The 111,452-nt window shown below is 72.8% G+C and carries 106 protein-coding genes, 4 tRNA genes and 2 riboswitches; of the genes, 49 read left to right on the forward strand and 61 right to left on the reverse strand.

What is annotated here, in order from left to right; genetic code table 11:
- The coding region (locus tag HP550_RS03305) for an HNH endonuclease signature motif containing protein (protein WP_175346176.1) at positions 1-592 on the forward strand (592 nt) is incomplete at its 5' end.
- 181 nt (positions 593-773) lie between these two features.
- Here HP550_RS03305 and HP550_RS03310 read toward each other — a convergent pair.
- Together HP550_RS03310 and HP550_RS03315 are read right to left on the reverse strand one after the other, a co-directional pair.
- Positions 774-1,463 carry a pentapeptide repeat-containing protein gene (locus HP550_RS03310; RefSeq protein ID WP_175346177.1) on the reverse strand — a complete coding sequence of 230 codons (690 nt, stop codon included), beginning with the start codon at positions 1,461-1,463 and terminating at the stop codon, positions 774-776.
- A gap of 21 nt (positions 1,464-1,484) precedes the next feature.
- Complete coding sequence (locus tag HP550_RS03315; RefSeq protein ID WP_210767613.1) at positions 1,485-3,587, reverse strand: PrsW family glutamic-type intramembrane protease; 2,103 nt, start codon at positions 3,585-3,587, stop codon at positions 1,485-1,487.
- A gap of 131 nt (positions 3,588-3,718) precedes the next feature.
- Here HP550_RS03315 and HP550_RS03320 point away from each other — a divergent pair, with 131 nt between their 5' ends.
- Positions 3,719-4,069: an MmcQ/YjbR family DNA-binding protein gene (locus HP550_RS03320; protein ID WP_175346179.1), complete on the forward strand. Its 351-nt coding sequence runs from the start codon at positions 3,719-3,721 to the stop codon at positions 4,067-4,069.
- 44 nt (positions 4,070-4,113) lie between these two features.
- Positions 4,114-5,391, forward strand: a complete 1,278-nt coding sequence (locus tag HP550_RS03325) for an alpha-amylase family glycosyl hydrolase (RefSeq protein ID WP_175346180.1) — start codon at positions 4,114-4,116, stop codon at positions 5,389-5,391.
- Between the two features lie 72 nt (positions 5,392-5,463).
- Here the strand turns inward: HP550_RS03325 and HP550_RS03330 are convergent, their stop codons facing one another.
- Together HP550_RS03330 and HP550_RS03335 are read right to left on the reverse strand one after the other, a co-directional pair.
- Entirely contained in the window at positions 5,464-7,485 is a 2,022-nt protein-coding gene (locus HP550_RS03330) for a glycosyl hydrolase family 28-related protein (protein ID WP_343047960.1), read from the reverse strand.
- Between the two features lie 153 nt (positions 7,486-7,638).
- Positions 7,639-9,120 (reverse strand): glycosyltransferase family 39 protein, encoded by a 1,482-nt coding sequence (locus tag HP550_RS03335; protein ID WP_175346181.1) that lies wholly within the window; start codon positions 9,118-9,120, stop codon positions 7,639-7,641.
- 58 nt (positions 9,121-9,178) lie between these two features.
- Between HP550_RS03335 and HP550_RS03340 the strand changes: the two genes are divergently transcribed.
- A complete protein-coding gene (locus HP550_RS03340) occupies positions 9,179-9,955 on the forward strand; it encodes an aldo/keto reductase (RefSeq protein ID WP_175346182.1) in 777 nt (258 codons plus the stop codon).
- A gap of 6 nt (positions 9,956-9,961) precedes the next feature.
- Here HP550_RS03340 and HP550_RS03345 read toward each other — a convergent pair whose 3' ends face one another.
- The 5 genes from HP550_RS03345 to HP550_RS03365 form a co-directional block, all read right to left on the reverse strand.
- Positions 9,962-11,503: an outer membrane protein assembly factor BamB family protein gene (locus tag HP550_RS03345; RefSeq protein WP_175346183.1), complete on the reverse strand. Its 1,542-nt coding sequence runs from the start codon at positions 11,501-11,503 to the stop codon at positions 9,962-9,964.
- 26 nt (positions 11,504-11,529) lie between these two features.
- The gene (locus HP550_RS03350) at positions 11,530-12,990 is read right to left on the reverse strand and encodes an outer membrane protein assembly factor BamB family protein (protein WP_175346184.1); all 1,461 of its coding nucleotides are present in this window, start codon (positions 12,988-12,990) and stop codon (positions 11,530-11,532) included.
- Between the two features lie 44 nt (positions 12,991-13,034).
- Positions 13,035-13,574, reverse strand: a complete 540-nt coding sequence (locus HP550_RS03355; protein ID WP_175346185.1) for an AMIN-like domain-containing (lipo)protein — start codon at positions 13,572-13,574, stop codon at positions 13,035-13,037.
- 97 nt (positions 13,575-13,671) lie between these two features.
- Entirely contained in the window at positions 13,672-14,481 is an 810-nt protein-coding gene (locus tag HP550_RS03360) for a matrixin family metalloprotease (protein WP_210767615.1), read from the reverse strand.
- A gap of 232 nt (positions 14,482-14,713) precedes the next feature.
- A complete protein-coding gene (locus tag HP550_RS03365; protein ID WP_246280495.1) occupies positions 14,714-16,366 on the reverse strand; it encodes a glycosyl hydrolase family 18 protein in 1,653 nt (550 codons plus the stop codon).
- A 529-nt stretch (positions 16,367-16,895) separates the two neighbouring features.
- Here HP550_RS03365 and HP550_RS03370 point away from each other — a divergent pair.
- The gene (locus HP550_RS03370) at positions 16,896-17,132 is read left to right on the forward strand and encodes a hypothetical protein (protein WP_175346187.1); all 237 of its coding nucleotides are present in this window, start codon (positions 16,896-16,898) and stop codon (positions 17,130-17,132) included.
- On the opposite strand, the gene HP550_RS03375 is transcribed toward HP550_RS03370, so the two are convergent.
- The 12 genes from HP550_RS03375 to HP550_RS03430 form a co-directional block, all read right to left on the reverse strand.
- Complete coding sequence (locus tag HP550_RS03375; RefSeq protein ID WP_175346188.1) at positions 17,129-17,443, reverse strand: respiratory nitrate reductase subunit gamma; 315 nt, start codon at positions 17,441-17,443, stop codon at positions 17,129-17,131. The two genes, HP550_RS03370 and HP550_RS03375, sit on opposite strands and share 4 nt — an antisense overlap.
- A gap of 48 nt (positions 17,444-17,491) precedes the next feature.
- Complete coding sequence (locus HP550_RS03380; RefSeq protein ID WP_175346189.1) at positions 17,492-17,701, reverse strand: hypothetical protein; 210 nt, start codon at positions 17,699-17,701, stop codon at positions 17,492-17,494.
- Positions 17,702-17,799: 98 nt separating this feature from the next.
- Positions 17,800-18,525, reverse strand: a complete 726-nt coding sequence (locus HP550_RS22610; protein ID WP_175346190.1) for an FHA domain-containing protein — start codon at positions 18,523-18,525, stop codon at positions 17,800-17,802.
- Positions 18,522-19,799, reverse strand: coding sequence for a VWA domain-containing protein (locus tag HP550_RS03390; RefSeq protein WP_175346191.1), 1,278 nt, complete (start codon positions 19,797-19,799; stop codon positions 18,522-18,524). Before HP550_RS03390 ends, HP550_RS22610 begins: the two co-directional genes overlap by 4 nt.
- Before the next feature lie 9 nt (positions 19,800-19,808).
- Complete coding sequence (locus HP550_RS03395; RefSeq protein ID WP_343047961.1) at positions 19,809-20,867, reverse strand: protein phosphatase 2C domain-containing protein; 1,059 nt, start codon at positions 20,865-20,867, stop codon at positions 19,809-19,811.
- The gene (locus HP550_RS03400) at positions 20,852-23,149 is read right to left on the reverse strand and encodes a serine/threonine-protein kinase (RefSeq protein ID WP_175346192.1); all 2,298 of its coding nucleotides are present in this window, start codon (positions 23,147-23,149) and stop codon (positions 20,852-20,854) included. Before HP550_RS03400 ends, HP550_RS03395 begins: the two co-directional genes overlap by 16 nt.
- Positions 23,146-24,258 carry a hypothetical protein gene (locus HP550_RS03405; protein WP_175346193.1) on the reverse strand — a complete coding sequence of 371 codons (1,113 nt, stop codon included), beginning with the start codon at positions 24,256-24,258 and terminating at the stop codon, positions 23,146-23,148. Before HP550_RS03405 ends, HP550_RS03400 begins: the two co-directional genes overlap by 4 nt.
- Positions 24,255-25,214 carry a transporter substrate-binding domain-containing protein gene (locus tag HP550_RS03410; protein WP_175346194.1) on the reverse strand — a complete coding sequence of 320 codons (960 nt, stop codon included), beginning with the start codon at positions 25,212-25,214 and terminating at the stop codon, positions 24,255-24,257. The genes HP550_RS03405 and HP550_RS03410 overlap by 4 nt, the downstream gene beginning before the upstream one ends.
- Entirely contained in the window at positions 25,211-26,488 is a 1,278-nt protein-coding gene (locus HP550_RS03415) for a hypothetical protein (RefSeq protein ID WP_175346195.1), read from the reverse strand. Before HP550_RS03415 ends, HP550_RS03410 begins: the two co-directional genes overlap by 4 nt.
- Positions 26,485-27,936: an AAA family ATPase gene (locus HP550_RS03420; RefSeq protein WP_175346196.1), complete on the reverse strand. Its 1,452-nt coding sequence runs from the start codon at positions 27,934-27,936 to the stop codon at positions 26,485-26,487. Before HP550_RS03420 ends, HP550_RS03415 begins: the two co-directional genes overlap by 4 nt.
- A complete protein-coding gene (locus HP550_RS03425) occupies positions 27,933-28,457 on the reverse strand; it encodes a hypothetical protein (protein ID WP_175346197.1) in 525 nt (174 codons plus the stop codon). The genes HP550_RS03420 and HP550_RS03425 overlap by 4 nt, the downstream gene beginning before the upstream one ends.
- 9 nt (positions 28,458-28,466) lie before the next feature.
- Positions 28,467-29,681, reverse strand: a complete 1,215-nt coding sequence (locus HP550_RS03430) for a toxic anion resistance protein (protein WP_175346198.1) — start codon at positions 29,679-29,681, stop codon at positions 28,467-28,469.
- Between the two features lie 232 nt (positions 29,682-29,913).
- Between HP550_RS03430 and HP550_RS03435 the strand changes: the two genes are divergently transcribed.
- Entirely contained in the window at positions 29,914-31,527 is a 1,614-nt protein-coding gene (locus HP550_RS03435) for a hypothetical protein (RefSeq protein ID WP_175346199.1), read from the forward strand.
- A gap of 42 nt (positions 31,528-31,569) precedes the next feature.
- Entirely contained in the window at positions 31,570-31,965 is a 396-nt protein-coding gene (locus HP550_RS03440; RefSeq protein WP_175346200.1) for an SHOCT domain-containing protein, read from the forward strand.
- Here HP550_RS03440 and HP550_RS03445 read toward each other — a convergent pair.
- On the reverse strand, positions 31,962-32,564 hold the full coding sequence (locus HP550_RS03445; RefSeq protein ID WP_175346201.1) for a TetR/AcrR family transcriptional regulator C-terminal ligand-binding domain-containing protein: 603 nt from the start codon (positions 32,562-32,564) through the stop codon (positions 31,962-31,964). The genes HP550_RS03440 and HP550_RS03445 overlap by 4 nt on opposite strands.
- A 132-nt stretch (positions 32,565-32,696) precedes the next feature.
- Here HP550_RS03445 and HP550_RS03450 point away from each other — a divergent pair, with 132 nt between their 5' ends.
- Positions 32,697-34,187 carry an MFS transporter gene (locus tag HP550_RS03450; RefSeq protein WP_175346202.1) on the forward strand — a complete coding sequence of 497 codons (1,491 nt, stop codon included), beginning with the start codon at positions 32,697-32,699 and terminating at the stop codon, positions 34,185-34,187.
- A gap of 4 nt (positions 34,188-34,191) precedes the next feature.
- Here the strand turns inward: HP550_RS03450 and HP550_RS03455 are convergent, their stop codons facing one another.
- Genes HP550_RS03455 through HP550_RS03470 form a run of 4 tightly spaced genes read right to left on the reverse strand, consistent with a single transcriptional unit; the run spans position 34,192 to position 37,735 of the window.
- The gene (locus HP550_RS03455) at positions 34,192-35,178 is read right to left on the reverse strand and encodes an aldo/keto reductase (RefSeq protein WP_175346203.1); all 987 of its coding nucleotides are present in this window, start codon (positions 35,176-35,178) and stop codon (positions 34,192-34,194) included.
- 43 nt (positions 35,179-35,221) lie between these two features.
- Positions 35,222-36,913, reverse strand: coding sequence for a SulP family inorganic anion transporter (locus HP550_RS03460; protein ID WP_175346204.1), 1,692 nt, complete (start codon positions 36,911-36,913; stop codon positions 35,222-35,224).
- 40 nt (positions 36,914-36,953) lie between these two features.
- Positions 36,954-37,274 (reverse strand): ArsR/SmtB family transcription factor, encoded by a 321-nt coding sequence (locus HP550_RS03465; protein WP_175346205.1) that lies wholly within the window; start codon positions 37,272-37,274, stop codon positions 36,954-36,956.
- Entirely contained in the window at positions 37,271-37,735 is a 465-nt protein-coding gene (locus HP550_RS03470; RefSeq protein ID WP_175346206.1) for an SRPBCC family protein, read from the reverse strand. The genes HP550_RS03465 and HP550_RS03470 overlap by 4 nt, the downstream gene beginning before the upstream one ends.
- An 82-nt stretch (positions 37,736-37,817) precedes the next feature.
- Between HP550_RS03470 and HP550_RS03475 the strand changes: the two genes are divergently transcribed.
- Positions 37,818-38,318, forward strand: coding sequence for a GNAT family N-acetyltransferase (locus HP550_RS03475; RefSeq protein WP_343047962.1), 501 nt, complete (start codon positions 37,818-37,820; stop codon positions 38,316-38,318).
- 9 nt (positions 38,319-38,327) lie between these two features.
- Positions 38,328-39,146, forward strand: a complete 819-nt coding sequence (locus HP550_RS03480; RefSeq protein ID WP_175346208.1) for a VOC family protein — start codon at positions 38,328-38,330, stop codon at positions 39,144-39,146.
- Here HP550_RS03480 and HP550_RS03485 read toward each other — a convergent pair.
- Positions 39,130-39,507 carry an HNH endonuclease gene (locus HP550_RS03485; protein ID WP_210767616.1) on the reverse strand — a complete coding sequence of 126 codons (378 nt, stop codon included), beginning with the start codon at positions 39,505-39,507 and terminating at the stop codon, positions 39,130-39,132. The two genes, HP550_RS03480 and HP550_RS03485, sit on opposite strands and share 17 nt — an antisense overlap.
- A 130-nt stretch (positions 39,508-39,637) precedes the next feature.
- Here HP550_RS03485 and HP550_RS03490 point away from each other — a divergent pair, with 130 nt between their 5' ends.
- The gene (locus HP550_RS03490) at positions 39,638-41,416 is read left to right on the forward strand and encodes a bifunctional metallophosphatase/5'-nucleotidase (protein ID WP_175346209.1); all 1,779 of its coding nucleotides are present in this window, start codon (positions 39,638-39,640) and stop codon (positions 41,414-41,416) included.
- 182 nt (positions 41,417-41,598) lie between these two features.
- Here HP550_RS03490 and HP550_RS03495 read toward each other — a convergent pair whose 3' ends face one another.
- From HP550_RS03495 to HP550_RS03500, 3 genes are all read right to left on the reverse strand, one after another.
- Entirely contained in the window at positions 41,599-42,051 is a 453-nt protein-coding gene (locus HP550_RS03495; RefSeq protein WP_175346210.1) for a hypothetical protein, read from the reverse strand.
- A gap of 79 nt (positions 42,052-42,130) precedes the next feature.
- Entirely contained in the window at positions 42,131-42,265 is a 135-nt protein-coding gene (locus HP550_RS22620; protein ID WP_281362112.1) for a hypothetical protein, read from the reverse strand.
- 226 nt (positions 42,266-42,491) lie between these two features.
- Positions 42,492-42,564, reverse strand: a tRNA-Lys gene (locus HP550_RS03500).
- Between the two features lie 167 nt (positions 42,565-42,731).
- Between HP550_RS03500 and HP550_RS03505 the strand changes: the two genes are divergently transcribed.
- On the forward strand, positions 42,732-43,808 hold the full coding sequence (locus tag HP550_RS03505; protein WP_175346211.1) for a DUF4190 domain-containing protein: 1,077 nt from the start codon (positions 42,732-42,734) through the stop codon (positions 43,806-43,808).
- A gap of 116 nt (positions 43,809-43,924) precedes the next feature.
- The gene (locus HP550_RS03510) at positions 43,925-44,164 is read left to right on the forward strand and encodes a DUF7455 domain-containing protein (protein WP_175346212.1); all 240 of its coding nucleotides are present in this window, start codon (positions 43,925-43,927) and stop codon (positions 44,162-44,164) included.
- Here HP550_RS03510 and HP550_RS03515 read toward each other — a convergent pair.
- Entirely contained in the window at positions 44,146-45,045 is a 900-nt protein-coding gene (locus tag HP550_RS03515) for an SDR family oxidoreductase (protein WP_175346213.1), read from the reverse strand. The two genes, HP550_RS03510 and HP550_RS03515, sit on opposite strands and share 19 nt — an antisense overlap.
- An 84-nt stretch (positions 45,046-45,129) precedes the next feature.
- Here HP550_RS03515 and HP550_RS03520 point away from each other — a divergent pair, with 84 nt between their 5' ends.
- The 6 genes from HP550_RS03520 to HP550_RS03545 all read left to right on the forward strand — a co-directional run bounded on the left by HP550_RS03520 (position 45,130) and on the right by HP550_RS03545 (position 52,361).
- Complete coding sequence (locus HP550_RS03520) at positions 45,130-45,693, forward strand: TetR family transcriptional regulator (protein WP_175346214.1); 564 nt, start codon at positions 45,130-45,132, stop codon at positions 45,691-45,693.
- A complete protein-coding gene (locus tag HP550_RS03525; RefSeq protein ID WP_175346215.1) occupies positions 45,690-46,265 on the forward strand; it encodes a GNAT family N-acetyltransferase in 576 nt (191 codons plus the stop codon). The genes HP550_RS03520 and HP550_RS03525 overlap by 4 nt, the downstream gene beginning before the upstream one ends.
- 7 nt (positions 46,266-46,272) lie before the next feature.
- Positions 46,273-46,836 (forward strand): YqgE/AlgH family protein, encoded by a 564-nt coding sequence (locus tag HP550_RS03530; protein ID WP_175346216.1) that lies wholly within the window; start codon positions 46,273-46,275, stop codon positions 46,834-46,836.
- A gap of 56 nt (positions 46,837-46,892) precedes the next feature.
- Positions 46,893-47,840, forward strand: a complete 948-nt coding sequence (locus HP550_RS03535; RefSeq protein ID WP_175346217.1) for a DUF808 domain-containing protein — start codon at positions 46,893-46,895, stop codon at positions 47,838-47,840.
- Positions 47,841-47,985: 145 nt separating this feature from the next.
- Positions 47,986-49,272 (forward strand): beta-xylosidase family glycoside hydrolase, encoded by a 1,287-nt coding sequence (locus tag HP550_RS03540; RefSeq protein ID WP_175346218.1) that lies wholly within the window; start codon positions 47,986-47,988, stop codon positions 49,270-49,272.
- Entirely contained in the window at positions 49,215-52,361 is a 3,147-nt protein-coding gene (locus tag HP550_RS03545) for an OmpL47-type beta-barrel domain-containing protein (RefSeq protein WP_175346219.1), read from the forward strand. Before HP550_RS03540 ends, HP550_RS03545 begins: the two co-directional genes overlap by 58 nt.
- A gap of 46 nt (positions 52,362-52,407) precedes the next feature.
- Here HP550_RS03545 and HP550_RS22895 read toward each other — a convergent pair whose 3' ends face one another.
- Positions 52,408-54,696 (reverse strand): DUF4214 domain-containing protein, encoded by a 2,289-nt coding sequence (locus HP550_RS22895; protein WP_175346220.1) that lies wholly within the window; start codon positions 54,694-54,696, stop codon positions 52,408-52,410.
- A 252-nt stretch (positions 54,697-54,948) separates the two neighbouring features.
- On the opposite strand from HP550_RS22895, the gene HP550_RS03555 reads away from it, so the two are divergent.
- The 6 genes from HP550_RS03555 (at position 54,949) to HP550_RS03580 (ending at position 62,028) form a co-directional block, all read left to right on the forward strand.
- A complete protein-coding gene (locus HP550_RS03555; protein WP_175346221.1) occupies positions 54,949-56,598 on the forward strand; it encodes an ABC transporter substrate-binding protein in 1,650 nt (549 codons plus the stop codon).
- Positions 56,599-56,689: 91 nt separating this feature from the next.
- The gene (locus HP550_RS03560) at positions 56,690-57,790 is read left to right on the forward strand and encodes an ABC transporter permease (protein WP_175346222.1); all 1,101 of its coding nucleotides are present in this window, start codon (positions 56,690-56,692) and stop codon (positions 57,788-57,790) included.
- Position 57,791: 1 nt separating this feature from the next.
- The gene (locus HP550_RS03565) at positions 57,792-58,901 is read left to right on the forward strand and encodes an ABC transporter permease (RefSeq protein WP_175346223.1); all 1,110 of its coding nucleotides are present in this window, start codon (positions 57,792-57,794) and stop codon (positions 58,899-58,901) included.
- Positions 58,898-60,595, forward strand: a complete 1,698-nt coding sequence (locus HP550_RS03570) for an ABC transporter ATP-binding protein (protein WP_175346224.1) — start codon at positions 58,898-58,900, stop codon at positions 60,593-60,595. The genes HP550_RS03565 and HP550_RS03570 overlap by 4 nt, the downstream gene beginning before the upstream one ends.
- Positions 60,596-60,647: 52 nt before the next feature.
- Complete coding sequence (locus HP550_RS03575; protein WP_175346225.1) at positions 60,648-61,157, forward strand: hypothetical protein; 510 nt, start codon at positions 60,648-60,650, stop codon at positions 61,155-61,157.
- Between the two features lie 10 nt (positions 61,158-61,167).
- Positions 61,168-62,028 (forward strand): hypothetical protein, encoded by an 861-nt coding sequence (locus HP550_RS03580; RefSeq protein ID WP_175346226.1) that lies wholly within the window; start codon positions 61,168-61,170, stop codon positions 62,026-62,028.
- On the opposite strand, the gene HP550_RS03585 is transcribed toward HP550_RS03580, so the two are convergent.
- The 6 genes from HP550_RS03585 to HP550_RS03610 are packed head-to-tail and all read right to left on the reverse strand — an operon-like array spanning position 62,009 to position 67,227.
- Positions 62,009-62,881 carry a prenyltransferase gene (locus HP550_RS03585; protein WP_175346227.1) on the reverse strand — a complete coding sequence of 291 codons (873 nt, stop codon included), beginning with the start codon at positions 62,879-62,881 and terminating at the stop codon, positions 62,009-62,011. The genes HP550_RS03580 and HP550_RS03585 overlap by 20 nt on opposite strands.
- Positions 62,878-63,183, reverse strand: a complete 306-nt coding sequence (locus HP550_RS03590; protein WP_175346228.1) for a lycopene cyclase domain-containing protein — start codon at positions 63,181-63,183, stop codon at positions 62,878-62,880. The genes HP550_RS03585 and HP550_RS03590 overlap by 4 nt, the downstream gene beginning before the upstream one ends.
- Positions 63,180-63,533 (reverse strand): lycopene cyclase domain-containing protein, encoded by a 354-nt coding sequence (locus HP550_RS03595; protein WP_175346229.1) that lies wholly within the window; start codon positions 63,531-63,533, stop codon positions 63,180-63,182. The genes HP550_RS03590 and HP550_RS03595 overlap by 4 nt, the downstream gene beginning before the upstream one ends.
- Positions 63,530-65,176, reverse strand: coding sequence for a phytoene desaturase family protein (crtI, locus tag HP550_RS03600; RefSeq protein WP_175346230.1), 1,647 nt, complete (start codon positions 65,174-65,176; stop codon positions 63,530-63,532). The genes HP550_RS03595 and crtI overlap by 4 nt, the downstream gene beginning before the upstream one ends.
- Complete coding sequence (locus HP550_RS03605) at positions 65,173-66,072, reverse strand: phytoene/squalene synthase family protein (RefSeq protein ID WP_175346231.1); 900 nt, start codon at positions 66,070-66,072, stop codon at positions 65,173-65,175. Before HP550_RS03605 ends, crtI begins: the two co-directional genes overlap by 4 nt.
- Before the next feature lie 15 nt (positions 66,073-66,087).
- Complete coding sequence (locus HP550_RS03610; protein WP_175346232.1) at positions 66,088-67,227, reverse strand: polyprenyl synthetase family protein; 1,140 nt, start codon at positions 67,225-67,227, stop codon at positions 66,088-66,090.
- 183 nt (positions 67,228-67,410) lie between these two features.
- Between HP550_RS03610 and galE the strand changes: the two genes are divergently transcribed.
- Positions 67,411-68,370, forward strand: coding sequence for a UDP-glucose 4-epimerase GalE (gene galE, locus HP550_RS03615; RefSeq protein ID WP_175346233.1), 960 nt, complete (start codon positions 67,411-67,413; stop codon positions 68,368-68,370).
- Here galE and HP550_RS03620 read toward each other — a convergent pair whose 3' ends face one another.
- Genes HP550_RS03620 through HP550_RS03630 form a run of 3 tightly spaced genes read right to left on the reverse strand, consistent with a single transcriptional unit; the run spans position 68,371 to position 70,561 of the window.
- Positions 68,371-69,282, reverse strand: a complete 912-nt coding sequence (locus HP550_RS03620; protein WP_175346234.1) for an LLM class flavin-dependent oxidoreductase — start codon at positions 69,280-69,282, stop codon at positions 68,371-68,373.
- A 9-nt stretch (positions 69,283-69,291) separates the two neighbouring features.
- Positions 69,292-70,203, reverse strand: a complete 912-nt coding sequence (locus tag HP550_RS03625; protein ID WP_175346235.1) for a cation diffusion facilitator family transporter — start codon at positions 70,201-70,203, stop codon at positions 69,292-69,294.
- Between the two features lie 4 nt (positions 70,204-70,207).
- The gene (locus tag HP550_RS03630) at positions 70,208-70,561 is read right to left on the reverse strand and encodes a metallopeptidase family protein (RefSeq protein ID WP_175346236.1); all 354 of its coding nucleotides are present in this window, start codon (positions 70,559-70,561) and stop codon (positions 70,208-70,210) included.
- A 148-nt stretch (positions 70,562-70,709) separates the two neighbouring features.
- Here HP550_RS03630 and HP550_RS03635 point away from each other — a divergent pair.
- The 6 genes from HP550_RS03635 to HP550_RS03660 all read left to right on the forward strand — a co-directional run bounded on the left by HP550_RS03635 (position 70,710) and on the right by HP550_RS03660 (position 72,396).
- A tRNA-Glu gene (locus HP550_RS03635) sits at positions 70,710-70,782 on the forward strand.
- A gap of 42 nt (positions 70,783-70,824) precedes the next feature.
- A tRNA-Asp gene (locus HP550_RS03640) sits at positions 70,825-70,898 on the forward strand.
- A 56-nt stretch (positions 70,899-70,954) separates the two neighbouring features.
- A tRNA-Phe gene (locus HP550_RS03645) sits at positions 70,955-71,027 on the forward strand.
- 117 nt (positions 71,028-71,144) lie between these two features.
- Positions 71,145-71,585, forward strand: a complete 441-nt coding sequence (locus HP550_RS03650; RefSeq protein WP_175346237.1) for a phage holin family protein — start codon at positions 71,145-71,147, stop codon at positions 71,583-71,585.
- 95 nt (positions 71,586-71,680) lie between these two features.
- A complete protein-coding gene (locus HP550_RS03655) occupies positions 71,681-72,091 on the forward strand; it encodes a phage holin family protein (protein ID WP_175346238.1) in 411 nt (136 codons plus the stop codon).
- Positions 72,088-72,396, forward strand: a complete 309-nt coding sequence (locus tag HP550_RS03660; RefSeq protein WP_175346239.1) for a DUF3618 domain-containing protein — start codon at positions 72,088-72,090, stop codon at positions 72,394-72,396. The genes HP550_RS03655 and HP550_RS03660 overlap by 4 nt, the downstream gene beginning before the upstream one ends.
- Before the next feature lie 112 nt (positions 72,397-72,508).
- Here HP550_RS03660 and HP550_RS03665 read toward each other — a convergent pair whose 3' ends face one another.
- Positions 72,509-72,718 (reverse strand): BldC family transcriptional regulator, encoded by a 210-nt coding sequence (locus HP550_RS03665; RefSeq protein ID WP_175346240.1) that lies wholly within the window; start codon positions 72,716-72,718, stop codon positions 72,509-72,511.
- Between the two features lie 502 nt (positions 72,719-73,220).
- Between HP550_RS03665 and HP550_RS03670 the strand changes: the two genes are divergently transcribed.
- Positions 73,221-73,433 carry a DUF3073 domain-containing protein gene (locus HP550_RS03670; protein ID WP_175346241.1) on the forward strand — a complete coding sequence of 71 codons (213 nt, stop codon included), beginning with the start codon at positions 73,221-73,223 and terminating at the stop codon, positions 73,431-73,433.
- An 88-nt stretch (positions 73,434-73,521) separates the two neighbouring features.
- Here HP550_RS03670 and purM read toward each other — a convergent pair whose 3' ends face one another.
- The 4 genes from purM to HP550_RS03690 are packed head-to-tail and all read right to left on the reverse strand — an operon-like array spanning position 73,522 to position 77,027.
- On the reverse strand, positions 73,522-74,634 hold the full coding sequence (gene purM / locus HP550_RS03675) for a phosphoribosylformylglycinamidine cyclo-ligase (RefSeq protein WP_175346275.1): 1,113 nt from the start codon (positions 74,632-74,634) through the stop codon (positions 73,522-73,524).
- A gap of 14 nt (positions 74,635-74,648) precedes the next feature.
- Positions 74,649-76,196 (reverse strand): amidophosphoribosyltransferase, encoded by a 1,548-nt coding sequence (gene purF / locus HP550_RS03680; protein WP_175346242.1) that lies wholly within the window; start codon positions 76,194-76,196, stop codon positions 74,649-74,651.
- A gap of 50 nt (positions 76,197-76,246) precedes the next feature.
- A complete protein-coding gene (locus HP550_RS03685) occupies positions 76,247-76,621 on the reverse strand; it encodes a histidine kinase (protein ID WP_210767617.1) in 375 nt (124 codons plus the stop codon).
- 25 nt (positions 76,622-76,646) lie between these two features.
- A complete protein-coding gene (locus HP550_RS03690; RefSeq protein WP_175346243.1) occupies positions 76,647-77,027 on the reverse strand; it encodes a sterol carrier family protein in 381 nt (126 codons plus the stop codon).
- Between the two features lie 243 nt (positions 77,028-77,270).
- On the opposite strand from HP550_RS03690, the gene trpS reads away from it, so the two are divergent.
- Positions 77,271-78,245 carry a tryptophan--tRNA ligase gene (gene trpS, locus HP550_RS03695; protein WP_175346244.1) on the forward strand — a complete coding sequence of 325 codons (975 nt, stop codon included), beginning with the start codon at positions 77,271-77,273 and terminating at the stop codon, positions 78,243-78,245.
- A 2-nt stretch (positions 78,246-78,247) separates the two neighbouring features.
- Here trpS and HP550_RS03700 read toward each other — a convergent pair whose 3' ends face one another.
- The 4 genes from HP550_RS03700 to purL all read right to left on the reverse strand — a co-directional run bounded on the left by HP550_RS03700 (position 78,248) and on the right by purL (position 83,914).
- Positions 78,248-78,703, reverse strand: coding sequence for a hypothetical protein (locus HP550_RS03700; RefSeq protein ID WP_175346245.1), 456 nt, complete (start codon positions 78,701-78,703; stop codon positions 78,248-78,250).
- 115 nt (positions 78,704-78,818) lie between these two features.
- Positions 78,819-80,192 (reverse strand): glycoside hydrolase family 6 protein, encoded by a 1,374-nt coding sequence (locus HP550_RS03705; protein WP_175346246.1) that lies wholly within the window; start codon positions 80,190-80,192, stop codon positions 78,819-78,821.
- A 182-nt stretch (positions 80,193-80,374) separates the two neighbouring features.
- Positions 80,375-81,388, reverse strand: a complete 1,014-nt coding sequence (rsgA, locus tag HP550_RS03710) for a ribosome small subunit-dependent GTPase A (RefSeq protein WP_343047963.1) — start codon at positions 81,386-81,388, stop codon at positions 80,375-80,377.
- Positions 81,389-81,550: 162 nt separating this feature from the next.
- Positions 81,551-83,914, reverse strand: a complete 2,364-nt coding sequence (gene purL / locus HP550_RS03715) for a phosphoribosylformylglycinamidine synthase subunit PurL (RefSeq protein WP_175346247.1) — start codon at positions 83,912-83,914, stop codon at positions 81,551-81,553.
- A 170-nt stretch (positions 83,915-84,084) separates the two neighbouring features.
- Between purL and HP550_RS03720 the strand changes: the two genes are divergently transcribed.
- From HP550_RS03720 to HP550_RS03760, 9 genes are read left to right on the forward strand one after another with little or no spacing between them, the layout of a single operon-like run.
- Positions 84,085-85,095, forward strand: a complete 1,011-nt coding sequence (locus HP550_RS03720) for a LacI family DNA-binding transcriptional regulator (RefSeq protein ID WP_175346248.1) — start codon at positions 84,085-84,087, stop codon at positions 85,093-85,095.
- Between the two features lie 42 nt (positions 85,096-85,137).
- A complete protein-coding gene (locus HP550_RS03725; RefSeq protein WP_175346249.1) occupies positions 85,138-86,409 on the forward strand; it encodes a sugar ABC transporter substrate-binding protein in 1,272 nt (423 codons plus the stop codon).
- Between the two features lie 4 nt (positions 86,410-86,413).
- A complete protein-coding gene (locus HP550_RS03730) occupies positions 86,414-87,430 on the forward strand; it encodes a carbohydrate ABC transporter permease (RefSeq protein WP_175346250.1) in 1,017 nt (338 codons plus the stop codon).
- Positions 87,427-88,323, forward strand: a complete 897-nt coding sequence (locus tag HP550_RS03735; RefSeq protein ID WP_175346251.1) for a carbohydrate ABC transporter permease — start codon at positions 87,427-87,429, stop codon at positions 88,321-88,323. Before HP550_RS03730 ends, HP550_RS03735 begins: the two co-directional genes overlap by 4 nt.
- Before the next feature lie 17 nt (positions 88,324-88,340).
- Positions 88,341-89,897, forward strand: a complete 1,557-nt coding sequence (locus tag HP550_RS03740) for a glucoamylase family protein (RefSeq protein WP_175346252.1) — start codon at positions 88,341-88,343, stop codon at positions 89,895-89,897.
- The gene (locus HP550_RS03745; RefSeq protein WP_175346253.1) at positions 89,894-91,693 is read left to right on the forward strand and encodes a GH39 family glycosyl hydrolase; all 1,800 of its coding nucleotides are present in this window, start codon (positions 89,894-89,896) and stop codon (positions 91,691-91,693) included. Before HP550_RS03740 ends, HP550_RS03745 begins: the two co-directional genes overlap by 4 nt.
- Positions 91,690-93,168, forward strand: coding sequence for an alpha-amylase family glycosyl hydrolase (locus HP550_RS03750; protein ID WP_175346254.1), 1,479 nt, complete (start codon positions 91,690-91,692; stop codon positions 93,166-93,168). The genes HP550_RS03745 and HP550_RS03750 overlap by 4 nt, the downstream gene beginning before the upstream one ends.
- Complete coding sequence (locus HP550_RS22900) at positions 93,165-93,914, forward strand: DUF2599 domain-containing protein (RefSeq protein ID WP_175346255.1); 750 nt, start codon at positions 93,165-93,167, stop codon at positions 93,912-93,914. Before HP550_RS03750 ends, HP550_RS22900 begins: the two co-directional genes overlap by 4 nt.
- A 38-nt stretch (positions 93,915-93,952) precedes the next feature.
- Positions 93,953-95,005, forward strand: a complete 1,053-nt coding sequence (locus tag HP550_RS03760; protein ID WP_175346256.1) for a hypothetical protein — start codon at positions 93,953-93,955, stop codon at positions 95,003-95,005.
- Between the two features lie 19 nt (positions 95,006-95,024).
- On the opposite strand, the gene HP550_RS03765 is transcribed toward HP550_RS03760, so the two are convergent.
- On the reverse strand, positions 95,025-97,097 hold the full coding sequence (locus HP550_RS03765; RefSeq protein WP_175346257.1) for an acyl-CoA dehydrogenase family protein: 2,073 nt from the start codon (positions 97,095-97,097) through the stop codon (positions 95,025-95,027).
- On the reverse strand, positions 97,094-97,945 hold the full coding sequence (locus HP550_RS03770; RefSeq protein WP_343047964.1) for a TetR/AcrR family transcriptional regulator: 852 nt from the start codon (positions 97,943-97,945) through the stop codon (positions 97,094-97,096). The genes HP550_RS03765 and HP550_RS03770 overlap by 4 nt, the downstream gene beginning before the upstream one ends.
- Before the next feature lie 106 nt (positions 97,946-98,051).
- Here HP550_RS03770 and HP550_RS03775 point away from each other — a divergent pair, with 106 nt between their 5' ends.
- The 3 genes from HP550_RS03775 to HP550_RS03785 are packed head-to-tail and all read left to right on the forward strand — an operon-like array spanning position 98,052 to position 101,598.
- Complete coding sequence (locus tag HP550_RS03775) at positions 98,052-99,389, forward strand: acetyl-CoA C-acetyltransferase (protein WP_175346259.1); 1,338 nt, start codon at positions 98,052-98,054, stop codon at positions 99,387-99,389.
- Positions 99,390-99,391: 2 nt separating this feature from the next.
- Positions 99,392-100,735, forward strand: coding sequence for a 3-oxoacyl-ACP reductase (locus tag HP550_RS03780; RefSeq protein ID WP_175346260.1), 1,344 nt, complete (start codon positions 99,392-99,394; stop codon positions 100,733-100,735).
- Entirely contained in the window at positions 100,732-101,598 is an 867-nt protein-coding gene (locus HP550_RS03785) for a MaoC/PaaZ C-terminal domain-containing protein (RefSeq protein ID WP_175346261.1), read from the forward strand. Before HP550_RS03780 ends, HP550_RS03785 begins: the two co-directional genes overlap by 4 nt.
- A 40-nt stretch (positions 101,599-101,638) precedes the next feature.
- On the opposite strand, the gene HP550_RS03790 is transcribed toward HP550_RS03785, so the two are convergent.
- A complete protein-coding gene (locus HP550_RS03790) occupies positions 101,639-102,280 on the reverse strand; it encodes a fasciclin domain-containing protein (RefSeq protein WP_175346262.1) in 642 nt (213 codons plus the stop codon).
- A gap of 232 nt (positions 102,281-102,512) precedes the next feature.
- Positions 102,513-103,901 (reverse strand): aminotransferase class V-fold PLP-dependent enzyme, encoded by a 1,389-nt coding sequence (locus HP550_RS03795; RefSeq protein WP_175346263.1) that lies wholly within the window; start codon positions 103,899-103,901, stop codon positions 102,513-102,515.
- 48 nt (positions 103,902-103,949) lie between these two features.
- Positions 103,950-104,064: riboswitch (SAM riboswitch) on the reverse strand.
- A gap of 118 nt (positions 104,065-104,182) precedes the next feature.
- Positions 104,183-104,298, forward strand: a riboswitch (SAM riboswitch).
- Between HP550_RS03795 and HP550_RS03800 the strand changes: the two genes are divergently transcribed.
- The 3 genes from HP550_RS03800 (at position 104,294) to HP550_RS03810 (ending at position 106,420) form a co-directional block, all read left to right on the forward strand.
- Entirely contained in the window at positions 104,294-104,707 is a 414-nt protein-coding gene (locus HP550_RS03800; RefSeq protein WP_175346264.1) for a rhodanese-like domain-containing protein, read from the forward strand. Its footprint overlaps the riboswitch before it by 5 nt.
- Positions 104,704-105,963 carry an O-succinylhomoserine sulfhydrylase gene (locus HP550_RS03805; RefSeq protein WP_343047965.1) on the forward strand — a complete coding sequence of 420 codons (1,260 nt, stop codon included), beginning with the start codon at positions 104,704-104,706 and terminating at the stop codon, positions 105,961-105,963. The genes HP550_RS03800 and HP550_RS03805 overlap by 4 nt, the downstream gene beginning before the upstream one ends.
- Before the next feature lie 73 nt (positions 105,964-106,036).
- Positions 106,037-106,420, forward strand: coding sequence for a hypothetical protein (locus tag HP550_RS03810; RefSeq protein WP_175346265.1), 384 nt, complete (start codon positions 106,037-106,039; stop codon positions 106,418-106,420).
- On the opposite strand, the gene HP550_RS03815 is transcribed toward HP550_RS03810, so the two are convergent.
- The 7 genes from HP550_RS03815 to HP550_RS03845 form a co-directional block, all read right to left on the reverse strand.
- Entirely contained in the window at positions 106,348-107,307 is a 960-nt protein-coding gene (locus tag HP550_RS03815; protein WP_210767619.1) for a GNAT family N-acetyltransferase, read from the reverse strand. The two genes, HP550_RS03810 and HP550_RS03815, sit on opposite strands and share 73 nt — an antisense overlap.
- Before the next feature lie 5 nt (positions 107,308-107,312).
- The gene (gene purQ / locus HP550_RS03820; RefSeq protein ID WP_175346266.1) at positions 107,313-108,008 is read right to left on the reverse strand and encodes a phosphoribosylformylglycinamidine synthase subunit PurQ; all 696 of its coding nucleotides are present in this window, start codon (positions 108,006-108,008) and stop codon (positions 107,313-107,315) included.
- A complete protein-coding gene (gene purS, locus HP550_RS03825) occupies positions 108,005-108,259 on the reverse strand; it encodes a phosphoribosylformylglycinamidine synthase subunit PurS (RefSeq protein WP_056593189.1) in 255 nt (84 codons plus the stop codon). Before purS ends, purQ begins: the two co-directional genes overlap by 4 nt.
- 80 nt (positions 108,260-108,339) lie before the next feature.
- Complete coding sequence (locus HP550_RS03830) at positions 108,340-109,449, reverse strand: hypothetical protein (protein ID WP_175346267.1); 1,110 nt, start codon at positions 109,447-109,449, stop codon at positions 108,340-108,342.
- Positions 109,446-110,564, reverse strand: a complete 1,119-nt coding sequence (locus HP550_RS03835; protein ID WP_175346268.1) for a hypothetical protein — start codon at positions 110,562-110,564, stop codon at positions 109,446-109,448. The genes HP550_RS03830 and HP550_RS03835 overlap by 4 nt, the downstream gene beginning before the upstream one ends.
- On the reverse strand, positions 110,564-110,893 hold the full coding sequence (locus tag HP550_RS03840) for a PadR family transcriptional regulator (protein WP_175346269.1): 330 nt from the start codon (positions 110,891-110,893) through the stop codon (positions 110,564-110,566). The genes HP550_RS03835 and HP550_RS03840 overlap by 1 nt, the downstream gene beginning before the upstream one ends.
- A gap of 218 nt (positions 110,894-111,111) precedes the next feature.
- Positions 111,112-111,452 (reverse strand): hypothetical protein (locus HP550_RS03845; RefSeq protein WP_210767622.1); only part of this gene is annotated, 341 nt, incomplete at its 5' end.

A 111,452-nucleotide genomic window follows, 5' to 3' on the forward strand; every position in this document is an offset into this window, starting at 1 on the left:
CGCCCTGCCCACCCGGCACGGGCAACGGGTCGCCCTGCAGGTCACCGTCGCCGCCACCACCCTCGCCGGCCTGGACGACCACCCCGCCACCCTCGGCTCCTACGGGCCGATCCCCGCCCAGGTCGCCCGCGAGCTCGCCCAAGACGCCACCTGGCGCCGCATCCTCACCGACCCCACCACCGGCCAGGCCCGCTCCGTCGGCACCCAGACCTACCGCCCCGGCGCCGACCTGACCCGCACCGTGCAAGCCCGCGACGTGACCTGCACCTTCCCCGGCTGCAGGCAGCCGTCGACCAGGTGCGAGATCGACCACCGCATCCCCTACAACCACACCCGCAGGCCGAGCGACCAGCCGCACGATCCCCAGACCTGCGAAGCGAACCTCCACTCGCTCTGCACACACCACCACCAGGCGAAGACCAAGGGCTGGTGGCGAGTCACCCACGACCGGCACACCGGCATCTCCACCTGGACCGACCGCCACGGACTGACCTACGCCCGCCACCCCATCCCCATCCTGATCGCGCCGAGCGCGCTCGAACACGCGCCACCACCGCCACCACCCTCCGACTGGGGCGACCCACGCTTCTGACCCAGGTCGAGTTGTCCCCGGTGCGGAGGGTCCGTGGGACGCGCTGACCAGTTGCGCCGGTGCGCCCGTGCGGCGCCCCGGTCCACCGCCAGAAGGCCCCGCCCCGGAACGCCCGCCCGACCAAGACCGCGCGTCCACCCGGCGGCATCGCACTACTGCCAGGACGTCAGCCCCCGAACGCCTACCGGACCGCGACTTCGGGGTCGTCAGGTTCAGCGGCCCATCGCCACCGTGTCGGCTCCGGGACTGCCGACCGCTCTGGGTGCGCCACCAGCAGGGCACCGTGCTCGCCGAGGCCGGCGATGAGCTCTGCGACTGTCACCTGCGTCGGCGCTCCCGACTCGACGAGTGTCACAGGAACGTCGAGCCCCGCAAGCGTCCCTCGCGCGTCGCGTGCGGAGGTGCTGTCCCACGTCGAGCCGGCGACGAACACCAGGTGCAGGTCGGCCTCGGTCAGGTCCGCGCGGCTGAGGTCCGCTCCCGAGAGGTCCGTCTTGACCAGGTAGGCGCGGGAGAGGTCGGCGCCGGTGAGGTCGGCGCCGTCGAGATCGGTGCGGACCAGGCGCGCACGGTGCAGTCGCGCACCCCGCGCCCGGGCGCCGGACAGGTCCGCCTTGCCCAGCTGCGCTCCGGTCAGGTCGGCGTCCTCGAGGTCGGCGCCGTGCAGCGCCGCGCCGAACAGGTCGGTGCCGCGCAGGTCGGCCCCGCGCAGGTTCGCGCCGACGAGCACGGCGTCGGCCAGGTCGAGTCCCGCGAGGTCGGCACCGGCCAGGTCCAGGCCACTGGTGTCCAGACGTGCGCCTTCCCGGCCGTCGGTGGCGCGCCAGCGCACATGGGCCGCCACGGCGTCGGGCAGCGTCGAGTCAGGCACGAGCCATCACTCCCGTCCTCGTCACGGCCACCACAGCACCCGCAACGGTAGTTCGCCGCGCGCCGTCGCGGCCTCGACTGCCTCTCGGAGGGAGGACAGGTCGCTCGGCGAGAGGTTCCTGGTGTCGAGCATGATGTTCTCGTTGGACCAGTTCATCTCCTGGGAGATCTTCCGCATCGCCGCGTCGAGGTTGAACCGGCCGCGCTCGCTGTGGAACGCCTTGACGTCCCACGCCCGGCCGGCGTCGTCGATGAACTCCTCGGCCTCGTTGGCCGACCGTCGCAGGCCGCGGACCGCTCCTGACTCCTCGAGCCCGACGCCGACCTCGGCCTCCGCCCGGCTGGCGTCGGTGATCTTTCCGCCGTGCGCGGGGTCGCCGGCGAGCTCGTCGATCCGTCGGGCGCGGGCTGCGGCAGCGTCGCCGGCGGAGCCGGAGCCGGAGCCGGAGCCCGAGTTCGACCCGCTGGACGAGGACGCCTCGTTGAGCATCACGCCGGCTCCCGCGAGCGCGGCGGACGCGCCCGCGGCGGTCAGGAAGGCCGACGTCACGGTGCTCACCAGGACCAGCTCGCCGGTGGACGCGACGACCATCAGCCCGACCGGCGGGTAGAGGAACAGCGAGGCGACGAACAGGGCGATGCCGAGGATCAGCAGCGCGTCGCCGAGCGCGTCGAGCGCGTGCAGGTTGCTCACCACCCGCTGCCCGGGGTCGCGCTGGAGCACGCCGACCAGCACGGTCGCCGCTCCGGCCGCCAGCCCGGCGCACGCGGTGCCGAGCCGCAGCTGCAGCCGACCACGGGTCTCGTGGATGCTCGGGTCTGCCACGGCTCCCGTCGCCCGGGCGAGCGGCCGCAGCTGGAGGCCGAGGAGGATCGTCGCGGCGACCCCGGCCCCCACCAGCAGCCAGAGGCCGGTGGTCCCCCGCATCGCCTGCTGGATCCCGCGTGTCGCCGGGAACCCCCCGGCTACCAGGTACGCCAGCGCGGGGACGACGGCGAGCACCCAGAGCACCGACTGCCACGACGCCAGCGCCCGGGGGTCCGGCCAGCGCAGCACCTTCGCGCGGACGGCCACCCACGCCGGAGCCGATCGCGCGCGGTCGAGCCGTCCGGCGACGTCCACCACCGCGTCGACCAGGCGCGGCTCCCCCACCCCGGCGTCGACCGCGAAGAGCGCAGCCCGCCGCGCGAGGACGAAACGCCAGGTCACGTAGGTGCTCACCGGCACACCGGCGCGGGCCACAGCGAGCAGCGGCCGGGGATCGAGACCGGTGGGCGGCTCGCCCGGGAGCAGCACGCCGCGCTCGATGCCACGCACCCGGGCCTGCCTCACGCGGTCGTAGGCGACGACCAGCACCAGCAGCAGGACCAGCGCCCCGGGGAGCAGTCGCCCGACCCACGCGACGAGGTCGCTGAGCCACTCGATCCACCCGGGCACCGAGCCGGTCCGCAGGTTGTAGTTCATGTGGTCCAGGCAGGCGAGCACGAGCCCGAGGACGCCGAGCCAGCGCAGGGCGTCGCGACGCCGGACGAACCACCCCACCCCGACCGCGGCCAGCGCGGTCCAGACGAGGTGCTGCACGGAGTCGCCGCCGGCCGACGAGCCGAACGCGAACAGGTCCTGGAACGCGGCCGGCACGGGCTGCCAGGTGGTCAGCGAGGTCCACAGTGAGGGCACCGTGATGCTCCCCGCGAGGTTGGCCCGGACCAGGTAGCCGCCGGGCACCGACATCGCCAGCGCGCCGAGGGTCGAGAAGCGCAGGGCGGCCTCGAACAGCTCGAAGCCGACGCCGAGCGCGGCGCCCAGGAGCAGGTGGTCGGTCAGGCCGAGCTGCCGGTGCGTCCGCGGCCACCGCCACGCGAGCACGACCAGCGGCGCGACCTTGACGACCTCCTCGATCACGGGGTCCACGGTGTAGGCCGCGACGGCGACGACGTCGAACAGCGACCACCCGGTGACCGTCGACAACCCCCGCGTCCACGCGATCTGCAGGACGACGGCGACGATCCCGCACGCGTAGACCCCGAACCCGAGGGCGAGCAGGAGCGTGGTCAGCCGGACCGACCGACCCCAGGAGCCGAGGACGCCGAGCTGCAGGACGCAGCACACGGCGGCGACCGTCATGAGCAGAACCACGCGTGCACCCCCTGTCGCCCGAGAGCATGCCGAGCGGAGCGGGCACGTGACACCCCCGTGTCCGGTCTGTGGACGCACCGGTCGCGGGGGTTGTCGGTGGTCGCCGCCAGGATGGGCCAATGGACATCGACGACGCCCGGCGGTCGGCGCTCGCGCTGCCCGAGGTGACGGAGCGCGAGAGCTGGGGGCAGCCCGCCTGGTTCCACCGCAACCTGGTCGGGCGGATGTGGGACGCCGACCGGCTCACGGTCCGCGTGGAGGACGACGGCGAGCGCCTCGCCCTGGTGGAGCAGGTGCCGGCGCTGTACTCGACGACGGACCACCACGCGGGCACCAACCTCGTGCTCATCGCACTCGAGGTCGTCGATCCCGAGACGCTGCAGGCGCACCTCGCGGAGTCGTGGTGGTGGGCTGCGCCGCCCGTGCTCCGGCGCCGGTACCCGCACCTCGGCCCGCCGGACGAGGGTTGAGCACGGCTACGCTCGCTTGGGGACGACGAGGGACGAGGGAGCACATGACCGAGCCCGACTGGGTCCGCCACGCCATCTGGTGGCACGTCTACCCGCTGGGCGCCGTCGGCGCGTACCCCGGACAACCGCCGGGTCCCGATGAGCACCGCCTCCGCCGCCTGGTCGGGTGGCTGGACCACGTGGTGGCCCTCGGCGCGTCCGGCCTGCTGCTCGGACCCGTGTTCGCGTCGACCACCCACGGCTACGACACCGTCGACCACCTGCGCATCGACCCCCGGCTCGGTGCCGACGGCGACTTCGACACCCTCGTCGCGGAGGCCCACGGCCGGGGCGTCAAGGTGCTGCTCGACGGGGTCTTCAACCACGTCGGACGGGACTCCGCGATCGCGCGGCGGTCGGTGGACGCGCTCGAGGGCCGGTCCGACGACGAGGTATGGCTGCTGCGGGACGCCGACGGCGCGTTCGTCGGGTTCGAGGGCCACAGCGCCCTGGTGACGCTGGACCACGCGCACCCGAGCGTCGTCGACTACGTGGTCCGCGTGATGAACCACTGGCTGGCCCGCGGCGCCGACGGCTGGCGGCTGGACGCGGCCTACGCGGTGCCGACCACCTTCTGGGCGGAGGTCCTCCCCCGCGTGCGGGCGGAGCACCCGGACGCGTGGTTCGTCGCGGAGGTCATCCACGGCGACTACCCCGCGTTCGTGCAGGAGTCGACCGTGGACTCGGTCACGCAGTACGAGCTGTGGAAGGCGATCTGGAGCTCGATCTCCGACCGCAACCTGTGGGAGCTCGCCTGGTCGCTGACGCGGCACGACGAGTTCCTCGAGTCGTTCGCACCACAGACGTTCGTCGGCAACCACGACACCACCCGGATCGCCAGCACGATCGAGGACCCTCGCCACCGGGCGCACGCGGTCGTGGTGCTCTGCACGGTGGGCGGCACCCCGACGGTCTACGCGGGCGACGAGCTGGGGTTCACCGGCGTGAAGGAGGAACGCGAAGGGGGCGACGACGCGGTCCGTCCGGAGCTCGCGGTCGGCGGGCCCGGTCTCGTCGAGGACCCGGTGCTCCGCCTGCACCAGGACCTCCTCGGCCTGCGGCGTCGGCACCCGTGGCTGCACCGCGCCCGCACCACCCAGGTCGCGCTCACCAACACCACGTTCGTGTACGAGGTGCGGGACGGGGACGACGCGCTGCTCGTCGCGCTCAACCTCGACGACGAGCCGCTCGCCCGACCGGCCGGTGAGCTCCTGGCCTGCGACGACGCCAGCCGCGACAGGGGCGACGTCGCGCCGCACGGCTGGGCGGTCGTCGCCCCGTAGGCCGAGGAGGGCGGTGCGCCGGATCCAGCCGACGCACCGCCCTCCCCTTCACCGCACCCCCGGCGGTGGCTGTTACCAGGTGGACGGCGCGGGAGGCACCTCCACCGGCGGACGGTCGTCGCAGGTGATCGTGTTGGGCAGCTGCCACGACCCGAACCACGGGCCGGTGGTGCCGCCGCCGTCGTTGCCGCCCAGGTCGACCGAGGACCACTCCGACCCGGTGGGCTGGAAGTGGAACGTCCCGCAGTTGTTGATCCCGACGGCTCCGACGTTGCGCGCGTCCACGTTCTCGAACGTCGCCGATCCCGCTGCCCGGGCGCTGAGCACCGAGGTGCCGGTGCCGTCCACGCGGATGTCCTTGAAGTGCAGGTTGGTGACCGAGTAGAGGTCCTTCACGGGCCAGTCGGCGACCACCATGATCGCGTTGTAGGTGTTGTCGAGGAAGTGGTCGCCGACCACCTGGACGTCCGCGTCGATGTTCCCCTGGAGCGCGTAGAACCAGATCGCGCCGAGCCCGATGTTCCAGTTGAGCTCGTAGGTGCCGGCGCGGACGGTCGTGTTGTCGGTGATCCAGAGGCTGCCGGTGAACGGTTCGGCGCCGAACCGGGACCCCACCTGAATGGCGCTGCCCTCGCGGATCGGGTCGGCGACGAGGTTGCCGACGACCGTCGTGTCGTGACCGCCGTAGATCGCGATCCCGTTGGCGAGCGTCGGCGTCTGCACCGTGTTCCGAGCGAACGTGTTGCCGGAGTTCGTCGTGTGCTCGGCCCACATGGCCAGCCCGTCGTCGCCGGTGTTCCGCACGACGTTGTTCACCGCCGACGAGTTGGTCACGCCCGTGTGGAAGTTCAGCCCGTCGGCGATCTGGTCGACGAAGTAGCTGTTCTTCACGACGAGGTTGTCCATCGGGCCGTCCACCCACACGCCGACCTTGGTGTGCTGGATGTACAGCCCGTCGATCGTCGAGTCGCTCAGGGCGCCGCCGATGCCGTTGACCTGGTCGGTGTCGATCCGCTCGCGCACGTCGCCCTGGATGGCGAACCCGGACAGGTGCACGTTCGACGAGCCGCCGACGGAGGCGTCCTTGCCGTAGAAGCCGACGCCGGTGTGCACGGAGCCGTCGGGGGCGGGGGTCGACAGGGCGACCTCCTTCCCGCGGATGGTCGTGTACCAGCTGCCGGCGCCCTCGATCGTGACGTCGTCCACGACGATGTGCCGGTTCACCTGGTAGACCCCCGGCGGCACGTAGACCGGCAGGTCCTTCTTCTGCGCGAACGCGATGGCCTTGTCGAACGCGTTCGCGGCGTCCTTGCGGCCGGTCGGGTCGGCGCCGAACAGGAGCACGTTGGCTGCCTTGAGCCGCACGTGCGGCAGGCCCACCTGCTCGGAGTCGAGCAGGTCGATGACGGTCCAGGCGGCGTTGGTGCCCGCCGGTGCGGTCAGCCGCACCTTCGCCCCCGCGGGATAGGTGCGACCGAGCAGCAGGCGCTGCTCGTCGTAGAAGTGCATGGGCCGGAACGGGGTGGTGATCGTCGGGGTCGGCGTCGTCGCCGCGGGCACGCAGCCGCACTCGGTGATCCACCAGTCGGGGTGCAGCAGCCCCGCGTTCGGGTCGTTGGTGAACGGGTACTGGTTGTACAGCCACGAGTACTGCGAGGTCAGGGTCATGGTCCGCTTGCCGGAGCCGTTCACGGTGACGTCGAGCGGCGCCGTGATGCCCCCGCCCGTCGCCGAGTCCGGGATCGAGTAGCGGACAGTGAGGGCGTTCGCGGCCTTCGGGAGCGTGAACTCCACGTGCTGCCCGGGCAGGAGCTGCACCGCCGAGCGACCCGACGCCTCCGCCGGCAGCGTGTACGCGGTCCGGTCCGGGCCGATGACCGTGCCGGTGGTGACGGCCTTCTCCGCCTCGTGCTCGAGGAACGGGACGGTGGCGCCCCGGCCGCTGACCAGCGCCGGGTCGAGAGCTGCCCGGGTGACCGGGGTGGGCACCGGCACGGGCGGACGACCGTGGGCCGACGATGCGCCCGCCGTGCCGACGACGACGGCGATCGCGACCGCGAGGGCCGTACCGGGCCGGATGACTGTGTTCCTCACGGAGCGCCTCCTTGCGCAGCCGGGACGGCGCTGAGGTGACAAGGGGGCACCGCGCCGCGTGGACGGGACACACCGTACGTTCTGGACAATCGGGTGGACAAGACTGAATGCGAAGATGCAAGAACTTACGTATTGCGTCGCAAGATCCGGCTGTCAGGCGTCCAGGTGGCTGACCTCGTCCCACACGTCGACCCACGACCCCCGTGCCCCGTCGCAGACCTGCACGGCCCCGCCCTGCTCCTCGTTGCCCACGTCGACCCCGTTGTCCACGACGCCCACGGACCGGCACCCGACCGCCCAGGCCGGCGCACCCTCGTACCCGACGAGGACCACGGGCCCGGTGAGGTCGGGTGGCGGCGGTCCCCACGCCGCGTACCCGTTGTGGCCGCTGAACACCGGCACGTCGGACCCGTACCACTCGAGGGCGCCCGCCTCCCCGTAGTTCCGGGTGACGACGAGCCGGGCACCGCTGTCCGCGGCCGCCCGGTCCACGGCGGCGACCAGCGCCGGCCAGCCGATCATCTCCGCCTGGTCGTCGTTGAGCTCCGGGTAGACCGAGGCGCCGAAGGTCCGCTCGGGCAGCAGCGGCAGGGCCGCGGGCCACGCGACGAACGCACCGAGCCCGAGCACGACGCCGGCGACCACGAGCCCTCGTCGCGACCAGCGCTCCTCCAGCCCGCACGCCCCGGCCGCGAGGAGCACCGGGACCGCACCGACCACGTAGTAGGCCTTGCCCCCGGTCACCAGGAACACGACCACCAGCACCAGGAACGCCCAGGCCAGCGGCTTCGCCCGCACCAGCGACGGCGCGCGCAGCAGCCGGACCAGGCCGTAGACCCAGAGCGCCGCCGCCACCGGGCTGACCTGGACCAGGAGCAGGCCGACGAACTCCAGCCGGGGACCGAGCCCGGAGTACTCGTCGCGGATGTCGGCGGCGAGCTCCAGCTGCGGCCAGCCGTGCGTCGCCTGCCACAGGAGGTTCGGCAGCCAGATCAGGAGCGCGAGCCCGGCGCCCACCCAGGCCCACGGCGAGCGCAGGTGATGGCGGACCTGCGGGGTGAGCGCGATGCCGGCGACGATCCCGACGAGCAGGAACGCCACGAGGTGCTTGTCCAGGAGCCCGACCCCGGTGAGCAGCCCGACCAGCAACCAGCCGCGCGGCGCGTCCCGGGAGAGCGTCCGCAGCACCACGTACACGATCGCGACCCAGAAGAGCGTGTCGATCGTCGTCGTCGACAGGATGTGCCCGAGGGTCACGACGACCACGCCTGTCCCCGTGGCCACGGCCGTGAGCAGCTGCGCACCGGTCCGCCCGCCCAGCTCCCGCGCGGTGAGGGCGGCGAGCACGACGACGGCTGCGGCCGCGAGCGCGCTCGGCAGGTGCAGGGCGACGAGCGAGCCCGGCGCGACCAGGTCGGCCGCCCGCGCGATCAGCGGGGTCAGCGGCGGCTGGTCGGGATACCCCCACGCGAGACGGCGACCGGCGGCGACGAAGTAGAGCTCGTCCCGGTGCGGGCCGTAGCGGGCCGAGAGACCGACGAGCAGCGCGAGAAGACCGCCCGCGGCGGCAAGCACCCAGGGCCAGGCGACGGGCGGGAGCGCGCCGCGACGCCGGCCGACGTCGGCGACGACCACACGCGGACAGTAGCGAACCGGCCGCGCGCTGCGGCAGGGGCCGGGCGAGACTGGTGCCATGATCAACGCAGCAATCCCCACCCTGACCCTGCCCGGCGGGCAGATCCCCGTCGTCGGACTCGGCACCTGGCAGTCGGAGGGCGGTGAGGCCGAGCGCGCGGTCAGCGCGGCGCTCCAGCTGGGCTACCGGCACATCGACACCGCCACGGGCTACGGCAACGAGGCCGAGGTCGGCCGGGCACTGGCCACGGTCGGCATCGACCGCGACGACGTCTTCGTCACCACCAAGCTGCCCCCGGACCACGCCGGCCGCGCCCGCCGCACGCTCACCGAGTCGCTCGCCGCGCTGGGCACCGACCACCTGGACCTCTGGCTCATCCACTGGCCGCCGAACCGCCAGGCCTCGCCGGAGACGTGGGAGGTGTTCCGCGAGGCGCGCGACGAGGGCCTCGTCCGCTCCATCGGCGTGTCCAACTACTCGATCGCGCAGCTCGACGAGCTGATCGCGGCCACCGGAGAGGCCCCGGCGGTCAACCAGATCCCGTACAGCCCGCGCGACCACGACCCGGACCTGCTGGCCGCCCACCGCGAGCGCGGCATCGTCGTGGAGGGCTACAGCCCGCTCAAGCGGACGAGCCTGGACGCTCCGGCCCTGGTGGCCGCCGCCGAGGCGCACGGGGTCACGCCCGCCCAGGTGGTGCTGCGCTGGCACGTCCAGCACGACGTCGTCGTCATCCCCAAGTCGACCCGGCAGGAGCGGATCGCGGCCAACCTGGACATCCTCGGCTTCGAGCTCACCGGTGAGCAGATGGCCGCGATCGACGCCCTGCGCTGAGCCGGCTCACTTCAGCAGGTAGGTGTCGTCCGAGGTGGCCGACCAGCCGATGATCATCCCGCCGTAGACCTGGACGTCGAACACGTCCTGGGGGTACGGGATGAAGCGGGTCTTGTCCCCGGTGATCAGGTCGTAGCCGGTCATCCCGCTGGCGGTCGCGCCGGCGGCGAGCTCGTCGATGCTGCCCCCGGTGAAGGCGGACGACAGCAGCAGGTCGCGCCCGTCGGTGGCGAGGGCCCCGATCGAGGACGAGGGGAGATCCTGCGTCCAGACCACCGCCCCCGTGCGTCCGTCGAGCGCGGCGATCCCGGTGCCCGTCGTGAGGTACACCCTCCCGCGCACGACCAGCACGGACCCGGTGGCCTGCAAGTCGGCCTCCCACAGGGGATCCCCGGTCCGCCGGTCCCACGCGAACACCTGGTCGGAGGAGGTCACCACGAGGCCAGGCACGCTGCCGTCGTCGACGACGAAGCTGATCAGCCCGCCTTCGAGCTGCACGTCGGCGTCCGGGTCCCCGTCCGCCGCGAGCAGCGTCGTGGACTGGACCCCGGTGGTTGCGTAGTCCTGGATGACGAGGTTGCCCGTCACGGCGTCGGTCCCGTACCCGCCGTAGCCGCCGTCGGACGTCGACCACAGGTCGTCGCGGACCGACTCGCCGGACGCGGACAGCAGGCCGAGGCTGGTCCCGACGGAGTAGACGACGACGTCCCCCGCGCGCAGGAAGCCCCAGTACTGCGAGCCCTCCTCCCCGGCAGACTCGTCCATGCCCGCGCGCGGGTCGTCGTACGTCCACCGCTCGTCGCCCGTGCTGAGGTCGTACGCGACGACCTCCAGGCGCACCGCGTCCCGCGTGCCCACCAGCAGGAGCCCGTTCAGCACGGCGAGGTGCGCGTCGGCGTCGACGTCACGCTCGTACAGCACCCGCCCGTCCTCGGGGTCGAGCACCACCGCACGGGTGGTCGTCGCCGGCACGCGCTCGTCGCCCCCTGCACTGTCCTCGGCGGTCGCGTAGCGCGTGAACCCGTCGGTCACCAGGCACACCGCGACCGTCGCCACCTCGTCCGGGCCGGCGTCCGACTGACAGCCGCCGCCGAAGCTGTTCTCGAGCGACGCGGCACGGGCGGCGTTCGGCCCGAGCAGGGGCGTGGACCAGAGCGTCTCACCGGAGTCCCGGTCGACCGCGACGAACGCCTGCGACCCGTCGGCGGCGACGTCGAGGCTGGCGCTCACGCCGTTCGCGGCCGTGATCCCGCCCCAGAGCGCGTAGACGTCGGCACGCGTGAGCGTGCGCACCACGGTCAGCTCGTCCCCGAACGCGGGCAGGACCCCCGGAACCGCAGAGAGCCGGGCGATCGCGGCGTTCTCGCGGGCGTCGACCACCCACTGCGTCCCGGCCAGCGAGAGCGCCACGGCCACCGCTCCCGCCACGACCCACCGCAGTCCGCGGCGGCGCCGGACCGGGGTCCCGGACTGCTCGACGTCCAGCTCCACGGCGGGCTCGTCACCGTCGAGGAGCTCGACCTCCTGCATCCCGCCACCCCGCGCCATGGCGGGACCCTACTCGTCGCGGACGGTCAGCCGAGGACGACCAGCCGCCCGTCGTCGCCCCAGCCCAGGAACAGGTGCCCGACCGCGACGCTCGACCGGAGCCCGTCGGGGAGCGGGACGCGCCAGACGGTCCGCCCGTCGTCCAGCGCGTAGGCGACGAGCTCGCTGCGGGGTCCGCCGCCGACGGGCTGGTCGGCGGCGACCAGGAGCTTGCCGTCCGTGACCAGGAACCCCGGCACGTTCCCCTCGGCGGTGGCGCCCCGCCAGACCACGTCCCCGGTCCTGCCGTCGAGCGCGACGACCCCGGCCTGCGTGCTCAGGTACACCCGCCCCCGAAGGACCAGCGCGTTCACCGACGCGACGACGTCCGACTTCCAGCGCGCCGCCCCGGTGGACCGGTCCCAGCCGCGCACGTTCCCGCCGGAGGTGAGCACCAGGTCCGGCACGCTCCCGTCGTCGACCGTGAACGGCAGAACCTCACCGGTCAGCTCGACGTCCGCGCGCCCCCGCTCGACCAGCGTGGACCACAGCCCACCCGAGCCGCTGCTGTACAGGAGGACGGCGCGGCCGGCGACAGGGTCGACGACGTGGTCCGCATTCCCGGGCCGGCTGGCGCGGATCACCTGCCCCGACGACGAGAGCACCGTGGCGGTCCACCCCGGGATCGTCACGCCGACCAGCCCGTCGACCGCGAACAGGCGTACCTCAGCGGCGAACGCGCGGCGGTCGGCGCCCGGCAGCGGCGGGGTGAACCGCCAGCGCACGTCGCCCGCGCGCAGGTCCCGGCCGGTCACCTCGCTGCCGCCGTCCCGCCCGGGGACACCCACGACCGCCAGCCCGGGCAGCGCTGTGAGCGTGGTGGCGCCGGGTGCCGACCAGTCGGCGACCACGTGCCCGTCGGCGGTGTCCAGGACGACCACGCGGGTGCTCGTCGCGGGCTTGCGCGTCTGGACACCCTCGTCGCCGTACTGCACGAACCCGTCGCTCACCAGGCAGGCGGCCTGCCGGGGCGGCCCCTCGTCGGCCGGCACCGCCACGCAGGTGCCGGCCGCCGACCGGTCCAGCGACCGCGCGCGATCCGGGTCGGCGCCGAGCAGCCGGGTGGAGAACCGCTGCTCCCCCGTGCGCTGGTCGAGCGCGACGAACGCCTGCGAGCCGTCCTCCGCGACCGACAGGCCCAGCGCCGCACCCCCGGCGTCGATCCCCTGGAGCAGCACCGCGGTCGCCGCCGGGTCCGGACGCCACAGGACACCGACGTCCTGGTCGATCGCGCGCACGACGCCCGGCGTCGCCGCGAGCCGGTCCGCCGCCGCCCGCTCGCGGGAGTCGAGGACCACCTGCGTCACCACCAGGCCCGCGACCAGCGCCGCGGCGCCGCCGACGACCCACCGCCAGAGGCGCGGCGGGCGTGCGGTCGGGGCTGGTGCGGGCGCAGCAGCCTCGCCCGGCTCGTCCAGCTCGACGTGCTGCATCGCACCGCGCGACATGGCCGGACACTAACCCGGCTCGACGGCGGCGGCACGCGCTGGGGTCACCAGCGGTGCGCGACGTCCACGACCACGCGTGACCCTGTGCCGGGACCGTCCAGCACGAACACGCGGAACGGCAACCGCGCCCGGACCCCCAGCCCGAAGCTCGTGTACCCCTCGAAGCTCCCCGCGAACACGACCTGCCGGAACGTGCGGTAGCCCGTGACGTTGCGCAGCTCGAGGCGGTTGGCCGGGGAGTACGTGGCGTTGCCGTTCTCGTCGTACGCCGGGTCGTTGACCGTGATCTGGAGCGCGGCGCCGCCGCGGGTCGGGATCGGCTCGCCGGAACCGTCCTGCACCACCTCGGTCACGTACGACACCGTGTACCCGCCGACGTCGCCGGCGACATCGACCACGAGCCGGTCGTAGCAGGTGTGCCTGCCGGTCCGCACGTTGACCACCGGCGCCCCCGACATCGCCGGGTCCGACTTCACCAGCGATCCCCACACGAGGCCGCAGTAGGGCGCCGCCGTCGCGGGCGAGGCCGGCACGAACAGGAACGCGCTGACCAGCAGCACGACCGACAGGAATGCACGCCTCATCGCACGACCCCTTCGTCGCGCGGGCCTCGCGGATGGACGCCCGATGCATCCAGTTTACGGCCGACGGACCATGGCAATACGGGTGAAACCGCCTCGCTCAGAGCTCGGGGACGCACGCTCCGCGGCCGAGCTCGGCGAGCCCGGTCAGGTCCCCGGCGCCGAGGTCGGTGACCCCCTCCTGCGCCTCCGGGAACATGAGCTGCGTCGCGTCCTCGACGTGACCGAGGCCGACGAGGTGACCGACCTCGTGGAGCACGGTGGCCCGGGCGAGCACGTCGCCGCCGGGATGCGTCGCGGCCTCCGCGAGCTGCGGGGCGTCGAGCATCACCTGCCCCGTGACGTAGACGTCCGGGCCGTCGCCCAGGCTCACAGGGGCGCTCCCGGCCGCTCCGGCGACGAAGCCGGCGAGGGTGGCGTCCTCCCGCGGCGACGACCAGCTGAACAGCGCGGGCGCCCACCGGTCGCCGTAGCGGTCGAGCTGGTAGGGCTCCCGCATCGGGGAGGGCGCCTCGGTGGTCGTGCCGTCGTCGACGAACTGGAGCCCGGTGGCCAGCGAGATCCGGGCCAGGGCGTCCGTGATGAGCTGCTGTCCGCCCTCCGGCGCGGCGTCCGGGCGGGTGACGTAGTGGATCGGCCGGCACGGGTCGTAGGCGATCGGCGTCGCACGGTCGTCCTGGAGCGCCATGTAGGAGAACGAGGTGCTCGGCCCGGTGACCGGTGCCGGCGTCCCCAGCGGCGCCGCCGCGGCGCCCGCGCCCGGGGTCGGCGCGTTCGGGTTGCGGGCCACCGTCGGGGTCGGCTCCGGGGCGCCCGCCCAGGCGAACAGCTGGGGCAGACGACCGGACTGCACGGTCCAGGCGCCACCGGCCACCAGGGCCAGCACCACCACCCCGACGACCGCAGGCACGGGAGACCTCCGTGCGCGAGCCCGGGGACGGACCTGAGGGGCCTCCCCGCGATCGGACGCCTCGTCGATGACCCACTGCGGCACCCGGCCCGAGGGCGAGCGCGGCAGGTCGTCCGGGGCTCGGAGCCCCGCAGGTCCGTCCACAGCACTCCTCGTTCCCTGGACCCCAGCCTGCACGCCGAAGCCCGGCCGCCGGAGGGAGAGTATCCGGCGACCGGGCTGCGCGTGGGGCTTACTTCAGCCCGGTGGACAGCGCGCTGATCAGCTCGCCGTTGGACGTGTCACCCGACAGCTCCCAGAAGAAGGCGCCGCCGAGTCCCTTGCCCTTGGCCCACGACGTCTTGCCGGCCAGCGTGCTGGGCGTGTCGTAGCCCCACCACTCCGAGCCGCACTTGGCGTACGCGGTCCCGCCGACGGTCCCCGTGGCCGGGCACCTGGTCTTGAGCACCTTGTAGTCCTCGATGCCCGCCTCGTACGTGCCGGGTGCCGCACCCGTCGCGGAGCCGCCCGGGGCCGTCTGCGTGACCCCGGTCCACCCGCGGCCGTAGAAGCCGACGCCGAGCAGGATCTTGTTGGCCGGGATGCCCTTGGCGATGAGCTTGTTCACCGCGGCCTCCGTGTTGAAGCCCGCCTGCGGGATGCCCGCGTAGGACGTCAGGGGCGAGTGCGGTGCCGTCGGACCCGTCGGGTTGAACGCCCCGAAGTAGTCGTAGGACATCGGCATGATCCAGTCGAGCTTCTGTGCTCCACCCGCGTAGTCGGCGGCGTCGATCTTGCCGCCGGTGCTGCCGTCGGCCGTGATGGCCGCCGTGATCAGCTTGCCGGTGCCGAACTTGTTGCGCAGCGCGGTGATGACGTTGTTGAACGCCGCCGGTCCGCTCGAGTCGCACGACAGGCCGCACGCGTTCGGGTACTCCCAGTCGATGTCGATGCCGTCGAACAGGCCGGCCCAACGGGAGTCGTTGAGCAGGTTGTAGCAGGAGTTGGCGAACGCGGTCGGGTTGGCCGCCGCCTGCGTGAAGCCGGACGACCAGGTCCAGCCGCCGAACGACCAGATGACCTTCAGGCCCGGGTGCATGGCCTTGAGCTTCTTCAGCTGGTTGAAGTTGCCACGCAGGGGCTGGTCCCACGTGTCGGCGACGCCGTCGACGGAGTCCGCTGCCGTGTACGCCTTGTCGTAGGCCGCGTACGAGTCACCGATCGAGCACTGCCCGCCGGTGGTGTTGCCGAACGCGTAGAGGATGTGGGTCAGCTTCGACGCGGACCCGCTCGTCTCGATGTTCTTCACGTGGTAGTTGCGGCCGTAGACGCCCCACTCGGCGAAGTAGCCGACGAGCTTCTTGCCGCCGGGGGGCGGGGGCGTCGTGGTGGTCGGCGTCGGGGTGGGCGTCGGGGTCGTGGTCGTGGTGGGGGTCGGGGTGGACGTCGGGGTGCTGGTAGGCGTTCCACCGGTGCAGGCCACACCGTTGATGCTGCACGTCGTGGGGCTCTTGAACGGCCCCGTCGCCACGTAGCCCCACGTCAGGGAGGCGCCGGGTGCGAGCGTCGGCGCCCAGGTCTTGTTCTTGGCCGTGTAGTGGTTGCCGCTGCGCGTGACGTCGGCGTCCCACGAGCTGCTGATGGTGTCCCCGGCGGGGAGGTCGAACTCGATCGTCCAGCCGTTCACCACCGTGGTGCCGGAGTTGGTGACCTTGACGTTGACCTGGTGGCCCGTGCCCCAGTCGCCGGCGGAGGTGAACGTGGCGCCGATCGAGCCGGCGGCGAACGCCGGCTGGGAGGCGACCAGTGCGGCGAGCAGCGTGATCACCGCGGCAAGCGCCGTGGTGATCAGGACGGGACGTCGTCGGCCCATCGGTGTCTGGCTGGAGTGTCTGGCGAAAGCCATCGTGCGGTCCCCTGTCCATCGTCGGAGCGTCGAATATGTAAGGAGTGTGTACTAATGGTTCACAAGGACGGTAACCGGGGTCACAGGGTGAAGTCAACGCCTGACGCCACATCCGTCGACGGTCACCCGATCGTGCATTTCTTTCCCGACGACGACAGGAATGCGCTGTCCTGACACCCCGCGGACGTCCGTCCGAAATGTCCGGGACTCACTCGGCACCGAGCCGCGTCGCCCCTGCTGGAAACGTGTCACTGCGCCTGGTGGTCCGCTCGGCGTGCGAGGCTGCGACGCCTCGGTCGGGACCGGAGAATGCCCGTGGTCACGCAGCAGGACAATGCATCGCGCGCATTGCGTGGTGCATTCTTTGCGCACTGTCGGGCGATCGAACAATCTGGGTGCTACGCCCTGCGCGCACCATGTCCGTGCCGCGTGGCTCCCGACTCCTTCGTGGTGGGCGCTCGCGTGTCGCCGCTCGGGTGTCAGTGGGCGCGCGCACCATGGAGATGAGCGAGGACGAAGGAGTCGGGACATGACGCTCGTCGATCAGCACCACCGGGTCGATCCTCAGGTCGAGGCGCGCGTCCGGCGCGAGGTCGCCGGCGCCACCTGGTTCCAGCTCGCCGCGGCCACCAGCCGGGCGCACCACGAGGTCGACGAGGCCCGCCGCGGCCGCGACGACGACGTCCTGCTGCGTGCCGTGGACCGGCACACCGTGCTGGAGCGCGTGCTTGCCGAGGCGACCGAGCAGCTCCACGCCCCTCGCTAGCGGCGCACCCTGTCGTCCGACGCGTCCCAGCCGGGCCTCGTCGCCCGGCTGCCGGCCCGGTCGGACCGGCCGCGGTAGACCACGTAGGGCCGCCACAGGTAGAAGATCGGGACGCTCAGCACGTGCACCAGCCGGGTGAACGGCCACAGGGCGAACAGCAGCATGGCCACCATCGCGTGCGCCTGGAACCCGAACGGCGCCTCGGCCATCAGGTCGGGCTTCGGCTGGAACAGGAAGAAGCCGCGGAACCACTCGGAGACGCCGGTGCGGTGGTCGTACTCGCCGTTGAGGTTGAGCACCGAGCCCGCCACGGTGCACGGTGACCGTCGGGAACATGCGGCGCGAGCCGAACCGGTCGGTCAGCGCCCCGACGGGGATGCGGCCCAACGACCCCACGATGACCGGGACGGCGACCAGGACCGACTGCTGCACGCCCGTGAGCCCGAGCACCTGCCGTAGGCGTTGCCGAGCGGGCTGATGAGCGCCCACGCCCAGACGTTGACCAGGAAGCCGAACATCGCCACGACGAGCACCCGTGCAGCGATGCGTCCGCCCGTCTGCTCAGCCACGAGACCCCCCGAGCGTGATCCGGCGTCGTTGCGCGGACCTGGCGTGCTTCGGCAGTGAGCACGCGTGCTCGACGGAGAACTCGGGACCTTCGCCCTGGTCAGACCTCCCCGGGCAGCGCGGTCCGGATCACGATGCGCGTCCACGCCCCGAGGTACAGCCGGTCGCCGTCCTCGATCTCCTTGCGCTGGCCGGCGGGGATCGGGGTGGTCGGCAGCGGGTCGCCCGCGCGGCTCACGTAGGTGCCGTTGGCCGACTGCAGGTCCTCGACCCACCAGCGCTGGCCGTCGGTGTTGAGCTGGCAGTGCCGTCGCGACACCCCGGAGTCCGTCCCGCAGTCGACCGCGGGGTGGATGTTGCGGGACGCGGACGGGCGGCCGACGAGCACGCTGCGCTCGCGCAGGGGCACCAGACCGGGCAGGCCCGCGGACGGCATGGGGTCCTCGGGCTGCTGGGCGGCGTACCAGTCGGGGTCCACCCAGACCTCGGCCACCCAGGACTCGGCGCCGTCGGGGGCGGGGGTGGGGAGCGCTGCCGGTGCCTCGACCGCGGGCGTCGGCGCGCTCACGGGTGCCGGGACCGGTGCAGGGGGCGCGATCGGTGCCGGTGCGGTGCCCGTCGTGAAGTCGTAGCCGCAGACCTCGCAGAACAGGGCGAGCGACGAGGCGGGCGCACCGCAGTGCGGGCACGTGGTGGCGGTCCCCGTCCCCGCCGCGGCGGGCTCGGGAGCCTGTACCGGGGCCGACGACTCGATGGGGGCACCGCAGACGTCGCAGTAGTCGGTGGACGTGGACGTGTGGCCGTTCGGGCAGACGACGGTGCTCACCGGCGGACCCGCGTGGTCTTGGTGGACGCGGTGTCGAGCGCCATCTCGTCGAGCTTGTCGGCGTTGCGCTTGAGGCGCACGGTGCCCTTCTCCTCGTCGTCGATCTCGACCACCCGCCGCAGCCGGGAGGTGGCCTCCTCGTTGCCCGTCTCGGCGGCCAGCTGGACCGCGCGGCCCAGCTTGACGGTCGCCGTGGCCTCGTCGCCGGACGCCTTCGCGGCCAGCCCCTCCTGGATGACGGACGCCAGCTCGGCCTGGCCGGTGTAGTGCGCGACCTCCGGGTTGATGCGCGCGGTCAGCGAGCTGTCGTCGGACCAGCGGGCCTTGACCAGCCCCGACGCCAGCACGTCACCGCCCACCGCGATCTGCACGCGCGCGGCCAGCTGCTCGGAGCCCACCGGCTTGGACGGCACCCGGATCGCCACGTGGTAGTCGCGCGACTCGTCGCCCCACGCGCCGGTCGGGAACGCGCCCGTGAGGGCGTTCACCTCGGTGCGCCGCGACGTGATGTCCTCCACGGTCGGGGCCACCCGCCGGACGAACAAGACCTGCGCGCCCTGGGGTGCCCAGACGCGCAGCTCGGCGTCCGCGACGCCCTTGGACATCGACTCGTTCACCAGCGCCTTGAAGTCCTCGGCGATGTCCGCCGGGTTCCGGATGAGGTCGACCGTGCCCAGCAGCGCCGTGGCGATCTCGCGCAGCTCCGCCACCTCCCAGCTGGACCCGACCCCGCGTGCGTCGCACTGGAAGTGCCCGGTGACGTCGCTGATCGCCTTGGACAGCTCGGCGCGCGGCTCCGACTCGTTGCGGCCGTCGGTGAGCAGGATCGCGTGCTTCTGCGCCGCCTGCGGCACCATCGCGAAGATCGCGTCCGCCAGCCGCAGCCAGGTGCTCATCGCGGTGCCGCCCGAGGGGCGCATGAACGAGATGGCGCGCTTGGCCTCCTCGCGGGCACCGGGCTCCATCTGCACGATCGCCACCGGCGCGTTCGGGTACGGGAACGCGCGGTTGGCCACGTGGCTGCCGCCGATCACCGCGAACCAGGTGCCGTCGGCGATCTGGTCGACCGCCACCTGCGCCGCGTACTTGGCGGCCTCGATGTTGGGTCCGCTCATGGAGCCGGACGTGTCGATGATGACGATCTCGGCGACGCCCCCGCCGGACGACGCCGCGGTGCCCGCGCCCGAGCTGGTCACGGTCACGATCGCGTGCACGTCCGTGGCACCGTCGGAGAGGAACTCGTTCTGGAACACCTCGGTGCGGAAGTCGGCCACTGTGGCTCCTCAGGCTGCGGGCGGTGCGGACTGGGCCGACACCGTCTCTTCGGTCTGGACAGTATCGAAGGGTGCGGCGACGCGGGCCAGCGCGGCGGTGATGTTGTCGTGCCCGCCCTGCTCGTTGGCCCAGCGGACCAGCTCGCCGGCGATCGCGTCCGGGGACGGGCCGACCTTCTCGGCGGTGCGGTGCAGCAGGTCCGCGACGTCGGCGGCCTCGGAGCAGTAGTTCCACAGGCCGTCCGAGACGACCAGCACCCAGCCCGGTCCCTGCGCCCGGGTGGTGGCGGTCTGGGGGACGACCGTCTCGGCGTCGGGCCCGAGCCAGCGCGTGATCGCGTGCCCCTCGCGAGAGGCCTCGGCGCGCGCCCGCGGGATGCCGCGCGCGATCATCTCGTTCGCCGCCGAGTCGTCGACGCTGATCTGGTGGGAGTCGCCCTCGTCGGGGATCCAGTACGCGCGGGAGTCTCCGAGCCAGCCGGCGACGACGGTGGGACCGTCGACGACGGTCGCGACGAACGTGCACGACGGGGGCTCGGCACGGCCGGTCATGTCCCCGACCGCGTCGGCGATGGCCTGGTCCGCCGCCGCCGCCGCGGTGATCAGCAGCGCGGACCACGAGGAGACCGTCTGCGGCTCCGCGGTGGCCAGCACGTCACGTGCCGCGCGCGAGGCGGCGAGGCTCGCGACGTCGGAGTCGGGGATGTTGGACACGCCGTCGCAGACCACCAGGACCGCCGTGGTGCCGACCACGGCCAGCGCCATCGCGTCCTCGTTCCGGCTCTTGCGTCGGCCCTTGTCGCAGACCCCGCCGACCAGCGGGGACGGCAGCTCGGTCCAGTGGTCGCGCGCGCTGACCGCGAGCTCGCCGCAGTGCTCGCAGTAGCCGTCGGGCGCGATCGTCCCGCCGCAGGACCGGCAGACCGGGGTGGCCGGCTCGTCAGGCGTCTCGAGCACGGCGACCGCCGCCGGCGCCGACGCGCCCAGGGCGGTGCCGCAGTGCTCGCAGAACGCCGAGCCGTCGGCGGCGACCGTGCCGCAGCTGGGGCAGGTCACCACGTGGTCCACCGACGCACGTCGTTGGCCCGGTCCACCAGGGCGATCCGCTCGTCGGGCGTCGGGGCCAGGGCGGCGTACTCGCGCAGGGCACCCTCCAGCGCGTCGCGCAGGTCGGGCTCCCGCGCCGGCACCGCGCCCAGCTGCACCGTCTTCGACGGCCCGTCCTTGAGCACCGCGGCGAGCGCGGACCCGAGCACATCGACCCGCAGGGCGGCCCGCGCCCGTGGCTCGATGGAGACCGACTGCACGCTGGCCAGCGCGTCGGACAGCGCGCGCAGGTCACCGCTGGACGTGGCCAGCAGCTGCGCGCGCAGCATCCGGGCGTCCACGTACGAGCTGCGCGTGGGCGTCACCAGGTCGAGCGCCGCGAGCGACGCGGGCAGGTCGCCCCGCGCCCGGCGGATGCGGGCCAGCCCGAACGCGGCCGGTGCCGTGTAGTTGGCGTCCGAGCGCGCGCAGATGATGTAGAGCGACTCGGCGATGTCCGGCTCGCCGCTCAGCTCGCACGCGGTGGCCAGCGCGAGCTTGGGCGCCAGCTCTCCGGGCACCTGCCCGTAGACCGCGTTGAACGAGGCGCGCGCCGCGACGGGGTCACCGGTGCTCAGCTGCGCCAGACCGCCCAGCCACGCCGCGCGCCACTCCCACGGGTCGTCGGTGAGGATCTGCGACAGCGTCTGGTCGAGCACGTCCTGGCGCCCGGCCTCGATCGCCGCGGTCGCGCGCCGCAGCCGCACCTCGACGGTCTCGTCCGGGGCATCGGCCAGCGCGGCGAGGCGCTGGTCCGGGTTGCTCACGTTGACGCCGGCGAGCCAGCTGGCCGCCGGGTCGCTGGCGTCGACCTTGAGCGCGGGCAGCTGGTCCCAGGCCAGCGGGTGACCGGCCTCGTCGGACGTGGGCGCCTCGAACAGGACCGACGCCGCCGAGTGCAGCGCGGGGCTGCCGGGGCCGCGGTCGGTGGCGACGACCTCGCGCAGGACGCCGAGGACCTGCGCGCGCAGCTCGTCGACCGTGGCGAACCGGTCCGACGGGTCGAGCGCGCACGCCTTGGCCAGAAGTCGGTAGAACGAGTCGTACGTCTGGAACACCGGCGTGTCCGCGACCGCCGGCAGCGACGCCACGTAGGTGCTGGTGTTGCCGCGGAAGTCGAGCACGAGCGTGGCCAGCGTGCGGCCGATCGTGTAGATGTCCGACGCCACGGACGGCCCCACCTCGGCCACCTCCGGCGCCTGGTAGCCGACCGTGCCGAAGATCGCCGAGTCCAGGTCGTCGATCCGGCGCACGCCGCCCAGGTCGATGAGCTTGACCGCGTCACCCTGCTGGATCACGTTGTCCGGCTTGAAGTCGCAGAACAGCAGGCCCACGTCGTGCAGGTAGGCGAACGCGGGCAGGATCTCGAGCACGAACGCGAGCGCCTGGTCCACCGGCAGCGGGGTGTTGACGCCTCCCGCGGCCTCGCGACGGTCGTGCAGGATCTGCTTGAGCGACCGGCCGCCGACGAACTCCATGACGGTGTAGCCGGCGCCCTCGTGCATGGCGAAGTTGTAGATCTCGACGATCAGCGGGTGCTCGACCTCGGCCAGGAACTGGCGCTCAGAGATGGCCGCCGCGTACGCGTCCGGGTCCCCCGAGTTGAGCAGGCCCTTGAGCACCACCCACCGGCCCGAGACGTTGCGGTCCCGCGCCAGGTAGATCCAGCCCAGGCCACCGTGGGCCAGGCAGCCGACGACCTCGTACTGCCCGCCGACCACGTCACCGGGGTTCAGCGTCGGCGTGAAGTCGAAGTGGTTGCCGCACTTCGGGCAGAACCCCGCGGTCCGGCCGGGGACCCCGTCGCGCGACCGGCCGACCTCGGCGCCGCACGCCGGGCAGAAGCGCTTGCGCTCGGGCACCTCGGGCACGGCCATGACCGCCTGGAGCGGGTCCTGCACCGGAGCCGGGGGCACGGTCGTGAGGCCGGCGCCCAGGCGTGCGCCGCGCAGCCGGGTCGAGGAGGTGCCGACGCGGCGGGTGGGCCGCGTGCCTCCCGTGGCCGCCGTGCGCGCCGACCCGAGGGCGGCCGTGGCCAGCCGGCTCGAGCTGGTGCGCCCGGTGCGGGTGGACCGCTCGGCGTCGGGGTCGGCGGCGGCCGCGGCACGGTCAGGGCTCGCCTGGGCGACCCCCGTGCCGAGCAGCGAGGTCGCTGACGCGGGGGTGCCGGACGCCGGGGCTGTCGCGGTCTGCGGTGACCCGCAGACGTTGCAGTAGCCGTCCTCGTAGGTGCCCGTGCAGCCGGGCTCGGTGCAGGCGATCATCGGTGTCGTCCCTCCTGACCCACCGTGGGCAGGTCGCGGCTGAGGTACTCGTACTGCTCCACGAGGAAGCGGGTCAGGGTGAGGTCGCAGGGCGTCTGGGCGACGACGGCGCGGGCCTCGTCGTACCCCGAGCGGACCGTGGGCGACGCGCTGCGGCCGTTGGCGTCGGCGGCCGCGCGGGCGCCCTCGAGCCGGTAGCGCAGCTCGGCCCGCTCGCGCAGGGGCTTGCTGTAGGCGTCGGCGACCGCGTCGAACGCGCGGCCGACGGCGGCGAGCCGGTCGACGAACGCGTCGAGCTCCGTGCGGCTGTCCGGCACGGCGCCCAGTCGGGACACGTCCGGCACGGCCAGCTTGGGCGGGTGCGCGATCTCGCGGCGGCACCGCTCGGCCAGCTGGTGCAGCGTCGGCTCGCGGGTCTCCAGCGCCGCCATCGTGTCCCGGGCGTCGGCGCGACCCTTCTCGAGCGTGCGCCGCTGCGACACCTGCACGATGAGGTCGCGCTCGGCCAGGGCGGCGCGCGCCTCGAGCTCCGCCAGCGGTCCGGAGATGTCCGCGCCGCGGGCCGCCTGCGCGACGAGCTTCCGCTCCCGCGTGCGCAGGGTCTCGATCAGCTCGCGCGAAGCGGTGTCGACGCCGGCCAGGTCCTCGCAGCGGACGAGGCCCGCCCGCAGACCACGCAGCCGCGACGCCTGGTCGGCGGTGTCCGGGTCGAACGACAGCCGCGCGCGCACCTGCGAGATCATCGCGTCGCACAGGGTCACGGCCTCGACCAGCGACACCAGCGCGGCGCCCAGCCCCGAGTCCAGCCGGCCCCAGACCAGCTGCGACATCTTCTCGCGCGCCACGGCGTCGGCCCGGCCCGAGTCCCACACCACCACCAGCTCGTCGGTGCGGGACCGGATCGCCTGCCACATGGTCAGCGCCAGCAGCACGTCGTCGGTGTAGCTCTCGGACGCGGGCGACGCCTGCGCAGCCTGGTCCAACCGGTCCAGCTCGGTGCGACGGTTGGCCAGCCAGGCCTCGAGCCCGCTGAGGTAGCGGAGCAGCTCCGGTGCGGGGATCGGCTCCCCGAGCCGCCCGGGCGCCTCGGGCGCCTCGGGTCCGCTCACGGGCTACCGACCCGCCCGTACACCGAGACCGGCGGCGCCGGGGCGGTCCCCAGCGCACCGAGCCAGCGGTCGTAGGAGGCGGCCCAGGTGCCGTCGGCCTTGGCCTGGTCGAGCACGCCGTTGACGAACCGCACGAGGTCGACCTGGTCCGCGGCGACGCCGATGCCGTACGGCTCGGCGCTGAACGCCTCGCCGACCACCTTGGCGTACGGGTCCTGCGCGGCGAACCCGGCGAGGATCGTGTCGTCCCCGGTGATCGCGTCGACCTTGCCCTGCTGGAACAGGACCAGGCACCCGGTGTGCGTCGGGGCGCTCACGGCCTCGACCCCGGGGTACGTCTCCTCGAGCCGCTCCAGGGTGGTGGTCCCCTCCGGGGCGCAGACGCGCTGGTCGCCGAGGCCTTCGAGGTCCTCGATGCTCTGCGCCTCCGAGTCCCGCGTGACCAGCACCTTCTGCCCGGCGGTGAGGTACTCGGCGGAGAACGCGATGGTCTCCCAGCGCTCGCAGTTGATGGTGAACGTGCGGGCCACCAGGTCGACCTCGTGGTTCTCCAGCACCTCCAGCCGCTGCGCGGACGTGATGACGCGGAACTGGAGCCGGTTCGGGTCGCCGAAGATCGCGGTCGAGACGGCGCGCAGCATGTCGATGTCGAAGCCCTCGATCTGGCCCGACAGCGGGTTGCGCGAGCCCATCAGGAGGGTGTCGGCCGAGACCCCGACCCGCAGTGCGCCGCGGGTGCGGATGGCGTCCACGGTCGCGCCGCCCGGTGCCGGCGCGTAGGAGGTCGTGGACTCGTTGGCGTCGTCGCAGACCGTCGCGGCGGGGAGAGCGACGGAGGCCACGGCCTGCTGCTGCCCCGCTGGCTCGGCGGCTGGTGCGCCCGCGCAGCCGGCGACCAGCGCGAGGGAGGCGAGGACTGCTCCGAGACCCAGGCGGGTCGAACGTGTCGTGGTCACCGGTACTCCTCCACTCGGGTCGAGATGCCGCGCCAGGACAGGACCGCCGCCAGCAGGCCGACGACGAGCATCAGCCAGCCGACCAGGACCGACGACCCGCCGGAGCCGGACAGGGCGTCGTGCGTCTGCGCGGCGCTGGCCTCCAGGCTGCTGGATGCGGCGGTCGAGAACTGCGCGAACAGGTCGTTGGGGGCGCCCGGCTCCTCGCTGATCGCCAGCGCGACCGCGCCGTCCCAGTCGCCCCCGTCGTCGAGCGCCCGGATCTCCTGGTGCGACGCGACCCAGGTGTCGAGCAGGGGCGAGAGAGCCGGATCGACCGTGGGCCGGGCGAGGAGCTCGCTCGCCTCGTCGGTCTTGAGCACGAACTGCTCCTCGTACGTCGCCCCCGAGCCGCGCTTGATGAGCGTGAACGACTCCTGGGACTTCGCGTCGTTGGCCAGCGAGTACGCCTGCGACACCGAGACCGTCGCGTCGTAGGGGCCACTGCGCGCGTCGCCGGCCTTCGCCGCGGCCGACCCGAGCACCACGGCCCCACCGATCGTCGCGGCGAGCGCGAGGACCGTGGACCAGAACAGCCCCGCGTTCAGGCGGCGGTGCGTGCGCTTGGCCAGCCACACCTGCACCACGACGAGAACCGCGAGGGCGAGGATGCCCAGGGCGAGCAGCCACGGCACGGACGCCACCGAGTCGAACGAGGAGTCGACGCGGTCGGTGTTGGCCTGCACCAGGTCGTCCAGGTGCGGGAGCACGTCGGTGCGCAGGACGGCCGACGCCTGGTCGAGGTACGCGGCGCCGACGGGGAAGCCCTGCCGGTTGTTGGCGCGGGCCTGCTCGACCAGGCCGGTGTACGTGGTCAGGCCGGCGTTCGCCTGCCCGAGCAGGTCCGCGTCGGCACCGTTGGAGCCGGCCAGCCGCGCGAGCCCGTTCGAGGCCGAGACGATCGCCTCGTCGTACCGGGCGCGCTGCTCCGGCGGCTCCAGGCCGCCCACGAGGAACGCGTTGGTGGCGGTGGCGTCGGCCACCACCAGGTCGTTGCGGACGTCCTGGATGCCGACCAGCTGGGTGGTGTCGGCGTCGGCGTCGGAGAGCGCCTGCGACTGCGCGAGGCCGGCGTTGAGGCCGATCACGCCCACGGCGGCGGCGGCCAGCACGGACACGACGCCGGCGACGCGCAGGCGTCCGGGCGTGCGGCTCAGGGCGCCGCGCAGCCCGGTGCGGTGCGCGGGTGGCCCCGCGGCCGGGGTGGCCGCCTGAAGGGCGATGGTCTGCGTCACGCGGACTCCTCGATGTGGGCGTCGGTCTCTGCGGTGGGCTCGTCGGCCACCGGCCCGTCGGCCACCGGCTCGTCGGGCACCGGCTCGTCGGCCGCTGGCACCAGGTCCTCCGGGAGGATCAGCCGCAGCTGTTCCACCGTCGGCTGCTCAACGTCCCGGAGCCGCCAGGCGTGCCTGGTGATCGCCTGGTCCAGCACGTTGCGCGCGTACCGGCCGTTCCCGAACCCCTCGTCGCGGATCTGCAACGACGCCAGCTCCTCGAACCGGTCCAGGCACTCGGGCGTTGGCTCGAAGTCGGCCTTCGTCGCGGCGCGGGCGAAGATCTCCCGCAGCTCGACGTCGGTGTAGTCGTCGAACTCGACGGTCGTGGAGAACCGGCTCTCCAGCCCGGGGTTGGTGGCCAGGAACGTCGCCATCGGCCCGGGGTAGCCGGCAACGATCACCACGAGGTCGTCGCGGTGATCCTCCATGTCCTTGACCAGGGTGTTCACCGCCTCCGCGCCGTACTGGTCCTCGGCCAGCCCGTACGCCTCGTCGACGAACAGGACCCCGCCGAGCGCGGTCGCGACGACCTCCGACGTCTTCACGGCTGTCTGCCCGAGGTACCCGGCGACCAGCTCGGAGCGGTCCACCTCGACCAGGTGCCCCTTGGTGAGCAGCCCGAGCGCCCGGTAGATGCCGGCCACCAGCCGCGCGACCGTCGTCTTGCCCGTGCCCGGGTTGCCCAGGAACACCAGGTGCCGGGTCAGGGTGGGCGCCGTGAGGCCGGCCTCGGTGCGCAGGCGCTCGACCCGCAGGAGCTGGGTCTGCTGCCGGATCTCGGCCTTGACGCGGCGCAGGCCGACGAGGGCGTCGAGCTCGGCCAGCAGCTCCTCGAGGGTCTTGGCGGGCTTCTCCTCGGGGACGAAGGTCGTGCCGGCGACGGGCGTCGCGTGGACCGGGACCAGCCCCGGCTCCCCGGCGCCCGGCTGCGGCGGCAGCGCGAGGGCGGACAGGTCGAACGCCGACGGGTCGATGCGGGGCAGGTCGAACGCGGACGGCAGCTCGGGCGCCACCGGGCCCCGCCCGTCCACCGCGGCACGCTGCACCGCGGCGGTGGCCGAGGCACGCGCGATCACGTCGATCGGAGCGGGTCCGAGGTCGCAGGCCGCAGACACCACGTCGGCCAGCGCGCCGGCGTAGGCGGCGGCGTGCGGGGTCCCGACGAGCCCGGCCAACAGGTCCGTCGGGGACGACCGCCAGCGCCGCGCGCTGGAGGCCGCCGCGAAGAACGCACCGAACGTCGCCTCGTGCGCGCCGACCGCCGTGAGCCAGGCGGCGGCCGCGCCCGGGATCGACTCGGCGACGGCGGCCGCGAGGCGCGCGCCCTCGTCACGGGCGGCGGCGCCCTCCAGACCGGCAGCGGCGCCGACGGTCTCGAGGGTGTCGAGGGCGTCGGTCAGGGTCACGGGCGCTCCACCTGGGGCGTGTCGAGGCCGGCCTCCGGGGCCAGCGCGAGCGAGGTGCCGCCGAACTTCTCCGCCAAGAACAGCCCGTGCGCCACGAGCGCGTTGGCGTCCTCGCGGGAGACGGCGTCGGAGATCTTGTCCAGGGTGACGCCCAGCAGGTCGAGCTGGTCGCAGAGCACCATGAGCGAGGTCTTGCCCTTCGACACCACGCGCCGGTCGGCGAAGTCCCGCGGCAGGCGCAGGTAGCCGCCCACCGCCTCGGGCAGGTAGCTCGTGGCGGTCGCGACGACCGTGTGGGCCTGCCGGCTGCCGGCGCCCAGCCGGTCCAGCCGCGGAGCCATCTCGTCGACCGTCCGGGTGATCCGCAGCACGCGCGCAGTCACCGCGGCCGGCACCTTGCCCGCGATCTGCTGCTCCACCTGGTGCGCGGACGCGACGATGTCCGCCGTCGTCGGCGCGGGCGGTGCAGGGGGAAGCTCGGGCTCCCGACGCCGCCCCCTCAGGCGTGCGAACCAGCTCATCTGTGGCGCCTACGTGCCGAGATCGAGCGAACCGCTGGCCACGTCCGTGGTGTCCGCGCGCTTGACGCGGTCGAGGTAGGTGCGCGCCTTCGTCGTCTCGGTCTCGAGCACCCCGATCGTGGTGGCCATCGAGTCGAGCGCCTTGACCTTGAACGTGTCGATGGAGTCCATGGTCGCGTAGATGTCGGTGAACGCCTGCTGCAGCTGCGGCAGGCCGACCGTGGCCTGCGCGGCCTGCTCCTGGATGCCGGCCGACTGCTCCTTGAGCATCTTCGCGGTCGACGCGATCAGCCCGGTCGTCGTGGCGTTCAGCGCGGTGATCTGGTCGAGCACCAGCCGCTGGTTGTTCAGCGCCTGCGCGACGATGACGGCCGTACGCAGGGCGGCCACCGTGGTGGTCGTGGCGCGGTCGACGCCCTTGATGAGCTCGATGTTGTTCTTGATGATGATGTCGATCGCCAGGTAGCCCTGGATCGAGACGGCCAGCTGGGTCAGCAGGTCCTGGTGCTTCTGGCGCACGTAGAACAGGACGTCCTCGCGCAGCGCCTTGGCCCGCGCGGGATCGGTGGCGTCGAGCTCCGCGATGGCCGTCGACACGCGCGTGTCCAGCGACTCCGCGACGTAGATGTACTGGTGCAGGCGGGCCATCGTGTCCCAGAGGTGCTGCTTCTCCAGGTTGAGCGCCGCGTTGTCCTTGCGCAGCTCGTCCTGGCCGTTGTACAGCGCGCGGACGATGGCGTCGATCTGCTTCTGCGAGCTCTCGTACCGGCGGAAGTAGTCGGTGAGCGTGTCGCCGAACGGGATGAGCCCGAGCAGCTTCTTGCCGATCGTGGCCTCGCTGGGGTCCAGGCTCTCGACCGTCTTGCGCAGGTCCAGCAGGGACTTGCTCACCTGCGACGTGCCGGAGACGCCGCCCTCGCGGAGCTCCTTGACGGGCATCTGGAGCAGCCGGTTCGAGGTGTCGGCGGCCGCGCGGATGTCGGCGTCGCCCATGAGCCGGATGTCGTCGGCCTTGCTGGCCAGCTCCGGCGATCCCACCTGGGCCTTCATGAGGCCGTCGACGTAGGAGTTGACCTTGGCGTCGAGACCCGGGAGCGCCGACTCGGGGATCTGCGGGGCCATCGCGGGCGCCTGCGTGGCCGCCACGGGAGCCATCGGAGTGGGAGCCTCGAGCGCGAAGACGGACTGCGGCGCGGGGGGCTGCAAGGGGGCTGCGTCGGTCATCGTCGTCCTTCATGTCCGGGCGGCGCAGTGGGCCTGATCGCCCGCATCCTCGATGGTCATGGAATGGTCAAGTCGTCCTCCAGCGGACACTAGCACGGGGCCCTCCGCCGAAGCCGGTGCCCGGGCGGCCGACCTGCGTTTTCGCCTAGCGGCGAACAGCACGCTCTCTGGTCTCCCGCCCCGCGTCCGCGCATGATCGACGGCACGCACGTCGCCGGCCCGAGGGGGAGCCATGCTGCCGTCCGACATCCGTACCGCCACCGTGCACGTCGGTCCGTTCCTCGACGATCTCGGGGAACCCTGGTCCGGCACCGTCACCGTGGAGTCGTCGACCGCGCGGGTCTGGGACGCGACCGCCGCGGTGATCAGCCCCCGACCTGCCGTCGTTCCCCTGGGCGGCGACGGCACCGCGGCGATCCCCCTGGCGACCACGGACCAACCGGGCTTCAGCGACGGGGCGGGCCGGCCGGTCACCGGCTGGACCTACACGCTCACGGTCCAGCTCGCGGGGGTGGCGCCGGTCCGCCGGACGTTCGACCTGCCGACGAGCACCGGCCCCGACCTGCGCCTCATGCTCGCGACCGCCGGGCCTCCCGCCGCTCGCGGTCTGACGCGTCGCGACGCCCTCCGCGCCGGCGCAGCCGCTCTCGTCGCCGGCACCGCAGCCGCGGCCACCGCACCGCCGGCGGCCGCGGGCGCGCACCTGCGTGGCGGCGTGGTCCTCCCCACCGCCAGGACCGTCTTCGACGACGACCTCCAGGTGGGTACCACCGCCCACCCGAGCACCCTGCTGGTGAAGTCGTCTCCGGCGGGCGGGACCGCCGGCGGTCCCGGGATCTACGACTCCACCGGCCGGATCGTCCTGGAGACGTACCAGCCGCACTTCGGCTCCTACGGGGAGTCGCTCCGCGTGCAGCTCAAGGACGCCCGCGCCAAGGGCATGCTCACGTACCAGGGGAGCTGGCCGACGCCGCACTACCCGGACGGCGACTACACCTGGCTGTCCACGCACCCCACCACGCCCGTGACCATCGCGTGGATCGGCGCGCACTTCCTCAACAACGACGACCCCGGCTCGCTCGAGAAGAACCTCTGGCACGGGCACATCAACTTCGAGGTCCCCGACGCCAAGGGCGCCCTGCGCACCCGCCTGGAGATCAAGCTCGTCGACCCGGTGACCGGCAAGATCGGCACCGACCGCTCGGCCGTCCGCACCCACATGGCCGACTTCGAGCTCCAGGTGGGCGCGGCGGACGAGCAGCTGCGGATCGTCGGCACAGACTCCCACCCGAAGGACCTGGTGTTCGCCACCGAGGTGGGCGCCCGGCAGCCCCGCTGGATCCTGCGGGCGACCGAGAACGACGCCAACCTGGAGCTCCGTCGCTACCGGGCGGGCAATGCGTACCAGGACTCGCCGGTGGCCGTGGACCGGCTGACCGGGCTGGTCGCGGTCGGTGGCGCGGCGGGCACCTCGGCAGGCCTCAAGGTCGCCCAGCGCGGCGGGGTGGGGATCACCGTGACGCCGCTGGCCGCCGGTGGACAGGGGATGCTCGTCGCCGGCACGGACCCGACCGCGCGGGTGATCCAGGGCGAGGTCACGGGGGACCCCCAGCGGCGGTTCGTCGCCCTCGTCGACGGCACCCTGGGGTGGGGCACCGGCGCGACGGAGCGCGACACGCTCCTGTACCGACGGGGACCGAACCAGCTGGGCACCGACGGCGGGTTGTTCCTGCGCAGCAGCGCCACCCCGGCGACGGCCACGACCGGCGGGGTGCTGTTCGTCGCCGACGGCGCGTTGAAGTACCGCGGCGCCGCGGGCACGGTGACCACGCTGGCGGCGGCCTGAGAGGATGCGGGTCAGGGCACGCCGACGAGCAGAGGAGCACACATGTCGACCGAGGACACCGGGTCGCTCGAGGACCGCCTGCAGCGGCTGGGGATCGCGCACGACGTCCAGCGCCTCATGGCCACCGGCATCGGCAAGCTGCCGCTGAGCGAGACCGCCAAGGAGTCCCTGACGTCGAAGAGCGCCACCGCGGTCGTCGTCGTCGGCGAGACCGGCGTCGCGCTGGTGAAGGGCGCCACGTCCGCCGCCAAGGAGGGCGCCGAGACGTTCCAGCGCACGCGGCACGCGCACGGGACGCCGACCGACGAGCCCGCGGCCCCGGCCCCGGCCCCGGACGTCACCACCCGGTTGGAGCGGCTGAGCGCGCTGCACCGCGACGGCCACCTGGACGACGCGGAGTATGCGGCGGCCAAGGCGAGGGTCCTCGCGGAGGGCTAGCGGCCCGTGGCCAGCGGCAGGATGACCGTGTCGATCATCTGCACCACGAACTCGTCGTCGATCTTCTGGCCCGCGACCATCTTGCGGTAGGCGATCATCGCGGGCGCGACGGCGGCCACCATCTCCAGGTCGATGTCCGGGCGCAGCTCGCCGCGGGCCTGCGCGCGCTCCAGCAGCCCGCGCATCAGACCGACCCGGGAGCGGACGAACTGCTCGTGGAAGACGGCGGCGACCTCGGGGTTCTCCCGCACCGCGGACCACAGGCCGGACATGAGCTCGGAGTCGTCCGTGCGCGGCTTCCCGAAGCGGACGGCGAGCAGGTCGGAGCGCAGCGAACCCGTGTCGGGGATCTCGTCGGCCGTCGGCGCGACGCCCCGCATGCAGACGACGGCGTCGACCGTGAGCTGCACCTTGGACGGCCAGCGGCGGTAGACCGTCGCCTTGCCCGCCCCGGCGCGCTCGGCGACGGCGTCCATCGTCATGCCGTCGTAGCCGCGCTCGGCGAGCAGCTCGCGCGTCGCGACGAGGATCGCGTCGTCCTTCGACCCGTCGCGTCGTCGGCCCGGGCGGCGCGTGATCGTCGTCGACCCGTCCTCCACGATGCTCCTTCTCCTTGCTGCTGGTTCGGCCGCCAGCGTAGCGCTGACACAAATCGAGACTGAGGGGTTCCGAAACTCACCGGTTCCATATTACTCTCGCTCCACCGACCACGACGTCCCAGGAGCATCCCCATGTCCACAGTCACCACCGCACCGGAGAGCCGACAGCGCTGGCTCGTCCTCGCGACGGTCGCCCTTGCCCAGCTGATGGTCGTGCTCGACGCGACCATCGTGAACATCGCGCTGCCCTCCGCCCAGGCGGACCTCGGGTTCAGCGACAACGACCGCCAGTGGGTCGTCACCGCCTACGCGCTCGCCTTCGGCAGCCTGCTGCTGCTCGGCGGCCGGCTCGCGGACATGTTCGGCCGCCGCCGCATGTTCCTCGTCGGGCTCATCGGGTTCGCCCTGGCGTCCGCCCTCGGCGGTGCCGCCCAGAGCTTCGAGCTGCTGATCGCCGCGCGCGCGCTCCAGGGCGTGTTCGGCGCGCTCCTCGCGCCCGCCGCGCTCTCCGTCCTGACCACCACGTTCACCGCGCCCAACGAGCGCGCCCGCGCGTTCGGCGTGTTCGGCGCGATCGCCGGCATGGGCGGTGCCATCGGCCTGCTGCTCGGCGGCTACCTCACCGAGAACTTCAACTGGCGCTGGAACCTCTACGTGAACGTCCTCATCGCGATCGTCGCGTTCGTCGCCGGGTCGGTCCTGCTGTCCCGCACCGACGAGACCCACCGCAGCCGGTTCGACGTGCCCGGGGTCGTCCTGGCCTCCACCGGTCTGTTCGCCCTCGTGTTCGGGTTCTCGCAGGCCGAGCCCCAGGGCTGGGACGCTCCGGTGGTCTGGGGCTCGCTGGCCGCCAGCGTCGTCCTGCTGGTCGCCTTCGTCCGTCGCCAGCGCACTGCCGAGCACCCGCTGCTGCCCCTGGAGATCGTGCTCGACCGCGACCGTGGCGCCGGGTTCCTCGCCATCCTCGTCGCGGGCTCCGGGATGTTCGGGGTATTCCTGTTCCTCACCTACTACCTGCAGCTGACCCTCGGGTACACGCCCATGCAGACCGGTACCGCGTTCCTGCCGATGGTGGTCTTCATCATCATCACCGCGCAGGTGCAGTCGAACATCCTGGTGCCGCGGTTCGGCCCGAAGCTGCTGGTGCCGATCGGCATGACCGTCGGCGCGCTGGCCATGGTCTGGTTCACGTCCCTCGACGCCGGCAGCAGCTACGGCCACGTGGTCGTCGGGCTGGTGGCGATGGGCATCGCGATGGGCTCGATCATGCCCGCGTCGTTCCAGATCGCGACGCTCGGCATCTCCCCGCGCCAGGCGGGCGCCGCATCGGCGATGGTCTCCACCAGCCAGCAGGTGGGCGGGGCGATCGGCACCGCGGTGCTGAACACCCTGGCTGCCACCGCCGCGACCGCCTACGTCGCGGACCGCGTGCCCGCAACGCCGCAGGTGATGGCCGACGCAGCCATCCACAGCTTCTCGGTGGCGTACTCGTGGTCGGCGGGGATCTTCCTGCTCGGCGCGGTCCTCACGGCGGCCCTGTTCCGCACCCGCGCCGACCGGGCCGCCCGCCTGGCCGACGCGGCACCGGCCGCCGCCCACGCGGAGCCGGTGCTCGCGCACTGACCCCCTACAGCCCGACCATGCCCATCCCGGCGTCGTTGTAGCGGTTGCCGTGCACGCCGATCCGGTCGGCGGCCTGGGTCAGCTCGGCGAGGTCCTCGGTGCTCAGCGCGAGCCGCGCGGCACCGAGGTTCTCGTCGAGCCGGCTCAGGCGGCGCGTCCCGGGGATGGGCGCGATCCACGGCTTGCGGGCCAGCAGCCACGCGATCGCGACCTGCGCCGGCGTCGCTCCGTTGCGCGATGCCACAGCCGTGACCAGGTCGACGAGAGCCTGGTTGGCCTGGCGGTTCTCCTCGGTGAACCGCGGGATCGTCGTGCGGATGTCCTTCTCGGTGAACGTCGTCGCGGTGTCGACCGTGCCGGTGAGGAACCCCTTGCCCAGCGGGCTGAACGGGACGAAGCCGATCCCCAGCTCCTCGAGCACCGGCAGCACCTCGGCCTCCGGGTCCCGCGTCCACAGCGAGTACTCGCTCTGCAGCGCGGTCACGGGCTGCACGGCGTGGGCGCGGCGGATGGTGCCGGCGCCCGCCTCGGACAGGCCGAAGTGCCGGACCTTGCCCGCGGCGATGAGCTCCTTGACCGCCCCGGCGACCTCCTCGATGGGCACGTCCGGGTCCACGCGGTGCTGGTAGTAGAGGTCGATCACGTCGATGCCGAGCCGCTGCAGCGAGGCGTCGGCCGCCGCGGCGATGTGCTCCGGCCGGCTGTTCACGCCGACGGACTTCCCGTCCTGGATGTCGAAGCCGAACTTGGTGGCGATCACGACCCGGTCCCGGACGGGCGCGAGCGCTTCGCCCACCAGCTCCTCGTTGACGAACGGCCCGTACACCTCCGCGGTGTCGAAGAAGGTGACGCCGCGGTCCACCGCGCCGCGCAGCACGGCGATCATGTCGTCGCGGTCGCCGGGGTTGGGTCCGTAGCTCTGGCTCATGCCCATGCAGCCCAGGCCGATCGCCGAGACCACCAGGTCGCTTCCGAGTGTGCGTGTGTCCATGCGATCGACCGTACGACTGCCGGTCCCGATCTAGGAGGCCCTGTCAGTACCCGTTCCGATGGGCCTCGACCGCACGGTGCACGCTCCCGTGGAACCGGTCGGGACCGACGCGGTCGACGACGCCGTCGCGCGCGAGCGTCGCCCGCACCGACGGCTTGACCCGCGCCAGCCGGACCGCCAGCTCCCGGTCGGCCGCGAGGTCCAGCACCTCGTGCAGCACCGCGGCGCCCTGGGCGTCGACGAAGGTGATCGCGCCGCAGTCGATCACGATCGCCGTCAGCCCCGGGACCGCGTCGGCGACCTCGCGCACCCGGTCCTCGAGCGCGTCGGCGGTGGCGAAGAACAGACCGCCGTCGATGCGGAGCACCGCGATGCCCGGCTCCGGCTCGTCCTCCGGGTGCTCGTCGAGCTCACGGAACACCTGCGTCCCCGGCTCGCGGACCATCACCGGCAGGGACGGGCGCGTGGTCACCGAGACCAGCCACAGCAGCGACAGACCGATCCCGACGAGCACCCCCGCCAGCACGCCGACCACCAGCGTGCTCACCAGCGCCACCATCGCGATCCAGAAGTCGAACCGCTGCACCCGGAACAGCCGGCGCATGGCCGGCACGTCCATCATCCCCATGACGACGGCCTCGATGATGATCGCCGCGAGCACCGCCGTGGGCAGCCCGGAGAACAGGGGCGCCAGCAGCAGCAGGGTGAGCAGGACCATCGCGCCCGACGTGAGCGACGCGACGGGGGTGCGCGCTCCGGTGCGGTCGTTCAGCGAGCTCGCCGACAGGCTGGTGGACACCGGCATGCCCTGCACCAGGCCGGCACCCACGTTGGCGGCCCCCTGGGCGAGCGACTCCTGGTCGATGTCGACGCGGTAGCGGTGCCGGGCGGCGAACGTGCGGGCGTCGCCTGCGGTCTGGGAGAACCCGATCATCACCAGCGCGACGGAGGCGAGCGCCACGGTCGCGACGTGGTCGAGCAGCAGGGCGGGGTCGGGCACGACGACCGACGGGAGCCCGCGCGGGACGTCGCCGACCAGCGCGACGCCGCGCTCCCCCAGGTCGAGCAGCCAGGTGGCCAGCAGCCCGCCGACCACCAGGACGAGCGCGCCGGGCACGCGCGGGGCGATGCGCCGCAGTCCGAACACCGTGACCAGCGCGGCGACGGCGACCAGGAGCGTCGCCGGGTGCGCATCACCGAGGGTGCCGAGCCACGACCACAGCTCCTGCGGCGGGGTGGAGCCCGAGGCGCTCGTCCCCGTGAGCTTGGGCAGCTCGCCGATGACCACGTCGATCGCCGCCCCGAACAGGAAGCCGGTCACCACGGCCCGCGAGAGGAACTGCGCGATCCAGCCCATCTTGAGCACCGCGAGGACCACGAACACGATGCCGGAGACGAGGGTGATCCCCGCGACGAACGAGGCCACGTCGGTGCCCGTGAGCCCGGCGGCGAGCACCGCGCTGGCGGCCACCGCGGCCAGCCCGGAGCTCGGTCCGGTGGAGATCTGCCGGCTGGTGCCGAAGATCGCGTACAGGATCGCGCCGGCCGCGGCGGCGTACAGGCCGTTCTGGAGCGGGATGCCCGCGATCCCCGCGTAGCCGAGGTTCTTGGGGACGATCAGCGCCGCGACCGCGACACCCGCGGCCACGTCGGGACGCAGCCACCGACGGTCGTACGTGCGCAGCACGCCGACGATCGGCACGCGGTCGGACCAGCGGCGACGCTTCGCAGCCATCTCTGGACACTAGCGACGGGGCGCCGCCGGCGTCAGTCCCTCAGGACCGCTCCTCCGCCAGCCGCTTGATCGCCGCGAGCCGGCGGTCCCACTCGGCGCCGATCGCCTCCAGCGCGCGAGCCGTCTCGGACAGCCGGGCGCCGAGCGCGCGGTAGCGGATCTCCCGCCCGGCCCGCACCGGCTCCACCAGCCCCGCCTCGGCCAGCAGGGCGAGGTGCTTGGCGATCGCCTGCCGCGTGACGGGCAGCCGGGCGGCCAGGGCCGACGCCGACAGGTCGCAGCGCCCCAGCTCGGCCAGGATCTGCCACCGGGTGTCGTCGGCCAGCGCCGCGAACACGGGCGCCAGCGCGGGGCCGCTCATGCCGCGCCTTCGAGCAGGGTGACCAGCTCGTCGAGCTCGGCGGTCCAGCCGCCGCGGTTGTTCTCCATCGCCACCAGCGGGTCCCGGGCCAGCAGGTCGAAGCCGGACTCCACCACCGTCAGCAGCGTGGCGTCCCCGTCGGCGACGAGCGTGAACCGGACCAGGGTCGAGTTGTCGGCGCGCAGCGGCTCGCCCGGCGATCCCCAGGTGAAGGCGAACACCACGGGCTCGTCGTACTCCTCGATGCGGACCGGGAACTCGCCGTAGCCCTCGAACCCGAACGTCCCCGCGCCCCCGACCCGCAGGTCCGGCAGGTCGGCGGTGCTCCCGAACCACTGCGCGATCAGGTCGTCCCGCGTCAGGGCGTCCCACACCCGCTCCGGCGTCGCGTGGATGTGCACGGTGCGCGTCACCTGGTAGCGCTCGGTGTCGATCGTCGCCTGCGGGTCGACGGACGCCATGGGAGATCCTCTCGACGGTGAGTGCGTGCAACTTCAGAGTTGCACGAGCAACCTCTGGGTTGCAACCGCTACGGTCGGGAACGTGCTCCCCGTCCCCGCCGTCCCCGCCGACGTCGACGCGATCCACGCCCTGCGCCGCTCGCTCGAGGACTGGATGGCAGCGCACGGCACCGTGCAGTGGCCGCGGGGCTCCCTGCCCCGCGAGCGCATCGCCACCCAGGTCGAGGCCGGCGAGTGGCACGTCGTCCGCGACGACGAGCTCGGGCTCGCCGGCACGGTCCGGCTGCTGTGGACGGACCCCGACTTCTGGGGCGACGACGACACCCCCGCGGCCTACGTGCACGGCCTGATGGTCGACCGCCGCGCCGCCGGTCGCCGGCTCGGCCCCGCACTGCTCGACTGGGCGGCGGCGCAGGGACGCGCGGCCGGCGTCGAGCTGCTCCGGCTCGACTGCCGGACCACCAACCCGGTCCTGCGCACGTACTACGAGTCGCACGGGTTCCGGACCGTCGGGCAGGTGGACTTCGCCGACTTCTCCTGCACCCTGCTGGAGGCCTCGCTCCGTGTGGGTGGTAGCGCCTAAGTTGGACATATGGCGCAGCAGCAGCGGACCTACCCGCAGGGCGTGACGTCCTGGGTGGACATCGAGCAGCGGGACGTCGACGGAGCACTGGAGTTCTACGGCGCCGTGCTCGGCTGGACGTTCCACCAGGCCAGCCCTCCGGGGGCGCCGCGGTACGTGATCGCGCAGGTGGAGGGGCTCGACGTCGCGGGCGTCGGCGAGGGAGCCGACGATCCTGGTTGGCACACGTACGTGGCGGCCGACGACCTCGAGTCGGTCCTCGACCGCATCACCGCCGCGGGCGGGGTCGTGACCACCGGCCCGACCGTCGCGGGCAAGGGCGGCACCTGGGCCGGCTTCACCGATCCGCAGGGCGTGCCGCTGCGGCTCTGGCAGCCGAAGCGACGGCTCGGCGCACAGCTGGTCAACGCGCCCGGCACCTGGAACTTCAGCGACCTGCGCAGCGACGAGCCGGCCACCGCGTTCTACACGCGGGTGTTCGGGTGGGAGTTCGCCGACCTCGGCTTCGGCACCATGATCCGCATGCCCCGCTACGGCGACCACCTGGCGGCCACCACCGACCCGGACATCCGCGAACGTCAGGCAGAAGTCTCCGTGCCCCCCGGGTTCGAGGACGCGATCGGCTGGGTCGCACCCGCGGTCGAGAACGAGGCACCGCACTGGCACGTCACGTTCGCCGTCGCCGACCGGGACGCGACCGCCGCACTGGCCACCGCGCACGGCGGCACGGTGCTGGACAGCGAGGACACCCCGTGGGCCCTCACGACCACGATCCAGGACCCGCAGGGCGCGCTGTTCAGCGGGAGCCAGTTCACTCCCCCGTCCTGACCGGCCCTTCGCGTGGGAACCGCGCGGCGAGCTCCGCCTGGATCCGCACGTGCCGCTCGAGGAACGCCCGCTCGTCGAGCTTCTTGCGCCGCAGCCAGCCGGTGACCTCGTCGTTGCACTTGCTGGCGTTGCACGAGCCGCACGCCGGGGCGATGTTGTCGAGCGTGTAGCGCCCGCCGCGCGAGATGGGCAGGACGCAGTCGCGCTGCAGTGGCCGGTCGCTCGCCCCGCAGTACGCGCACCCGCCCCACGCCGCGGTGAGCGCCTGCCACTGCTCGGGGCTGAGGTCGTGCTGGACGGCGGCCATGCGCCGCTTGCGACGCGTGGCGTACCGCGCCTGGCGGGTGCGGCTGGACGGCATGACCTCACGGTAGTCAGGTCACAGGCGTCCCCTGCGCAACCGCGCGGGTGGGGTCTTGCCGCCGCCCCTTCCCAAACCGGTCCAAACTAGGCAGGGTGGCTGGTGTCCGAGCCCGTCTCGAGGAGCCCCCATGCAGATCCTTCGTGGCCGTCAGGTCGCCGCCGCCGTCGCAGCAGCCCTGGCTCTCGTCTCGACCACCGCGATCCCCGCCCAGGCAGGTGGGAAGCACCCGTCACCGAAGACGGTCACCGTCAACCTCATCTCCTTCAACGACTTCCACGGCGCGATCGACCCGCCCACCGGAAGCGGCGGGCTGGTCAACGGCACCCCGGCCGGCGGCGTGGAGTACCTGGCGACGGCGGTCAAGAAGCTGCGGGCCGAGCAGGAGCAGGAGTCGCGCTACAGCTTCACGGTCGCGGCCGGTGACCTCGTGGGCGCGAGCCCGCTGGTGAGCGCCGCGTTCCACGACGAGCCGACCGTCGACGAGATGAACTCGCTCGGGCTCGACGTGACGAGCGTCGGCAACCACGAGTTCGACGAGGGCGTGCCCGAGCTCCTCCGCCTCCAGAAGGGCGGCTGCCACCCGGTCGACGGGTGCCTGGACGGTGACGGGTTCGCCGGGGCCGACTACCCGATGCTCGCGGCGAACGTCGTCTACAAGAAGAGCGGTCTGCCGATCCTCAAGCCGTTCACGATCGAGAACGTCGGCGGCGTGAAGGTGGCCTTCGTCGGGATGACGCTCGAGGGGACCCCGGCCATCGTCAACCCCGCCGGCATCACGAACGTGAACTTCCTCGACGAGGCGACGACCGCCAACAAGTACGCCCGCGCGCTCAAGTGGCTCGGGGTGAAGTCGATCGTCCTGCTGCTGCACGAGGGCGGGCAGCAGACCGGGCCCGCTCCGCAGGACCCGAGCGGGTGCGTCGGCTTCTCGGGCGCCGTCACCGACATCGTGTCGCAGCTCGACCCGGCGTACGGCGTGGTCGTCAGCGGCCACACGCACCGCTCCTACACCTGCGCGCTGCCCAACTCGTCCGGTGCACCGACCGTCGTGACCAGCGCCGGCAGCAACGGCACGATCCTCACCGACATCAGCATGACCCTCGACAAGAAGACGAAGAAGATCGTCTCCGCCGACGCTCACAACCTCATCGTCGAGAACGGGGTCAAGAACCCGGACGGGACCTGGCAGCAGTCGGCGCCCGGCGTGTACGTCCGCAACCCGGCCACGGTCGACCCCGAGGCCAAGGTGATCGCCGACAAGTACCGGGCCGCGGTAGCACCGCTCGCCAACCGGGTCGTCGGGTCGATCACGGCCGACATCACCCGCACGGGGAACGCCGCCGGCGAGAGCGCACTGGGCGACGTCATCGCCGACGGCATGGTCGCCTACACCACCTCGGCCGGGGTGCAGCTGGCGCTGATGAACCCCGGGGGCATCCGCGCGGACCTCATCTACACGAACTCCCCAGGGGGCGAGGCGCCCGGCCAGGTGACGTACGGCGAGGTGTTCACCGTGCAGCCGTTCAACAACCTGGTGGCCACGGTGACGCTCACCGGCGCCCAGCTCAAGGAGGTCCTCGAGCAGCAGTTCGCGGGCTACGCCGGGCAGACGACGACCAAGATCCTGCAGGTGTCCGAGGGATTCACCTACACCTACTCGTCGTCCGCGGCGCTCGGGAGCCGGGTCAGCAACCTGGCGCTGAACGGCACGCCGATCGACCCGGCCGGCACCTACCGGGTCACCACCAACGACTTCCTCGCCAACGGGGGTGACGGGTTCACCAACCTCACGGTCGCCACCGACCGGGTGACCGCACCCGGTTTCGACGTCGACTCGCTGGCGGCGTACCTGGGCGCCGGACCGAAGGGCCCCGGGCCGCAGAACCGGATCACGGTGGTGCCGTGATCGCAGGGTGACGATCAGGGCTGCGGGTCGGCGGTCAGCCCGCGGGCGCCTCCCCCGGCGTGCAGGTGGGCGGCGTCGGCCGTCGCCGCCGGAGCGCACACGGTCACCAGGCGTCGGCACCGTTCGGGTCGAGCACCTCGGTGTTCACGAGCCCTGCGCCGCGCTGGTGAGCCGACCCGGGCTCAGCTCAGGCTGAGCCCGGCCGACCGCCCACTCACGTCCGCTCGGAGACGCAGTGACGATCGGATCAGGGCGGCTCCGAGGAGCGCGCACGTCAGCACGCCGAGCACGACGGCCCACGCGTCGGGCTTCCGGAACGCGGAGGGCGTGACCCACACCGCTTGCACGAGGAAGAGCGCGCCGAACACGAAGCCGGACAGGGGTCGTGCGGTCATCCGCCACCACGCGCGCGGCGCCTCGAGCGACTCGATCTCGGCGTCCCGGAAGTTGCGCGCGGCGAACCCGACGACGAGCAGCTGGAGGGGCACCGACGCGAGCGACCCCGCCCACGAGCCCATCGTCAGCGACGCGGTGACCGTGACCGCAGCGACGACGATCGACGCGAGGAACAGGTAGACGAACTTCCCGTACGGCGTCACGATCCGCCACCGAGCCGGCCCGACTCGTGCCGTCACGTGCCCACACCCCGGTCGTCGTCGCGGAACGTCCTCACCTGGCAACCGTAGTGATCGGGACGATGCCCACGGTGGGATCTCACGCGGCGACGAGCTCGTACCTCAGATCCTTGGGGACCGAGCGGTGTGCAGCGGGGTGCCCGAACCCCGTCGGCAACGCCGGCACCTCGCCGGTCGGGCGCTCTTCGTCCTCGAGTCCGGTGCTCACCGTCATGGCCGTACCCCTCTTCGCGTCGGTGATGGCATCGCCGGCCTCATTGCCGGAACACCGTTGACCGTGCGCACAGCCGGTCCTCCGCCACGCGGGTGCGCCGACTGCCCTACCCCTCCCATCGGACGGGCTGTGGTCGTGCAAAGGCGAACGCGACAGCCGGTCGGGTGGATTTCGACACGACGGCGATCGGGGCCTCGCACAGCCCTGGACTGCGACGACACCTGGGTGGGCCCCGTGGGGATCGAACCCACAACCCGCGGATTAAAAGTCCGCTGCTCTGCCGATTGAGCTAGAGGCCCGGGGGACGGGGACGAGAACCGTCGCGACTGCGGAGCAGTCCGACCCCTCCGGTTGGAGGCTACGCGACTTCGCCCGGCGTCGGCCCTGGATCGCCGGGGTACGGCGCCCGGGTGAACGCCGCCGAGACCCCGGCGCACCGACCGCCGCCTCCGCTACCGTGCGCCGGATGAGTGAGCAGACGGGACACGAACCCAGCGGGACGCCGTTCGCCCTGCCGGGCGGACCTCGCCCGGCGGTCGACGCCCCGCGGCTGGTGGACGAGACCCGCTCCGCCGCGGATGCAACGTCTCCGTACGCCCCGCCGAGCGCAGGGGCTGCGTCGCCCTTCGGCCCGCCCGCTGCACCCCAGCCGTTCCTCCCCGCACCGCTCCACGGCCAGGCCGGCATGTATGCCCAGCCGGGCATGTACCCGCCCCCCGCCGGGTACGGTCAGGCAGCTCCGTTCGTGCAGCCTCCCGCGTACGGCTCGCCTGCTCCGTACGGTGCACCGCAGCCGTCGTACGGGCCCCCCGCAGCCTTCGGTGGGCCGCCGGCGTACGGCATGCCCGGAGGCCCGGTCTTCGGGTACGGCGGCGTCGTCGAGCCGCCGACGGACGGTCTGGCGATCGCCTCGCTCGTGACCAGCATCGCGGGTCTGCTGGTCCTCGGGGGAGCTCCGGGGCCGGTCGGTGTGGGCCTAGGGATCGGTGCCCTGCGCAGGATCCGGCGGCGCGGCACGAAGGGTCGCGGGATGGCGATCGCGGGTGTGATCGTCGGTGCGGTGAGCACGCTCGTGTGCATCGGGTGGGTGTGGCTTGCGGTGTGGGCGTCGTCGAACCCCGTCGTCGCCAGCGGTCTGGCGTTCCATGACGAGATTCCCGACTACACGCTGCGCTCGGACCTCGTCGTGGGCGACTGCCTGCGCGAGTACCCGGACTCGTGGGACCTCGGCACGGCCGAGCCGGTGGACTGCGGCGAGGCGCACGCCATGGAGATCGTGGCGGTCCTGCCGCTGTCGGGTCCGGTCGACTCGTCCTCGGACCCGACGGACGCGGGGTACAGCCAAGGGTTCGCTGAGTGCTCGGCGCAGATCGAGCGCGATGCGCCGGGCATGCTCGACGAGTGGACCGTCTGGACGGACGTCAGCTTCCCGCACCCGGACGACTGGTCGGCGGGTGCGACGACGGCGTACTGCGCGCTGGCGACCGACTCCCCGTCGCTGCGCGGGTCGGTGCTCGACGGGTCGGTCACAGGACCGGAGTAGTCACCTCGAGTTCCCCGTTGGGCGAACACCGGAATGGTGGCCCGGGGCCGGCCGTTCGGATGGGCAGAACCACGGAGCGCGAGCTCCGCCACCCGAGCGAGACGAGGCACCCGGACATGACCGCCACCACCATCGAGACCACCGTGACGGCCGCCGAGCTCACCCGGCAGGACCGCTGCGACCGGTGCGGCGCGCAGGCGTTCGTCCGGGCGACCCTCCCGACGGCCGACGGGATGGAGCTGCTGTTCTGCGGGCACCACTTCCGGGCGCACGAGCTCAAGCTGGTCGCGGCGGGCGCCGTGGTCCAGGACGAGCGCCACCGCCTGGACGAGCCGAGCTACTCCGCGTCGGTGTAGTACCCGGCCGCGAGGTCCCCCAGCAGCCCTGCGTGCGTCGGCTCCCAGCCGAGCAGGTCGCGCGTCAGGGCGCTGGACGCCGGGATGTCGAGCGCGAAGAACCGGCCGATCCAGCCGAAGTGGCCGTCGACGTCGGCCGGGTCGATCGACCGCGTCGGCAGGTCGAGCCCGCGACCGAGGGCCTCGGCGATCTGTCGCGTCGCGATGCCCTCCTCGGCGACCGCGTGCACCACGGTCCCGGCGGGTGCCCCCTCCAGCGCGAGGCGCACCAGGTGGGCGGCATCAAGCCTGTGCACGGCGGGCCAGCGGGCGGAGCCGTCCCCGACGTAGCCGGCCACGCCGGTGCTGCGGGCGACACCGGCAAGGGTGGCGACGAAGCCGCGGTCGCCCTCGCCGTGCACGGTGGGCGCGAAACGCAGGCTGACCGAGCGGACCCCGCGGTCGGCGTGCTCGAGCGCGAGGTTCTCGGCGCCGCCGCGCATGCCGTCCGGGCCGTGGCTCGGGTTGGCGTCGCGCTCGGTCACGGCCCGACCGGGCGTGAGGCCCGCGACGCCGGACGCGAGCAGGAACGGGCGGTCCGACCCCTCCAGCGCACTGAGGAACGTCTCGACGACTGCGCGCTCGGTGCGCCAGGCACCGGGCATGTCGGAGAAGTCGTGCTTGAAGCCGAGGTGGATCACGGCGTCGGCGGCCCGGGCCCCCGCGCGGAGGCTCTCGAGGTCGTCGAGGCTGCCGCGGTGCGCGGCGGCGCCGGCGGCCGAGATCGCGGCCGCGGACTCCGCCGAGCGGGCGAGCCCGGTGACCTCGTGGCCGGCGGCGAGGAGCTCCGCGGTGACGGCGGAGCCGATCCAGCCGGAGGCGCCGGTGACGAAGACGTGCATGGATGAGCTCCCTCAGGTGATGTCAGCAACTGTCATCAGGACCCTACGCGCAATGTCAGTCGCTGTCATCACTACACTCGTGGCATGGGTCGATGGGAGCCGGACGCGCGCGGTCGCCTGGCACGCGTGGCGCTGGAGCTGTACGCCGAGCGCGGGTTCGAGCAGACGACCGTCGAGGACATCGCCGAGCGCGCCGGCGTCACCGAGCGGACGTTCTTCCGGCACTTCGCCGACAAGCGCGAGGTGCTCTTCGACGGCTCGGGCACCCTGGAGCACCGCCTCGTCGACGCCATCGCGTCCGCGCCCGCCGGCCTGCCCCCGATCGAGGTGATCGGTCGGGCGTTCGCCGACGCCGGCGCGATGCTCGAGGAGCGCCGCGACCACGCGCGGCGACGCGCCACCGTGATCGCGGCGAACCCGGCACTCCAGGAGCGCGAGCTGCTCAAGATGGCCGGACTGGGCAGTGCGGCGACGGAGGCCCTGCGCGCCCGCGGCGTACCCGATCCCGCCGCCGCGCTGGCCGCGCAGGCCGGGGTGGCGGTGTTCGGTCTCGGCTTCGAGCGGTGGGTGTCCGGGGCGCCGTCGACGAGCCTGGCGGCCGCGATCGAGGGCGCTCTCGTCGACCTGCGCGCGGTGGTGGCGTCGTGACGGTGGAGGTGCTCCCCGCGGTCGGGCGCTACGACAGCTTCTACGAGGTCGTCGGCGTCAAGAAGCCGGGCGGCAGCGGGTGCTGGTGCATGGCGTACCGCGACAGCCGCGTGCCCAACGAGGAGCGCGCTCAGTACATGCGCGACGAGTGCGCGCAGGAACCCGGACCGGGAGTGCTCGCGTACGTCGACGGCGAGGCGGCGGGATGGTGCTCGGTCGCACCGCGCAGCTCCTACCGGCGGCTCATGCGCTCGCGGACCATCCCGTTCGTCGACGACCGCGACGCGTGGAGCATCGTCTGCTTCGTGGTCCGGCCGGCGTTCCGGCGCCGGGGGCTGATGCACGAGCTGCTCGAGGGCGCGGTCGCGCACGCGCGGTCGTGCGGCGCGGAGGTCGTCGAGGGGTACCCGATCGCGGTCGAGGGCGGGGACCGCGTGGATCTCATCTCGGGCTATGTGGGGACCCGCCGCCTGTTCGAGGCCGCCGGGTTCAGCCAGGCCGGCGAGACGACGGGCCACAGCGGCGGTCGCCCCCGGGTGATCATGCGTCGGGAGCTCCGCGGGCTGGGATGATGGGCCGATGCCAGACGACACGGCGCTGCGCGGCCGACTGCTCGTCGCCACCCCGGGCCTGCGCGAACCCACCTTCCACCGGACCGTCATCCTGCTGCTCGACCACGGCGAGGGCGGGGCGGTCGGCGTCGTGCTGAACCGGCCCTCGACGGTGGACGTGAGCGTCGTCCTGCCGGAGTGGCACGCGCACGTGAGCGACCCTCCGCTGCTGTTCCACGGCGGACCGGTGGGCCTGGACACCGCGATGGGCGTCGTCACTATCCCGCACGGAGCCGACCTGTCCCCCGAGGTCGACCGCATGGCCGGGCGCTTCGGCCTGGTCGACCTGGACGCCGCGCCGGAGTCGGTGGCGCCGCACGTGGGCGGGGTCCGGGTGTTCGCGGGCTACGCCGGCTGGGGCGAGGGCCAGCTGGAGGACGAGCTGGCCGAGCGCTCCTGGTTCGTGGTCGACGCCATCGCCGACGACGTGCTCACCGCCGACCCGACCCGGCTGTGGCGACGCGTGCTGCGACGCCAGGGCGGGGACCTGGCGATCGTCTCGACGTTCGCCGAGGACGCCAGCCTGAACTGACCGCGGCGAAGCCGTGTGCCAGGATCACCCGAGCATCTGCGAACGAGGGAGAACCCATGGCTGGCGGTCTGGCCGCACTTCTGGACGACATCGCCGCACTGGCGAAGCTCGCGGCAGCGTCGGTCGACGACGTCGGTGCGGCTGCCGGCCGGGCGAGCGCCAAGGCCGCAGGTGTCGTCATCGACGACACGGCCGTGACCCCTCGCTACGTCCAGGGGTTCACCCCGGACCGCGAGCTCCCGATCGTGCGGCGGATCGCCGTGGGCTCACTGCGCAACAAGCTGCTGTTCATCCTCCCGGCCGCCCTGCTGCTCAGCCAGTTCCTCCCGTGGCTGCTCACCCCGATCCTCATGGTCGGCGGCACCTATCTCGCCTACGAGGGCGCGGAGAAGATCTGGGAGCTCGTCAGCGGGCACGCCAAGGAGCACACGACCACCCCGGTCGCGGCCCAGGGCGAGGGCACCGAGAAGTCGATGGTGAGCGGCGCCATCCGCACCGACTTCATCCTCTCGGCCGAGATCATGGTGATCGCCCTCAACGAGGTGGCGGACGAGCCGTTCCTGTCGCGGACGATCATCCTGGCCGTGGTCGCGCTCGCGATCACCGTGCTCGTGTACGGCGTCGTCGCGCTCATCGTGAAGATGGACGACATCGGCCTGCACCTGGCGGAGCGGAAGAACGGCGCGGCGGCCGCGATCGGGCGCGGGCTCGTGCTGGCGATGCCCAAGGTGCTCTCCGTCCTGTCCACCGTCGGCATCGTCGCGATGCTGTGGGTCGGCGGGCACATCCTGCTCGCGGGCGTCGACGACCTGGGCTGGCACGCCCCGATCGACCTCCTGCACCACCTCGAGGAGGCCGTGCACGACATCCCCGGCGTCGGCGGGCTGCTCGCGTGGCTGATCGACACGCTCGGCTCCGCCCTGGTCGGCCTGGTGGTCGGCGCCGTCGTCGTCGCGATCATGCACGTGATCCCTCGCCGCACGAAGGCCGAGCCCGCGCACTGACCGGTCGGTAATCGTTGTAGAACCTCTTGCCGCAATCGTCCGGTTCGCCTTATGGTCGTCGCATCCACCGGGATGTTAGCGCTCACATCGGGCGCGACGGAGTTCCGGGCGAGGCGCACGACGATGTGCGCGCAGGGAGGCAGCCATGCCCGTCGCACTGCCGCGACCGAGCAGCAACACCCGTCCGCACCGTCGTCTGGGGCTGCGAGCCGCCCTGGCCGTCGCCCTCGTCGTGCCGCTGGGCGCCACGGTCGTGGCCCCCGCGAGCGCCGCGCCACCCGTCCCCGACGGCGCGTGGACCGACACCTTCGACGCGGCGACGCTCAACCCGCGCTGGACAGCGGTGAACGACGAGCCGACCGCCCGGTCGCTGACCGCGAACCCGGGCGCGCTGACCGTCACCGCGCTGCCCGGCGACACCTGGCAGGGCAACAACTCCGCCCGCAACGTGATGACGCTCGACATCCCGGACGGCGACTTCTCGATCTCCGTGGACGTGCAGGCGACGGTCACCAGGACGTTCCAGGGCGCCGGCCTCATCGCGTACCAGGACCTGGACAACTACGTGCGCTCGGGCCTGACGTTCGTCGGCGGGATCACGCCGTCGGGGATCGCGATCGAGAACGACATCGAGACCGCGGCCATCTTCGCCGCCGACCACTTCGAGGACCGCCCCGGATCGTCGGGCGAGACCCTCCGGCTGACCCGCACGGGCGACACCGTGACCACCGCGCGCTGGGACGAAGCGACGACCGCGTGGGTCGACGTGAACTCCGTCGACGTGACGTTCCCCATCGAGCACGTGGGCCTGTACGCGCTCGGTGCGCAGGACGGCACCACCTTCCCCGCCGTGTTCGACGACGTCACCCTGGTGGCGTCCCCTGGCGAGGACGTCGTGCCCGACGGACCGTTCACGCTGCGAGCACCCGGGACCGCGCCGCACCTGACCACCGGCGCCGACGACGCGATCGTCGCGGTGCAGCAGCGCCCCGGCGACACCCTGGTGCTCGACGCCACCGCGGTCGCCGGCGGGGTGACCCTCGCGGCCGGCGACAGGGCTGTCACCGTGCTCGCCGACGGGCGCCTGGCGCTGGGCGACACCCCGACCACCCTGGTGCTCACCGAGGCGGGCGGCGGCAAGCTGCACGTCACCACCGCGGACCGGTCGCAGGCCGTCGGGATCGTCGAGGCACGCTCGTCCTGGGCGACGTCGACGATGCCGCCGGGTTCGTCCTCGAGCCGTTCGCGGTCGCCGAGGGCACGACGATCGCGATCGACGGCGACGGCACGGACGCGGAGATCTCCGACCGGCTCTACGGGATCTTCTACGAGGACATCAACTACGCGGCCGACGGCGGCCTGTACGCCGAGCTGGTGCGCAACCGCTCGTTCGAGTTCAACGCGTCGGACAACGCGAGCTTCACCGGCCTGACCGCCTGGGACGTGCTGGACCGCAGCGGCACCGGGACCACGGTCTCGGTGGTCGACGACGACGGCCGGCTCAACGCCACCAACCGCACCCGGGCCGTGCTGGTCGCGGCCGCGGCGGGCGACGGCCTCCGCAACGCGAGCTACAACGCGGGTGTCGCCGTCAAGGACGGCGCGTCCTACGACGCGAGCGTCTGGGTCCGCACCACCACACCGCAGGAGCTGACCCTGGCCGTCGAGAACGGGACGGAGACTGTCGCGTCCGGCACCGTCGACGTCGACGGGTCCGACGTCTGGAAGAAGTACGAGGTCACGCTGACCGCGAGCGCCACCACCGACGCGGGGCGGTTCGTCGTCCTCGCCGGTGCGGCCTCGACGCTGCACCTCGACCAGGTGTCCCTGTTCCCGCAGGACACGTGGGTCGGTCCGGTGAACGGCACGTCCGTGCTGCGCAAGGACCTCGCGGAGAAGATCGCCGCGCTCGACCCGTCCTTCCTGCGCTTCCCCGGCGGCTGCGTCACGAACGTCGGCACGTTCCGCACGTACGAGGAGTCCGGGTACACCGACCGGCGCCGCACGTACCAGTGGAAGGAGACCATCGGGCCGGTCGAGGAGCGGGCCACCAACTGGAACTTCTGGGGCTACAACCAGTCCTACGGCATCGGCTACCTGGAGTACATGGAGCTGGCCGAGGACCTCGGCGCCATCCCGCTGCCCGTGCTGTCGGTCGGCGCCAACGGCTGCGGGAGCACCATCCCCGAGATGACCGACCCGACGCAGATCGCCCGCTGGGTGCAGGACACGCTCGACCTCATCGAGTTCGCGACCGGCGACGTGTCCACCACCTGGGGCGCCCAGCGCGCCGCACTCGGTCACCCCGAGCCGTTCGAGCTGCCCTACATCGGGCTGGGCAACGAGGAGAACACCACCACGTTCGAGGCCAACTTCCCCGCGTTCCGGGACGCGATCGCGGCCGCCTACCCGGACGTGAAGATCATCTCCAACTCGGGTCCGGACGACACGGGTGCCCGGTTCGACGCCCTCTGGGACTTCGCCCGTGAGCAGGACGTGGACCTGGTCGACGAGCACTACTACAACGACCCGAGCTGGTTCCTGGCCAACACGGAGCGCTACGACTCCTACGACCGCGAGGGTCCGCACGTGTTCCTGGGCGAGTACGCCTCGCGCGGGAACACCTGGTGGAACGGCCTGTCCGAGGCCGCCTACATGACCGGTCTGGAGCGCAACGGCGACCTGGTGGAGCTGGCGTCCTACGCCCCGCTGCTGGCCAACGAGTCGTACGTGCAGTGGTCGCCGGACGCCATCTGGTTCGACAACGACGAGTCCTGGGCCAGCGCCAACTACTGGGTCCAGCACCTGTTCTCGAACAACGTCGGCGACCAGGTGGTGCCCAGCGTCCTGACCACCCCGTCGGTGGAGCCGCAGCCGCTGGACGGCGGGGTGTTCCTGTCCACGTGGGCCACCTCGGCCGCGTACGACAACGTCCGGGTGACCGAGAACGACGGCGGTGCCGTGCTGTTCGAGGAGGACTTCGCCGACGCGTCCGCCTGGTCGCCGCAGACCGGCGACTGGTCGGTGGTGGAGGGCGAGTACGTGCAGTCCAGCACCACCGTCACCGACGCCCGCAGCATCCCGACCGGCGCCTACGAGCAGGACTGGAGCAACTACACGCTCGAGCTCGACGCCCGCAAGACCGCGGGCGCCGAGGGCTTCCTCGTCGGGTTCGCCGCGGGCGGTCCCAGCGACTACTTCTGGTGGAACCTGGGCGGCTGGAACAACACCCGCCAGGCGCTCCAGAAGGCCGACGGCGGCGGTGCCGGTGAGGTGAAGGCGGTCGAGGGCCACAGCATCGCGACCGACCAGACCTACCGGGTCAAGGTCGTCGTGGAGGACCGGCACATCGAGCTGTACCTCGACGGCGTGCTCCAGATGTCCTACGACGACCCCGCCCCCGCGGCGGACGTCTTCCAGGTGGTCACCCGCGACGAGGACAGCGGCGACATCGTGGCCAAGGTGGTCAACGTCTCCGCGGTCACGCAGCGCACGCAGGTGGAGGTCTCCGACGTGGAGATCGCGCCGACGGGCTCGGTGACGGAGATCGTCGCGCCGCCGGGGGCGACCAACACCAAGACCGCACCCAGCACGGTCGAGCCGGTCACGCGGGAGATCGACGGGCTGTCCTCGTCGTTCACGTACGACCTGCCGCCGTACTCGGTCACGTTCCTGACCCTGCACACGGTGCCGGCGGACACGACGGCCCCGACGGTCGACACGCTCCTGGTCTCCCCCGACCCGGTGGGTGACTGGCGCGCGGCCCCCGCGACGGTCGTCGCGACCGCGTCGGACGACCGGGCGGGCGTCTCGCTCGAGATGTCGGTCGACGGGGGTTCGTGGACGACGACCGCGTCCGTGCAGGTCAGCGGCCACGGCGAGCACACCGTCGCCGCCCGTGCGACGGACGCGGCCGGCAACGTCTCCGAGGTCCGCTCGGTGACGTTCGCGCTCGACGCGATCGCACCGACGTCGTCGGCGACGGTCGACGGCAAGCGCCGGGTCACGCTCACCGCGGCCGACGAGGGCTCCGGCGTCGAACGGATCGAGTACCGGATCGGCACCGGCGCCTGGACGACCTACACCGCTCCGGTGCAGGTGGGCGCAGCCGCCACGACGGTCGAGCACCGGGCCGTCGACCGCGTCGGCAACGTCGGCGCGACGACGAGCACCCCGGTGCCCGCCGCGAACGCCGTCCGGTCGAGCACCTCGGTCTCGATCGAGCCCCGACCGGTCCGGCGCACCTCCCAGGCCACCGTGACCGCCTCGGTCCGGGCCGCCAAGGGGTCGGCGCCGACAGGTGACGTCACGACGACCGTCCGGGGCGTGCGGCTGCACGGCGACGGACCAGTCGTCGCGCAGGTCACCGGGGCTCTGACGCCCGGTCCGCAGCGGGTCTCGACCGCCACGCTGCGACTGCCGCGGCTGCCCGTCGGGCTGTACGTGGTCGACACCCGGTACGCCGGATCGCCCACCGTCCAGGCCTCGACCGACCGGAGGTTGCTCATCGTCGTGCCGTGACGGAGCGGGGCGCGACCGCGGGAGACCGCGGACGCGCCCCGCTCGGTCAGGGGCGCAGGGCGATCGTGTATCCCGACCCAGCGCCCACCGAGGTCCAGCCGGTCTCAACGCCGACCCGTCCCGGCACGAGGACGTCGAGGTCGCCGGTCGGTTCGCGCTCCGGCCTGCCCCATCTCCACAGACCGCCCGCGCTGTCGAGCGCCACGGTGTGATCCAGGCCGAAGATCACTGCCGCCCACGTTGTGCCGGCTCCCACCTGGACCGGATCGAGCCGCACCTCGGTGGTGCCGTCGCCGAGCTGGCCGCTGACCGCGTAGTCGCCCCACGTCCACAGCGAGCCGTCGGAGCGGATCGCCGCGGCGACGCCGAAACCGCCCGCCACCGCGCGCCAGTCGCTCGCCGTCCCGACCCGCGTCGGCGTCAGCTCAGGGGGGAGGTCGCTCCACCAGGTGGAGCTCCTCGCCCCCCACCTCCACAACGAGCCGTCCGACGCGATCGCGACCGCCTGGAAGTAGCCCGCGGCCACGGACGTCCATGTACCCGTCCCGACCCGTGCGGGCACGCTGCGGCCCGTGGTGGTCCCGTCACCCAGCTGCCCGAACTGGTTGTCGCCCCAGGCCCAGAGCGACCCGTCACGCTTCGTCGCCAGGGTGAACGTCTGGCCCGCGGCGATCGTGCTCCAGTCCGCGTCCGTCCCGATCCGCTGCGGCGAGGTCGGCGCGTACCCGGGGTCCCCCGGCCCGAGCTCGCCGTCGACACCCCACCTCCAGAGGCTCCCGTCCTTCGTGATCCCGACCGAGAACTCCCCGCCCGCCGAGACGGCCGCCCAGTCGGTCCGGGTCCCGACCGGCTCGGGGAGGTCGTGCGCCACCCGCGTGCCGTCGCCGAGCTGGCCCATGCGGTTGTGGCCCCAGGCCCACAACGAGCCATCGGTCTTGATCCCGAGCGTGTGCAAGTCGCCGGCCGCGACCGACGCCCACTGTGCGGTCGCTCCGAGCACCCCGCCGTCCTGGTACCCCGGCTGCTCCTTGCGGTATCCACCCCACTCGAACGCGCGGAACTTCACCGGCCCCGGCGCGGCCACCTGCACCGTCGTCGACCCGGTGACGCCCGGGGCGCCCTTGAGCGCGGCAGTCACCTGGTGCGTCCCGGCACCGACCGGGCGGCAGCGGGCGCCGACGCAGGCGGCGGGGTCCCCGTCGACCGAGAAGACGGCGTCCGCCGTCAGGTCCCCGCCCGCGTTGCCGAACGCGTCCCGGCCGGCGGCCGCGAAGAGCGCGGAGGCACCGTCCGCCACGGATGCGGTGGACGGCGTGACCGTCAACGAGGCGGCAGGTCCGGGGTCGACGTACACGAGTCCGTACGCGGTCATCCCATTCCAGGTTGCCGTGATCACCTGCTGACCCACGGCGGGGATGCTGCAGGTGGCCCGCCCGCACCAGCTGCTGGAGCCGTCGACCGTGAGCCAGGCCTGGGTGCTGACGTCGGCGAGCTGCCACCCCAGCTGGTCGTACGACGTGACGGTGACCGCGACGGGCTGTCCGGCGGCAACCCGGGACGGCGTGACCGTCACCTTGATCGAGGTCGGGGAGGCGGCCGTGGCGGTGCCCCAGTACTCGGCGCTCGCGATGATGCCGCCGATGATCTCCTCGTCGTGCACGCCCCGCTGCAACGCGGAGACCCACGTCTGCTGGCCGGTCGGGTCGAGGTGCCGTCCGAGCAGGTGGACGTAGTAGCCGTCCACGACGGTCGACAGGTGCTCCGTCGAGAGCAGGAAGCCCATCGCGACCTGCGCGCGACTCGCACCGCGGGCCAGCTCACGCACCCAGAAGTCGACCTCCGCCGGAGCAGGAGACCGCCTCAGCACGTCGCCGTACAACCGCGTCACCCAGCCCGCAGCCGTCGATCCCGCCTGGAGGTAGTGCTCCTGGGAGGCGAGGAAGCCCGAGTCGATCCGTGCCACGGTCCAGCCGGAAGCCAGTGCGGCGACCCAGAACTGGAGGCCGCCCGCGTCGGGACCACGACCCAGGAACCGCACGTAGGCGTCGGTCACCAGGCGGGAGCGGTACTCGACGCTGGACGTGATCGCGTTCGCCACCTCGACGCGCGGGCGACCGTTGAGGATCGCCCCCCGCCACGTCGCCAGCCCCTCGGGGTCGGGCAGACGACCGAAGAGGTCGCTGTACACCCGCATCACGTAGCGCTCGACAGCCGCCTGCTCGGCGATCGACGACGGCCCCGAGGCCGCTGTCGCCGGGCCGATCCCCCCGGCGACGAGGGCGACCACGCAGGCCCCCGCGACGAGCACTCGGCGAACCGCTCCGGACACGCGCACGTGGGCCTCCTTGCCTGGTCAGCGCGTCGTGCGCTGGCGCGATCCTAGGGTCTGCGCGGCTCTCCGGGGCCAGGAACAGGTTCTGAGACACACAGCCCGCAGGGCGATCGTGACCATCCCGAGATCTGGATGTTACTTATCGGTAAGACCCTCGATATGCCTGACACATCTGTGTGCTACCCATAGCCCACTGAGAACCCAGCCGGCGGGTGCGCCCCTGCGCGCCCGCGGCTCTGACAGAAGAGGTAGCGCATGACCTCCCTCGCACCATCACGCCGCCGCGCTCTCGCGGCGACCGCAGGTCTCGCGGCAACCGTCCTCGTGCTCACCGCCTGCTCGGGCAGTGACGACGACGCCGGCGCCGACGGCGGGAGCACCTCCGCCGGGGGTGCGCTGACCATCGGCACCACGGACAAGGTCACCACGCTCGACCCCGCCGGTTCGTACGACAACGGCTCGTTCGCGGTCATGAACCAGGTGTTCCCGTTCCTCATGAACACCCCGTACGGCAGCCCGGACGTCGAGCCGGACATCGCCATCTCGGCGGAGTTCACGGCCCCGACCGAGTACACGGTCGTGCTCAAGCCGGACCTGAAGTGGGCCAACGGCCACGACCTGACGTCCTCGGACGTCAAGTTCTCGTTCGACCGCCAGGTCGCCATCGCCGACGAGAACGGCCCGTCCTCGCTCCTCTACAACCTGGAGAGCACGGAGGCGGTCGACGACACCACGGTGGTCTTCCACCTGAAGTCGGAGAACGACCAGATCTTCCCGCAGATCCTGTCGAGCCCCGCCGGCCCGATCGTCGACGAGGAGGTCTTCGCGGCCGACGCGCTGACGCCCGACAACGAGATCGTCGACGGCAACGCGTTCGCCGGTCAGTACACGATCACCAGCTACTCGTTCAACGAGCTCGTCTCGTACGAGGCATACGCGGACTACATGGGCGTGCTGCCCGCGGCGAAGACCGCCGAGGTCAACGTCAAGTACTACGCCGACTCGTCGAACCTCAAGCTGGACATCCAGGAGGGCAACATCGACGTGGCGTTCCGGAGCCTCTCGGCGACGGACATCGAGGACCTGTCGACCAACGACAACGTCAAGGTCGTCGACGGCCCGGGCGGGGAGATCCGCTACATCACGTTCAACTTCGACACGCAGCCGTTCGGCGCCAAGACGCCCGAGGCCGACCCGGCCAAGGCTCTCGCCGTCCGCCAGGCGGTGGCGGACCTGATCGACCGGGCCCCGCTGTCGGAGCAGGTCTACAAGGGCACCTACACCCCCCTGTACTCCTACGTCCCGGACGGCCTCACCGGTGCCACCGAGTCGCTCAAGGGTCTGTACGGCGACGGCGACGGCGGCCCCGACGCCGACAAGGCCAAGGCAGCCCTCGAGGACGCCGGCGTCACCACCCCGGTCACGCTCAGCCTGCAGTACTCGAACGACCACTACGGCCCGTCGTCGGCCGACGAGTACGCCCTCATCAAGGAGCAGCTGGAGAAGGACGGCCTCTTCACGGTCGACCTGCAGACCACCGAGTGGGTCCAGTACGCCAAGGACCGCACCGCCGACGTCTACCCCGCGTACCAGCTCGGCTGGTTCCCGGACTACTCGGACGCCGACAACTACCTCACGCCGTTCTTCCTCACGGAGAACTTCCTGAGCAACCACTACGTCAACCAGGAGGTCAACGACATGATCCTGGAGCAGGCGACGACGATCGACCCCGACGCCCGCACCGCGCTCATCGAGGACATCCAGGACGCCGTGGCCCAGGACCTGTCCACCGTCCCGTATCTTCAGGGCGCCCAGGTGGCGGTCGTGGGCACGGACGTGACCGGCACCGAGGACACGCTCGACGCGTCGTTCAAGTTCCGCTACGGCGCGCTCGCCACGAGCTGACGCAGCAGTCCCGCATGCCGACGGTCCCGCCTCCGAGGAGACTCGGGGGCGGGGCCGTCCGGCTCGTCCGACCGCAACAGGCAAGGAACCCATGACCTCCCTCACCACCGACGCCCCGTCGGGCGTCGCGCCGGCGCCGGACGCGCGGGCGCCTCAGCGCAAGCGACCGGGCGGCAAGCTCGGCAGCTATCTGCTGGTCAGGTTCCTGCTGATCTTCCCGACGATCTTCATCCTGGTGACCACCGTCTTCGTGCTCATGCGGTCGACGGGCGACCCGATCACCGCCTCGTTGGGAAGCCGCCTCACCGCGGACCAGCTGGCGGAGCGCATCGAAGCCGCCGGGTACAACCGGCCGATCTTCGTGCAGTACCTCGAGTACCTGGGCCGCGTGTTCCGCGGCGACTTCGGCACCTCGATCTCCGACAACCGCCCGGTCACGGAGATCGTCCTCACGTACGGCGCCGCGACCCTCGAGCTGGCGGTGTACGCGATGCTCGTCGCGCTCGCGGTCGGCATCCCGCTGGGTCGCATCGCCGCGTCCCGCCGCGACAAGGGCGTGGACGCCTCGCTGCGCATCTCCGGGATCCTCGCCTACGCGACGCCCGTGTTCTTCGCCGGCATCCTGCTCAAGCTCGTGTTCTCGGTCTGGCTCGGCTGGCTCCCGGTGGCGGGCCGCGCGTCCACCGACACGCAGATCGAGCTCCAGCGCAACGGCGCGGGCACGGGGATCTACCTCATCGACGCGATCAGCACGGGCAACCCGGCGGCGGTCCTGGACGTGCTGGAGCACGCGATCCTGCCGGCCCTCGCCCTCGGCCTGCTGACCGGCGGCATCTTCCTGCGGCTCGTCCGCACCAACGTCATCGGCACCCTCAACACCGGCTACGTCGAGGCGGCCCGGTCGCGCGGGGTCAACGAGCGCCGGCTGCTGCGTCAGCACGCCTGGCGCCCCGCGCTGGTCCCGATCATCACCGTCATCGGCCTCCAGGTCGCGCTGCTGCTCAGCGGCGCCGTGCTGACCGAGAAGACGTTCGAGTGGAAGGGCCTCGGCTTCCAGCTGGTCCAGTACCTGCTCGCGCGCGACTTCGTGGCCGTCCAGGGCATCGTCGTGCTGCTCGCCGTGGTGGTGGCGCTGACCAACTTCGTGGTCGACGTCATCGCCGCGCTCGTCGACCCGAGGATCAGGTACTGACATGACCAGCGAGATTCCCGAGGCCGGCCTCGTCGTCGCCCACGCGGCCCCGCCGACGCCCGAGCACACCTCGCTCTGGAAGCGCCTCCCGGTGGTGCACCAGGTCCGCACCAGCGTCGGCCTCCAGCGCACCATGCTGCTCGTCGGCATCGTGCTGACCCTGGTCTTCCTGTTCGTCGCCGCCTTCGCGCCGCTCCTGGCGCCCTACGGCTACGCCCAGCTCAGCTCGGGCGACGTGAACTTCGGCGCCCAGCAGCCGCCGTCCGCCGAGCACTGGCTCGGCACCACGGTCGGCGGCTACGACGTGCTGTCCCGCACCATCTGGGGCGCCCGCCCGGCGTTCCTCGTCATCGTCGCGGCGGTCGTGCTCTCGATCTTCATCGGCGTCATCGTCGGCCTCGTGTCGGGGTACTTCGGCGGCTGGGTCGACCGCGTGCTCGTGGTGGTCGCCGACGCGCTCTTCGCGTTCCCGTCCCTGCTGCTCGCCATCGTGGTCGCCATCGTCATCAGCGGCGGGCAGTCGTCGATGTGGGGTGGGGTGATGGCGGCCGCCATCTCGCTGTCCGTCGTGATGATCCCGCAGTACTTCCGGGTGGTCCGCGCCGAGGTGGTCCGGGTCAAGGCCGAGGCGTTCGTCGAGTCCGCCCGCGTGATCGGCTCGGGCCCCGTGCGGATCATGGGCCGGCACGTGCTGCGCAACTCGACGCGGACGCTCCCCCTGATCCTCACCCTCAACTGCTCCGAGGCCGTCCTCACGCTCGCCGGCCTCGGCTTCCTCGGGTTCGGCATCGAGCCGACGAAGGCGGGCGACTGGGGCTACGACCTGTCGCGGTCGCTCTCCGACGTGACCAGCGGCATCTGGTGGACCGCGGTGCCGCCCGGCCTCGCGATCGTGCTCACGGTGCTCGGCGCGACGCTGGTCGGCGAGTCGCTCAACGACCTCGCGGACCCGCGCCTGCGCACCCGCCGCGCCGCGAAGGCCGCGGCCCTGAGCCCGGTCACCGCCGTGCCCGGCGGGGTCGCCACCGACCGCGTCCCCGGCGTCGAGAGCATCGACGAGCTCGAGGGACCGTCCGACCTGTTCGACGACGACGAAGGACTCCGCTCATGACCAACGTCGTCGACATCCAGGACCTGCGCGTCTCGTTCGCCACCGACTCGGGCACCGTCCGCGCGGTCGAGGGCGTCACGCTCCAGGTCGCGGCCGGAGAGGTGCTCGCCATCGTCGGCGAGTCCGGCTCGGGCAAGACCGTGACCGCCCGCACGATCCTCGGTCTGCTGCCCGAGACCGCCCTGACCAGCGGCGCCGTGCTGCTGACCCGCAAGGACGGGTCGGCCACGCACGACATCGTCACCCTGCGGGGCACCAGCCTGCGGGACGTGCGTGGGCGCGACGCGGCGATGGTCTTCCAGGAGCCGTCGACCGCCCTGAACCCCGTGTTCCCGGTGGGCTGGCAGATCGCTGAGGGCCTGCGGGCGCACGGCAAGCTGTCCGACAAGGACGCACGGGCCCGCGCCATCGAGGTGCTGCGGCTGGTCGGCATCCCCGACCCGGAGCACCGCGTCGACCACTACCCGCACCAGTTCTCCGGCGGCCAGAAGCAGCGCATCGTCATCGCGCAGGCCCTGGTACTCGATCCCGGCCTGATCATCGCCGACGAGCCGACCACCGCCCTCGACGTGACGGTGCAGGCGGAGATCCTCGACCTGCTGCGCCGGCTCCCCCAGGAGTTCGGCTCCGCGATCGTCCTGATCACGCACAACATGGGCGTCGTCGCCGACCTGGCCGACCGCGTCGCGGTCATGTACAACGGCGAGATCGTCGAGCAGGCAGACGTCCACACCCTGTTCTCGGCCCCCCAGCACCCGTACACCCGGCGCCTGCTCGACGCGGTGCCGCGAGTCGGCGGCCGCCGGCTGCGCGACCGCGTGCGGGTGGGCGACGAGCTCGAGGCCATGGTCGTCGACGAGTCGGCGACGCCCGTCGTCGAGGCGACGGACCTACGCATCGTCTACCCCGGTCGGCTGCGGCAGCCCGACTTCACCGCGGTCGACGGCGTCGACCTGGTCATCCGGCCCGGCGAGGTGCTCGGCCTGGTGGGCGAGTCCGGCAGCGGCAAGACGACCATCGGCCGCGCGATCGCCGGCCTCACACCGATCAGCGACGGGTCTCTCAAGGTCCACGGCGTCGAGATGCTCCGCGTCAAGGAGAAGACCTTCCGCCCGGTCCGCAAGCGCATCGGGTTCGTGTTCCAGGACCCGGCGACCAGCTTCAACCCGCTGCTGACGATCGCGCAGTGCGTCGCCGAGCCGATGGTGGTGCACGGTCTGGCGCCGAACCCGCAGGAGGCCCGGCCGAAGGTCGACGAGCTGATGGAGGCCGTCCAGCTGCCGAAGGCCTTCGGCGACCGGTTCCCGCACGAGCTCTCGGGCGGCCAGCGCCAGCGCGCCAGCCTGGCCCGAGCGCTCATCCTGGGCCCGGAGCTGCTCATCGCCGACGAGCCGACGAGTGCGCTCGACGTGTCCGTGCAGGCGCGCGTGCTCGACCTGTTCGCGCGGCTCCAGGCCGAGCTGGGCTTCGCGTGCCTGTTCATCAGCCACGACCTGGCCGTCGTCGACCTGCTGGCCCACCGCATCGCGGTCCTGCACCGTGGCGTGCTGGTCGAGGAGGGCACGGGTGACGAGGTGCTCGGTGCGCCCAAGCACCCGTACACCCAGCGCCTGCTCGCGTCGCTCCCCGTGCCGGACCCGGTCGAGCAGGCCGCCCGTCGCGAGACCTGGCGGAACCTGCGCGCGCACGGGTGACGTCTGGCCGGTTCGCCTGCGGGTGGACCGGCCCGGCCCCTAGCGTGACCGGATGCCTCCCGCTGAGCAGCCTGTTCGCTCGCGCCTGGTGCGCGTGCTGAGTGTGCTGGCGGTGCTGGCGACCGTCCCGCTGTGGGCTCCCCCGGACCACGTGACCACTGCCGACGGCGTGTTCATGGTCGCCATGGCGGTGCCGGAGGGCGTCGCCACCGTCCGGGTGGTCTCGCTCGCGCTCGTCGTGGTCCTCGCCCTCGCGACCCTCGTGGTCAGTCGGAAGGCCGGCGCGGTCGCGTCCCGCCGACTCGCCGTGCTGTTCGTCGTGCCCGCGGTCAGCCTCAGCTGGGTCGGCTGGCGCACGGAGGGCGGTGGCAGCTACACGGTCGCCCTGGTCGGTGCGCTGGGTCAGGACCCGCCGCACGCGTTCGCGTCCCCGTGGATGCCCGTCGCGGTGGCGCAGGCGGTGCTCGTCGTCCTGCTGTGGACCCTGGCCATCCTCGGGATGCTGGCCCGGCGCCGGACCCGCTCGGCCGAACCGACCACGTCCGGGGTCGCGCCGCTCTAGCGTGAGCGCCATGCGGAACAGGCTCGTCGTCGCGGGCGCGATCGCGGCCGTGGTCCTGGTCGTCCTGGTAGCCCTGGTTACCGTCCTGAACCCCCACCCCTCGCTCCCGTGGCCCCGGGCCGGCGTCATGGTCGCGGCCCTCGTGACCGTCGTCGCCGTCACCGTCCTCGTCCTCCGACGGCGCGACGTGGCCGCGAGCCGGGCCGTCTGGTTCGCCCTCCCGGCGCTCGTGCTCGGCTGGCTGTGGTGGTGGCCGCCCCTGAGCTCGTTCGGCTGGTTCGCGTACGCGCCGCTCTCCACGGTCGTGGTCACGGACGCGCCGGCGTCCGACGCCCTGCTCCCCGCGCTCGTCGTCCTGCTCTGGGCGCTGACCGTGACGGGCGCAGTCACCGTCGTCGGCGACGAGTCCCCGGTCCGCGTGCTCACCGTCGTCGCGATCGCCCTGACCGCGCCCCTCTGGCTCCCGCCCGGCCCGCGAGTCACTCCCGCCGGTGCCCTGCTGTCCGGCGACCTCGTCACCGCCCAGCCCGTCGTCGTGCGGACGGCGTCCCTGGCGCTGGTGCTCGTCGTGGGCATGGCGGTGCTCCTGGCTCGGCGACCGGCCACCGCCCGCGCGACGGCCTACGTCCTGCCGGCCGCCGAACTCAGCTGGGTCTGGTGGCAGACGGCCGCGGGCGCCCGAGCCTCCGTCATGCTGGCGGGCGGCGTGCCGGAGCCGGGCTTCTCGGACCTGCTCCCCTGGGCGGTCATCCCGGCCGCGGAGACCGCGCTCGTGGTCGCGCTCTGGGTCCTGACGGTCCTCGGGACGCGCGAGCTGGTCACCCGGTACCGTCCACCGGACGTCGTCCCGGTCAGCCCGTCCGGGCGATGACGATCAGCAGCATGGTCACCAGGAAGCCCGTGACCAGGTTGAGCCAGAGGAACCGCCGCCAGCCGGCGTTGGCGCGTTCGCAGTCCTCGTCGCGCACGGACCAGAACTGCGCCGTGCTCACCGCGTACGGGATCGGCAGCACCGCGGCGAGGGTGCCCGGCCACGGGACCGCGAGCAACACGGCCGCTGCCAGCACGTAGAGCATCGTCGCGGCGACCACGGTCGGGTGCGCCCCGAGGGCGGTTGCCACCGACGCGATCCCGCCCTCGCGGTCGGCGCGGACGTCCTGCACCGCTCCGAACGCGTGCGACGCCATCCCCCACAGGATGAACGCGACGAGCACGGGCCAGACCGTGCTCGCGCCTAGGTCGGCATCCACGAGGACCAGCGCGTAGAGCAGCGGGCCGACGAAGTGCATCGCCGACGTCAGCGAGTCGAGCACCGGACGCTCCTTGAACCGGAGCACGGGTGCGGAGTACGCGACGACCAGGAACAGGACGAGCGCGAGCGTGAGGTTGGCGGCGAGGTCACCGACCACCAGCAGGTACACGACGAACGGCACGGTCGCGACGACGCACGCCCACAGGATCCGGCGGTGCACCTCGCGCGCCCTGGCCGGCTCCACGAGGCCGCCCTCGATCCCGCCCTTGCGAGGGTTGCGCAGGTCGGAGGCGTAGTCGAACACGTCGTTGATGCCGTACATCAGCAGGTTGTACGGGCCCAGGAAGAACAGGGTGCCGATGACGAACGTCGCGTCGATCCGCCCGCCCGTGGCCAGCAGGTAACCCGCAGCGAACGGGTAGGCGGTGTTGATCCAGGAGAACGGCCGGGATGCCGCGAGGACCTCCCTCACGCGCGCTCCTGCCGGCTCTTCCGCCGCCCGAGCGCCACCCAGAGCACCGGCATGCCCACGCCCGCGGCGATCGCGTAGGCGAAGTCCTCCAGCGGAGCGCCCCAGATGTACCGGCCGAGGATCTTGTCGGGGTCGAACACGTAGAGGCCGACGTCGATCATGATCGTGTCGAAGACGGCGGTGAGCACGCACAGGTGCAGCACGGTCCAGACCAGCGGCAAGCCGCGCATCCCGCGCAGCACCCGCCACGAGACCGCACCGAGCACCGCGAGGACGAGGACGTTGAGCACGATGTTCGTCATCGCGTCGCCTCGTCGTCGAGGGCTCGCCGCCCGGCCTCGCGCTGCGCGGCGCTCTGGTCGAACCAGCGCCACGCGAGCAGGGCCGTGTAGCAGAGCAGCGCGAGGAAGAACGCCTCCTCCACCGGAAGCTCGGGGGCCAGCAGCAGCCCGGTCATGTGCGGCGAGTCCCCGCGCGCAAAGATGCCGAGCACCAGCCCGAGACCGTCCCAGAGCAGGAACCCGACGACGCCGATGCCGACGGTCAGCGCCGCGCGGCGCGCGTCCGCCCAGAACGCGAGCCGGAACCGGCGGTCCAGCAGGGCCAGCCCGCCGAGCGAGAGCAGCAGGGCGCCGAGGTACGCGAACCTCATCCGACCGACTCGCTCCAGACCCCACGGGGCCGGGCGGCGGCCAGGAACCCGGGGCGCAGCGGGGCGGGCAGCGGGTGCGACGAAGTCTCCCCGAGCATCCGCTTCACCACCAGCTCGGCGCTGATCAGGCACATCGGCAGTCCCACACCGGGGATCGTGCCACCTCCGACGTGCAGCACGTTGGGGACGCGCGACGACACGTCGCCCGGCCGGAACATCGCGCTCTGCCGCAGGGTGTGCTCCATGCCCAGTGCGCTGCCGCGCCAGGCCGAGAAGTCGCGGGCGAAGTCGGCGGGCCCGACGACGCGCCGGGTGACCACCCGGTCGCGCAGGTCCGGGACGCCCGCCCACGAGCCCACCTGGTCGAGGAACCGGTCCGCGTACCGCTCGAGGGCCTCCCCGCCGAGCGACGGGTCGGCGGGGAACGGGACGAGGACGAACAGGTTCTCGTGGCCCGGCGGGGCCGCGGTCGGGTCGCTCGCGGTGGTCCGCGAGACGTACATCGACGCCGCCTCGGGCACCCGCAGGCCGTCCGCCGGCGTCGAGCGGCCGGTGCCGAGGATGTCCTCGAAGTTGCCCGGCCAGTCGCGCGTGAAGAACAGTGAGTGGTGCGCCAGCTCGGGCAGCTCACCACGCACGCCGGCCATGATCAGCAGCGCCGAGATGCCCGGTCCGCGGTCCTCCCACCACGGGTCGGGCAGGTCACGGTGCTCGCCCAGCAGGGCCGTCTCGGTGTGGTGCCGATCCGCGGCGGACACGACGACGTCGGCCGGGATCACCGAGCCGTCCGCGAGCCGGACCCCGCGGGCGGAGCCGGACCTGCGCGGATGGGCCAGCGACGGGCGCGCGTCCTCGATGTCGATCGAGACCACGTCGGCCTCGGTGCGGATCTCGACACCCTCCTTGCGGGCGATCCGCTCGAGCGCCTCGATCACCGTGTACATCCCACCGCGCGGGAAACGTACGCCGTCGACCAGGTCGAGGTGGCTCATCAGCGAGTACAGCGCCGGGACGCGGTACGGCGACGACCCGAGGAACACCGCGTGGTACCCGAGCACCTGCCGGAGCACGGGATCGGTGACCGTCGCGGCCACCTTGTCCGCCAGCGTGCCGGTCAGCAGGCCGGCCAGCGTGCCGGTCTGCCGGAGGATCTGCGCGGTCAGCAGCCGGTCCGGGCGCGCGAACGTGGTGTACAGGAACGAGTCGAGCGCGGTCCGGTAGGCCTGCGTCGACGCCTCCGTGTACCGCCGGATCGCCTCACCGGCGCCGGGCTCCCGCGCCTCGAACGTCGCCCAGTTGGCCTCCGGGTCGCCGACCACGTCGAACGGCTCCGCTGGCCCGCCGTCCGCCGGCTCCGGGAACAGCCGGTACGCCGGGTCCAGCCGCTCGAGGTCGACGTGGTCTTCGATCCGCTCGCCCAGGAGGGCGAACGCGTGCTCGAACACCTCGGGCATGAAGTACCAGGACGGCCCGGTGTCGAACCGGAACCCGTCGATCGACACGGTCCCGGTGCGGCCGCCGAGCTGGTCGTGCCGTTCCAGCAGGGTCACCAGCGCACCCCCGCGGGCGAGCAGCGCGGCGGTGGTCAGGCCGGCGATGCCGCCGCCGATGACGACGACCCGCCCCGGACGGGGTGCGCTCATGCGCCGGCCTCGCGACCCGAGCGCGCCTCGGCCAGCACGGACTCGCCGACGACGAGCAGCTTGACCGGAGTGGGCAGTCGCACCCGCCCGGTGAGCAGCGACTCGGGCGGCCGGGTGGCGATCTCGTCGAGCAGGCGCTGGTACAGGGCCAGGGTCGCGCCCACCGCGTAGCGCGCCCGCGTCGGCAGGGTCGGCACCGCGGCCCGGGCGACGGCCACGTCCGCGGTGATCTCCGCGAGGATCGCGTCGAGCTGCGCCTGGTCCAGGCGGCCCGGGGTGGTCCCCGGGAAGTAGGTGCGACCCAGCTCCTGCGTGTCGGCGCCGAGGTCGCGCAGGAAGTTGATCTTCTGGAACGCCGCGCCCAGGGCACGCGCCCCGGCCACCTGCGTCTCGTCGGGCTCACGCACGGGCTCGTCGGGGAGCCGTTCCTCGTTGAGGAACGCGCGCACGCACATCAGTCCGACCACCTCGGCCGACCCGTACACGTAGGCGTCGAAGCTGGCCCGGTCGTGCTCGTGCACCGTGAGGTCCGCGCGCATCGACGCGAAGAACGGCCGCGTCTCCGCGGCGGTGATCCCCACGCGCCGGGCCGTCCGCGCGAACGCGTGCACGATCAGGTTGGTGGAGTACCCGGTGCGCAGGGCGCGGGCGGTCTGCTCCTCCAGCTCGTCCAGCTCGGCACCCGCGTCGTCGCCGCGGTAGGTGTCCACCACCTCGTCGGCCAGCCGGACCAGCGCGTACACCGCGCGGATGTCCTGCTGCGCGCGGCGCCCGAGCAGCCGGGTGCCCAGACCGAACGACGTGGAGTAGGCGGCGAGCACCCCGGCGCTGGTGCGCGCTGCGGTGGCGTCGTACAGCCGGAGCGCCCGGTCACGGGCGGATCGCACGTCCGACATCTGCTCCCCCGGCACTCAGTGACCCCGTCCGACAAGATCGTCGACGACGCCCACAAGGTAGCCCCCCAGCGGCTGCGGCAGGCTGCCCACCGCCAGCGACCGTGCGTGCAGCCCGGTCCGCCGGGTCAGCTCCCGGACCGCGTCCAGCGCTCCGCTCGACACCATGACGTCCCGCACGGCTGCTGCCCCCGCCTCGTCCAGGTCGGGCCGGCCGACGTGCGCGTCGAGCACCGCGCACCCGGTCGCGTCGGTCATCGCGTACGCCCGCCGCAGGAGCTCGGTGCGCTTGCCCTCGCGCAGGTCGGAGACCACCGACTTGCCCGTCACCGCGGGGTCACCGAACACGCCCAGCTCGTCGTCGGTCAGCTGGAACGCGACCCCGAGCGCCGACCCCACGCCGGCGAGGTGCTCGATCCGCTCGTCGTCGGCACCGGCGAGGATCGCGCCGACGACCAGCGGCAGGCTGCCCGAGTACGCGGCGGTCTTCAGCTCCGCCACCGCGAGCGCGTCCACGTCCCGCGGCGAGGAGAGGGCGGCGGTCACGTCCAGCAGCTCGCCGACGACGGTCGTCTCGATGCCCTCCGCCAGCAGCCCCACCACGCGCAGCAGCGCCGCCCGGTCCCCGGGCGCACTCGCCACCAGGGAGAACGCCGAGGCGATCGCCAGGTCACCCGCCAGCAGGCCGGCGGCGAGCACCTGGTCGTCCACCGCCCGGTCGTCCAGGCCGGTGCCCGCGAGGCGGCCGCGCGCGGAGCCCGCGACGTTGGGGCGCCCACGGCGCACCTCGTCGTGGTCGAGCAGGTCGTCGTGCACGAGCATCGCGGTGTGCAGCACCTCGATGGCGGCGGCCACCGGCGCGATCGCCGCCGGGTCCGTCCCGCCGAGCCCGAGGTACGCGGCGACGGCCAGCCGTGGCCGCATGAGCTTGCCGCCGATGGCGCCCGCGAGGTCCGTCCACAGGCGTGCGGCGACGTCGGACCGGCTCGCCGCCAGCCGGACGCGCGCCTCGACGAAGTCCTGGAGGACGGTCGCCGTGACGGCCATCGCGCCCTCGACCGCCTCGGCGAGGTCGGCGGCGTCCGCCGTGCGCACAGGCTCCTGGCGCACGTCCTCGCTCGCGGCGACGACTGGCGCGACCCCTGACTTCCCGGCCATCGGCCCCTCCTGTCCCTGCTGCTGGAACCGATCCGCGAGCACCTGCGGAGGAGATCCTCAGCCTACTGAGGGCCACCGAGTCCGCCACCGCGCACGCCTGTCGAGCCTCTTCGGTCCGAGGCCCGTCGGCGGATGCACCTTCGGCGAACTTTCCGACCCGCCGACATCGGTACGCTCGGGGACATGACATGGCTGGTCACCGGGGGTGCCGGGTACATCGGGTCGCACGTGGTGCGGGCGTTCGGGCAGGTCGGGCTGGAGACGGTGGTCCTCGACGACCTGTCCAGCGGGCACCGGGCGTTCGTCCCCGACGGAGTGCCGCTGGTCGAGGGGTCGATCCTCGACACCGACCTGGTCGCGGACACGCTCTCCCAGCACGGCATCGTCGGCGTCGTGCACCTGGCCGGTTTCAAGTACGCCGGCGTCTCGGTGGACCGCCCGCTGCACACGTACGAGCAGAACGTCACCGGCACCGCCCACCTGCTCGAGGCCATGGCCGCGCAGGGCGTCGACGCCATCGTGTTCTCGTCGTCCGCGGCCGTCTACGGCACCCCGGACGTCGCCCTGGTCACCGAGACCACGGCGACCACCCCCGAGTCGCCCTACGGGGAGTCCAAGCTCATCGGCGAGTGGCTGCTGCACGACCAGGGCCGCGCCGTCGGCCTGCGCCACACGTCGCTGCGCTACTTCAACGTGGTCGGGTCGGCCACCCCGGAGCTCTACGACACCAGCCCGCACAACCTCTTCCCGCTGGTGCTCGACGCCCTGGTGGAAGGCCGCACCCCGCGCATCAACGGCACGGACTACCCGACGCCCGACGGCACCTGCGTCCGCGACTACCTCCACGTGGCGGACCTGGCCGACTCCCACGTCGCCGCGGCCCAAGCGCTCGCCGCCGGCCGCACCCTGGAGCCCGTCTACAACCTGGGCTCCGGCGACGGCGTCTCGGTGCGGGAGATCATGACCGCGATGGCCGAGGGCACCAGCATCCCGTTCGAGCCCGAGACCGCCCCGCGCCGCCCGGGTGACCCGGCCCGCATCGTGGCCTCGGGCGAGCTGGCGGCCCGCGACCTGGACTGGAAGATGCGCCACACCCTCCTCGACATGGTCACCAGCGCCTGGGAAGCCCGCCAGGCCCACTAGCTAGAGCGCCTGGAGCCTCGGGAGCTGGTCGACCAGGGCCTCCAGCACCGACTCGTCGCCGGCGTAGATCCCGTCGGCGCGGGGCCAGTGCACCACCACGTCGGTGAACCCCAGCGCCGCGGCGCGCTCGATCCCCTCGGTCACCACAGCCGGCGAGGTCATCGAGAAGATCGGCGCGCCGTCCAGGCTGAGGTACCGGCGCAGCGGGGGCTCGCCCGCAGGCCTGGCGGAGGCCTCGATCGCGTCCAGCTGCGCGAGCATCGTCGCCAGACCTGCCCACCACTGCTCCTGCGCGGCCGAGGGCTCGGTCGGCACGTCCTCGGTCGCGTACGCCGGTCCGTAGGTGGCCCACCCCTGCCCGTACCGCGCGGCCAGCGTCATCGTCCGGGGACCGTTGGCGGCGACGACGAACGGCGTGCGCGGCTGCGCGATGGTGCCGGGGATCATCCGCGCCTCGTCGGCCCGGTAGAACGTCCCCTGGTGGGACGTCACGGGCTGCGTCAGCAACGAGTCGAGCAGCCCGACGAACTCCTCGAACCGGCGGGTCCGCTCGCCGCGGGTCGGCGGGTCCCCGGTGACCAAGGCGTCGAACCCCTCACCGCCCGCCCCCAGGCCGAGGACGAACCGGCCGCCGCTGACGTCGTCGAGACCCAGGACGTCCTTGGCGAACGGCACCGGGTGCCGGAAGTTCGGCGACGCCACCCAGGTGCCCAGCGCGATCCGCTCGGTGACCGCCGCGGCGGCGGCCAGCAGCGGCACGGTGGCGAACCACGGCTGGTCGACGAGCGTGCGCCACGCCAGGTGGTCGTACGTCCAGGCGTGGTCGAAGCCCCACTCCTCGGCCTGCTCCCACTTCCGCCGAGCCGACGCCCACCGCTCCTGCGGCAGCAGCACGATCCCCACAGCAACCATGCGCCGACCCTATGCGTGCGCGTGGTGCTCGCGGCCCGTGGTGGAGGGCGGTTCCAGCTGGAACGTGCAGTGGTCGACGTCGAAGTGGCCGGCCAGGCAGTGCCGCAGGTCGTCGAGCACGCGTCCGGCCTCGCCGCGTGACAGCAGCTCGTCGGGCACCTCGACGTGCGCGGACAGCACGGGCACGCCGGACGTGATGGTCCACGCGTGCAGGTCGTGCACGCCGAGGACGCCCGGGACGCCGCAGATGTGGGACCGGATCGAGTCCAGGTCGACCCCGCGCGGGGTGGCCTCGAGCAGCACCGTGCCCACCTCGCGCAGCAGGGCGACCGCGCGCGGCACGATCATCAGGCCGATGAGCACGGACACGATCCCGTCGGCCCGCAGGAAGCCGGTGGCCAGCACGACGATCGCGGCGACGACCACGGCCGCGGACCCCAGCAGGTCCCCCAGCACCTCGAGGTAGGCGCCCCGGACGGTCAGCGACTCCCCCTGCCCGCGGCGCAGCAGGGCCAGCCCGACTCCGTTGGCAGCGAGCCCGACGACCGCCACGGCGAGCATGAGCCCGGCCTCGACCTCACCGGGGGCCAGGATCCGCGCGATCCCGCCGACGATCACCCCGACCCCGACGGCCGCGATGACCAACCCGTTCACCAGCGCCGCCAGGATCTCGGCGCGCTGCCACCCGAACGTGCGGGCGGCCGTGGCGGGCCGGGCGGCGAGCGCGGTGGCGCCGAGCGCCAGGCCCACACCGGCGGCGTCGGTGAGCATGTGCCCGGCGTCGGCGATCAGGGCGAACGACCCGGAGACGAGCCCGCCGACCACCTCGACCACCAGCACGACGAGCGTGAGCACCAGCACCGCCAGCAAGCGCCCCCGGTGCGCCTGTGCCGCCGTCCCGTGGGCGTGGTCGTGTCCCACTGCGTCAGTCCCAGCCCAGCTCGTGCAGGCGGTCGTCGTCGATGCCGAAGTGGTGCGCGATCTCGTGCACGACCGTCACGGCCACCTCCTCCACCACCTCCGCGCGGTCGTCGCAGATGGCGAGCGTGGGGAGCCGGAAGATCGTGATCCGGTCGGGCAGCGCGCCGGCGGCCCAGAACTCGCCGCGCTCGGTCAGCGGGGTGCCCTCGTAGAGACCGAGCAGCTCGACCTCGCCCTCGGGTGCCTCGTCCTCGACCAGCACGACGACGTTGTCCATCATGGCCGCCAGCTCGTCGGGGATCTCGTCCAGCGCGGCGCGAACGGCATCCTCGAACTCGGCGAGCGACATGTCGACCATGGCACCATCCTGCCTGCTCATCGGGACCGGCAACCGGGTGACGACCGCCACTGCCGCACCGCTTTGGAGTTCCGGCCGTCGAACCCGTATGCTCATCACCGGTCATCCGGCGCCTCGGCGTTGGGGGTTGGATGTTCGCGTTGGACAAGCCCCCATCGTCTAGCGGCCTAGGACCCCGCCCTTTCACGGCGGTAGCACGGGTTCGAATCCCGTTGGGGGTACGAGCAGGATCAGCAGTTGAGCAGCACGGCCTTGCAGTTCAAGGCCCCGTAGCGCAGTTGGTTAGCGCGCCGCCCTGTCACGGCGGAGGTCGCGGGTTCAAGTCCCGTCGGGGTCGCTCGATACGCCCGGTCAGCAGTTCTGTGATGAGCAGAGACCGGGCCGCGTCGTTTCGGCCACTTAGCTCAGTTGGTAGAGCGTTCGACTGAAAATCGAAAGGTCGGCAGTTCGACCCTGCCAGTGGCCACATCAGGAGCCCCGCCCGGTACATCCGGGGCGGGGCTTCGTCGTGAGCGCGGCAACTCTGCCACCAGGCGTTCTGCTCCTAGGCTGGGGTCACCGCACGCCGTCCGAGGAGGACCTCATGGCCAGCACGCCTGGCGCCGACCGACCCCGCAGCTTCTTCGACCGCTTCACGGAGCCTCTGGCGGACCGCGCCCGCGAGAAGTTCGAGCAGGTCGAGGACCACGTCCGCGAGGCCGTGCAGACGGAGATCGACGCGGTCACGCGCAGCGTCCGGGCGCGCGCGGTCGAGGTGCGGCCCGCAGCGTTCGGGTTCGCGGCGGCCGCTCTGGTCAGCTTCTTCGGAATCGCACTGCTCATCACGGCCGCCGTGCTGGGCCTCTCGCACGCGGTGGACCCCTGGCTCGCGGCCCTGCTCGTCGGCATCGCCCTGCTGCTCGTCGGGGCGGGCCTCGCCGCCTGGGCCAGGCGACGACTCCCCCCGGGGCCGGCCGTCTCGGTCGTCCGCATCCACGAGCCCGTGCACCCCGCCGAGGAGCAGGTCCACCCCTGGGCGGACTGAGACTGCCCCGCTGATCAGGGCCTCTCCCCTCGCGTCAGGCATCGCTGACCACCAGACTGGGTGCTCAACGGATGTGCAGACGAGAGGCCGTGCCCATGACCACCCAGTCGGGACCCCCGGGCGACGAGAAGTCGCTCGGGCAGTTGGTGTCCGAGATCAGCGAGCAGGCCGCGCGACTCGTGCGCGCGGAGATCGACCTCGCCAAGGCAGAGATCACCGGTCGGGCGCAGCAGCTCGGGCTCGGTGCCGCTCTCGTGGCCGTGGGCGGGGTGCTCGCGCTCTACCTGCTCGCCGCCGGGATCGCGCTGACGGTCATCGTCCTGGACCTCTGGGTGGACCTCTGGCTCGCCGCGCTGATCGTCTGCGTCCTGCTGGCCATCGTGATCGCGATCCTGGTGCTGGTCGGCATCAACCGGATCAAGGCCGGCTCGCCCCCCACGCCGGCCAAGGCGATCGAGGGCGTCCACGAAGACATCGCGACGGTCAAGGCAGGGTTCTCCGCATGAGTGACGAGTCGAAGCCCAAGGACGCCCCCAAGCCGTTCACCACGCCCGAGATGGAGGCGTTGGAAGCCGAGCTGGCGCTCACCCGCGCGCAGCTGGCGTCGAACGTCGACGAGCTGGTGGCGCGGCTCGACCCGCGTGCGCAGGCGGGCCGGGCGGTGGAGTCGGGGCGTCAGCTGTGGAGCGACGCCAAGAACAGCGACGCCGATCCGGCGGCGCGCAAGAAGGCGTTCGCCGTGCTCGGCGGGGCCGCAGCCGGCGCCGCCGCGCTGCTGGCGCTCATCGTGGCCGGGCGCCGCAAGGGCTGACGCGCGCGACGACGGCGTGGGGCGCTTCGTCGCGGCCCACGCCGTCGCGTTGGCTCACCTACCAGGGCGCGCCGACCGACGTCGACGGCCCCAGCGGGGCAGGAACGGTGGTTCAGCCCTCGGAGGGGCGCTGCTGCGGGATCCCGTTGAGCAGGTCCCGTACCTCGGACTCGCGGTACCGGCGGTGACCGCCCAGCGTGCGGATCGAGGACAGCTTCCCGGCCTTCGCCCAACGGGTGACGGTCTTGGGATCAACCCGGAACAGCGTCGCGACCTCCGAGGGAGTGAGCAGGGACTCGGAGTCTGTGGCGTGTGCGTTCATCTGCTGCCTCCTGGCGAGCGTGCGGCCTGCGTGACGACGGAGTCGGCAACAGGCCAGTTCAGGTGCGAGTGGTGCGGGTCCTGCGGGTGTGAAACGTTCTCGTCTGGTAAGGGTACGGGCTGAAGCGCCCAAACCTGACATCGCCCCACTAGCATGAACGAAAGCCTCAGACAGCGCGTTCCGGGACACGGTCCCGTAACGAACTTTCACGGTGCTCTCATGCACTTCTCATACTTCGCGGCCTTCTGCCGTACCAGCAGCCTAAACCCGACCAATCGGTCATACACGCCAGGACGCGCAGACCGTCCACGGGGCGCTGGACGCCGGTCCTGCTCCCGCCTCGTGGGTCGTCGGATCGGACGTGACGCGCGTCGCCCGGGGCGAGTGGTCGGAATACCGAACGAGCATGTACCGTTGCCCCACGAAGAGACGATTCAGCACCCCGGGGCCGCACGTGTCAGCACGGAGCCGCCCCGCATCCACGTAAGAGGGGGTCGATGCCATGGGGCGCGGCCGTCAGAAGGCTAAGCAGACGAAGGTGGCCCGGGAGCTGAAGTACTTCAGCCCGGATACCAACTACCGAGCTCTCGAGCAGGAGCTCACGTCGCACGGCCACAACGATGTCGTCACCGACAACCGCCCTCGCGCGGTCGTGGAGACGGACACTGACGACGACAGCGACGAGTACCGACGCTGGTCGGACGACGATCGTTGACCGTTCGCATCACCTGCGCTGAGGCGTAGGCACGCACACGCACCGCACCATCCCTCGGGGTGGTGCGCGCGTGTGCGCACGTGCGCCGTCAGACCCGGTAGGCACCTGTGAGCTGGACGGCTCCGCCGTGCACGCCCTTGGTGCCGGCGACGAACCCCGGCGCGCCCACCACGTCGGTGTGCGGGTCGGCGTCCCGGACGGTGCCCAGCTCCCACGCCGGCAGCGCCAGCTCGGCGGCGTGCGCGAGCACCCCCGCCACGGCGTCGGCCGCGACGATCGCCACCATGCCCACGCCCAGGTTGAGCGTGCCCTCGAGGTCGGTCCACGGCACCTGACCCAGGCGCTGCACCAGCGAGAACACGGGCGGCAGCGTCCAGCCGCCGCGATCGATGTCTGCGACCAGCCCCTGCGGCAGCACGCGTGCGACGTTGGACGCGAGGCCGCCGCCGGTGACGTGGCTGAACGCGTGCAGGCCGGCGACGCCTGCGCGCTCGGCGAGCGCCAGGCAGTCGCTCGCGTAGACGCGGGTGGGCTCCAGGAGCTCCTCGCCCAGCGTGCGGCCCAGCTCGTCGACGTGGCGGTCCAGCGTCCAGCCGGCCACGGAGACCACCTTGCGCACCAGCGAGTAGCCGTTCGAGTGCAGGCCGCTCGAGCCGAGCGCCAGCAGCACGTCGCCGGCACGCACCCGCTCGGGGCCCAGCAGCCGGTCTGCCTCGACCACGCCGGTCGCGGCACCGGCCACGTCGTACTCGTCGGGACCCAGCAGGCCGGGGTGCTCGGCTGTCTCGCCGCCGACGAGGGCGGTCCCGGCCACCGAGCAGGCCGCCGCGATGCCGCGCACGATGCCGGCGATCCGCTCGGGCACCACGCGGCCGCACGCGATGTAGTCGGTCATGAACAAGGGCTTTGCGCCGACCACGACGATGTCGTCCACGACCATGCCCACCAGGTCGAACCCGATGGTGTCGTGGATGTCGAGCGCCTGGGCGATGGCCACCTTGGTGCCGACGCCGTCGGTCGAGGTGGCCAGCAGCGGCTTGCGGTAGGCCAGCAGGGCGCTGGCGTCGAACAGGCCTGCGAAGCCGCCCACCCCGCCGAGCACCTGCGGGCCGTGCGTCGCGCGGACGGCGTCCTTCATCAGCTCGACGGCCTTGTCGCCGGCCTCCGTGTCGACCCCGGCGGTGGCATACGTGACCTGCATGCCCTGCGCGCCGCTCACGGGTGGTCCAGCGCGCTCGCGCCACCGGCGCTCGGCACGATCGACAGCAGACCGTCCTCAGGGGCACCCAGCGGCAGCTCGCTCTGCTCGAGCAGGAACTTGCCCAGGCGGTCCGCGGGCGGCAGCTCGATCGGGTACTGACCGGTGAAGCACGCGGCGCACAGCTGCGACGCGGGCTGCTCGGTGGCGGCGATCATCCCCTCCGGGGAGATGTAGCCGAGCGAGTCGGCGCCCAGCGACGCGGCGATCTCATCGACCCCCAGGCCGTTGGCGATGAGCTCGGCGCGGGACGCGAAGTCGATCCCGTAGAAGCACGGCCACTTGACCGGCGGGGAGCTGATCCGCACGTGCACCTCGGCCGCGCCGGCCTCCCGGAGCATCCGGATCAGCGCGCGCTGGGTGTTGCCGCGGACGATCGAGTCGTCCACGACCACCAGGCGCTTGCCGCGGATGACTTCCTTGAGCGGGTTGAGCTTGAGCCGGATGCCCAGCTGGCGCAGCGTCTGCGACGGCTGGATGAACGTGCGCCCGACGTAGGCGTTCTTGGTGAGCCCCTGGCCGAACGTGATGCCGGACTCGGCCGCATAGCCGACGGCCGCGGGCGTGCCGGACTCCGGGACGGGGATGACCAGGTCGGCCTCGACGGGGTGCTCGACGGCGAGGCGTCGGCCCATGGCCACCCGCGCGGCGTGCACCGACCGACCGGCGATCGAGGTGTCCGGGCGGGCCAGGTAGACGTACTCGAAGACGCAGCCCGCGCGGTCGACCTTGGCGAACCGGCTGCTGCGCAGCCCGTCGGCGTCGATGGCGATGAACTCGCCGGGCTCGATCTCGCGCACGAACGAGGCGCCGACGATGTCCAGCGCGGGCGTCTCGCTGGCCACCACCCAGCCGCGCTCCAGACGGCCCAGCACCAGCGGGCGGACGCCCTGCGGGTCGCGTGCGGCGTAGAGCGTGTGCTCGTCCATGAAGACCAGGCTGAACGCGCCGCGCAGGCGCGGGAGCACCTCGAGCGCGGTGGCCTCGAGGGTGTGGTCCGGGTCCCCCGCCAGCAGCGCGGTGATCAGCGCGGTGTCCGTGGTGTTGCCGCGGGCGAGCTCGCCGCGGCGCTGGCTGCCGTAGCGCTCGGCGACGAGGTCCACCAGCTCGGCGGTGTTGGTGAGGTTGCCGTTGTGGCCCAGGGCCACGGTACCGGCGGCCGTGGGGCCGAGCGTCGGCTGCGCGTTCTCCCAGGTGCTGCCACCGGTGGTCGAGTAGCGCGTGTGCCCGATGGCGATGTGCCCCTGGAGGGCGTTCAGCGCGGTCTCGTCGAACACCTGGGACACGAGGCCCATGTCCTTGTAGACGAGCAGCTGCTGGCCGTTGGAGGTGGCGATGCCCGCCGACTCCTGGCCACGGTGCTGCAGCGCGTACAGGCCGAAGTAGGTGAGCTTGGAGACCTCCTCACCGGGGGCCCACACACCGAAGACGCCACAAGCGTCCTGGGGGCCTTTTTCGTTGGGGAGGAGGTCGTGGTTCAGACGTCCGTCTGCGCGGGGGGCCACGCACCTATGGTCGCACACGCCACCAGGCGCGCACGGAACGCGCCCAGCCCTCAGACGTCGGTGCGGACCGCCCGGCGGACGCTGCGGCGGTCCGCGAGCACGGCGAGCGCGCCGCCCACGAACCCGCCGAGCACGGCCCCCGCCACGGCCATCACCGTGCGCACCGCACCCTCGCCGTCGAGGAACGAGATGAAGCCGGAGCCGTCGGACACCCACGGCGCCGCGGGCCGGATGATCGCGACCAGGACCAGGGCGACGACGACGCCGACGAGGGCGCCCGCGGTGATGAACGCCCCGTACTTGGGCGCGTGGCGGACCGTCGCCGGCTCCGCGACCGCCGCGAGCTCCTGCTCCGAGGGGATCGGCACGCCGCGCGCGTCGAGGACGGGCTCGGGGTTCGGGTCGGGCTGGGGGTCGTCGGGCACCCCGTGATCGTAGGTCAGCACGGGGTCAGTCGCGGGTCCGGGCGGCCTGCAGCGGGAGCCACTCGCGCAGGTCGGCACGCTCGCCCGACGCGCGGATCCGGCCGGTGTCGACGGCGTCGTCCCAGGTCAGCACGCCGGTGGCGAGCGCCAGCCACGTCTGGGCGTCGGTCTCCACGACGTTCGGCGGCGTGCCGCGGGTGTGACGAGGTCCCTCGACCGCCTGCACCGCGCCGTCCGGGGGGACCCGCACCTCGACCGCGTTGCCCGGGGCCACCTCGGCCAGCTCCTCGAGCGTGAACCGGACCGCGGCGCGCCGCGCGGGCGTCGGGACGCCATCGGGGTCGGCCCGCCAGACCGCGAGCGCGGCGCGGCCGTCGGCGGGGTCGGTGCGGCGGCGGGGAGGCATGACGCGATTGTGCCCCGCCCGAGCGCAGCACTTCCCGACGAGCGCGGCAGTTGATGCTGCCGCTCTCGTCGCAGACTGCCCCGATCGCCGTCGGCTAGCATCCAGTCCATGTCCTCGACGACCTGGCGCTGGCTGCACTAGACGCAGCCCGCGGTCGTCCTGCCCCCGAGCTGCTCACGCGGCGTCGGGGGCATCGCTGTCTCCGGGCACGTGCGCGGCTCACGCCCCCCTGGAGGAGTCCTCATGACCCGCATGCTCACCGGCGAGCGCCCCACCGGCCCGCTGCACCTCGGCCACCTGTTCGGCACCGTGGCCAACCGCGTCCGGCTCCAGCAGTCCGGCGTCGAGACGTTCCTGGTGCTCGCCGACTACCAGGTGATCACCGACCGGGAGTCGCCGGGCGACATCGCGAGCAACGTGCGCGAGATCGTCCTCGACTACCTCGCCGCGGGGATCGACCCGGACGCGGCCACGATCTTCACGCACAGCGCGGTGCCCGCCCTGCACCAGCTGATGCTCCCGTTCCTGTCACTGGTCAGCGCGGCGGAACTGGAGCGGAACCCGACCGTGAAGCAGGAGCTCGCGGACTCCGGCAGGTCCCTGTCCGGGCTGCTGCTGACGTACCCGGTCCACCAGGCCGCCGACATCCTCTTCTGCCACGCGGACGTCGTGCCGGTGGGCAGGGACCAGCTGCCGCACCTGGAGATCACGCGGACGATCGCGCGCCGGTTCACCGCCCGGTACGGCGCCTGCTTCACCGAGCCCGAGGCGCTGCTGTCCGAGGCGCCGACGGTGCTGGGCACCGACGGCCGCAAGATGAGCAAGAGCAACGGGAACGGCATCGCGCTGCGGGCGACCGCCGACGAGACCGTCCGCGCGATCCGGTCCGCGAAGACCGACACGGACCGGCACATCACCTACGACCCAGCGTCGCGACCCGAGGTGGCCAACCTGCTCCTGCTGGCGTCGCTGTGCACGGGCGTCCCGCCGGAGGTGATCGCCGACGAGGTGGGCTCCCGTGGCTCCGGCCACCTCAAGGCGGTCACTGCCGACGCCCTCGTCGAGCACCTCGCGCCCCTGCGCGCCCGCCGCGCCCTGTTCGCCGCCGAGCCCGGGCTGGTCGCGGAGATCCTCACGGCCGGCAACGCGCACGCGAACGAGCTCGCGGACGCCACGATCCGTGACGTCCGCGAGCTCATGGGGATGGTCTACGCGTGACGTCAGCCGAACTCGCGGTCGCCCCAGCCGCTCAGCCGCCACGTCCCGGCCTCGTCGTCGCTCGTGATCGCCGGGCCGCCGTACGACACGCCGACCGACTCGACCGCGAGCGCGGCCGAGGCACCCTGCTCGACCGTGACCTCGAAGACGATCTGGTGCAGCCCGTTGAGCGTCTCCTCCGGCACCGAGCCGACCTCGGGGGTGACGGTCACGCCCGTGCCCTCGGCGAGCAGCTGGACCGTGCCCCCGCGGCCGCCGAGGCAGACCACCACAGGAACTGGCGTGCCGAAGGGGTGCGGTTCCTCCGAGTACCCGTAACCGGCACCGAGTCCCGGGTCGCCGCGCGTGTACAGGTGGTTGCAGTCGGCGGTGTCGTCGTAGGGATCCGGGGGCTCGCCCGAGCAGCCCGCGACGAGCGCGACCGCGGCGACCAGCGCGACGGCGATCGGCTGTCTCATCCCCCGATGGTGCCCGGTGCCGTGCCGGGAGGGCGTCGATCCCGTCCCGCGTCACCCGGTCGCCGACGCACGAGGGCCTGCGGGGACGAACCCCGCAGGCCCTCGCGTCAGCCGGTCACCACGTCGCGTTGCGCGCCAGCTCCAGGGCGATGTCCTGGAACCACGCACCGGCGGACGGGCCGCCGTTGCAGGTGCCGTCGGACTCGCCGGGCAGCTTGACCCAGAGCAGGGCGTCGAGGCCCGAGCCGTCGTTGACCAGCGTCGGCTTCTCGCCGAGCGCCCGGCCGCGCGGGTTGCACCACTCGCCGTTGGAGCCGTTGCCGTTCCGCGACGTGTCGATGACGAACTTCTTGCCGCCCAGCTGCTGCGAGATCTGCTGGCCGTAGGTCTTCGACGCCGCGGTGGTCTGGTAGTTCGACGTGTTGAGCGCGAAGCCGACCGCGTACTCGAAGCCCACCTGGTTGAGGCGGCTCACCGCGGTGCTCACGGGCAGCCACGACGAGTGGCCGGCGTCGACGTAGACGCGGGCGCCCTTGAGGGTCAGCGACTTGGCGGCGTACTTGAGGAAGCCGATCCGGTCACCCTGGCCGGAGCAGTCGCCCAGCTGGGCGAGGGCGTCGGGCTCGAGGATCACGTACGGGTTGCCCGTGATCCCGGAGGCGACCGTGTCGATCCAGGCCGCGTAGGCACTCTCGGCGACGCCGCCGCCGGAGTACGAGCCGCAGTCACGGCCGGGGATGGCGTAGACGACGAGCATCGGGGTCTTGCCGGCGGCCACCGCGCGGGCGGTGTAGTCGGCGACCTCGGCCTTGGCGTGCGCAGGGTCGGCCCAGTTGCCCACCCAGTAGGCCTGGGGCGTCAGCGCGATCTTCGCGAGCAGCGTCTTGTCGGTGCCGCTCGCCGACTGCCAGGCGCGGTAGCCCTGCGTGGTCGGGTCGACGTAGAAGCCGCTGGTCGGCTGCGGGGTCTGCGTCGGGGTCGGGGTCGGTGTGGGGGTCGGTGTGGGTGTCACGGTCACCGTCGGGGTCGGGGTGGGTGTGGGGGTCGTGGTCGGGGTGGGGGTCGTCGTCGGCGTCGTGCCGGTGCACACGGTGCCGTTGACGGTGAACGCGCCCGGGACCGGGTTGGAGCCGCTCCACGAGCCGTTGAAGCCGAAGCTCGTCTTGGCGCCCGTGGCCAGCGAGCCGTTGTACGGCAGGCTCGCCACCGAGACCGCGGAGCCGCTGGTGCTCGCCGTGCCGTTCCACAGCTGCGTGATCTTCTGACCGGCCGTGAACGTCCAGCCCACGGTCCACGCGCTCACCGGGTCGCCCAGGTTGGTGACCGAGACGTCGGCGCCGAATCCTCCGCCCCACTGGTTGGTGATCCGGTACTCGACCTTGCAGCCGGTGGCGGCCTGCGCGGCGGTGGCGGCGGTGACGGCGGTCAGGCCGGCCACCGCGACGGCCGCGGCGGCGAGCAGCGCGGTGGCGGTTCTGCGGGTGGGCATGGATCTCCTCGGGACGACAGCTCGGGCCAGTTCTGGTCAGGGCCGGCCCACGTCCTCGTCGACGACGCCGCACCCCGGTCCCGACGAGGAAACCCGACGACGAGACCCTCTGGCGAGCGCACGGCACGATTCGAAACGTTTAGGTACCCGAAAGGCCTCGTCGATGCGCTTCCGCGAGCGGCTCAGCTGCGGGGCCGACCGGGCCCGCGCATCCCCCGCTGGTACTCCTTGGTGATCTTCTTCCACCGGTCCCGCTCCTCGGCGCGCAGCCGGACGTCCGACCGGCGGGCCTGGTACGCGGCCTCCTTGGCCAGTCGACGCCAGCTGTCGAGCCTGCGCTCCGGCAGCTCCCCGCTGTCCAGCGCCTCCTGGATCGCGCAGCCCGGCTCGCCGGTGTGGTGGCAGTCGGCGAACCGGCACGCCGCCGCCAGCCCGGCGACGTCCGCGAACGTGGTGTCGAGGGCGTCGGCGTCCGCGACCACACCGACCCCGCGGATGCCGGGGGTGTCGATGAGCATCGCGCCGCCCGCCAGCGGGACCAGCTCGCGGTGCGTGGTGGTGTGCCGGCCGCGCCCGTCGGACCGCCGCTCCCCCGTCTCCATGACGTCGTGGCCGGCCAGCGCGTTGACCAGGGTCGACTTGCCCGCGCCGGACGGGCCGACGGCGACCAGCGTGGTGCCCGGCGCCAGGAGCGCGCGCAGGGCGTCGAGGCCCTGGTCGGTGGGCACGCTGACCGTGTGCACGTCGACAGCGAGGGCCACCGCGGCGACCTCGGCAGCCATGCCCTCGGGGTCGGGGACCAGGTCCGCCTTGGTGAGCACGACGACGGGCTGCGCACCGGACCGCCACGCCAGCGTGAGCAGCCGCTCGATGCGGCCGAGGTGGGGGTCCGGGTCGAGGTGCTCCACGACGAGGACGATGTCGATGTTCGCCGCGAGCGCCTGCACGCGGGACGTGGCGCCCGCGGTGTCCCGGACCAGGGCGGTCGTGCGAGCTCGCAGGACGGTGGCACCCTCGTCGACCAGCAGCCAGTCGCCGACCGTCGGGGCCAGCCGGTCGCCGTCGTCCGTGGCGACCAGGCCGTCCCGGTCCAGCGTCAGCCGACGGGGTTCGTGCGCGCCGTCGAGACCGTCCGCGGGCAGCACGAGGACCGCACCCTTGTCGGCACGGACCACGCGGAACAGATCAGCTGGCACACCTCGACGGTAGGAGCCGGCCCGGCCCACGCACCACGGAAATACCGGCTGCAACTGCCGCCTAGGGCGTCGAGAACAACCTGGGTGGCGTTCTCCGGGTCGAGAACGCCACCCAGGTTGTTCTCGCGCGAGCCGACGCGGTCGCGGCCGCGGAGCGGGTTGTCAGCCGAACCAGTGCGGGAGGGTCGCCTCGTGGGCCTCGCGGGCCTCCGCCAGGGGCAGCGTGAACACGCCCTGGACCTCGACGGCCGGGCCGTGCACGTGGTCGGACTCGTCGACCGGGGTGCCGGCGCCCGGCGAGCACGACTCGGCGGTCTCGCCCAGACGCAGGGCGGGCACGCCGCGCGCGGTGCAGAGGTCGACCAGGCGGACCTCCTCCGAGCGCGGCACCGCGACGAGCACGCGGGCGGTCGACTCCGAGAACAGCGCCTCGAACGGCGTGACCCCGTCGCGCTCGCAGATCGGGTCGAGGGCGACCTGGACCCCGACGCCGTAGCGCAGGCTCGACTCGATGAGCGCCTGGATCAGGCCGCCCTCGGACAGGTCGTGGGCGGCGTCGACCAGGTCGTCGCGGCTGGCGTGCGTGAGGACCGCGGCGAGCCGGCGCTCGGCGTCCAGGTCCACCGCGGGCGGCAGTCCGCCGAGGTGGCCGTGCATGACGTCGGCCCAGGCGGAGCCGTCCAGCTCGGGGCGCGTGGTGCCCAGCAGGTAGACGGCCTGGCCGGGAGCGGTCCAGCCGGACGGGGTGGCGTCGGCGACGTCGTCGAGCACGCCGAGCACGCCGACCACCGGGGTCGGGTGGATGGCCGAGTCGATCAGGCCGGGCTCCCCCGTGCCGTTGTACAGCGACACGTTGCCGCCCGTGACCGGGACCTCGAGCACCTGGCACGCGTCGGCCAGGCCGCGGATGGCCTCGACCAGCTGCCACATGGAGTCGGGGTGCTCGGGGCTGCCGAAGTTCAGGCAGTCGGTCACGGCCAGCGGCCGGGCGCCGGTCGTCGCCACGTTCCGGTACGCCTCCGCGAGGGCCAGCTGCGCGCCCGTGTACGGGTCGAGCTTGGCGTACCGGCCGTTGGCGTCGGTGGCGAGCGCGACGCCGAGCCCGGTGGACTCGTCGACCCGGATGACGCCGGAGTCGTCGGGCTGCGCGAGCGCGGTGTTGCCCTGCACGAAGCGGTCGTACTGGTTGGTCACCCACGCCTTGGAGGCCAGGTTGGGGCTGGCCAGCAGCCGGAGGGCGGTCGCGCGGATCTCGGCGTTCGACGACGGCTTCGCCAGGGCGGCGGTGGTGTCCGCGTTGAGCGCGTCCTGCCACGCCGGCCGGGCGTACGGGCGGTCGTAGACCGGGCCCTCGTGGGCGACGGTCTTCGGGTCCACGTCGACGATCCGCAGGCCGTGGTGGTCGATGGTCAGGCGGCCCGTGCCGGTGACCTCGCCGATCACGGCCGTCTCGACGTCCCACTTGCCGGTGATGGCCAGGAACTCGTCGAGCTGGTCGGGCCGGACGACGGCCATCATGCGCTCCTGCGACTCCGACATGAGGATCTCGCCGGCGGTCAGGGACGGGTCGCGCAGCAGCACGTTCTCGAGGTCGACGTGCATGCCGCCGTCCCCGTTGGACGCCAGCTCGCTGGTGGCGCAGGAGATGCCGGCGGCACCGAGGTCCTGGATGCCCTCGACCACGCGCGCGGCGTAGAGCTCGAGGCAGCACTCGATGAGCACCTTCTCCATGAACGGGTCGCCCACCTGCACCGACGGGCGCTTCGAGGGCTTGGTGTCGTCAAACGTCTCGCTCGCCAGGATGGAGGCGCCGCCGATGCCGTCGCCACCCGTGCGGGCGCCGAACAGGACGATCTTGTTTCCCGTCCCCGACGCGTTGGCCAGGTGGATGTCCTCGTGCCGCAGGACGCCCAGGCACAGCGCGTTGACCAGCGGGTTTCCCTGGTAGGAGGCGTCGAACACCAGCTCGCCGCCGATGTTCGGCAGGCCGAGGGAGTTCCCGTAGCCGCCGACGCCGGCCACGACGCCGTGCACCACGCGGGCCGTGTCGGGGTGGTCGACGGCGCCGAACCGCAGCTGGTCCATGACCGCGACCGGGCGCGCGCCCATCGAGATGATGTCGCGCACGATCCCGCCGACGCCCGTGGCCGCGCCCTGGTAGGGCTCCACGTAGGACGGGTGGTTGTGCGACTCGACCTTGAACGTGACCGCCCAGCCGTCACCGATGTCGACGACGCCCGCGTTCTCGCCGATGCCGACGAGCAGGTGCTCCTTCATGGCCGGCGTGGTCTTGTCGCCGAACTGGCGGAGGTGGTTCTTGCTCGACTTGTACGAGCAGTGCTCCGACCACATCACCGAGTACATCGCCAGCTCGGCGGCCGTGGGGCGGCGCTCGAGGATGTCGCGGATCCGCTGGTACTCGTCCGGCTTGAGGCCCAGCTCGGCGAACGGCTGCTCCTGGTCCGGGGTCGCAGCGGCGACGTCGACGGTGTCGGTCTGGGGGGCGCGCGCAGGTGCGGTGGTCATCGATTCCCTCGGTGGAGACCCGTGGCTCGGCGGCGCGCGTGCCCGGTGGCGCGAGCAGGCCCGGCCGACGTCGGCAGACGCGCACAGGATACCGGCGGTGGACGGGAGCCCGGGCCTGCGTCCGGGTCGTCCGAGTTGCACGACTCGTCCGGGTGTGTGACCGTCCTCACATGAAAGCGCTTCCTACGGACCCGGCAGCGGTGACGATCTACGACGTCGCCGCGCGTGCCGGCGTCGGGATCGCCACCGTCTCCCGCGCCCTGCGGGGCTCCGCTCCCGTGTCGGACGCGACCCGGGCCAAGGTGCTCGCCGCCGTGGCGGAGCTCGGGTTCCGCCCCAGCCACGCCGGCACCTCGCTCGCTGCCCGCACGCACGCGGCCAACGGCATCGTGTTCCCGGACCTGTCCGGGCCGTACTACGCCGAGGTGCTGCTCGGGTACGAGGAGACCGCCTCGCGGCTCGGCCGCAGCGTGCTCGTCCTGGCCACCCACGGCCGCGACGACCCCGAGTCCTCCGTGCGCGACCTGGCCCGGCGAGTCGACGGGCTCGTCCTGCTCGGCCGCACGGTCCCCGACCACGTGATCGAGGAGCTCACCGCGTTCGGGCTCCCCGTCGTGGTCGTCGCCCGGCCCGAGGTCGGCGCCGCCGACTCCATCCGCGCGGACGGGCTCAGCGCCGCACGCGCCCTCGGGGAGCACCTCGCCGGGCACGGGTTCCGCCGGATCGCGTTCCTCGGCTCGCCCGAGGAGTCGCCCGACGTCGCCGAGCGGTGGCGCGGGGTCCGCGAGGGCCTGGGCAAGCACGGCATCGAGCCCACCGTGACGCCGTGCCTGTTCGACGAGGCGTCCGGCACGCGCGTCGCGGCGGCGCTGCTCGCAGGCCCGGAGCGTCCCGACGCCCTGGTCTGCGCCAACGACGAGATCGCCCTCGGAGCGATCGTCGCGGCGGAGGAGGTCGGCCTGCGGGTCGGCGTCGACGTCGCCATCACCGGCTGGGACGACGTCATGGCCGCGCGCCACGCCCGCCCCGCCCTCACCACCGTCCGCCAGCCGATGCGCACGCTCGGGGCACTTGCCGCCGAGGTGCTCGACCAGCGCATCACAGGACACCGCACGACGCCGCGGCACGAGTCGCTCGCCACCGACCTGGTGGTCCGCGACAGCTGCGGCACGCACCCCTGACAGACCCCACGAGGGGCTGTCCAGGTTCGAGGAGGAACCATCATGAGGAGATCCACGCGCGTCAGCGTCGCCGCGCTGGCGGTCACGGCGTTCGCCCTGACCGCCTGCGGCCGGAGCGACACCCCTGAGGAGGACGCCACGGCCGAGGCGGTCGCCACCGGCGACGTCAGCGGCACCGTCACCGTCTGGGCGATGGGCACGGAGGGCGAGGCCCTCGGCGACTTCGCCGCGGCGTTCACGGAGGAGAACCCGGACGTCACGATCGACGTCACGGCCATCCCCTGGGACGCGGCCCACGACAAGATCGCCACGGCGATCGCGGCCGACGAGGTGCCCGACGTCTCGATGATCGGCACCACGTGGATGGGTGAGTTCGCCACCAGCGGCGGGCTGGACCCGACGCCGCCCGACCTCATCGACGAGTCGTCGTTCTTCCCCGGCGCCTGGGGCTCCACCGAGGTGGGTGGCACGTCCTACGCGGTCCCGTGGTACGTCGAGACCCGCGTGCTCTACGTCGACACCGCGCTGGCGGAGCAGGCCGGCGTCTCGCCGACGCCCGCGACGTGGGAGGACCTCATGGCGACGTCCAAGGGCATGCAGTCGGCGGGCGCCCAGTGGGGCATCACGCTCCAGGCCGGCCAGACGGGCGCGTGGCAGACGTTCCTGCCGTTCGCGTGGCAGGCAGGCGCGGAGATCATGAACGAGGAGCAGACCGAGTTCACGTTCGACAGCCCCGAGTTCGTCAAGGCGCTCGCCTACTACCAGTCGTTCTTCACCGACGGGGTCGCCCCGAAGGAGCTCCCCGAGGGCACGCTCGAACCCGACTTCGTCGCCGGCAAGATCGGCGCCTTCCAGTCCGGCCCGTGGCACATCGGCATCCTCGACGACACCGGCGGCGAGGGCTTCCTCGACAGCGTGACGCTCGCGCCGCTGCCCGCCGACGAGACGCAGGCGTCGTTCATCGGCGGCAGCAACCTCGCCGTGTTCACGAGCTCGGAGAACCGCGACGCCGCCTGGAAGTTCGTCCAGTGGCTCAGCCAGCCCGAGATCCAGGCGCAGTGGTACGCGATCACGAGCGACCTCCCCGCCGTGCAGTCCGCGTGGGACGAGGGCGACCTCGCCGACGACACCACGCTGGCCGTGTTCGGCGAGCAGATGGCGACCGCCCAGGCGCCCCCGTCGATCCCGACGTGGGAGCAGATCGCGAACGTCATCGACACCGAGCTGGAGAAGGTCTGCAAGTCCGGCATGGACCCGCAGGAGGCCGCCACGGCCATCCAGCAGCAGGCCGAAGCGATCGGCACGGGGCTCTGACCCCATGTCCACGACCCTGACCTCCGGGTCGGGCGTGCGGAACCCGGGGGCGGCCGACCAGGCCGCCCCCCGGATCCGGCGCTCCTCCCCGATGCACCGACGGCGCAGCATCGCCGCGTGGGGCATGGCGGCACCGTTCGTCGTGCTGTTCCTCATCTTCGTGGCGTGGCCGGTCGTCTCGTCGCTCTTCATGAGCGTCACCGACATCAAGAGCCGAGACCTGCAGAACCCGTTCGCGGTCGAGTTCGTCGGGTTCGACAACTTCGCGACCGTGCTCACGGACCCGACGTTCCAGCAGGCCGCGTTCAACACGCTCTACTTCGTGGTCGTCGGCGTCCCGCTGACCATGCTCGTGGCGCTCGCCATCGCGATCGCCCTGAACACCGGCATCACCAAGCTGTCCGGCTTCTTCCGGATCGGCTACTACATGCCGGTCGTCACCTCGATCGTGGCCGTGGCGGTCGTCTGGCGCTTCCTCCTGCGGCCCGAGAACGGCCTGGTCAACGAGGTCCTCGGGTGGGTCGGCATCACCGGCCCCGACTGGCTGGGCAGCACCACGTGGGCGATGCCGTCGCTCATCGCCATGTCCGTGTGGCGGTCGCTCGGCACGCTGGTCGTGATCTTCCTGGCCGGCCTGCAGTCGGTGCCCAAGGCGCTGCACGAGGCGGCGGCGCTCGACGGCGCCACCGCGTGGCAGCGCCTGCGCCGGATCACGATCCCGACCATCCGCCCGACCATGCTGTTCGCCGGGGTGATCACCGGCATCGGGTTCCTGCAGTTCTTCGAGGAGCCGTTCGTGATGACGCAGGGTGGCCCGCTGAACAGCACGCTCTCCGTGGCCTACCTCGTCTACAACACGTTCGGGTTCGGCAACTACGGCGTCGCCACCGCCATGAGCTACGTGCTCTTCGCCGCGGTCGTCCTGCTCACGGTCGTGCAGTTCAAGGTGCTGGGCGAGCGCGACGACGCGGCCGGCCCGAAGCGCCGTTGGTTCCGTCGTTCGGGAGGTGTGTCCGCATGACCGCCATCACCGACAAGGCAGCTGTGGCAGAGCCGTCGACCAAGCCGAGGGGCACCGTGGGCTCGCACATCGGCGAGCCGCAGGCCCGCCCGTGGCTCTACGTCGTGCTCGGCATCGGCCTGGTGCTCGTCGTCACGCCGTTCGTCTGGATGCTGCTCGGCTCGTTCATGACCGAGGGTGAGCTGCGCGCCAACCCGCCCACGTGGTGGCCTGCCAACCCGTCGCTGGACAACTTCCGCGAGCTGTTCGCGCGGCTCGACTTCCCGCAGTTCTTCACCAACTCGATCGTCGTCGCGGTCACCGTGACCCTGGGCAACCTCGTGTTCTGCTCGATGCTCGGGTACGCGTTCGCCAAGATCGACTTCTGGGGGCGCACCTGGCTCTTCCGCCTGGTGCTGGCCACGCTGATGGTCCCCGGGATGGTCACGCTGGTCCCGCTGTTCGTGCTGGTCAGCAACCTGGGCATGGTCAACACCTACTTCGGCCTGATCCTGCCGTTCCTGGCCGGACCGTTCGGGGTGTTCCTCATGCGGCAGTTCATGCAGGGAGTCCCCGACGAGCTCATCGACGCCGCGCGCGTCGACGGCGCAGGCGAGTTCCGGATCTTCGCGCGGGTGGTCATGCCGCTGTGCAAGCCCGCGCTCGCGACGCTCGCGATCCTCACGTTCCTCGGGTCGTGGAACAGCTTCCTGTGGCCGCTGGTGGTGGCCAGCACCGAGGACATGTACACCCTGCCGGTCGCGCTGGGGCTGTACGCCGTCGGGCAGAACTCCACCGACTACGGCCTGCTGCTCGCCGGCGCCATGGTCATCGTCGTCCCGATCCTGATCGTGTTCTTCGCGCTGCAGAAGCACTTCGTCCAGGGCCTGGCCACGACCGGCCTCAAGTCATGATCTCCACGAAGGGCTCGATGATGAGACTCCGACCTCTCGCGGCCGCAGCAGCGGCTGCCGCACTCCTGCTCACCGGTGCCACGACCGCCTCCGCCGGCGGAAGCCACCACGACGACGACCTCGGCCTGACCCGCCACGACCGCGCGGACCTGCACCGGTGGGGTGTCGACACGTGGGCCTCGTTCGTCGCCATGACGGACGAGACCACGGGCCTGCCCGCCGACAACATCGACGCGTCGCTCGACCCCGCGACGCGGTCCGGCTACACCTCGCCGACGAACATCGGTGCGTACCTGTGGTCGACCGTCTCGGCCGAGGAGCTCGGGATCATCGGCAAGCGCGAGGCGCGGCAGCGGCTGAAGCAGACGCTGACGACGATCGCGACGATGGAGCGCCACGAGCCGAGCGGCATGTTCTACAACTGGTACGACGAGGCCACCGGCGCCAAGCTGGTGACGTTCCCGAACGGCGAGACGATCTACCCGTTCCTGTCGAGCGTGGACAACGGGTGGTTCGCGGCCGCGCTCATGGTGGTCGCCACCGCCGAGCCGTCGCTGCGGCGGCAGGCGAACGCGCTCCTGGAGCCGATGGACTTCGCGGCGTTCTACGACGCGAACCAGTTCGGCGGCACCAAGCCCGGACTCATGCGCGGCGGCTTCTGGGCTGCCCCGCCGCCCCAGGAGACCGACCCCGGGACCGTCGCCGGGTCGCCCGTGTTCTTCACCAAGAACCACTACGACATCACCAACTCCGAGCCGCGGATCGCCAGCTACATCGGCATCGCCCGCGGTCAGATCCCGCCCGCGCACTACTTCGCGACCGCCCGCACGTTCCCGGCCAGCTGCGACTGGGCCTGGCTGGAGCAGCGCCCGGTCGGCGTGACCCGCACGTACGAGGGCATCGAGGTGTTCGAGGGAGCCTTCACCTACCGCGGCATGCGCATCGTGCCGACGTGGGGCGGCGACATGTTCGAGGAGCTCATGCCCGACCTGTTCGTGCCGGAGGCTGAGTGGGCCCCGAAGAGCTGGGGCGTCAACCACCCGCTCGCGGTGCGCGCGCACATCGAGCACGGCCTGATCGAGGCCGGCTACGGCTACTGGGGCTTCTCCCCCGCCAGCGACCCGTTCGCCAACTACGACGTCTACGGGGTCGACGCGATCGGCATGAACCCCGAGGGCTACCCGTCCGACGCGGAGAAGACGAACGTCGACGCCGGCTACGAGGGCTGCCGCCCGGCGACCAACCCGACGCCGACCTTCAAGGACGGAGTCGTCACCCCGCACGCGTCCTTCCTCGCGCTGCCCTACGCGCCCCGCGAGGCCGTCGACAACCTCCGCAAGATCGAGACGGTCCTCGGCGCGTATGGCGACGGCGGGTTCTACGACGCGGTCGCGGTGCGCACCAACACGCAGGCGAAGCGCTACCTCTCGCTCGACCAGGGCATGGTCCTGGGCGCGCTGGGCAACGTGCTCGGCGGCGGCATCCTGCACGACTCCTTCGGCACCCGGCAGGTGGAGAAGGTCCTGCGTCCGCTCATCGGCCAGGAGGAGTTCGGCGCGGGGGTCGTCAAGTGACCGACGCGCGCGCGGACTGGGAGGACCGGATCGGTCGGCGCTCCGACACCGCGGCGGCCGGGGCGATCCCCGTCCTGGCCCCGCCGGCCGGCCTGTACGCGGCGCCCGGCGTCGGCCATGTGTCCCTGCACTGGGAGCCGGTGCAGGGTGCGGTCGGCTACCAGGTGATCCGGGACGGGGTCCCGCTGGACCACCACGGCGGCGACGTCCTGGCGGTGCCGCACGGGCCCTACGCGGACACCACCGGCGAACCCGGTGTCCCGCACCGGTACACCGTGGCGACCGTGACCGACGTCGACGTGACGGGCCCCGGGGGCGACGAGGTTCTCGCCGCGTCGCTGCCCGTCGGCGATCCTGCGGTGGTCGAGGTGCTCGTGGACCTCGACACCGTGGTCCGGGAGCTGCCCCGGCCCTGGCGGCCGATGATCGGCTCGGAGCACCTCAGCCTGCTGCTCAGCGAGGAGTCGGTCGGCGGGCAGAGCATCTCCGCCGACCTGACCAGCGCCCTGCGCGCGGCGCACGACGAGCTGGGTGTCGCCACCGTCCGGGCGCACGCGATCCTGTGCGACGACCTGGGCGTCTACCGCGAGGTCGACGGGGAGCCGGTGCACGACTTCACCGGCGTCGACGCCACCTACGACGCGCTGCTCGCCCTCGGCCTGCGGCCCGTCGTCGAGCTGTCGTACATGCCGCGCGACCTGGCGTCGGACCCGGACGTGACGGTGTTCGACTACGCCGCGATCGTGTCCCCGCCGAAGGACTGGGACCGCTGGGGTGCTCTGGTCACGGACCTGGTCGGGCACCTGGTGCAGCGCTACGGGCTGGACGAGGTGCGGGAGAACTGGTCGTTCGAGGTGTGGAACGAACCCAACCTCGAGGTGTTCTGGTCGGGCACGCGCGAGGAGTTCTGGCGCCTGTACGACGTGACGGTGACGGCCGTACGGACGGTCGACGACCGGCTGGTGGTGGGCGGTCCGTCGACGGCGGCCGCGGGCTGGGTGGACGGGCTGCTGGAGCACGTCGCCGGGTCCGGTTCGCCGGTCGACTTCGTCTCGACGCACACCTACGGCAACGCGCCGCTGGACCTGCGGGCGACGCTCGCGCGGCACGGTCGCGAGGACGCCGGGATCTGGTGGACCGAGTGGGGCGTGAGCCCGACGCACTTCGGCAACGCCAACGACGGGGTGTTCTCCGCGGCGTTCCTGGTCCGCGGCATGCGGTCGGCGGCGGGCCGGATCGACGCCCTGTCCTACTGGGTGGTCTCCGACCAGTTCGAGGAGCTCGGACGGCCGCCGCGCCTGCTGCACGGCGGGTTCGGGCTGCGCACGGTCGGGGAGCTGCGCAAGCCTCGCTGGTGGGCACTGTGGTTGCTGGAGCAGCTGGGGTCCGACGAGGTCGCGGCGACCCTCACCGGCGACGGCGCGGGCAGCCTGGTCGAGGCGTGGGCGTCGCGCGACGGCGACGAGCGTGTCGCCGTGGCGCTCTGGAACGGCACGCTCGACCAGGGCAAGGTCGACGGGACCGCCGCGCTGGACCGGACCGTGCACCTGGTGCTCGACGGGCTGCCGCCGGGCTCCTGGACGGTGCGGGAGTCGCGGGTCGACGCGGACCACTCGAACATCGCGGCCCTGTGGTCGTCCATGTCGGAGGGTGCGGACTGGCCGACCGACGACCAGTGGGCGACCCTGCGCGCGGCCGACCGGCTGGCCGTGACCGAGCGCCCCCTGGGCGGCTCCTCGATCGACGTCCACCTGCCCAACCCGGCGATCGTGCTGGTCGAGCTGGTTCGCGTGTGAGCTCGTGGGGGCGCAGTGCCGTCGTCTACCAGGTGTACGTGCGCTCGTTCCTGGACGGTGACGGCGACGGCGTCGGTGACCTGGCGGGTCTGACCGCCGGGCTCGACGCCGTCGCCCGCCTGGGTGTCGACGGCCTCTGGCTCACGCCGGTGTACCGCTCCCCGCAGGCCGACCACGGGTACGACGTGGCGGACCACCGCGACGTCGACCCGCTGTTCGGGGACCTGGCCGCCTTCGATGCCTTCGTGGCGGCAGCGCACGACCGCGGCCTGCGGGTGGTGATGGACCTGGTGCCCAACCACGTGTCCGACCAGCACCCGTGGTTCGTCGCGGCCCAGGCGGGCGGTCCGGAGCGGGCGCTGTTCCACGTCCGGTCGCAGCCGAACGGCTGGCGCTCGATGTTCGGCGGCTCCGCCTGGTCGGCGATGCCCGACGGCGACTGGTACCTGCACCTGTTCGCGCCCGAGCAGCCCGACCTCAACTGGGCGCGCCCGGAAGTGCAGGAGGACTTCCTGGAGACGCTCCGGTTCTGGCTGGCCCGCGGCGTCGACGGCTTCCGCGTGGACGTGGCGGGCGGGCTGGCCAAGGAGCCGTCGTACGCCGAGGTGCGTAGCGGCGCCGACCACCCGCACTGGGACCGGACCGAGGTGCACGAGATCTACCGGTCGTGGCGCGGCGTGCTCGGTCCCGACGTCCTCGCGGTCGCCGAGGCGTGGGGGCCGCCCGAGCGCACCGCTGCGTTCGCCCGGGCCGACGAGCTGGGCCAGGCCTTCGCGTTCGACATCCTGCGCACCGCCTGGTCCGCGGCCGCGCTGCGCCGGACCGTCGACGCGCAGCTGGCCGCCCATCGCGCGGTCGGGGCGCTGCCCGCCTGGGTGGTCGGCAACCACGACATCGCCCGCGCCGCCACGCGCCTCGGACCGGACCGCGCGCTGGCCCTGCACCTGTTCCTGCTGGCGCTGCCGGGCGCCTTCTACCTCTACGCCGGCGACGAGCTGGGCCTGCCCGACGCCGAGGTGCCGCCGGAGCGGTGGCAGGACCCCCAGTCCCTGCGGTCCGGCGGCCGGCTGCCCAACCGCGACGGTGCCCGGGTGCCGCTGCCCTGGACGTCGGGTGACACCTTCGGGTTCACCACGGGCGAGCCCTGGCTGCCGATCCCCGCGGAGTGGGCCGCGTACGCCCGTGACCGGCAGGAGGCCGACCCGTCCTCGACCTGGTCGGTGCTGCGCCGGGCGCTGTCTGCACGGTCGGCGCTGTGGACCACCGAGGACCTGACCTGGGAGGACGCACGGCCGGGCGTGCTCGTCGGCCGACGCGGCGCCGCGCGCGTGGTGCTCAACACCTCCTCCCGACCGTGGCGCCTGCCCGGCGGCGGCCGCGTGGTCGCACGGAGCGGACCGGGCGAGGATCCGACGATCGTCACCCCGTCGGAGTGTGTCTGGCTGACCGACGGGCAGGTACCTTTCCGAGGGTGAGCGGACGGGGGGCAGCGGCGGGCGTGCTGCTCGCGCTCGTGCTCGCGGGCTGCACCCCCAGCCATGCCGGTCCTCAGCCGGCGACCGCCACACCCACGCCGACCCTCTCCCCGAGCCCGACCGCGGCTGCCGATCCCGCCGACCCGGCCGTGGTCCGCGCGACCGGCATCCCCGTCCCCTCCGGCACCGCGACGCTCCTGGTGTCCGCGCCCGCGCTCGAGGTGACGGCCGAGGCCGACGGGTCCGCCCGGGCGACCGCCCACGGCGACGCCCTCGTGGCCGCACCGGCGGGCATGTCGCTGACGGTGCTCTCCGACGGCTCGGGCGTGGTCCGCGACGGCACGGGGACCTTCGTCGCGGGGTTCACCGCCGAACCGTGGGCGGCGCGCCTCACGCAGGTCGGCCCCGAGGTGGCCCGGCTCGTCGGGTCTGCCGACGACTCCGGGTCGGCAGGCATCTGGTTCACGGCGGCCGCTGTGGTCAGCGCGGTGTGGGGCGAGGCCGAGGGCGGGCGCTCGCTCGCGGTCACGCCGAGCGGGTGGGCCCGCACCGGCAGCCTGGCGGCTCAGGAGGGGCTGTGGGCGCAGGTCGTCGCCCAGGCCCCGGAGGCCGACAGCCCCGGGATGCAGGCGCAGCTGGAGTGCCACGAGCTGGGCGCACCGGACAAGGCCACCTGGAACCTGGAGCCGTGGCGCCCGGACGTGAGCGCGATCGAGATGATCCGGTCGCGCTGCAACCCGAGCTGACCTCCCGCCCGGCGCGGGCCGCTGCTACGGTCGCGGCCATGCCCCGGGACCCGACGATCCGCACATCCGGGACGGTCGGCGCGATCGCCGCGGTCGGCTGGCTGCTCAGCGGGGTCCTGCGGGCCCTGCTCGCAGGCTCGTCGTTCGGGTCCGGCTCGCTCGCGGAGCTGCTGGTGCCCGGCACGGGAGGTGCCCTGCTGGGCGCCGGGGCTCCCCTGTCGGTCCTCGCGGGACTGGCGGGCGCGCTCGCGGTCGGCGCCGTCACGGGGCTGCTGACCTACGCCGTCGTCCGTCGGCCTCCCGGACGGGCGGGGGTGCTGCTGGCGTGCTGGTTCGCCGCGGTCCTCGGCTCCGGCCTCGGGCAGCTGGTCAGCGCCGCGATCGCACCGGGGAGCGCGTGGCTGACGGTCGGCAACGACGTGCAGTCCGCGCTCTGGGCCGGCCCGTACTGGGGTGTCGTGTACGGGTGGGCCGTCGGACAGGCCGCGGTCGCGCTGCTGGGGCGCTCCGGCGTGACGCTCGTCCCCGCGGCGGCGGCGCGGGCGCGCAGCGCGGCCCTCGTCGCCGGGGTCGTCGTGGGTCTCGGCTGGGTGGTCACCGGGCTGCTCCAGCGCGGGATCGTCGACGCCCTCGGCAGCGGGAGCCCGGCGGCCCGGATCGTGCCAGTCCTGCTGCCCAACACCGCGACCGACTACCTGGACGGCGGCATGCCGCAGGTGACCGTCGCGTTCGGGCTGGCGGCGCTGGTGGTCGGGTCCGTCGCGGGGGTGGTCACCTGGGTGGCGGCCCGGTCGGCCGACCCCGCAGCCGGTCGGACCGCGTTCGTCCTCGCGGCCTGGCTCGGTGCCGTCCTCGGCGGGTCGCTGGGCCCCGCACTCACCGCGCTCGGGTATGCCGCGCGCGTCGGCGAGGGCGGGCTGTCACCGGCGCTCGTGCTCAACGTCCTGGCGGCCGGCGTCCCGACGAGCGCCCTGTGGGGCGTGCTCTACGGCTGGCTCGGCGTCGTGGCCGCCCTGGTGGTCCTGGGGCGGGCACGACGCCGGGCCAGGCCGGTCGGCACGCAGGCCCGCCAGCCCGCGCACCGCGCCTGAGACTCGCCCGACCCCGGGGTCAGCGGGTGTGCTTCTCCGGGACCGGCGCGTCGCCCGACGCCCGCTGCGTCCGGTAGTAGGCGCGCGCCTCGTCCTGGCGGGCCTGCTCGGCGCCCGACGCGATCGGGGCACGCAGGTGCGCCTGCTCGTAGCCGAACGCGTCCACCAGGGACTGGGCGTGCGGGCGCAGGCGGGCCAGCAGGCGGTCGATGTAGGACGTCACCGTGCGGGCACGCCCGGCGGACAGGCGGCCGTTGAGCAGGTACCAGGTGAGGTTCCGCTCGATGACGGTGAGCCCGAACAGGTCGCGCACCCACGTGAGGATCTGCCGGGTGCCCGGGTCGGTGACCCGCTCGAGCGCGGCGGTGAACGACTCCCACTGGACCAGCTCGGCGTGCGCGCGGGCGGCCTCGACGAGCTCGTGCTGGTGCGCGTTGAACAGCGCCGCGGCGGTCGCCGGGTCGGCCTTCTGCGCGGGGCGCAGGGCCTGGGCGATCTCGGCGACCATCGTCTCGACGCGGTCCACCAGCAGCTCTCGCTGGGTGGCCGTCTCACGCAGCTGGCCGGCCGACCGGCGCGGGTCGCCCACGTCCGCGATCGTCTGCACGGCGCGGTGCAGCGGGGTGCGGTACCGGGCGGCGTCGGACGCGCGCTCGGCCACCATGCGGGCGACCTTGGTGGCGTCCAGGTGCTTGAAGCTCTTCGAGTAGTCGGTGAGCAGGCGCTTGCCGACGAGCTGGAGCAGGACCGTGTTGTCGCCCTCGAACGTCGCGTACACGTCGAGGTCGGCGCGCAGGCTGGTCAGCCGGTTCTCGGCCAGGAACCCGGCCCCGCCGCACGCCTCGCGGGCCACCTGGAGGGTGTTCAGCGCGTGCCAGGTCGACGCCGGCTTGAGCGCGGCGGCCAGGGTCTCCAGGTCCTCGCGCGTCTCCGGGGTGTCGTTGCGTCCCGAGAACACGTCGTCGAACGCGGCGAGCAGGTCCTCGTGCGCGAACCCGGCGGCGTACGTCTCCGCGAGCAGCGGGAGGAGGCGGCGCTGGTGCTCCGCGTAGTCGAGGATCACGACCTCCTCGGTGGGCGACGCGGCGCTGAACTGGCGGCGCTGGTTGCCGTAGGTGATCGCGATGGTCAGGCCCAGGCGCGCTCCGGTGACCGCGGCACCGTCGAGCGAGACGCGGCCCTGCACCAGGGTGCCGAGCATGGTGAAGAACCGGCGGCCAGGGCTCGCGATGGGCGAGGAGTAGGTGCCGTCCTGCGCCACGTCGCCGTACCGGTTGAGCAGGTTGGTGCGCGGGATGCGGACGTGGTCGAACCAGAGCCGACCGTTGTCGATGCCGTTCAGGCCACCCTTGAGCCCGTCGTCCTCGCCGCCGACGCCGGGCAGGAACTCCATCGTGGCCGGGTCGCGCAGCGGGACGTAGAACGCGTGCACGCCGTGGTCGACACCCGCCGTGACCAGCCGCGCGAACACGGTCGCGGCCGTGCCGTGCAGGGCGGCGTTGCCCAGGTAGTCCTTCCACGCCGCGCGGAACGGCGTGTGGATGACGAACTCCTGCGTCGCCGGGTCGTACGTCGCGGTGGTGCCGATGGCGGCGACGTCCGAGCCGTGGCCGGTCTCCGTCATCGCGAAGGCGCCCGGGACCGCGAGCGAGAGGGAGTCGGCCAGGAACTCGTCGTGGTTGCGCTCGGTACCCAGGTGGTAGATCGCGGAGGCGAAGAGCCCCCACTGCACGCCCGACTTGATCTGCAGCGACGGGTCGGCGTGCGTCAGCTCCTCGAACCGCGCCAGGAAGCCGCCGTGGTCCTCGGCGCCACCGAAGCGCTCCGGGAAGGAGCGGTGCACGTCCCCCTCGGCGACGAGCAGGCGCAGCTGGCCGATGACGCGCTCGCGGTGCTCGGCCAGCGACAAGCCCTCGATCCGGTGGAACCGCTCGTCGGCCATGAGGTTGCGAGCGGCGAGGCGCAGCTCGGGGTAGTGGCCCAGCAGCACCTTGCTCAGGTGCGCGATGTCGACGTTGCGGACGTCCGCGTCGAGCCGCGGGTCGCCGGCGCCGGGTGCGTCGACCGTGGGGCGCGGGGTGGTCGTGGTCATCGGGACTCCTCCGGGGCGTGCGTGTGGTCGGGGGACGTGCGGTTGCGGTCACGGGCGAGCAGCCCGACGGGTCCGGCCCAGAGCCAGGCGGCGACCTGGGCGGTGATCTCCTCGCGGTCCGGGCTGGCGGGCTCGTCACGGTGGGCCAGCCACCACTCGCCGGAGCCGCGGACGAAGCCGACGGCGCCGGCTGCCCAGGACTCGGCCAGCGCGACGCGGGCGGCGAGTGCGGTGTCGTCTGCTTCCGAGGCCTCGGGCCTCCGAGCCGTCCGGCGGCCCTCGTGCTCCTCGGTGAGCCCGCGCGCGAACGGGGCGGCGACCAGCGCGGTCACCGAGTCGAGGAAGTGGCCGAGCGGCCCGCCGGACTCGACGGACCCGTTGCGCGTGACGAACGCGTAGACGTTGGGCGACGACTCGATCATCTCGAGGTACACGGCGACCATGGCGCGCAGGCCGTCCCGGGGGGTCGGCGCGATCCGCAGGACGCCTTCGAGGGCGCCCTGGATCTGGAGCACGACGGCCTCGGCCACGGCGATCTGCAGTCCGGTCTTGTCGGCGAAGTACCGGTAGACGATCGACTTCGAGGTGCCCGCCGCGGCGGCGATCTCCTCCATCGAGACGTCCGGACCCTTGTGGTGGACGGTCCGTCGGGCGATGCGGACGAGCTCCGCGCGGCGCGCCTCGCGGTGGTCGGCCCAGCGGGTCGAGCGACCGTCGGCCGCGAAGGCATCCTCGGGAGGCTTGCGCGCGTTGGGGGGCGTCGGCAAGGCCGGTCGCGCACGACCGGCCTCGGACTTCAGCAGCGTGAGGGCCGTCGTCTTCGACGGGCCCGGTGTGACAGGGCTCACGAGACCGAAGGTATCAGGTACTGTGGGTTTCGGACACCACGTCATCATCCTCGAGCGCCCCGCGCTCGGTCCCCCGCTCAGCGACGAAGCGAGAGGAACGCGCCTCATGGCCCGCCCCACCCCCACCCAGGCCGTCACACCGAGCGTCCGCAAGGCGTACGTGCTCGGCGGCAACCGGATCCCGTTCGCCCGCGCCGGCGGACCGTACGTCCGCGCCAGCAACCAGGACATGCTCACCGCCGCGATCGATGGGCTGGTCGCTCGGTACGGCCTCCAGGGCGAGCGCATCGGCGAGGTCGCCGCGGGTGCCGTGCTCAAGCACAGCAAGGACTTCAACCTCACCCGCGAGGCCGTCCTCGGGTCGGCGCTCTCGGCCGAGACCCCCGCGTACGACGTCCAGCAGGCCTGTGCCACCGGCCTGGAGACCGTCGTCTCGCTGAGCAACAAGATCCGGCTCGGCCAGCTCGAGTCGGCCATCGCGGGCGGCGTGGACTCCACGTCGGACGCACCGATCGCGGTGAGCAACCGGCTGCGCCGCGCGCTGCTCGACCTGTCGCGCGCGCGCTCCGTCGGGCAGAAGCTCGCGGCCGTCGCGAAGATCCGCCCGAAGGACCTCGCGCCGTCGGCGCCGAACACCGGCGAGCCGCGCACGCACCTGTCCATGGGCGAGCACCAGGCGCTGACCACCGCGCAGTGGGGCATCACGCAGGAGGCGCAGGACGAGGTCGCCCTCGCCAGCCACCAGAAGCTCGCCGCGGCCTACGACTCCGGGTTCTTCGACGACCTGGTCACCCCGTTCCGCGGCCTGACGCGCGACGCCAACCTGCGCGCCGACTCCTCCCTGGAGAAGCTGGCGAAGCTCAAGCCCGCGTTCGGGCTCGGCCTGGACACGCCCGCGACCATGACGGCCGGCAACTCGACACCCCTGTCCGACGGCGCCTCGACGGTGCTGCTCGGCTCGCAGGAGTGGGCCGACGCGCACGACCTGGTCCCGCTCGCCTCGCTGGTCGACGCCGAGGCCGGTGCCGTCGACTTCGTGCACGGTGACGACGGCCTGCTCATGGCCCCCGCGTTCGCGGTCCCGCGACTGCTCGCCCGCAACGGGCTGACCCTGGCCGACCTCGACTACATCGAGATCCACGAGGCGTTCGCGGCGACCGTGCTGACGACGCTGGCCGCGTGGGAGTCCGAGGAGTTCGGGCGTACCCGCCTGGGGCTCGAGGGCGCGTTCGGGTCCGTCGACCGCACCAAGCTCAACGTGCACGGGTCGTCGCTGGCCGCGGGGCACCCGTTCGCCGCGACCGGTGGGCGCATCATCGCGACGATCAGCAAGGAGCTGCACCGGCGGAAGGCGGAGTCCGGCTCCGACAAGCCCGTACGAGCGCTCGTGTCCGTGTGCGCAGCCGGCGGGCTGGGCCTCACCGCGATCCTCGAGGCGGCCTGACCATGACCGACACCTACCTGAACCTGGTCAACAGCGGCTTCACCAAGAAGGTCGCCAAGCAGCTCGGCCTCCCGCAGCCCGCGCCGCTCACGCGGTACGCCCTCGGCCAGCCGCTGGTCGACGGGGCCGTCCTGGTGCTCGGGCGCGGCGCCGAGTCCGACGCGATCTCCGGCGTCCTCTCGTCCGACTGGGACCTCGACGTGCACCGGCACGCGACGCCCGGCACGCGGTACGCCGCAGTCGTCCTCGCCCTCACGGAGCTGACCCACCCCGACCAGCTGTCAGAGCCGGTGCTCGAGATCGGCGCGGTGCTGAAGTCGCTGCCCCGCGGCGGCCGGGTCGTCACGGTCTCGCGTGCTGCGGTCGCGGACGACGCCCCCGCGGTCGCCGCGGCCCGACAGGGCGTGGACGGGCTGCTGCGGTCGCTGGCCAAGGAGCTGCGCGGCGGCGCCACCGGCAACGGTGTCGTGCTCGCCAACGACGTGCCGGTCACCGCGCCGTCGGTCGTCGGCGCCCTGCGCTTCTTCCTCTCGACGAAGTCGGCGTTCGTCGACGGACAGCTGCTCGCCGTCGACTCGGCCGCCGGTGCGCAGCCCGACGACTGGGCTGCGCCGTTGGCCGGCCGGGTCGCCGTGGTCACCGGCGCCGCGCGTGGCATCGGCGCCTCGATCGCCGACACCCTCGCGCGCGACGGCGCCACCGTGATCGCGGTCGACGTCCCCGCTGCCGGCGAGCAGCTGGTGGCCGTCGCCAACCGGGTGCGCGGGACTGCTCTCCAGCTCGACGTCACCGCCGAGGACGCCGGCGCGCGCATCCTGGAGCACGCGCTCCAGCGGCACGGCCGGCTCGACATCGTCGTGCACAACGCGGGCATCACGCGCGACAAGCTGCTGGCCAACATGACGCCGGAGAAGTGGGACTCGGTCCTGGCCGTGAACATCGCGTCGCAGCTGCGGATCAACGAGGCCCTGCTGACGTCCGGTGACTTCACCGACGACCCGCGCATCGTGTCGCTGGCCTCCACGTCGGGCATCGCCGGCAACCGCGGCCAGACCAACTACGCGGCGTCCAAGGGCGGCGTCATCGGCATGGTCCGGGCCACCGCGCCGCTGCTCGAGGCGTTCGGCGGCACCGCCAACGCGGTCGCCCCCGGGTTCATCGAGACCGAGATGACCGCGCGCATCCCGGCGGTCACGCGGCAGGTGGCCCGTCGGCTCAACTCGCTGCAGCAGGGCGGTCAGCCGGTGGACGTCGCCGAGACCGTGGCGTTCCTGGCCTCCCCCGCCGCGGGCGGGATCGTCGGACGCGTGCTGCGGGTGTGCGGCCAGAACATGGTGGGCCAGTGACGACGACCGTCGTCCTGCCGTCCGTCCCGGCGCTGGGCGGGCTGTTCGCCCGCGGCGCGGGGCTGTCGTTGCAGCGTCGCGTCCGATCCGGCCCGACGACGCTGCCGGACGTCGAGTACGTCGTCCGCGGGGTGCGTGCCGACGCGTCGCATCTCACGGCGTACCAGCACCTGCTCGGCGAGTCCGCGAGCGACCGGCTGCCCGCGGGGTTCGTGCACGTGCTGGCGTTCCCCGTGGCGACCGCGCTCATGGTCCGGTCCGACTTCCCCCTGGCGCTCGTCGGCCTGGTGCACGTGGCCAACCGGGTGACCCAGCTGCGGCCGGTCCTGCTCTCCGACGTGCTCGACGTGCGGGCGTCCGCAGCCGACCTGCGCCCGCACCGGTCCGGCACGCAGGTGGACCTGGTCACCGAGGTGTCGGTCGACGGCACGCTCGCGTGGCGCGGCGTGTCCACCTACCTGGCGCGGGGGGTGTTCCTCGCGGGGTCGGTCGACGAGACCTCGGACCCCTTCGTCCCACCCACCCCGACCGGCCGCTGGAAGCTCGCCGGCGACACCGGCCGCCGGTACGCCGCCGTCTCGGGCGACCGCAACCCGATCCACCTGACCGCGCTCACGGCGAAGGCGTTCGGGTTCCCCCGCGCCATCGCGCACGGCATGTACACCGCCTCGCGGGCGCTCGCCGACGTCGGCGCCGCCCGGGGGGACGCGTTCGACTGGTCCGTCGAGTTCGTCAAGCCGGTGCTGCTGCCCGGGACGGTCACCGTGCGCATCGCCCACGACGGCGACGCCTTCGCGTTCGCCGGCTGGGACGCCCGCTCCGGCAAGCCGCACCTGACGGGCTCGGTCACCCCGCTGTCCTGACGGGCCGGGTCGTCGTCGACCCGGCCCGCCAGGGGCTTCGTCAGAGGTCGGCCGGCCGCAGGACGAACGTGATCGCGTGCGCGATCTGCACGTTCCCCGCGTTCAGGTCGAGCACGCCGCGGATCAGGAACGGGTTGAGGTCGTTGCGGTCCTGGTCCCGCAGCTGCACCACTCCCCAGCGCTTCGAGAGCACGTCGACGGTGAATGTGCCGCCCTGCGCGGTGGCGAGGACCGCGTTGTCGCTGGCCAGCGCGGTGCCCGAGTCGATCGTCGCGCCCGCGACCACGTGGTAGAGCAGAACCTGCTCGATCGCGTCGATGCCGACCGCACCCGCGAGCGCGGTGAGCACCTTCTCCTCGGTGCCGTACCAGCGGTGGGTCAGATCCTTGGCCAGCAGCTGGAACGCGCGGTCGGTGGGGACGAACGCGGTGAGCGGGACCGTGCCGTCGGCAAGGACGGCGACCGGGCTGGCCGGCTTGGCGGCGAGCACCGCACCGACGGCCTGGTCGAGGATGTCGAAGTCGTACCAGTTCCGGTCGAAGGTGTCCCCGTCCGAGGCGAGCAGGGCGGCCAGGCTCGACGTCCCGGTGGGCGCGGCGCTCGCGGCGGGCGCCAGGGCGACCCCGGCTCCGGCGACCAGCCCGGCGGCGACGAAGGTGGAGAGCGTGCGACGGATCCTCATGGTGGCTCCTACGGACGACGGTCGCGGCCGACGCCGGAGCGCCGCGCCGCGCGAGCACCCGGAGGGCGCCCTGTGTCCTCTTCGTCCGTTCCCCCGCGCCCGGATGCATCCCCCGTCTCGTGGGGGCCAGGAGCGTGACTTCGGCAGTAGCAGTCGACTTCGGCAGCTGGAACTACCGAACTCGACGCGAACTGCCGAAGTCGGTGCTGGGTCGCCCGCGTGGACAGCGCGGTCAGTCGTCCAGGGCCGGTCCGCAGGCGGCTGCGGCCGTCGCCGCCAGGTGATCCAGGCCGTGCACCGCGAGCAGCGGGCGGGTGTCGTCGACCACCGCCCAGCAGCCGTCGACCACCTCGTACCGGACCGCCGGGCCGGTGGCCAGGTACTCGGTCAGCGCCGTGATCAGCCGGTCGACCGCCTCGCTGGTGGTGCCGACGCCGACCGACGCGCGGATGGCGCCGTTCGAGGCGCCGAGGTGGGCCAGCAGCGGGTGCGCGCAGAAGCGGCCGTCGCGGACCCCGATCCCGTGCTCGGCGGCCAGGTACGCGGCGACCAGGCCCGGGTCGTGGTCCGGCACGGTGAACGTGAGGACGCCGACCGGAGGGGCGGAGTCCGGCCAGATGCGCGCGATCTCCACACCCTCGATGGCCGACAGCCCCTGGACCAGACGCTCGCGCAGCACCTCCTCGTGCGCGGCCAGGGCACCCCCCGGCAGGGCCGCGAGCTGGTCGCACGCCTCCGCGAGCGCGATCGCGCCGAGCACGTTGGGCGATCCCGCCTCGTGGCGCGCCGGAGCCGGCTGCCAGACCGTCCGGTCCGCCCGCACGTCGCGCACCGCACCTCCCCCTGCGAGGTACGGAGTGCCCGTGTCGAGCCAGTCGCGGCGGCCGACCAGGGCACCCGCACCGAACGGCGCGTAGGTCTTGTGGCCGGAGAACGCGACGTAGTCGGCGTCGGTCGCGGCCAGCGAGAAGCCGCGGTGCGGCACCAGCTGGGCGCCGTCGACTGCCACCCGGGCGCCCTCGGCGTGGGCGAGCGCGACCACCTGGTCGATCGGCAGCGCCTCCCCCGTCACGTTGGACGCGCCCGTGATCGTGACCAGCGCGTACGGCTGGCGGGCGAGCTCGTCGCGCAGGGCGTCGAGGGTCCCGGCCACGGTCGACGCGATCGGCAGGATGGTGGTCCGGTTGCCGTGCCGCTCGGAGGACTGCACCCAGGGCAGCAGGTTGGCGTGGTGCTCGACGTCCAGCACCAGCACGCGGCCCCCCGCGGGGACGACCCCGGCCAGCAGGTTGAGCGAGTCGGTCGTGTTGCGCGTGATGATCGCGACGTCGTCGGGACGGGCGTCGACGAACCGCGCGATGGCCTGGCGCGCGGACTCGTACAGCGCGGTGGACACCTGGGACAGGTACCCGGCGCCGCGGTGCACAGACGCGTACAGGGGCAGCACCTCGGTGACGCGGGCCGCGACGGCCTCGAGCGCCGGCGCGCTGGCCGCGTAGTCGAGGTTGGCGTAGACGCGGTGCGTGCCGTCCACGAGCGGGACGGTGGTGGTGCCGCCGACCACGGGGAGCAGGGCGCTCACCTCGGTCGCACACGAGAGGCGCTCGGCGGTGACAGTCATGGTGGGTCCTCCGACACGTTCCGGGGGAACACCCGTCGAGAAGGTGGAACCCCGCGCTTGCCGAACCCCGGACGGGGCGCGGCCAGGTCGTCACCCGGGGCACCCCACCGCGGAGGAGGGTTGCCGGCCAGCGAGCCGGGGCTTGACGCTGGCGCTCATGACCTGCAACGAGGGTCCCGGCACCTCCCTGCGGCTGTCAACGCGCGGCGGAGTTCGTCTCGCCTGACGGGACGCCTTGTCCACCACTTGGAAGGAGTGTCCCGCCGCGCGTAGCATCACGGCCACCATCCAGAGCGGCTGAGAGATCTGGCTCGACGACGCCGCAGCAACCCGCGGGCACTCTGTGCCCGGCCGAGGGTGCTACCGCCAGGACCGATGAGACGAGGACCTCGATGAGCTACGCCGGTGACCTGACCCCCCAGCAGGCCTGGGACCTGCTGACGTCCGACGAGAGCGCCGTGCTCGTCGACGTCCGCACCGACGCCGAGTGGCGCTACGTGGGCATCCCCGACTCCGCCGCGATCGACGGGCGCTCCGCCCTGGTCGAGTGGGTGTCGTATCCGACGGGACGGCCGAACCCGCAGTTCCTCAAGCAGCTGGCCGACGCCGGCGTCGCGGCGGGACGGCCGGTCGTGTTCCTGTGCCGCTCGGGTGTGCGCTCGGTGGCCGCCGCGCAGGCCGCCACCGCCGCGGGCCTCGGTCCGGCGTACAACGTGCTGGAGGGGTTCGAGGGCGACGTCGGTCCCGACGGCCACCGCGGCCACTCCGGCTGGCGCGCTGCGGGGCTGCCCTGGCGGCAGGCGTGAGCGACCGGCGCGTCCCCGGCCCGGCCGACTGGGACGACCGCCGCGCACCGCGCACCGACCTGCGCCCCGACACCCTCGCCGTGCGCGGCGGGCTGGTGCGGTCGCAGTTCAACGAGACGTCCGAGGCGCTGTTCCTGACGCAGGGCTACGTGTACGCGGCCGCCGCGGAGGCCGAGGCCGCGTTCGCCGGCGAGGCCGACCGGTTCCTGTACTCCCGCTACGGCAACCCGACGGTGTCCACGTTCGAGGAGCGCCTGCGCCTGCTGGAGGGCGCCGAGGCCGCGTTCGCCACCGCGTCGGGCATGTCGGCGGTGTTCACGTCGATCGCCGCGATCGTGCAGTCGGGGTCCCGCATCGTCTCCGCGCGCGCGCTGTTCGGGTCCACCGTCGTGATCTTCGAGGAGATCCTGGCCAAGTGGGGCGTGCGCACCGACTACGTCGACGGCCACGAGCTGGCGCAGTGGGAGCAGGCGCTCTCGACGCCGGCGGACGTGGTGTTCTTCGAGACGCCGTCCAACCCGATGCAGGACCTGGTCGACATCGCGGCGGTCAGCCGGCTCGCGCACGCGGCGGGCGCCACGGTGATCGTCGACAACGTGTTCGCCACCCCCGTGCTGTCGCGGCCGCTGGAGCTGGGCGCGGACGTGATCGTGTACTCCGCGACCAAGCACATCGACGGCCAGGGCCGCGTGCTCGGCGGCGCGATCCTGGGCACCGACGAGTACATCCACGGTCCGGTGCAGACCCTCATCCGGAACACCGGGCCGTCGCTGTCGGCGTTCAACGCGTGGGTGCTGCTCAAGGGGCTGGAGACGTTGTCGCTGCGCGTCCGGCACCAGACCGCGTCCGCCCTGGGCGTGGCCACGTGGCTCGAGCAGCAGCCCGGCGTCTCGCTGGTCCGCTACCCGTACCTGCCCTCGCACCCGCAGCACGAGCTCGCCCTCGCGCAGCAGTCGGGCGGCGGGACCGTCGTGACGTTCAACCTCGCGGTGCCCGAGGGGTCGACGCCCGACGTCGCCAAGAAGGTCACCTTCGGCGTGCTCGACGCGCTGCGGATCGTGGACATCTCCAACAACCTCGGCGACGCCAAGTCGATGGTCACGCACCCGGCGACGACCACGCACCGCAAGCTCGGGCCCGAGGGGCGTGCCGCGGTCGGGATCGCCGAGTCGACGATCCGGCTCTCCGTGGGGCTCGAGGACCCGGCCGACCTGATCGACGACCTCACGCAGGCGCTGGGCACGCTCGACGCCTGAGGCTGCGCCACGCTCGGCACGGTGATCATCGCGCTGCTGGTCAACCTGGTCGCGTCGATGTGATGCTCGGTCGATGACCCAGTCCGAGTCCGACTACGAGGCGATCGCCGACGACCTGGTGGCCCGCGGCGCCACGCGCGCGCAGATGATGGGCCGCCCGATCCTCAAGGTCGGGTCGACCATGTTCGCGGCGCACATCGGCGGCGACCGGATCGCGGTGAAGCTCGGGCGGGACAGCGCGGATCACGCGGAAGCACTGGCCCTGCCCGGTGCGGCGGTGTGGTCCCCCGGCGACAGCGGGCGGCTGTTCTACGACTGGGTGGCGCTGCCGGCCTCGGCGGAGGACGACTGGATGCGGTTCGCCGAGGTCGCCCGCGTGCGCGCTCAGACGTCCTTGGCCATCCAGAGCGACAGGAAGTCGCCGTCGTACGGGAAGAAGGGGACGACCGGGCGGTAGCCCGCGGACAGGTAGAGCGTGACCGCCTCAGGCTGCCGGATGCCCGTCTGGAGCACGACGCTGGTCAGCCCGAGAGCGCGGGCGTCGTCCTCGATGGCGGTGAGCAGCGCGCGCGCGGCGCCGGCCCCGCGAGCGTCGTCGTCGACCCAGACCTTCTTGAGCTCCCCCGAGCCGGCCGGGTAGCCGTCCCGGGCAGCCCGCAGGGTGGCGCAGCCGACGGGGCGACCGTCGAGCCAGGCGATCACCGTGGACAGCGCGCCGACGCCCTGCTGCGGGTCGTCGACCTCGAAGCCGCCCGGCACGCTCGCGGGGATCTCCGGGTAGCGGACCTCGATGTCCCGCCACATGGCGAGCCGCAGCGCGGTGGCCACGGGGTCGGTCCAGTCGGCGTGGGTGAGCGTGACCGTGGGGCGCTCGCCCGTGCGCGGCTCCCGCGGCGGGGTCGGGCCGAGGTCCTTGGCGAAGCAGCGCGACTCGGACTCCTCCGCGTACTCGCCGAAGTTCGGGATCGAGCGGTAGCCCTCGCTCAGGTACAGCCCGATCGCCGACGCCTGGAGCACCCCGGTCTCCAGGACGAGCCGGTGGACGCCCCGGTCCTGCGCGACGGCCTCGAGCTCGCGGAGCACCGCCCGCGAGAGCCCACGGCCGCGGTGCTCCGGGACGACGAACATGCGCTTCAGCTCGCCGACCCCGTCACCGCGCGCGCTGATCGCGCCACAGGCGACCGCCTCGCCGTCGACACGGACCAGGAGCATCGCGACGATGCTCTCGCCGGTCATCTCGTGGCCGATGTCCTCCTCGCCGTACAGGGCGAGCAGCTCGGCCTGCTGGGCAGTGCGCAGCCGGAGCGCGTCGGGGTCGTCCCAGTCGACGAGCGTCGTCTCCAACGCGCTCAGCCGACGAGGGCGGTGAGGACCGACGTGAAGAACCGCAGCCCGTCCGTGCCCGTGCGGGGGCCCTTCGCGCCGTCGGGTCCGAAGCCCGGCTCGACCGCGTGCTCGGGGTGCGGCATGAGGCCGACGACGTTGCCCGCCGCGTTCGAGATGCCCGCGATGCCGCGGCGCGACCCGTTCGGGTTCCAGCCCTCGTAGCGGAACACCACGCGGCCCTCACCCTCGAGCTCGTCGAGCACGTGATCGTCGGCGACGTACTGGCCGTCCTGGTTCTTCAGCGGGATCGTGATGTGCTCGCCCGCGGTGTAGTCGCGGGTCCAGGCGGTGTCCACGTTCTCCACCGAGAGCACCTGCTCGCGGCACACGAAGTGCAGGTGGTCGTTCTTGATCATCGAGCCGGGCAGCAGGTGGGCCTCGGTGAGCACCTGGAACCCGTTGCAGATGCCCAGCACCGGCAGGCCCTTGTTCGCGGCGTCGATGATCTCGCCCATGACCGGCGCGAACCGGCTGATGGCACCGGCGCGCAGGTAGTCGCCGTAGGAGAAGCCGCCGGGCAGGACGACCGCGTCGACCCCGTGCAGGTCGGCGTCGCCGTGCCACAGGCTCACGGGCTCGCCACCGGCGAGGCGGACCGCGCGGGCGGCGTCGCGGTCGTCGAGGGTGCCGGGGAAGGTGACGACGCCGATCCTCGTCATGCCTGGGTGTCCTCGTAGACCGCGACCACGTCCTCGATGACCGGGTTGGACAGCACGTGCTCGCCGGCCTCGCGGGCCGCCGCGAGGATCTCCTCGGTCACCGGCCCGTCGACCTCGAGCTCGAACCGCTTGCCCTGACGCACGGACGCGAACTGACCGAACCCGAGCCGCGGCAGGGCGCCGGCGACGGCCTTGCCCTGCGGGTCGAGGATCTCGGGCTTCGGCATGACATCGACGACGACTCGTCCCACGAAAGGGCTCCAGGTGTTCGCGCGGCGGTGGGGGGTCGCGGCGATTCTAGCGAGTGCGCGGACGCGTCCCGCGCGGGTGCTCAGTCTGTGGCCAGGAGCGCCGGGACGAGACCCTCCTCGACGGCGTCGACCCGCGGGAGACGGCCCGTGGACACGATGCTCCACACGTCCACGAAGGCCAGGTCGTCAGGCCCGGTCCGCGCGACGCGCCAGGCGACCACCAGCGCCGGGAGGGCGAGCAGTACCGCCACGGCCACCGCGACGGAGAAGAACAGGTCCACTCGGCCGGTCCCCTCGATCCACGCGATGCCGACGGCGCCGGCGGTCAGGACGAGGACGATCGCCCGGTGCCGCGGGGTCGGCGCGACCAGCCGCCGCGAGTGCTGCACGGGGCGCAGCGGGACGAGCCGACGCAGCGTCGCCCGGGCGTGGAGCCCGGCCAGACCGCCCAGGGCGACGGCCGAGACGAGTGCGACGGTCAGCGGCACCGGGACGCCGTCGCGGCCCGCACTGACCGTCGCGACGCACGAGTGGCCGCACGAGGCGGCGCCGAGCGCGGTGGGCGCTGCGAGGCACGCCGCCAGCGCGGCGAGCGCTGCGGTCGCGAGCCCCACGATCAGCAGCCCGGTGGTGCCGCGGGCCGTCAGCCGGTCCCGCAGGACCCAGCCGAACAGCAACGTCTCGCTCGTCAGCTCCTCGCCCGCCTCGGGCACCAGGTGCTTGCGACCGCGCGCGCGCCTCACGCGGGAGCCCCGCAGGAGGAATCCCAGGGACATCGCGAAGACCGCCGACAGGCTGCCGCCGGAGAGAGTGTGCGGACGGTCACCGATGGCGAGCGGGAGGAGCACCGAGACGACGGCCACCACCACGGCCACGTTGAGCAGCACCCGGAGCGGGCTCCCCTCGCCCTCGATGTCGTCGCTCACCCACCCGCGGTACGGGGCCGGGACGCGCCGGTCGATCAGCCGGTACGCCAGCACGTGCCGCAGCGGAGGGCGCGTGCGCAGCCGCGTCGCCCACCCCGCGCGGACCAGGCCGACGACGGTCCCGGCGCTCAGGCGGGTCGCGTCGGGCCCCGCGAGGTCCGCGAGCAGCGCGGTGACCTCGGCGGCCCGCTCGCGGCGCCAGCGACGCGGGTACGCACGCAGCCAGCGGTGGACGGACCGCTCGAAGCGGGGATCGACGGTCACCGGGCCTCCAGGCCGAACGCGGGGACGAGTTCGGAGTCGGGGCGGTCGACCGCGACCGGGCGGCCGGTCCAGGCGACGCGCCACAGGTCGACGAACGCGGCGTCGGGCGTCGCCCGGGCCCGGCTCCTGACGACGACGGCCGACGGGAGGAGCAGCAGGCACAGCGGCCCGGCGACGGCCGACACCGCGAAGACCCACGCCCCCGTCGCCTCCGCCAGCGCCGCCGCGACGACGAGCACGACCCACAGTGCGACACCCACGCGGGCCTGCGGTCGGAGCCCGAGGAGGTGACGGGCGGGCTGCGCCGGCCGGATGGGCAGCCGACGGTCGAGGCGGCGTGCGACGACCATGGCAGCCAGGAGCACCCCGACGACCGTGGCGACGGCCAGGAGCGCGGCGACGCCGGGAGCGAAGTCCCGCGCCGCGACCGTCGAGCCGACCTCGAAGCACGGACCGGAGGCGGGGAGGTCGCACGGCAGGCTGTCCAGCACCAGGCGGGCGGGCGCGACGAGCGCCGCAGCCGACCAGACCACCGCACCGACCGCGAGCAGGAGCACCAGCACACTGGATCCGGCCTGGGCGGCGATGCGGGCTCGCGACGTCTGCACCCAGACGAATGCGCCCACCGTGCGCGGCTCGCCCCAGCCGGGGCGCGCGTGGTGCTGCAGCCTCCGGCGCACGGACGCGTCCGGGCGGACGCAGAGCAGGGTGGCGGCGGTGGCGACGATCATCGCCGCCCACATCACGAGAGTCCCTGGGCGGAGGTCGTTGAGCGCGGCGTAGACGGGGAGCAGGAACAGCCACGCCCGGCCGAGCAGGCTGCGGCGCAGGTGCCCCGGCGAGGAGATGTCCCGGACCACCCAGCCTCGGTACCGCTCCGGGAGCCGGAGGTCGAACATCCGGTACGGCAGGTACACCCAGAGGGGCGGGGTCTGGCGCCAGCGCGTCGCGAGGCCGCCGCGCAGCAGCCCGAGGGCGGTCCGGGCGTCGAGCCGTCGGGCGTCGTCGTCGACCAGGTCGACCAGGACGGCGGTGACCTCGGTGGCACGCTCCGCACGCCAGCTCGTTGGGTAGGCCCGCAGCCAGAACGCCGCGGACCGTTCCAGGTCGCGCATCAGGCGGTCCCGAGGGCGGGGCGCGGTCGGGCCGCCAGGACGCGCCGGGCGAGGGACGCGAGGTCGGTCAGCCGGGCGGTCTCCGCCGCGAGCGTGGCGTAGCCGTCGGGGGTCAGCCGGTAGTAGCGGCGCAGCCGGCCGTCGACGACGACCTCGCCCGACGCTTCCGCGTACCCCGCCTCGACCAGGCGGTCGAGGATGCCGTAGAGCGTTCCCGCGCCCAGCCGGACCCTGTCGTCCGAGAGCACCTTGACCGCCTGCACGATGCCGTACCCGTGGCGCGGCTCCTCGGCGAGCGCGAGCAGGACGAAGTACGCCTGCTCGCTCATCCGGAACACCATGGCGGATATATATCGCGCGACGACCTATCGCCACAAGGGATCGCTCGCGATCCGGGACGCCGGGGCGGTGTATCCACAGGTCAGCCGCGGATGTCCGCCGGTCGTCGTACACTTGTTCGAATGGGACATCCGGCGAAGGAGGTGATTGCGGTGAGGGTGGTTCTCGAGAGCTGCGCGGTCGACGACCTCGCCGTGAGCGCGCCGGCTCACGGCCATCGCTTCAAGCATGCCGCGCTGCCCACGAGGTCGGAGTTCTCGTCCTCTCCGGCTGGCTCACCCACTTTGCCTCCGCCGCCCGCCTCGCCGCCGTCGCCCAGCGCGTCCTCGTCGCCCACCTTGCCTCCGTCGCCCACTTCGCCTCCCTCGCGCACCTCGCCTCCGTCGCGCACCTCGCCCACCTCGCCCACCTCGCCCACCTCGCCCACCTCGCCCACCTCGCCCACCTCGCCCACCTCGCCCGCGATGGTCTGGTCCGACTCGGGTCGCGGTGCTCGTCCCGGGGCGTCGCCGGTGGTCCCGTCGGGTGAGCGCGTGGTGGACCTGGCCG

Source organism: Cellulomonas humilata, assembly GCF_013359775.1.
In the GTDB taxonomy this organism is placed as follows: Bacteria; Actinomycetota; Actinomycetes; order Actinomycetales; family Cellulomonadaceae; genus Cellulomonas; species Cellulomonas humilata.

Coding starts and splice junctions, on each gene's coding strand:
- HP550_RS03580 (WP_175346226.1), top strand. CDS start 61,168: ATGCGGAACAGGCTCGTCGTCGCGGGCGCGATCGCGGCCGTGGTCCTG.
- HP550_RS03690 (WP_175346243.1), bottom strand. CDS start 77,027: ATGCCTCCCCGCCGCCGCACCGACCCCGCCGACGGCCGCGCCGCGCTC.
- HP550_RS03365 (WP_246280495.1), bottom strand. CDS start 16,366: ATGGCTTTCGCCAGACACTCCAGCCAGACACCGATGGGCCGACGACGT.
- HP550_RS03345 (WP_175346183.1), bottom strand. CDS start 11,503: ATGGCGCGGGGTGGCGGGATGCAGGAGGTCGAGCTCCTCGACGGTGAC.
- HP550_RS03540 (WP_175346218.1), top strand. CDS start 47,986: ATGCCCGTCGCACTGCCGCGACCGAGCAGCAACACCCGTCCGCACCGT.
- HP550_RS03620 (WP_175346234.1), bottom strand. CDS start 69,282: ATGGTTGCTGTGGGGATCGTGCTGCTGCCGCAGGAGCGGTGGGCGTCG.
- HP550_RS03355 (WP_175346185.1), bottom strand. CDS start 13,574: ATGAGGCGTGCATTCCTGTCGGTCGTGCTGCTGGTCAGCGCGTTCCTG.
- HP550_RS03730 (WP_175346250.1), top strand. CDS start 86,414: ATGTCCACGACCCTGACCTCCGGGTCGGGCGTGCGGAACCCGGGGGCG.
- HP550_RS03425 (WP_175346197.1), bottom strand. CDS start 28,457: ATGAGCTGGTTCGCACGCCTGAGGGGGCGGCGTCGGGAGCCCGAGCTT.
- HP550_RS03435 (WP_175346199.1), top strand. CDS start 29,914: ATGCTGCCGTCCGACATCCGTACCGCCACCGTGCACGTCGGTCCGTTC.
- galE (WP_175346233.1), top strand. CDS start 67,411: ATGACATGGCTGGTCACCGGGGGTGCCGGGTACATCGGGTCGCACGTG.
- HP550_RS03480 (WP_175346208.1), top strand. CDS start 38,328: ATGGCGCAGCAGCAGCGGACCTACCCGCAGGGCGTGACGTCCTGGGTG.
- HP550_RS03320 (WP_175346179.1), top strand. CDS start 3,719: ATGGACATCGACGACGCCCGGCGGTCGGCGCTCGCGCTGCCCGAGGTG.
- HP550_RS03510 (WP_175346212.1), top strand. CDS start 43,925: ATGACCGCCACCACCATCGAGACCACCGTGACGGCCGCCGAGCTCACC.
- HP550_RS03610 (WP_175346232.1), bottom strand. CDS start 67,227: ATGGCCGGGAAGTCAGGGGTCGCGCCAGTCGTCGCCGCGAGCGAGGAC.
- HP550_RS03595 (WP_175346229.1), bottom strand. CDS start 63,533: ATGAGGTTCGCGTACCTCGGCGCCCTGCTGCTCTCGCTCGGCGGGCTG.
- HP550_RS03655 (WP_175346238.1), top strand. CDS start 71,681: ATGACCACCCAGTCGGGACCCCCGGGCGACGAGAAGTCGCTCGGGCAG.
- HP550_RS03780 (WP_175346260.1), top strand. CDS start 99,392: ATGACCGACACCTACCTGAACCTGGTCAACAGCGGCTTCACCAAGAAG.
- HP550_RS03800 (WP_175346264.1), top strand. CDS start 104,294: ATGAGCTACGCCGGTGACCTGACCCCCCAGCAGGCCTGGGACCTGCTG.
- HP550_RS03350 (WP_175346184.1), bottom strand. CDS start 12,990: ATGTCGCGCGGTGCGATGCAGCACGTCGAGCTGGACGAGCCGGGCGAG.
- HP550_RS03665 (WP_175346240.1), bottom strand. CDS start 72,718: ATGAACGCACACGCCACAGACTCCGAGTCCCTGCTCACTCCCTCGGAG.
- HP550_RS03455 (WP_175346203.1), bottom strand. CDS start 35,178: ATGGACACACGCACACTCGGAAGCGACCTGGTGGTCTCGGCGATCGGC.
- HP550_RS03430 (WP_175346198.1), bottom strand. CDS start 29,681: ATGACCGACGCAGCCCCCTTGCAGCCCCCCGCGCCGCAGTCCGTCTTC.
- HP550_RS03810 (WP_175346265.1), top strand. CDS start 106,037: ATGACCCAGTCCGAGTCCGACTACGAGGCGATCGCCGACGACCTGGTG.
- HP550_RS03795 (WP_175346263.1), bottom strand. CDS start 103,901: ATGACTGTCACCGCCGAGCGCCTCTCGTGTGCGACCGAGGTGAGCGCC.
- HP550_RS03470 (WP_175346206.1), bottom strand. CDS start 37,735: ATGGCGTCCGTCGACCCGCAGGCGACGATCGACACCGAGCGCTACCAG.
- HP550_RS03340 (WP_175346182.1), top strand. CDS start 9,179: ATGATCAACGCAGCAATCCCCACCCTGACCCTGCCCGGCGGGCAGATC.
- HP550_RS03735 (WP_175346251.1), top strand. CDS start 87,427: ATGACCGCCATCACCGACAAGGCAGCTGTGGCAGAGCCGTCGACCAAG.
- HP550_RS03660 (WP_175346239.1), top strand. CDS start 72,088: ATGAGTGACGAGTCGAAGCCCAAGGACGCCCCCAAGCCGTTCACCACG.
- HP550_RS03670 (WP_175346241.1), top strand. CDS start 73,221: ATGGGGCGCGGCCGTCAGAAGGCTAAGCAGACGAAGGTGGCCCGGGAG.
- HP550_RS03575 (WP_175346225.1), top strand. CDS start 60,648: ATGCCTCCCGCTGAGCAGCCTGTTCGCTCGCGCCTGGTGCGCGTGCTG.
- HP550_RS03570 (WP_175346224.1), top strand. CDS start 58,898: ATGACCAACGTCGTCGACATCCAGGACCTGCGCGTCTCGTTCGCCACC.
- HP550_RS03840 (WP_175346269.1), bottom strand. CDS start 110,893: ATGAGCGAGCAGGCGTACTTCGTCCTGCTCGCGCTCGCCGAGGAGCCG.
- HP550_RS03325 (WP_175346180.1), top strand. CDS start 4,114: ATGACCGAGCCCGACTGGGTCCGCCACGCCATCTGGTGGCACGTCTAC.
- HP550_RS03760 (WP_175346256.1), top strand. CDS start 93,953: ATGCCCCGGGACCCGACGATCCGCACATCCGGGACGGTCGGCGCGATC.
- HP550_RS03720 (WP_175346248.1), top strand. CDS start 84,085: ATGAAAGCGCTTCCTACGGACCCGGCAGCGGTGACGATCTACGACGTC.
- HP550_RS03565 (WP_175346223.1), top strand. CDS start 57,792: ATGACCAGCGAGATTCCCGAGGCCGGCCTCGTCGTCGCCCACGCGGCC.
- HP550_RS03835 (WP_175346268.1), bottom strand. CDS start 110,564: ATGCGCGACCTGGAACGGTCCGCGGCGTTCTGGCTGCGGGCCTACCCA.
- HP550_RS03590 (WP_175346228.1), bottom strand. CDS start 63,183: ATGACGAACATCGTGCTCAACGTCCTCGTCCTCGCGGTGCTCGGTGCG.
- HP550_RS03400 (WP_175346192.1), bottom strand. CDS start 23,149: ATGATCGCCTGCACCGAGCCCGGCTGCACGGGCACCTACGAGGACGGC.
- HP550_RS03465 (WP_175346205.1), bottom strand. CDS start 37,274: ATGAGCGGCCCCGCGCTGGCGCCCGTGTTCGCGGCGCTGGCCGACGAC.
- HP550_RS03630 (WP_175346236.1), bottom strand. CDS start 70,561: ATGGTCGACATGTCGCTCGCCGAGTTCGAGGATGCCGTTCGCGCCGCG.
- HP550_RS03555 (WP_175346221.1), top strand. CDS start 54,949: ATGACCTCCCTCGCACCATCACGCCGCCGCGCTCTCGCGGCGACCGCA.
- HP550_RS03560 (WP_175346222.1), top strand. CDS start 56,690: ATGACCTCCCTCACCACCGACGCCCCGTCGGGCGTCGCGCCGGCGCCG.
- purM (WP_175346275.1), bottom strand. CDS start 74,634: ATGCAGGTCACGTATGCCACCGCCGGGGTCGACACGGAGGCCGGCGAC.
- HP550_RS03315 (WP_210767613.1), bottom strand. CDS start 3,587: ATGACGGTCGCCGCCGTGTGCTGCGTCCTGCAGCTCGGCGTCCTCGGC.
- HP550_RS03650 (WP_175346237.1), top strand. CDS start 71,145: ATGGCCAGCACGCCTGGCGCCGACCGACCCCGCAGCTTCTTCGACCGC.
- HP550_RS03485 (WP_210767616.1), bottom strand. CDS start 39,507: ATGCCGTCCAGCCGCACCCGCCAGGCGCGGTACGCCACGCGTCGCAAG.
- trpS (WP_175346244.1), top strand. CDS start 77,271: ATGACCCGCATGCTCACCGGCGAGCGCCCCACCGGCCCGCTGCACCTC.
- HP550_RS03440 (WP_175346200.1), top strand. CDS start 31,570: ATGTCGACCGAGGACACCGGGTCGCTCGAGGACCGCCTGCAGCGGCTG.
- HP550_RS03370 (WP_175346187.1), top strand. CDS start 16,896: ATGACGCTCGTCGATCAGCACCACCGGGTCGATCCTCAGGTCGAGGCG.
- HP550_RS03520 (WP_175346214.1), top strand. CDS start 45,130: ATGGGTCGATGGGAGCCGGACGCGCGCGGTCGCCTGGCACGCGTGGCG.
- HP550_RS03605 (WP_175346231.1), bottom strand. CDS start 66,072: ATGTCGGACGTGCGATCCGCCCGTGACCGGGCGCTCCGGCTGTACGAC.
- HP550_RS03765 (WP_175346257.1), bottom strand. CDS start 97,097: ATGACCACGACCACCCCGCGCCCCACGGTCGACGCACCCGGCGCCGGC.
- HP550_RS03535 (WP_175346217.1), top strand. CDS start 46,893: ATGGCTGGCGGTCTGGCCGCACTTCTGGACGACATCGCCGCACTGGCG.
- crtI (WP_175346230.1), bottom strand. CDS start 65,176: ATGAGCGCACCCCGTCCGGGGCGGGTCGTCGTCATCGGCGGCGGCATC.
- HP550_RS22620 (WP_281362112.1), bottom strand. CDS start 42,265: ATGACGGTGAGCACCGGACTCGAGGACGAAGAGCGCCCGACCGGCGAG.
- HP550_RS03725 (WP_175346249.1), top strand. CDS start 85,138: ATGAGGAGATCCACGCGCGTCAGCGTCGCCGCGCTGGCGGTCACGGCG.
- HP550_RS03705 (WP_175346246.1), bottom strand. CDS start 80,192: ATGCCCACCCGCAGAACCGCCACCGCGCTGCTCGCCGCCGCGGCCGTC.
- HP550_RS03740 (WP_175346252.1), top strand. CDS start 88,341: ATGATGAGACTCCGACCTCTCGCGGCCGCAGCAGCGGCTGCCGCACTC.
- HP550_RS03790 (WP_175346262.1), bottom strand. CDS start 102,280: ATGAGGATCCGTCGCACGCTCTCCACCTTCGTCGCCGCCGGGCTGGTC.
- HP550_RS03505 (WP_175346211.1), top strand. CDS start 42,732: ATGAGTGAGCAGACGGGACACGAACCCAGCGGGACGCCGTTCGCCCTG.
- HP550_RS03530 (WP_175346216.1), top strand. CDS start 46,273: ATGCCAGACGACACGGCGCTGCGCGGCCGACTGCTCGTCGCCACCCCG.
- HP550_RS03515 (WP_175346213.1), bottom strand. CDS start 45,045: ATGCACGTCTTCGTCACCGGCGCCTCCGGCTGGATCGGCTCCGCCGTC.
- HP550_RS03460 (WP_175346204.1), bottom strand. CDS start 36,913: ATGGCTGCGAAGCGTCGCCGCTGGTCCGACCGCGTGCCGATCGTCGGC.
- purL (WP_175346247.1), bottom strand. CDS start 83,914: ATGACCACCGCACCTGCGCGCGCCCCCCAGACCGACACCGTCGACGTC.
- HP550_RS03490 (WP_175346209.1), top strand. CDS start 39,638: ATGCAGATCCTTCGTGGCCGTCAGGTCGCCGCCGCCGTCGCAGCAGCC.
- HP550_RS03775 (WP_175346259.1), top strand. CDS start 98,052: ATGGCCCGCCCCACCCCCACCCAGGCCGTCACACCGAGCGTCCGCAAG.
- HP550_RS03450 (WP_175346202.1), top strand. CDS start 32,697: ATGTCCACAGTCACCACCGCACCGGAGAGCCGACAGCGCTGGCTCGTC.
- purQ (WP_175346266.1), bottom strand. CDS start 108,008: ATGACGAGGATCGGCGTCGTCACCTTCCCCGGCACCCTCGACGACCGC.
- HP550_RS03700 (WP_175346245.1), bottom strand. CDS start 78,703: ATGAGACAGCCGATCGCCGTCGCGCTGGTCGCCGCGGTCGCGCTCGTC.